Origin of the sequence: Marivibrio halodurans, from assembly GCF_017963645.1 — a bacterium.
In the GTDB taxonomy this organism is placed as follows: Bacteria; Pseudomonadota; Alphaproteobacteria; order UBA8366; family Aestuariispiraceae; genus Marivibrio; species Marivibrio halodurans.
Genome location: NZ_JAGMWN010000014.1, coordinates 1 through 100835 on the forward strand (window position 1 = coordinate 1; position 100835 = coordinate 100835).

Below are 100835 nucleotides of genomic sequence, written 5' to 3' on the forward strand. Positions count from 1 at the left end.
AGCATGACGGCCCGGCATATCCCGCCGGCCCCGCCCCTCAGCGAAACTGATCAAGCAGCCGGTCGTAATAGTCGAGCTCGAAGCCGGGACGCGACCGGTCGCCGGAGCGGCGGCGCAATTCATCCCGGATCTCGCGCGAGCGCTGCATCTCCGAGCCCGAGGGTACGCGCACATTCCCGTCCGCCGCCCCCCGGAAACTGTCCGAGGGTTCGCGGCCGAAGGGGTCCGTGCTCTCCGCCCCGCCTTCGCCGGGCATCTGCTGGCCGACGCCGTTCTGTTGCGTGAAGCGCTCCATGAAGGCGTTGCGCGCGGCCTCGGCGGCCGATTGCAACTGATCCATCGCGCGGCCCTGCGGGCCGACGGCGCGGTCGGGCCGTCCCTGGCGCAATGCCTCGCCGGATTGACGCATCTCGCCTTCGGCATTGCCGAAGGGTTGCGGGATGTCGCCCATCATCTCGCCGAAGCGGCGCATCACGTCGCCCAATTGCCGACGCAGCGCCTCCTGCAACGCGGCGTCGGGCGACGGCACGTCGCCGTTCATGCCGTTGGAGCCGTCGCGCCGGGCGCGATCCGTCTCGCCCGGCTGGGTGCCCATCCCCTCGCCGCTGCGTCCCTGCCCGTTCCGGTTCGATTCGTTGAAGGTCCGGTCCATCAATTCCTGCTGGCCGCGCATGATGTCCTGCAGGTCCTTCATCATGTCCATCGCCTCGCGCGCATCGGGCGACATCTGCGGCATGACGCCCGCGCGCATGTTCTCCATCATCTGCTGAAGCTGGCTCAACATCTGCTGGGCGGCATCCTTCATGCCGTTGCGCATCATCTCGCGGATCTGATCCATCATCTGGTTCAGGTCCTGCGGCCGCACGGTATTGGCCTGATTCTCGGGGTCGAGGGTCGGCATCTCCTCGCCGTTGCGCTGCTGGTCGCGAAGCTGCTCGGCCATGGCTTGCATATAGTCGTTCATGGCCTGCTGCAGCTCGTCCATCAGGCGTTCAAGCTCATCCATCTCGGCGCCGCGCTCCAACGCCTCCTGCAAGGCGCGTTCCGCCGCCCGCAACCGCTCCAGCGCGAGCGAGGTGCCGCCATCCTCCAGATAAAGCGCGGTCTCCCAGAGTTGCCGCAACAGGCCCGCGATCGCGGCGGGCGATGGTTGCCGCCCTTGGCGGTCGAGTTCCAGGCGCCGAACCGCGCTGCCGAGCGAGAGGAAGACCGTCGGATCGCCGCCATAATGCTCCGTCTGCCACGCCAACGTATCGAGCCCGTCGCGCACCGCCTCGCGGTGCCCCACCGGGTCCCAGGCGAGTTGCCGCCGGAAATCGACGATCGCGCGCGCCACCGGGTGCTGGAAGACCCGCTGCGGCAGGGTGAGGGTCAGCGGCTCGCTCTCCCCCGTCTGGCCGATCGCGTCCTCGGCTTGCAGCACCATTCGCACCTCGCCCCCCGCCCAAGGATGGGCCGTCAGATCGCGATAACTCGACAGCGCGTCACCGTTGCGCGCCGCGCCCGGCGCCGGAAGGTCGAGGGTGATCGCCTCCGCATCGTCCTGGGGACCGTCGACGCGGGTGAGGCGCGCGCGGGCCTTTTCCACCCCGTAGTCGTCACGCGCGGCATAACTGATCCGAAGCGAGAGTTGCGGGGTCGCGCGCGGGCTCTCCGGCATCTCGATCACCGGCGGCTGGTCCGGCACGGCGGCGACGCGCCATCGGGCGACGGTCCGCCCCGCGATCTCCAGACGATAGAGGCCACCCGTCGTGATCGCCGTTTCCAGGCGCCGGGCATCGGGGCCGAAACGCTCGAACGACACGGACGTCCCATCCGGAGCGGTCAGAACCGGCTCCTCCGGCGGGGTGGCCACCTGGATCGACAGGCGCGAGCCCACGGGCGCCGCGATGGTCTCCGGCTCCGCCGCCGGGCCGTTCGCGGCGGCCTCGGCCTGTCGCGCGCCATTCGCCGCGTCCCCATCGCGCCGTTCCCGCACCCCGTCGCGGTCTAGGAAGATCGGCGCCAGGCCCGTGTAGTCCGGCGGCGCGATCCAGGCATCGACCGCGACGCGCGCGACCGCGGCCGGATCGGAGAAAGCGGGCGAGAGAGCCTGAAGGAAGCGCGCGCCCCCTTGCGAGCCGGAGGCGAGAAACGCCCCGCCCAGCGCCACGAAGGCGACAAGGCGCAGCGCGCGCGGATCGCGATCGGCGACGCGCGGGCTGGGCGCGCCGACGCGCAGGGCCGCGATGCGCGCGGCGGCGCGGCGGCGATGCCGGCGCCACAGGGCCAGAGCCTGGGGGCTGGGATCGCTCGGCCGGTCGGCCAGCGTCTCCAGCGGGCGGTCGTCGAGATGATTGACCCGCTCCAGCCGCCGGCGGGCATCGGCGGCGGTGGGCGGGGCGATCCGCCGGAGCGCCCGCACCAGCAACAGAAGGAAGGCGAGCGCGAATCCCGCCAGGACCGCGCCATGCGCCCACCCGCCGAGCAGCGGGAGCGCGCCCGATACGGCGACCGCGAGGAACAGGGCCGTCACCGCGACCGGTGCCCAGGCTTCCCGCCATGCCCGTTCCAACAGCAGCGCCGCCCATGACAGGCCCAGCCGCCAAGCCATCGCGCCGGAACCGGGCGGTCGGGCGTCCGGCGCCTCGCGCGTCGGTCCGCTTCCGTCCCCCCGGTTCCTCGCGTCGATCATCCGTCGGCTCCGGCCGCCCGTCTGGGCGTCTCCTGATTGTCGGTCACGGACGGTTCCGGCGCATCCGCCCGCAACCAATCCGCCAAGCGATCCTGACCGATCATTTCGTCATAAGTTTGGCGCCCACGCACCACCGCGTAGCGATCGCCATTCACCAACACCTCCGGCACCAGAAGCCGGCTGTTGTAGGTCGAGGCCATGACCGCGCCATAGGCGCCCGCGCTGCCGAACACCACCAAGTCGTCGGCGGCGAGCGGCGCGATCCGCCGGCCGGTGGCGAAGGTATCGCCGCTCTCGCAGACGGGGCCGACCACGTCATAGGCCAGCGGCTCCGCGTCCGCCTCCGGCTCCCGCACCCGCTGGATGCGATGATGCCCGTCATAGAGCGCCGGCCGGATCAGATCGTTCATCGCGGCGTCCAGCACCGCGAAGCGCTTTTCCCTACCCTGCTTGATATAGAGCGTGCGCGCCAGGAGAACACCGGCGTTGCCGACGATCATGCGCCCCGGCTCCAGCATAACCGGCAGGCCGAGATCGCCGACCGTCTCCGCCACCATCCGGGCATAGGCGTCGGGCGGCGGCGGGTCCTCCGCGTCGTAGGGAATGCCGAGACCGCCGCCGAGATCGAGGTGACGGATATCGAACCCGTCCGCCTGTAACGCCCTGGCGAGGTCCGCCACCCGCCCGAAGGCGGCGCGATAAGGGGCGAGATCGGTCAACTGGCTGCCGATATGCACCGCGATGGAGATCGGCGCCAGGCCCGGCAGGTCGCGCGCGCGGGCGAAGATCGCCGGCGCGTCGTCGATATCGATGCCGAACTTGTTCTCCTTCTTGCCGGTGGAGATCTTGGCGTGCGTCTTCGCGTCGACATCCGGATTGACGCGCAGCGCGATCGGCACCTCCGCACCCATGCCGCTCGCCACGCGGGAGAGCTGGTCGAGTTCGGCCACGGATTCGACATTGATCTGGGCGATCCCCGCCTCGATCGCGAAGGCCATCTCGGCCGCGCTCTTGCCGACGCCGGAGAAGACGATCTTCCCGCGCGGAACACCGGCGGCCAGCGCACGCCGCAATTCCCCTTCCGAGACCACATCGGCGCCCGCGCCGAGCTGGGCGAGCGTCGCGATGACCGCCTGATTGCTGTTCGCCTTGACCGCGTAGCAGACCGTCGCGTCCAAACCGGTGGCGGCGAAGGCATCGGCGAACACGCGGTAATGCCGGGTCAGCGTCGCCGTCGAATAGACATAGACGGGCGTCCCGACCTCGGCCGCGATGCGCGGCAGGGGTACGCCCTCCGCATGCAACACGCCGTTCCTGTATTCGAAATGGTTCACGGGCCTCAGCCTTCCGACGGATAGGTGCGCGGATAGGGGGCACCGTCCCCCGCCGGCGGCTTCGGCGAGCCTTCCTTGCCGCACCCCGCGAGCAGACCGCCCGCCAGCAACCCGATCGCCAGCAGGCCGGCGATGCGCCGAAGCCGTTCCGTCATCATGCCTCGTCTCCCTTCCTCGATGCGGTGCCCCGCGCTTCGCCCGGGGCCGCGCGCAGGAATCGATCGCGCGCGCGGTGGGCGGCGGCGCGAACCTGTTCCGGCGCGGTACCCCCGTGACTCGTCCGGCTGGCCGCCGAGGCATCCGGCGACAGGACGGAGTATATATCCTCCGTGATGCGCGGTTCCACCCGTTGCATCGTGGGGAGATCGAGCGCCGCGAGGTCGCAGCCGCGCTCCTCCGCCGCGCGCACGATGGCGCCGGTGACATGGTGCGCATCCCGGAAGGGCAGGCCCAGCACGCGCACGCACCAATCGGCCAGATCGGTGGCGGTGGGGAACCCCTTCTCCAGCGCGCGGCGCATATTCTCGGGCCGGGGGGTCATATCATCGACCATGCCGGTCATGGCGGCGACGGCGAGAGCGAGGGTATCGGCCGCCTCGAAGACCGGTTCCTTGTCTTCCTGCATGTCCTTGCCGTAGGTCATCGGCAGCCCCTTCATGACGGTCGCGAGGGTCATGAAGGCACCCAGGACGCGCCCCGGCTTGGCGCGCACCAGCTCGGCCGCGTCCGGGTTCTTCTTCTGCGGCATGATCGAACTGCCGGTGGTGAAGGCGTCGGTCAGCGCGACGAAGCCGAAGGGCTCCGACATCCAGATCACGATCTCCTCCGCCAAGCGCGAGAGATGCACCGCGTGGATCGAGGCCGCGGCCAGGAATTCCAGCGCGAAATCGCGCGCGGCGACGCTGTCCATCGAATTCTCGGTCGGGCGGTCGAAGCCCAGCGCCTCGGCCGTGCGATGACGGTCGATCGGAAAGGAGGTCCCGGCGAGCGCGGCCGCCCCCAGCGGACATTCATTGAGGCGCGCGCGGCAATCCCGCACCCGCCCCCGGTCGCGCCCGACCATCTCGACATAGGCCATCAGGTGATGGCCGAAGGTTACGGGCTGGGCCGTTTGAAGGTGCGTATAGCCCGGCATCAGCACGTCGGCATGCGCCTCCGCCTTGTCGATCAGCGCGCGCTGAAGGTCGGCCATCGCCGGCTCCAACTCGTCGATCGCGCCGCGCAGCCAAAGCCGGAAATCCGTCACCACCTGGTCGTTGCGGCTGCGCGCGGTGTGCAGGCGACCGGCCGGCTCCCCGATCAGCTCCTTGAGCCGCGCTTCCACATTCATGTGGATGTCCTCGAGTTCCGCCTTGAAGTCGAAATGCCCGTCCTCGATCTCCCGCGCGATACGCTCCAAGCCACCATGGATCGCGTCGCGGTCGCCGTCCGAAATGATGCCTTGCGCGGCCAGCATGTCGGAATGCGCCTTCGAGCCGCGGATATCCTGCGCGGCGAAGCGCCGGTCGACATCGATCGATGCGTTGATTTCCTGCATGATGGCCGAGGGGCCCGCGGCGAAACGCCCGCCCCACATCTCGTTCGCGCTCATGACCCTGCTCTTGCCTTCATCCCGTTGCGGCGCCAGATTGATTCGCGGTCCCGTAGGTCGATCCCGTATCGCCGATCCGGCGATAGCATGCGGAGAGCCCTGTTCGAAGGAACGATATCGCGATGCGCGCCCGTGCCGAGCCACTTTCCCCCGAAACACATGCCGGAAAGCCGGGGCGGAAGTCGCTTCGCCATGACCCGGCCCGCCGAACGGCGCTTCGCTTCATGGCCGGCGGGGCGGCGCTATCGCTCACCGCCTCGCTCGTTCTCTCGCATGCGGGGCGGGCCCGCGCGGCGGACTATCCGCCGACGAACGGGGCGATGCAAGGCTTCATCCTCTATGACAGGCGTCGCGAACCCGCGACGGAGCCCTTTCTGGACGGGACGGGCGACACCCGGCATTTCAAGGATTTCCGGGGGCGAGTCCTGTTGGTCAATTTCTGGGCCACCTGGTGCGCGCCCTGCATCGAGGAGATGCCGGATCTGGCCGCGCTTCAGGACGGCATGGGAGGAGAGGATTTCACCGTCCTGGCGATCAGCCAGGACCGGGGCGGCCGGGATGTGGCGGAGCCCTTCGTCCGCGACCGGCTGGGCCTGCCGCGCCTGCCGGTCTTCTACGATCCGAACAGCGCGCTGGGCCGCGCCATGGGCGTGAAGGGGCTGCCCACCACCTTCCTGATAGACCGCCGGGGCCGCGCCGTCGGCCATTTCCTGGGCGCGGCGAAGTGGAATGCCGCCGACGCGCGGGAGATGATCCGCCACGTCATCGACGAGAGCGAATCGGACGGACTCGACCAACCGCTCGATCAGGCCTAGGAATAGCCGGTCTTTCCTGGCTAATCTGCCGTCGACGGGGCCGGTCGGCGGAGACGCCCGGTCGCCCCGGATAATGAAGCCGGGCAAGGGACTTCCATGCCGCAGGAGTCCTTGGAAACGTATAGGGGTAGGGGCGATACGGCCCATGGGGAAGAACACAGCCCACGGGGAGGGTCCGAGGGCGATGTGGTCGAAACAATGGGGCGAAATCAACGCCCCAGGGGAACGCGGCATTTCATGCGCCGCGATAAAGGGGCTTGCGGCACGGCCGCGATCAAGGGGGACGACAGCGCATGCGATATCCGACGGCGACGAACCGCGACGGAACGGTCGATCGCGGGCAAGGACCCACGCGGGGAATCGCGCGGCGGGCCGGCCATTTCCTCGCGATCGCCGTCCTGTCACTCGCGCTTCCGCTGGCCGCCCTGCCCCCTGAAGCCGCCCAGGCACAGGACGGGTCGGAAACCTTGGACCGGATCCGGGACGAGGGGCTATTGCGATGCGGGGTCATCCGCAGCGGCATCGGCGTCTCCGAGATCGATCAGACCGGCCGATGGAGCGGGTTCTTTCCCGATTTCTGCCGGGCGATCGCGGCCGCCGTGATCGGCGACCCCGAAGCGGTGGAATGGATCGAGGTCAATTACGTCGTTCGGTTCGACGCACTCAACGCCGACGCCTTCGATATCCTGATGTCCAACACCACCTGGACCGCCACGCGCGACACGGAACTCGGCCTCGCCTTCACGCAACCGATCTATTACGATGGTCAGGGGTTCCTCGGGCATCGCGCGCTGGACGCCAGGCGGCTGGACGACATGCCGGACGGCACCAGCGTGTGCGTCAGCAAGAACACGACGACGATCCGCAATCTCGAGGAACTGGTGCGCACGCGCTATCCAAGCTTCTCGATCCGTGCCTATGAGTCGCTGGAAGGTGTTTACTCCTCCTTCTTCAGCCGGGAATGCGACCTGATGACCCAGGACCGCGTCGCGCTGGTCTCCCAGCGTCTCAACCGGGCGTCCGATCCGGAACAGTTCGTGCTGTTCGAGGATGTCGTGTCCAAGGAGCCGCTGGGCCCCACGATCCGACGAGGCGACGAGGACTGGCATGATATGGTGCAATGGGTCATCTTCGTCCTGATCCTCGCCGAGGAACACGGCATCACGGCCGCCACGATCGACGATTTCGCCGACAGCACGAACCCGGAGGTTCGGCGGCTGCTCGGGCTCGATTCCGGCGTGGGGGCGTTGTTCGGGCTCGACGACAACTGGGCGCGCCGGGCGATCGTGGCGACCGGGAACTATGGTGAGATTTATGAGCGCAATCTCGGCGAAGGATCGCCCTTGCGCATCCCGCGCGGCCTGAACGCGCTGTGGACGGATGGTGGTTTGATCTACGCGCCGCCACTGCGCTGACGGCCCGATACCGCCCGTGGGTCGAGAGGATTGTGGTTCGGTGCGCTGGTCGTTGATATCCGTTCGGTTCGTCGCCGCGATCGCCGTATTCGGCGTCGTGACTTGCGGCAGCCTCCTGATCGCCGTGCTGATCTTTCAGGATTTGCGCGGCGGCTTCGACCTGTTGCGCACGCGCACCGTGCCGCAACTGATTGATGCCGGCCGGATCGCGCAATATTCCCAGGCGATCGCTTCCATCGCCCCCCAGTTGGCGGCGGTGGAGACCGATTATGCCCGGCGCACGGTCAATCACGAGATCGACGATCAATTCCAACTGCTCGACCGCTATCTCGACGCGCTGGCGGTGGAGGATTATCTGGAGAGCGGCACCGGGGCGGCGGCGTTGGAACGGATCGTCGACGAGCGGCGCGCGCTGACCGCGAACCTGAAGCATCTGGACGAGACGGTTCGCGAACGGCTTCGCGTCGACCAGCGATTGAGCGAACAGTTAAGCGCGCTGCGTAAGCTGATGAACCGGTCCTACGACCTGCATGCGGGCCGCATGGCGCGCGCGCTGCAGGATGATGGCGCGGGGTTGCCTAATTTCGGCGGGCCGAGCGGTCTCGCCACGCAACACCGATGGCTGGAAACCTATGATCGGTTACTGACCGAGGGGCTGACCCTCTCTGGCATATCCAACCCGGCACTGGTGCGGCGAAACGCGCGGACGGCGGACACGCTGCTGAAGACATTGCGCGCGGATATGCATGTCGTCGAGGCGATCGGCGAGGATACCGCGGCCCCTCTCAAGGATCTTCTGGCCAAGGCGGAAAGATTGATCGAGTCGGACGCGGACAACCTGTTCGCCACCAAGACCCGCCTGGAAGCGATGCGCAGCGCGCAGAACGGCCTGCTCGCGCGCAACAAGATCCTTGCCAACCGGTTCGTCGGAGCATCCCGCGACCTCTCGTCCCTGCTGCAGGAAGCGACCGGCGCGATGAGCGCGCGCTACAGCCGAACCGCCCAGGACAGTGTCCTCGTGCTGTCGGCGATCGTCCTGCTGGGCGTGCTGGCGGTTGCGGGGCTCTGGGGCTATGCGCGGCGGCGCGTGTTGAGCCGGCTCGACCGGCTGAGCTTCGCGCTCCACGCGCAGCGCCATGGCGAGGCCGAGCCTATTCCCGAGGAAGGGCGCGACGAGATCGCCCAGATCGCCCAGGCCGCCCGGCATTTCGTCGACGGCGTCAACGAGCGCGAGCAACGCCTGCGCCACGCCAAGGAACAAGCCGAACGCTTCGCCGCCGAGGCGGAAGCCGCCAACCGCGCCAAATCGATCTTCCTGGCCAGCATGAGCCACGAGTTGCGCACGCCGCTAAACGCGATCATCGGATTTTCCGACCTGCTGGTCGGCGGCAAGGCGGAGGGCCGCGCCGACGAATATGCCCAGGACATCAACGATAGCGGCCGGCACCTTCTGCTGCTGATCAACGACCTGCTCGACTATACCAAGATCGAGGCCGGCCAGCGGGAGATCGCGCCCGTGCCGATCGACGCGGCGCGCACGATTCGCGATCTGGAACGCCTCGTCCATGTTCAAATGGGCGAGCGAAACCTGTCCATCCGCTATGACTTCCCCGAGGATGCGCGCATCCGCGCCGACCAGACGGCCTTCCGGCAGGTGATCCTCAACCTGCTCTCCAACGCCACGAAATTTTCCTACGAGGGCGAGGAAATTCGCATCGCCGCCGAGCCGATCGAAGGCTACCTGCATATTTCCGTCACCGACCGTGGCGTCGGCATCGCGGCGGAGGAAATCGAACGCGTGATGCAACCCTTCCACCAGGAAACCACCAGCTATACCAAGCGCATGGGCGGAACGGGCCTCGGCCTCGCGATCGTCGACAGCCTCGTGCGCCTGCATGGCGGAACGACCCGGATCGAAAGCGTGAAGGGAAAGGGGGCGACGGTGACGGTCGCCTTCCCCGTCCTTGGCGACGAACAGGACACGCCCACGAACCGCGCGGCCACCCCCGGCGAGACGCCGACGCCGACATCCGCCAAATAACGAATCCCGTCACACGGGCGACGCCCCCCCCCTTCGCCCTTCACTCCCCGGATGCCGCCAGACGCATCTCCGCCCGGATCGCGAGCCAGAGCCCGGCAAGAATGGCCGCGCCTCCGACGGCCGCGCCGGGTGGGACCGTCTCGCCCAGATAGAGCCAACCGAGCAGGCTGCCGAACACCGGCTCCCCCAACAGCAGGATCGCCACCAGGACCGGCGGCAGGGTCGAGAGCGTCCAGTTATAGCTGGTATGGCCGATCACCTGACTGACGAGACCGAGCGCCAGCAGCGCGATCACCGTGCGCGCGTCGAACCCGACGACAGGCGCCCCACTCGCCGCCACGCCGAGCGCGAGCAGGACGGCCGCCGCGCCATAGCAAAGCGTCACATAGGCGCTGGTCGGCAGAACCGCGCGCGCGCCACGCCCGGCCACCAGATAGGCGGCCATGCACACCCCACCCGCGCCGGCCAGCACCAGGCCGAGCGGGTCGCCGTCGACGCGGCTCACCCCACCGAAGGCCAGCACCGCCGTCCCCAGAAGACAGAGCGCGATGGCCGCGATCAGCGCGCGCCCCGGCACGCCGCGCCCGCTCACCACATCGAAGAGAGCCACCCATAGCGGCGTCAGGCTGACCAGGACGGTCGATTCCGCGATGGTGATCCGCTCCAGCGAGGCGATCCAGCTGGCGAAATGCAGCGCAAGGAAGCCCCCCGCCAGCACCGAGATCGCCATCGCCCGGCCGACCGACCCCCGTCCCGGTGACCGGTCCCGGGAAAGCCGCCGCGCGGCCATCAGCCCGAAGGGCGCGAAAACGGCGGTGGCCAGCCCGACCCGCGCGAAGGCGATGACGAGCGCCGGCGCCGCCTCCGCCAGGCGGATGAAGATCACGGCATGGCTGACGGCCGCCAGACCGATCAACGCGACGATCAGCGCGGCCCTGCGGGAGAGCGCGTCGCCCGTCACCGGGTCGGCCGGGGGACGTCCTGGGAATAATCGTAGAACCCGCGTCCGGTCTTAACGCCGAGCCAACCGGCCTCGACATATTTCACCAGCAAGGGACAGGGACGATACTTGCTGTCCGCCAGATCGCCGTGCAGCACGCCCAGGATCGCGAGACAGGTGTCGAGCCCGATGAAATCCGCCAGTTCGAGCGGCCCCAGCGGATGCTTGGTACCGAGCTTCATCGCCGTGTCGATCGCGGTGACGGACCCGACCCCTTCATAAAGGGTGTAGATCGCCTCGTTGATCATCGGCAACAGGATGCGGTTGACGATGAAACCGGGGAAGTCCTCGGAAACCGCGACGGTCTTGTCCAGCGCCTCGGCATAGGTCTGGAAGGCCTCGAAGGTCTCCTCCGCCGTGGCCAGCCCCCGGATCAACTCGACCAGATTCATCGCCGGCACCGGGTTCATGAAATGACAACCGCAGAATTGCGCCGGCCGGTCGGTCGCGGCGGCGAGCCGCGTGATCGAGATCGACGAGGTATTGGAGGCCAGCATCGCCTCCGCCTTCAGATGCGGGATCAGTTTCTTGAAGATGTCGCGCTTGACTTCCTCGTTCTCGCTCGCCGCCTCGATGACCATGTCGCAATCGGCGAGGATGGAGAAATCCGTCCCCGTCTCGATCCGCGCCAGCGTGTCCCCGACGTCGGCTTCCCCGATAAGGCCGCGCCGCTCCTGGCGGGCGAGGCCCTTGCGGATTTTCTCCAGCCCCGTCGCGAGCGCCTCCTCGTCCCTATCCATGAGACGCACGGCGACGCCCTTCGCCGCCGAAATCTGCGCGATGCCGTGCCCCATCTGACCGGCGCCCACCACGCCCACGGTCTTGAACATAACCCCGAACTCCATCCCCGCATGATGATTTTATTGCACTGCAACTATGAAACGGGCGATACGCCTTAGCAAGAACTCGTCGTATCGACTGGTCGAAATGAAAGAAACGAAAAGGGCGGCTCCATGAAGGAGCCGCCCTTTCGAGGACGTCCGTGAGGATCGCGGTCAGCCGAGCTTCTTCTCCAGCTCCGGCACCGCGTCGAACAGATCGGCGACGAGGCCGTAATCGGCGACCTGGAAGATCGGCGCCTCGTCGTCCTTGTTGATGGCGACGATGGTCTTCGAATCCTTCATGCCCGCCAGATGCTGGATCGCGCCGGAGATACCGACGGCGATATAAAGGTCGGGGGCGATCACCTTGCCGGTTTGGCCGACCTGATAGTCGTTGGGCACGAAGCCCGCGTCGACCGCCGCGCGGCTGGCGCCGACCGCCGCGCCGAGCTTATCGGCCAGCGTCTCCAGGATCGCGAAATTCTCGCCCGAGCCCATGCCGCGCCCGCCGGAAACGACGATCTTCGCCGTCGCCAGATCGGGGCGCTCGCTCTCGGTCATCTCCGCGCCGACGAAGCTCGAAAGTTCCTGGGCCTCGGCGCCGCCGACCTTCTCGATCTCGGCCGATCCGCCCTCGGCCGCGACCGCCTCGAAAGAGGTCATGCGCACGGTGATGACGTTGATCTTCTCCGCGCTCTCGACCACGGCCAGCGCGTTGCCGGCATAGATAGGGCGCTCGAAGCTGGTCGGGCCGACAACGGCGGAAATGTCGGAAATCTGCTGCACGTCGAGCAGAGCCGCCGCGCGCGGCATGATGTTCTTGCCGAAGGTATCCGCCGGTGCCAGCACGTGGCTGTAAGTCGCGGCCAGTTCGGCGATCTTCGGGGCGACGGCCTCCGCCATCTGATGCGTGAAGGCGGGGTCGTCGCAGACCAGGACCTTCGAGACGCCCTCGATCTTGGCGGCCGCGGCCGCGGCCGCGTCGCAGTCCGTGCCGATCAAGGCGACATGAATATCGCCGCCGATTTCCTTGGCGGCCGCGACGGTGTTGAGCGTCGCCGACCAGATCTCGTCGCCGGCGAATTCCGCGATGACCAGATTGCTCATGAAACGTCCTCCTGAAAGGGTATGTCGCGCGGGGTCGCGGCGCTTAGATGACCTTGGCTTCGGTCTTGAGCTTCTCGACCAGTTCGTCGACCGATTCGACCTTGATGCCGCCCTGGCGCGGCGGCGGTTCGGAGACCTTCACGGTCTTGAGACGCGGGGTCGGATCGACGCCGAAATCGGCCGGCTCATGCGCGTCGATCGGCTTCTTCTTCGCCTTCATGATGTTGGGCAGGGAGGCGTAGCGCGGCTCGTTCAGGCGCAGATCGACCGAGACGATCGCCGGCAGCTTGAGTTGGATGGTCTCCAGCCCGCCATCGACCTCGCGCGTTACCTTGGCCCCACCGTCGGCGATTTCCAACTTGGAAGCGAAGGTGCCCTGGGCCCAGCCGAGCAGCGCGGCCAGCATCTGGCCGGTCTGGTTACAGTCGTCGTCGATCGCCTGCTTGCCGGTCAGCACCAGTTCCGGGCCTTCCTTCTCCACCACGGCCTTGAGCAGCTTGGCGACGGCCAGTGGCTCGACCTCGCCGTCATGCTTGATGTGGATGCCGCGGTCGGCGCCCATGGCGAGCGCGGTGCGGATCGTCTCCTGGGCCTGCTGCGGGCCGATGGAGACGGCGACGACCTCCTCCGCCGCGCCGGCTTCCTTGAGGCGCACGGCCTGCTCGACGGCGATTTCGTCGAACGGGTTCATCGACATTTTCACATTCGCCGTCTCGACGCCGCTACCGTCCGCCTTGACGCGAATCTTGACGTTGTAGTCGACGACCCGCTTGACCGGAACCAGAACCTTCATCGCCGCATTACCTCCGCTCGATGACCGGACCCGACCGCGCCGCGACCCGTCCGGGCCGACGGCCGCGCGGGCCGTGAATCGTGGGACCATTTCGGGCGCGACCGCTCGCCTCGACCGTCGCGACTCGCCGCCCGTCGCTTGAAGTGCGCTTGTTTAGGACCCCGTCTCAAGCCGAGTCAAGCGGCCTATCCGCCGCCTCCCGCCATGACGATGTCACCGACGCAAGCGATACAGGGCCTATCCCGGCGGCTGGGAAAGAACGAACAGAAGCACGACCAAAATCATCGCGCCCACGACGAGACGCTTTTGAATCGCGATCAGCTTGAGGCCCGTTTCGGTATAGTGTTGCTCCGCCTTGCGGAACAGGCTGTCCTTCTGGCCGATGCGCGGCACGCCCGGCCTGCGATGACGCAGCGCCACCGCGTGCAGCACCATCCCCGTCACGCAGACCGCCGCCAGCAGGATCATGACGGCGAGTTGCCCCGTGGTCAGGGCGGCGGGGTCGATCGCAAGGGTCATCTGTCCTTCTCCGGCGCCGCTTCAATCGGATCGATGGGGCGGGGCGGGGCGGTCTCAGCGGTTCTGGCCGGGCACCCAGAGCACGTCGGACCGCCCGCCGTCATTGACATGCCGGCCCAGCACGAAGAACAGGTCCGAGAGCCGGTTCAGATACTTCACCGCCTCGGCATTGACGGTCTCGACCTCCGCCAGCGCGACGACCAGCCGTTCCGCCCGCCGGGTGACGGTGCGCGCCAGATGCAGATGCGCCGCCGCCGGCGTGCCGCCCGGCAGGATGAAGCTCTTGAGCGGCGCCAGATCGGCGTTCAGCCGGTCGATCTCGCCCTCCAGCGCCGCGACCTGGGATGCCTCGATCCGCAGCGCGCCCTCGCCGCGCTTGCCGTCCTCCGGCGTGCAGAGATCGGCGCCGAGGTCGAACAGATCGTTCTGAATGCGGGAGAGAAGCGCGTCGAGCGCCCGGTCGTCGCCAACATGCAGGCGGACCAGACCGATCGCCGCATTGGCCTCGTCCACCGTGCCGTAGGCCTCGATTCGCAAATCGTGCTTGGCCCGGCGCGAGCCGTCGCCGAGCGAGGTCTCGCCCTTGTCGCCACCCCGGGTATAGATTTTGGAGAGCGTGACCATCGCGCCGCCCCTTGTCTCCGGTTCGGGCCGAGCGGATGCGTTACCCGCCGTTTCGCAGCAGATAAACCGCGAACACGAACATGACGAGCGCGAAGAGTTGCATCACCACGCGCGCGCGCATCAACTTGTTGGCCCATTTCTGATTGAACTCGCCCCCGCGCGCCATCGAAATGACGCCCGCGAAGACGATGCCGAGGGTGATCACCATCGCGGCGACCATCAGGAATATCGCGAATCCAGTCATGATCCCCGCGATATAAACCGTGACGCGTCCTTGGGAAAGAGGAGAGGCTCGTCACGATTTGTCGCATGCGGACGATCCCCCGGGATTCCGGGCGGGGTGAATGGCCCTTCCGCCGTTCAACGCCGGGTGAAGGCCAGCGCGATCCCGGTGCCGATCAACAGCGTGCCGGTGATCCTGTGCCGGATGCGGGCCATGACCGGGTCGACCATGTGGCGGCGCACCCGTCCGGCCAGCACCGCGTAGCCGCCATCGAGAATCGCCGCGATCAAAAGAAAGGCGGGCACCATGGCCAGCATCTGCGGCGTCGCGGGCAGGCTATTGTCCAGGAACTGCGGGAAGAAGGCGATATAGAACAGGATCGCCTTCGGATTGGTGACGCCGATCAGGAAGCCCTGACCGATGACGGCGGCGGCGCGGCGGGGCTTCATCCCCTCCGGCAGATCGCCATCGCCGGGGGCAGCCCGCGCCCGCCATTCCCGCACGCCCAGCCAAATCAGATAGGCCGCGCCGAGATAGCGCACGACATAGGAAAGATCGGCCAGAACCGCCATGACCGTGGTGATGCCGACGGCCGCGCCGATGATCAGCACCGCGTTTCCGAGGCTGGCCCCCACCACGGCCAGGAGGCCGGTGCGCGTGCCACTCTTCAGGCTGGTTGCGACGACCAGCGTGACGACCGGCCCCGGCACCAGGATCAGCAGCGCGGACGCAAGGCAAAAGGCGAGGAAAAGCTCCGGATTGATCGGCATGGCGGTCGCTTTCGTGCGGGAGGAACATGCATCCGGCCCCAGGCAGCCGGAACGACTCCCGGTACCGAACCCCATATCCACTGAAGCGCAAATCCCACCCGCCGGCAACCGGCTTACCCGCGCCCGCCGCCGAGGCATTCACGAGACCCCGCGCGAAACGCCCCGGCCGACGACCCAGCCGGCCGGGCGCGCCCGCGCGGAACCGCGCGGTTATTCGCCGTGGGACCCGATATAGTCGACGACGGCTTCCGCCTGCGGCGGCTGTACCGGCATGCGCGGCATGCGCGTGCGGCCTTTCGGGTCGCCGCCATTGGCCTCGATATAGGATTCAAGGAACCCCTGGGGATCGGGCAGGTATTCGACGATATTTTCCTTGGTCCAGACCAGCCCCAACTCCCCGGCCTGATGATTCAGATCGGAATAGCGGAACCCCTCGACCGTGCCCGCGTGCCGTCCGACAACACCGTTCAGCGAGGGGCCGACCTTGTTCTGCCCCGCCTCCAGGGAATGGCATGCCTGGCATCGGCGGAACACGCCTTCCCCGTCCTGCGCAAGCGCCGCCGCCCCGTTACCAACCACCGCCGCGCCGAGAGCGACGGCCATCATGATCCTGCGACTCATTCCCGAATTCCCCTTTCCTGCAGTTTGGTCGTTCGGATGCCTGCCCACAGTTAGGTATCGGCGCCCCGACGTCCAGTATTCCGAAACGGGCAAATCAGCGCACCGATGGTGGCTCGCCCCCCCCCATGTGACGACGCAGCCGTTACAAATGGAGGCGCGTACAATAAAATTATCGTCCACCATTCACTTACACTTTCCTCATATGACTATTGCGTGGGCGCGGCACGGCATTCCGCGAAAAAAGCGCCGTTAAGGACATGGAAAGACGGAGGCGATTCATCGGTTTTCCGTGATAACGCCTAGCTTCACCAGCGGGCCCGCGCGGATGTTAATCCGGTGGGCACGTTTACAGTTAGCCGATTTTTTCGGTATATTACATGTGAACAGGATGCGACGGACCTCGCCGAAGGAAAGAAGGGCCGCGCGTCATGTAGCAGGGGTGGTGGCGTGATGGACCGGTTCCGACCGGCCCGTCGATGTGTCGGATTCGTTCGGCATGCGGGCGGCAGGCGGGCCGCGAGAATAACCCGCCGCGGACGTTCGCGTCCGAGCCCGCGCGATCGCTATTACCTTCCCTGATAACCACGGCCGCCCACGGGGCGTCCCGTTCGACCGTTCGCCGACCGCGAACACGAATGGAGCCCCCGGCGGCATCGATTAAGAGGGGAGATAGTCTTGGCATGAGTGATACCACGGACAAGGCGAATCTATACGAGACCGATTACGAGGTCGGTCAGGACAATCTCCAGAAATGGGGGATGGATGTTCATCACCCCGTGTTCTGGATCGCGGCGGGGCTGATCCTGGTTTTCGTGATCGGTACGCTGGTCGTCCCGCACGAGGCCAAGGAGGCCCTGGACAGCGCCAAATGGTGGTCGATCGCGAAATTCGATTGGCTGTTCATGCTGGCCGGCAACATCTTCGTGATCTTCACGCTGGTGCTGATCTTCCTGCCGGTCGGCAAGATCCGGCTGGGCGGCGACAAGGCGAAGCCCGAATTCAGCTATTTCTCCTGGTTCGCGATGCTGTTCGCGGCCGGCATGGGCATCGGCCTGATGTTCTGGAGCGTGGCGGAACCGACGGCCTATTACACCGGCTGGTACGAAACCCCGCTGGGCGTCGAGGCGAATACGCCGGAAGCCGCCCAGAAGGCGATGAGCGCCACCATGTTCCACTGGGGCCTGCACCCCTGGGCGATCTATGCGGTGGTGGCCCTGTCGCTGGCCTTCTTCAGCTTCAACAAGGGGCTGCCGCTCACCATCCGCTCCGCCTTCTATCCGCTGATCAAGGATAAGAGCTGGGGACCGTTCGGTCACCTGATCGACACGATCGCGGTCGTCGCGACGCTGTTCGGTCTCGCCACCTCGCTCGGCTTCGGCGCGCAGCAGGCGGCCGCCGGCATCGAGTTCCTGTCCGGCGTGCCCGCGGAGGAGGCCGGCAGTGCCTTCGGCATCCAGCTCGCGATCATCCTCGGCGTCACCGCCATCGCGTTGATCTCGGTGCTCCGGGGCCTCGACGGCGGGGTCAAGTTGCTCTCCAACATCAATATGGGGATCGCGGGCCTGCTGTTGCTGTTCGTGATGATCGTCGGGCCGACCGCCCTGATCTTCACGACCATCGGCACGACGGCCGTCGGCTATGTTCAGGACATCGTCTCCTATTCCAACTGGATGGGCCGCGACGACGAGGCCTGGATGCAGGGTTGGACGGTGTTCTACTGGGCCTGGTGGATTTCCTGGTCGCCGTTCGTCGGCATGTTCATCGCGCGCGTCTCCTATGGCCGCACGGTGCGGGAGTTCATCATCGCGGTGCTGCTGGTGCCGACGCTGGTGACCCTGGTGTGGATGAGCGTCTTCGGCGGCTCGGCGCTGGATCAGATCCAAAGCCAGGTCGGCGCGCTGGCCGACGGCCTCAGCAGCGTGGAACTGGCGATGTTCCAAATGCTGGAGAATCTGCCCTTCACGGCGATCACCAGCGGCATCGGCGTCATCCTGGTGCTGGTGTTCTTCATCACCTCGTCCGATTCCGGCTCGCTCGTGATCGACGCGATCACGGCCGGCGGCAAGGTCGACGCCCCGGCGGTCCAGCGTGTCTTCTGGGTCGTGATCGAGGGCGTCGTGGCGGCCGCGCTGCTGTTCGGCGGCGGGGCGGACGCCTTGACCGCCTTGCAGGCGGCGGCGATCACGGTCGGGCTGCCTTTCACATTGGTGCTGATCGTGATGTGCCTGTCGCTCTATCTGGGCTTGAGGCACGAAGCGAAATACGTCTCCGACCGGGTCCAGACAACGGCCTGATCCGGGACGATTCCTACCACCCCGCCGGGTTCCGCCCGGCGGGGTTTTTTTATGCGGCGGACGTGTCGAACCCGGTGCCTGTCCGCTCCTCCTGCCGTGATATCCTTCCCCATTCCGTCCCGCCGCTTGAAGATCGCGACGGCCGACGCATACTGGCGGGCGTGACGAATTCCCTCGCGAGATGGCACGGGCGGCGATGACGGGCACGAAGCTGGAAGCGGCGATCGGTGCGGAAATCCGCCGCCAACGCAAGAAACAGGACATGACGGTGGCGGCGCTGGCCGAGGCGGCGGGCTTGTCGCAGAGCATGTTGTCCAAGATCGAGACCGGCCAGACCAGCCCCTCTCTGACGACGCTGGCCAGCGTCGCGGAGGCGTTGGCGGTGCCCGTCTCCTCCTTCTTCAGCGCGGGCGAACGCAGCCGCGACGTCTCCTACGTCCCCGCCGGGGAGGGCATCCGCATCGACCGGCGCGGCACGCGGGTCGGGCATATCTACCAGCTTCTCGGCCATTCGGTGCGCGGGCCGCTGGAGGTCGATCCCTATCTCATCACGCTGGATGAGGGCTCCGAGCCCTATGACGAATTCAAGCACGAGGGGATGGAGTTCATCCACGTGCTACAGGGGCGGATGGTCTATCGCCACGGCGACCGGAGCTTCACGCTCGACCCCGGCGACAGCCTGTTCTTCGACGCGATGTCGCCGCATGGGCCCGCGGAACTGCTGGAATTGCCGGCCATATATCTCTCCATCATCTCCAATGCGGAGCGATCGGACGAAAGCTGACGAATATTCCCTTGATTAATTTTTCAGTCGGGATATTCATACCCTCCGCGATCAAGAGCCAAGGAGGGCATGGAACGCGATGTGCGGAATCGTCGGCCTTTATCTGAAGGACCCGGAGTTGCGCGGGAAGCTTGGCGCGTTCTTCGGCCCCATGCTGGCGGAAATGACCGACCGCGGCCCGGACAGCGCCGGTTTCGCGGTCTATCGCGACGGCGCCTCCTCCGATGCCGGCGAGACCGGTGGGGGAGAGACGGGCGCGGCGAAGGCAAGCCTCTACGACCCGGACGAACGCTTCGACTGGGCCGCCCTGGCCCAGGCGATGGGCGACGATCTGGGTACCCGCATCGCCTGGGACCGGGTGGCGAGCCACGCCGTCCTGCGCGGGGCCGTCCGGGCCAAGGCGATGCGCGATTGGCTGACCGCCAACCGTCCCGAGGTCCGGGTGATGAGCACGGGCACGAGCCTGGAGATTTATAAGGAGATCGGCCTGCCGGCGGATGTCATGGCGCGTTTCGGCGTGCCGCAGATGACCGGCACGCACATGATCGGCCATACGCGCATGGCGACCGAGAGCGCGGTGACGACCGAGGGCGCGCATCCCTTCAACACGGGCGAGGACCTATGCCTCGTCCATAACGGAAGCCTTTCCAATCACGAGAGCCTGAAGCGCATGCTGCGCCGCGAGGGGTTGGTCTTCCAGACGGAGAATGATTCGGAGGTGGCGGCCGGCTATCTCGCCTGGCGCCTGTCGCAAGGGGCGAGCCTGACGGAGGCGCTGGAAGCGGGCCTCAAGGATTTCGACGGCTTCTACACCTTCACCGTCGGAACGCGGGAGGGCTTCGCGGTGATCCGCGACCCCATCGCCTGCAAGCCCGCCGTGATGGCGGAGACCGACCGATGGGTCGCGATGGCGAGCGAGTTCCGCGCCCTGGCCCGCCTGCCCGGCGTCGAGGACGCGCGGGTCTGGGAGCCGAAGCCGGCCACGATCTATAGCTGGGGGACGGCGTGAACACGATCGATCTGGAGACCACCGACCTGCGCCGGGCCAACCGCCTGCTGCAAGGCCGCGCGCGCGAGGGCGGCGCGGAACGGACCTTCACCGTCACCAACCCGCGCGGCGCGCACGCGCTGGCCGCGGGGCTGGACCGCGCGATCGACGTCACCATCCAGGGGCATGTCGGCTATTACTGCGCGGGCATGAACCAGAAGGCGTCCGTCACCATCGAGGGCAATGCCGGCGTCGGCGTGGCCGAGAACATGATGAGCGGCACGGTCCGCGTCACCGGCGACGCCAGCCAATCCGCCGGCGCGACCGCCCATGGCGGGCTGCTGGTGATCGAGGGCAACGCGGCCTCGCGCTGCGGCATCTCGATGAAGGGGGTCGATATCGTGGTCCGGGGATCGGTCGGCCATAACAGCGCCTTCATGGCCCAGGCCGGCCATCTGGTGATCTGCGGCGACGCGGACGACGGGCTGGGCGATTCGATCTACGAGACCGTCATCTTCCTGCGCGGCGCGGCGAAGGGCCTGGGCGCCGATTGCGAGGAGAAGGAGATAACGGCGGACGATCGGAAAATACTGGCCGCCCTGCTGCAACGCGCGGGGCTGACCGACCAGGACCCCGGCGCCTTCCGTCGCTATGGGTCGGCCCGCCGGCTCTATAATTTCAAGATCGACAATCTCGGCGCCTATTGAGGACCGGACAGGGCATGAGCATGGACACGAGCCACCTTCGCGAATCGCAGATCTTCGACCGGGCGACGATCCACGATATCCAGCGCGCGGCCTCCGAGGGGATTTACAAGATCCGGGGATTCGGCGCGAAGCGGAAACTTCCCCATTTCGACGACCTTGTCTTCCTGGGGGCCAGCGTCTCGCGCTATCCGTTGGAGGGATATCGGGAGGCCTGCGGCACCGATGTGACGCTGGGCGCGCGCCATGCGGAACGGCCGCTTACCATCGACATCCCCGTCACCATCGCGGGCATGAGCTTCGGCTCCCTCTCCGCCCAGGCGAAGGAGGCGCTGGGGCGCGGCGCCAGCGCGGTCGGCACCAGCACCACCACCGGCGACGGCGGCATGACGCAGGAGGAGCGCGGCCACTCCACCAAGCTGGTCTATCAATATCTGCCCAGCCGCTACGGCATGAATCCGGACGATCTGCGCAAGGCCGACGCGATCGAGGTCGTCGTCGGCCAGGGCGCGAAGCCCGGCGGCGGCGGCATGTTGCTGGGTCACAAGATTTCCGAGCGCGTGGCCGAAATGCGAACCCTGCCCAAGGATATCGACCAACGCAGCGCCTGCCGCCACCCGGACTGGACCGGGCCGGACGATCTGGAGATCAAGATTCGGGAGTTGCGGGAGATCACCGACTGGCAGGTTCCGATCTATGTGAAGGTCGGCGCGACACGCACCTATTACGACACCATGCTGGCCGTGAAGTCCGGCGCGGACGTGGTCGTCGTCGACGGCATGCAGGGCGGCACGGGCGCGACGCAGGAATGCTTCATCGAGCATGTCGGCATCCCGACCCTGCCGGCGGTTCGGCTGGCGGCGGAGGCGCTGCGGGAACTCGGCCTGCATCGCACGGGCGTGCAGTTGATCGTCTCCGGCGGCATCCGCTCGGGCGCGGATGTGGCGAAGGCCATCGCGCTGGGGGCCGACGCGGTTTCCATCGGCACGGCGGCGCTGATCGCGCTGGGGGACAACCGGCCGGACCTGGCGGCGGAGTACGAGAAGCTCGGCACCGCCCCCGGCTTCTACGAGGATTGGCAGGCGGGCCGCGACCCGGCCGGCATCACGACCCAGGACCCGGATCTGTCCAAGCGTCTCGACCCCGAGAAGGCGGGCCAACGCCTCGCTAACTATCTGCGGGTCCTGACCCTGGAGGCGCAGACGCTGGCCCGGGCCTGCGGCAAGAGCCATGTGCGCAACCTGGAGCCGGAGGATTTGCAGGCCCTGACAATCGAGGCGGCGGCCATGGCCAAGGTCCCGCTGGCCGGGACGGGGTGGATTCCGGGACAGGGATTCTAAGACGCATTCGGATCACACGGACGGGGACGAGAAGGGGGAGTTGGAGCCATGGCGAGCAAGCTGGAAGCCTTCGCGAAAGAGAACGGCATCAAGTATTTCCTGGTGAACTTCACGGATTTGAGCGGCATCCAGCGCTCGAAGCTCGTGCCCACGCCGGCGATCGCCGAGATGGAGGAGAACGGCGCGGGCTTCGCCGGCTTCGCCACCTATCTCGACATGACGCCCGCCCACCCGGACATGTTCGCCCTGCCCGACCCGGACAGCGTCATCCAGCTTCCCTGGAAGCCGGAGGTCGCCTGGGTCGCCAGCGATCTGATGATGGAGGGCGCGCTCGTCGAGCAGGCGCCGCGCGTCGTCCTGAAGCGTCAATTGGAGGCCGCGAGAGCCAAGGGCTATAGCTTCAAGACCGGCGTGGAGGCGGAATTCCACCTGATCACGGTGGAGGGGGACGCGATCTCCGACCCGGCCGACGTGGCGGCCAAGCCCTGCTATGACCAGCAGGCGGTGATGCGGCGCTACGATGTCATATCGGAAATCTGCGATGCGATGATCGGCCTTGGCTGGGGGCCCTATCAGAACGACCACGAGGACGCGAACGGCCAGTTCGAGATGAACTGGGACTATGACGACGCCCTGGTCACGGCCGACCGCCATGCCTTCTTCAAGTTCATGGTGAAGTCGGTGGCGGAGACTCACGGTCTGCGCGCGACCTTCATGCCCAAGCCCTTCATGGATCTGACCGGCAATGGCTGCCACATGCATCTGTCGCTGTGGGACGCGGCGGGCAAGAAGTGCGTGTTCCTGGAGGAGGGAGGCGAACTCGGCCTCTCCGCCGCCGCCTATCACTTCCTGGGCGGCATGATGGCGCATGCCCCGGCGCTGGCGGCCCTGACCAACCCGACGGTCAACAGCTACAAGCGGATCAACGCGCCCGTCACGACATCCGGGGCCACATGGTCGCCCAACCGGATCAGCTATGGCGGCAATAACCGCACCCACATGGTCCGTATCCCCGATCCGGGCCGGTTCGAGTTGCGGTTGGCCGACGGGGCGGCGAACCCTTATCTGCTGGCGGCCTCGGTTCTGGCCGCGGGCCTCGACGGCATGGCCAAGGAAACCGATCCGGGCAAGCGCCTCGACATCGACATGTATGCCGAGGGGCACAAGGCGCGCGGCGTCGGGAAGCTGCCGCTCTATCTGATCGACGCCGTGCGCAATTTCGCGAAGGACAAGACCCTGCGCGCCGCGCTGGGCGAGGATTTCTCCAACGCCTATCTGAAGATCAAGTCGGAGGAGTGGAACGCCTATGCCCGCTCCCTCACCGATTGGGAGCGGAAGAACACGCTGGATTGCTGACGGCCGACCTGAACGGAAGGCGATAGAAGGTCAGCGCCAAGCGGCCTCGACGCGGTCTTGGAGAATGGAGGACGGGTCGGACGGCTCGTGCCTCGCCGGGTCGTCCTTTTCCTCCTTGCCCTCCGGCCCCTCCGTCTCCGCGACGGTGCGGTCCTTCGGGAAGCGCACGCTCGCGATCGTACCCTTGCCGAGCGCGCTTTGCAGCGACAATCCCGCATCATGCAGCCGCGCGAAAGCCTTGACCAGGGCAAGACCGAGGCCACTGCCTTCATGGCGTCGATCGAAGTTCTCGTCGACCTGCACGAAGGGTTCGCAGATGCGTTGCAGATCGCCCTCGGCGATCCCGACCCCCTCGTCCGCGATCGCGATATAGGCGGACTCCTCGTGGAATCCGTAATGAATGCGCACGACCCCACCCGGGTGGGAGAACTTGATCGCGTTCGACGTCAGGTTGAGGATCATCTGGCGCACCATCCGCGCATCACCCCAGAGCTTGTCACGTGGCAAGGGGTCCGGCATCTCGATCCGAATGCCGCGAATACCGGCCGTCTCCTCCAGGATGGCGACGGCGCGGCGCGCCTCCTGCGCGAGATCGACGACCCCTTCCTCGAACTGCGTATAGCCGGCCTCGATCCGCGCCATATCCAGAAGATCGGAAATCACCTCCAGCAGATGCTCGGAACTGGTGATGATATCCTCGGAATATTCCTTGTATTTAGGGTTACCCAGCGGCCCCAGCATCTCGCAGCTCAACAACTGACTAAATCCCAGGATCGCGTTGAGCGGCGTGCGCAGCTCATGGCTCATATTGGCAAGGAAGAGGGATTTCGCCCGGTTGGCCGCATCCGCTTTCTCGCGAAGCGCCGACTGCTCGCGCAGCAGGGCACGCGAGCGTGAATTCTGCCAATAGAGCACCAACACGGCCAGCATCCCCGTCAGAACCAATGCCGCGACACCGATCAACGTGCGGTCCTGGCTCACCTCGATGCGGGAGACCAGATGCTCGTGCCCCTCGCCGAACTGCATGGCCAGGGCGACATCGTGCACGGATTCCTCGAACGCCCCCAATGTCTCGCGAACATCGCGCAGCCGACCGGCATCGGCATCGGCGAGATTCAGGATAACCGCATCCGCCCGTGTCAGGGCCGCGAGCATCTCGGGAAAGAGCCTTTCCGTACTTGCGAGACGGCGAACGCCCTCGCCCTCCACCCCGTTCATGGCCACGTCGAGCCGGCTCCACAGAATGTCGAACCGCTGAACCACCATGGCCTCGTCCGTCGATTGCTCGCCAAGCCGGTAGTGATCCAGGGTCGACAGGAAACGGTGAAGTTCGAGTTCCAACTGGAATGCGATCCAATTGGTCGAACGAACGACATAGGAGTAGGAATCACGCTCTTGCTGAAGATTGACGATCGCCGCGAGGCTCAGAATCGGAAAGAGAAGGGCAAGCGCGATCACGGCGCGCGAGGCCCAGCTCCGCATCCACATGGTGGAGAGCCAGGCCTTGAGCGCTTCGAGACGCTTGTTTCTTCTTCTATTCGACGGCATCGCCGACGTCCCTCGCCGATCGGTGCTTATTCGATCACCAGGGTTCGCAACTGCCACACCATCTTCTCGTTATGGCGATCGGGCAGGGTCGAGGACGCCTCGTCGCGGGGATAGATGATCCAGATCGGCCCCTTGTCACGAACCCGCATGAATTTCCCCTCATGCTTGATGGCGAGCAGGACGTCATGCTCCTTCGCGTCGGAGGCCGGCAGGCCAACCTTGTAATCATTGAGCGCGACGGCGGTGATCCGGTCGCCCCGCGCCCCGACCGCGTCCAGCAGGGCCTGTAGCGGAACGCCCTCGAAGGTCTGTGCGCCATCGGTCCAATCGGTATAGGTCTCGCGCGTTACCCAGGGCAGCGCCTGCAGTTGCTCCATATCGAAATCGGCGCCACCCGCCCGGTTCGTGTTGGCGATCCGTCCCTCGACCGAAAGAACGACCGGCCCCTTGGGCGCATCCAACGCCGCCGACTCGGCCCGCGCCAGCGATAGGCTTGCCGTCGCGCATATCAGCACGGCGAGAGCCAACAGCTTGCGAAACTTGAAGAAAGCAGTCATGGATTTTCACTCCGCCAAAAGTCCATGGGTTCGACCCGGCACTTATGGTCCGGTCCTGGTTAAGGGGGAGTAAAAGGACGAATTATCTTCGCCTGGGACACGCAGGGGAGATCGGGCCGCACCATGCCCTCCACGCGAACCGCGTGTCAGAGCGTACCCACCGTCTCCACCACCAGATAGAGTCCGGTCGCGCCGAGCAGAGCCAGGGTCAGATAACGGAAGGTCCGTTGGTCGACGAGCGTGAAGAGCTTGCGCCCAACCACGACGCCGGCCAGCGTCGGCACCAGCAGGATGGCGGAAAGCCGCCACAAATCAGGTTCGATCCCCGCCGCCACACCCTGTACCGCTAGGCTCGCCGCGTAGACGAATAGAAAGAAACACAGCGTGGTACTGCGCAGCGTCTCCTTGTCGGTACCGGTACCCGCCAGATAAACCAGCAACGGCGGCCCCGGCATGCCGAGCCCGGTGGTCGTCAGACCCGACAGCACGCCCGTGCCCACATCCGCAGGCGGGCTGCGCCGTATCGGCACCCGCACCAGCATCAACGCGGTAAGCAGGACGACGATCCCCCCCACGACACCGCGCAGGGTCGTCGTCGGCGCATAAAGATAGACCAGCAGGCCGAGCGGCAGCCCTGCCGCGCCGCCGATCAGCAACCGCTTGAACAGCCCCCGGTCGAGCAGCCGGTAGAGCCCCGGCGCCATGATGACCGAGATCACGATCGACAACAGGATATTGAGTTGGATGGCCAGATGCGGATCGTAGATCAGGAAGAGAAGCGGCGTCGCCATGATCGCGAAGCCGAAGCCGGTGCAGGATTGCAGCGCCGCCGCCCCGAAAACGATGAGCGCCGCGGCCAGGAGGCTCGTCACCGGCCGCCCTCCCCCGTTTCCGCCCCGCGCCCCATGGCTCAAGCGCTCTCGACCAGGAGGGCGCCCAATTCCCTGGCCGCGCGATGGAGGCTCGGCAGACGCTCCTCCGCCTCCGGCAATGTCAGGCGTTGAGTGGGCGCATGAAAGGATAATGTCGACACCAGCCGCCCCATATCGCCCTTGATCGCCACCGCGACGGCGATCATCCCCTCGATGAATTCCTCGTCGTCGAGGGCGTATCCGCGCTCCCGCGTTTTCATGATCTCCGCGCGCAGCGCGGCGCGGTCGGTCTTGGTGCGGTCGGTATAGGGCTCCAGCTTCGCCGTGTTGAGATAGCGGTCGAGATGGGCGTTGCGCAGGGTCGAGAGATACATCTTGCCGCTGGCGGTGCAGTAGAAAGGCACCTCCGTGCCGACCGGCAATTGGATGCGCAGCGGCCATTTGGTCTCGACCCGGTCGAGATAGATCATCACGTCCCGGTCGGGCACCGCGATGTTGCAGGTCTCCCCCACCTCGTCGGCGAGCGCGTTCAGGACCGACAGGCGCGCCGTGCGGATGCGCAGCGAGGACAGCACGTTGGTCGAAAGCTTGCGCAGACGCCGGCCCGCGGAATAGGAGCGGCCGTCCAACTCGCGCTGCAAGAACCCTTCCTCCTCCAACGTCGCGAACAGCCGGTGGATCGTCGGTTTCGGCAGGTTGAGCGTCTCGTTCACCGCGGTCGGCGTCACCGGGACGCCGGCCTGGGCCAACTCCTCCAGGATGATGAGGAGACGCATGTTGGTCGGTATGCCGGCCGACTTATCGTCGCTTTCCAAGTGACCTCCCCCGCCTCTCGGGACACCTCCCGTCGACCGCGCGCCGCCGGTGACCTACCCCTGGTTCGGCACCAGCATCAACGCCAGATCCGGAACCAACGAGACCAGGATCCAGACCCCGATCAGGGCGATCAGATAGGGCGTCGTATATTTCAAAAGCTTGAAATAAGGAACCCCGGTCACCCCGCTCGCCACATAGAGATTGAGGCCATAGGGCGGCGTGATGAAGCCGATCGAGGCGCCGACCAGGAAGATCACCGCGAAATGGATCGGGTCGACGCCGACCGATTGCGCGATCGGTGCCAGGATCGGCGCCAGGATGATCGTGACCGGCAGGCTTTCCAGGATCATGCCGGAAATGAAGACGATCGCCATCGCGGTGAACAACACCGCGTAATAGCCGCCCATGCCGGTGACGAAGGCGCCGATCACCTCCTGCGCGCCGAGCAGCGAGAGGATCTGTTGCATCACGACCGAGATCGCGATCAACGGCGCGAGAATGCCCGTGATCTGGGCCGAGCGCATGGTGATCCCCGGCACCTCCGTCAGCTTGAATCCCTCGACCACCAGCATGTCGCGATAACGCGTCTCGCGGATGGACTCCTCCCCCCGCCCGAGACCGAGAAAGCGGCTGAGCGGCAGGCAGACGAGGCCGACGATGACGCAGAACCCGACGGTGACGCCAGCCGCCTCCGTCGGCGAGAACTTGCCGGTATAGATGCCCCAGAGCACGAGGCCGATCGCGAAGAAACCGAGCCAGGCGCCGAACGCGGTCTTCAGCACCCGGTCGAGATGCAGTGGAATCAGATGCCCCCACCGATTCATCCGGCAGACGATCCAGCAGACGAACTGCATGCCGATCACCATCAGCGCGCCGGGCAGGATGCCGGCCATGAACAGCTCCGAGATCGACAGATTCATCAGGAAGCCATAGACGATGAAGATGATCGAGGGCGGGATGATGATCCCGACCGTGCCCCCGGCGGAGGCCGTGGCCGCGGAAAAGCGCGGATCGTACCCGTTCTTCACCATCTCCGGATGAAGCATGGAGCCGATCGTCGCGGTCGTCGCCGAGTTCGAGCCCGAGATCGCGGCGAACAGGCCGCAGGCCCCGATGCTGGCCATCGCCAGCCCGCCGCGCAGCCAGCCGAGACAGGCATAGGCGAAATCGGACAGCCGCCGCGCGATACCGGACCGATTGATCAGATCGCCGGTCAGGATGAAGAGCGGCATGGCCAGCAGCGCGAAGCCGTCGGTGAAGACGTCGGAGAGCGCCGCGCCGATATTGTCGAGCGTCATGCCCAGGACGAAGCTGCACCCCACCACCCAGGTCGCGATGACCAGGAAGACGGGCACGCCCAGCATGAAGAAGACCGTCGCCAGAAGGGAGACCAGCGTGACCCAGGTGCCGTCGGAGAAATCCATCGCCCGTGCTCCTATTCGCCGCCGATGACGGCGGGCGTGATCAAGGTCTCGCCGGACCGGTATTTCGCGATGTCCTCCAGCAGATTCTCCAGCACCCGCGCGGCGAGGATCAGGAAACTGATCGGCACGACCGCCAGGAACCACCATTGCAGCACATGGTCGGTGCCGAGCAGGATCTGGAAATTGGAGGCCGAATTCGCCGTGACCCGCGTCGAGGTTACGATGACGATCCAGCAGAAGGACAGCCACAGCACCGCGTCCAGGATCAGACACATCATCTGACCCGCGCGCGGCAGGTTCATGCGCACCTCCGCGAAGGCCAGATGGGTGCGCAGCCGGACATTATAGGCGCAGCCGAACCAGGTCATGATCAGGAAGAGGAAGGGCGGCAAGGTCGTCGACCAGGGGGCCTGCTCGCTGAGAACGAAGCGCCGGATCACCTCGACGAAGATCACCGCCGCGATCGCCAGATAGGTCCAGACCATCACCGTGCGTTCCAGGTGACGGTCGATCGCCGGCACCGCGCGATAAAGCGCCAGCACCAGGGCCGCGCCGATCAACATGGCCAGCCCACCCGTCAGCCACGCGCCGTCGGTGCCCATGGCTTGGCGGATCATCCAGGCATCGTTCGTGAAGAAGGCCGGGACGACATCCGCCGCCTCGCCCAAAAAGGTCTCCATCCTGTTCCTCCCGGCGATCCCGATTCTCTAAATGGTCGGGAGTCGAATAGCTGAATCCCCGGACGGCCGGGGCTTTCCCGACCGTCCGGGGATAGTGGCCGAAGATCAGGCCGAACGCCACCAGCGACGCGGCTCGACATTCTCGGGCCGCATATCGGCCGGAACCTCGCGCGCGATGCGGTGGATCTCGGCATAGGTGTCGATGCCGCCGGCCCAGTTGTCGAGGCGCTCACGCCATTCCGCCCAGGGGTCGGGATTGTACTCGGGCGAGCACATCTCCTCCGCCATCTTGATCTGGTCGTCGGCGAGGAAGGCCGGACGTACCCCATGTTCCACGAACAACGTGTCGGGCAGTTGCGGGTCGGAGAAACCGACCGTCTTCACCAGCGCCGCCTCGTTCGCCGCCTGGACATGGACCTGCGCCCAATAGGCCGATTCCATGATCGCGTCCTGCAGGTGCGGCTCCATCGCGTCGAAGATCTTCGAGGACATGGAGGTGTGCTCCGTGCCGCAGAAGAACTTCAGATCGACCGACTGCGAGACCACCGGCGACATGTTGGCGTAAGCCACGGCCGAGGCCCAGGTCTCCGCCCCGTCGATCAGCCCCTGCTTCAGACCGTCCAGCGTCTCCTCCCAGGCGACGGGCACCGGGTTGAGGTTGAGGAGCTGCATCGCGATGCGGCCGAGCTGCGTGCCGGTGACACGGTTCTTGGTGCCGAAGAGTTCCTCCAGCTTGGTCACCGCCGGCTTGTCGTCCCAGCCGAGGCCGAGCTGAATGCCGCGCAACTCGCAGTGCGAGAACAGGAACTTCAGCCCGTGCCGCTTCTCCAGCGGATCGCGCAGGATACGCTGGCTCTCGGGGCTGTAGAGGAAGTGATACTGCGAGGCCCGGCCCGGGAACATATAGGCATAGTCGAGCACGTTGAGATAGGGCGCACCGCCGGCCGAGTTCTGGGTCGAGGCCGCATAGATATCCACGATGCCGAGCTGCGTCTTCTCCACGCAGGAAAGCTGGCCGCAGATCTGGTTGTCGCCGATGAACTCGACCCGGATCTCGCCTTCCGTGCGCTCCTCCAGATCGCGGGCGAAGGCGAGACAGCCGGCCCGCTCGATCAACAGATTGCGGGCGTTGAAGCCGGACGCGCCGAACTTCAGCTGATGCTTGGGCTCCTTCTTGTAGCGCTTCTCATAGGTGCTCTCGGCCGCGCGGGCCAGATCCGGCAGGCCGATCGCCCCGGTCATGGCGCCCGCCGCCAGGACGGTCGAGGTGATGCCGTACTGCTTCGTCAAACGAAGAAGATCGCGGCGCGAGACGCGCCGCAGCTTGTCGCCAATCTGCATGTCGTTCCTCCCTTGGGATGGCAAGTTGATCTTTTATAATTGAGACTTGCAGTCTCAAAAAATCACATTATGGTTCTCCCCGCAACAAGAAAACAATGTGTCTCGTGGGGAGTCGCCCGGAATGAGCGATTTGGAAGCCGACTATGTCGTGATCGGGGCGGGGTCCGCGGGCTGCGTGCTGGCGAACCGGCTGAGCGAGGATCCGTCCGTATCCGTCATCCTGCTGGAGGCGGGCGGACGCGACACGAACCCGTGGATTCACGTGCCCGTCGGCTATTTCAAGACGATGCACAATCCCAGCGTCGATTGGTGCTTCAAGACCGAGCCCGACCCGGGCCTGAACGGCCGGCGCCTGGAATGGCCGCGCGGCAAGGTCCTGGGCGGTTCGTCGAGCCTCAACGGCCTGCTCTATGTGCGCGGCCAGAAGGAGGATTACGAACGCTGGCGCCAGATGGGCAATGCCGGCTGGAGTTGGGACGACGTGCTGCCGCTGTTCAAGCGGGCGGAGGATCAGGAGCGCGGCGAGGACGATTATCACGGCGTCGGCGGGCCGCTCACCGTCTCCAACATGCGGCTCAGCCGGCCGATCTGCGATGCCTGGGTCGCGGCGGCGCAGAATGCCGGCTATCCCTTCAATTCCGACTATAACGGGCCGGAGCAGGAGGGCGTCGGCTATTTCCAGTTGACCACGCGCCGGGGGCGGCGCTGCTCGGCCGCCGTCGCCTATCTGCGCCCGATCCGCGATCGCGCCAATCTGCGCATCGTCACCCGCGCGCGCACCCGCCATATCGTCATCGAGGACGGCCGCGCCACCGGCGTCGCCTTTCGCGACGGGGCCGGCCGCGACCGGGTCGCGCGCGTCCGCCGGGAGGCGATATTGAGCGCGGGCTCCATTGGTTCCCCCCATATCCTGATGCATTCCGGCATCGGCGAGGGCGCGCATCTGAAATCGCACGGGATCGACGTACTGGTGGACCGGCCGGCGGTCGGGCGAAATCTGCAGGATCATCTCCAGGCGCGCCTTGTCCTGAAATGCAACGAGCCGACGCTGAACGACGAGGTGCGCAGCCTCTACAACCAGATGCGCATCGGGCTGAAATATCTGATGTTCCGCTCCGGCCCGATGACCATGGCGGCGAGCCTCGCCACCGGGTTCCTGCGCACCGGCCCGCAAGTCGAGACGCCGGACATCCAATTCCACATCCAGCCCTGGTCGGCCGACAGCCCGGGGGAAGGTGTCCATCCCTTCTCCGCCTTCACCATGTCCGTCTGTCAGCTTCGCCCGGAAAGCCGGGGGGAAATACGGCTCAAGGATTCCGACCCGGAGAGCTATCCCACGATCAGCCCCAACTATCTGGCCACCGAGACCGACCGGCGCACGATCGTCGAGGGGGTCAAGATCGCCCGGCGCATCGCGGAGCTCCCGCCGCTTGCCGGCAAGATCCGGGAGGAATTCCGCCCCGGCCCCGACGTCCGGACGGACGAGGCGCTGCTGGATTGGGTCCGGAACAGCGCGACCACGATCTACCACCCGACCGGCACCTGCCGCATGGGCGTCGACGAGGGCGCCGTGGTCGATCCGCGCCTGCGGGTGCGGGGCGTCGCCAATCTGCGCATCGCTGATTGCTCGATCATGCCGGAAATCGTCTCCGGCAACACCAACGCCCCCGCCATCATGATCGGCGAGAAGGCGAGCGACCTGATCCGGGAAGACGCCGCGCGCTGACGCCCCCGCGATATCGAGCGGCCGGCCGGGGGGATCCCAAGACACCCCCGGCCGCGAACCGGCCCGAGCCCAAAATCGAGAGAGGAAAAGTTCCCATGAAGATGACGACCGAGGAAGCCTTCATCAAAGTCCTGCAGATGCACGGGATCGAGCATGCCTTCGGCATCATCGGCTCCGCCATGATGCCGATATCCGACCTGTTTCCGGAGGCGGGAATCACCTTCTGGGACTGCGCGCACGAGTGCAACGCCGGCATGATGGCCGACGGCTACAGCCGCGCGACCGGCCGGATGAGCATGGCGATCGCCCAGAACGGCCCCGGCATCACCAATTTCGTCACCCCGATCAAGACGGCCTATTGGAATCACACGCCGATGCTGCTGGTGACGCCCCAGGCCGCCAACAAGACCATCGGCCAGGGCGGTTTCCAGGAGGTCGAGCAGATGGCCTGTTTCGAGGACATGGTCTGCTATCAGGAGGAGGTGCGCGACCCCGGCCGCATCGCGGAAGTACTGAACCGCGTGATCGAACGCGCCTATCGCGGCTCCGCCCCCGCGCAGATCAACGTGCCGCGCGACATGTGGACGAAGGTGATCGACATCGACCTGCCGCGCGCCGTGCGCGTCGCCCCGGCGCCGGGCAACCCGGACAGCATCGCGGAGGCGGCCACGATGCTGTCCCAGGCGAAATTCCCGGTGATCCTGAACGGCGCGGGCGTCGTGCTGGGCGATGCGATCCCGGCTTCCAAGGCGCTGGCGGAGAAGCTGGGCGCGCCGGTCTGCTGCGGCTATCAGCATAACGACGCCTTCCCGGGCTCGCACCCGCTGGCGGCGGGGCCGCTCGGCTATAACGGCTCGAAGGCGGCGATGGAACTGATCGCCAAGGCGGACGTGGTGCTGTGCCTGGGCACGCGGCTCAACCCCTTCTCCACCCTGCCCGGCTACGGCATCGATTATTGGCCGAAGGACGCCAAGGTCATCCAGGTCGATATCAACGCCGACCGCATCGGCCTGACCAAGCAGGTGAGCGTGCCGATCCAGGGCCATGCCCGTCTGGTGGCGGAACAGCTTCTGGCCGGTCTTGCCGACGATGCGGGCGATGCCAGCCGGCGCGAGCGCATGGACCTGATCGCCGAGACCAAGTCGCGCTGGCAGCAGCAACTCACCTCCATGGATCACGAGGACGACGACCCGGGCGTCACCTGGAACGAGCGCGCGCGCACCGCCCAGCCCGACCGGATGAGCCCGCGCATGGCCTGGCGGGCGATCACCGACGCCCTGCCGCGCGACGCCATCATCTCCACCGACATCGGCAACAACTGCGCCATCGGCAACGCCTATCCCAGCTTCGAGGAAGGGCGGAAATATCTGGCCCCCGGCCTGTTCGGTCCCTGCGGTTACGGCTTCCCGGCGATCCTGGGGGCGAAGATCGGGCGCCCGGACGTGCCGTGCGTCGGGTTCGCCGGCGACGGGGCCTTCGGCATCTCGATGAACGAGATGACGGCCTGCGGGCGGCCGGAATGGCCGAACGTCACCATGGTGATCTTCCGGAACTACCAGTGGGGCGCGGAGAAGCGGAACACCACCCTCTGGTACGATGATAATTTCGTCGGCACCGAACTCGACCTCGACGTCAACTATGCCGGCATCGCCGAGAATTGCGGCGTGAAGGGCGTTCAGGTAAGGAGCATGACGGAACTGACCGACGCGCTGGCCGAGGCGTGCGAGGCGCAGATGAAGGGCACCACCACCTTCATCGAAGTCATTCTGAACCAGGAGTTGGGCGAACCCTTCCGGCGCGACGCCATGACCCGGCCGGTCCAAGTGGCCGGTATCCGGCGGGAGGACATGAAGGTGCCCGGCGCCGCCTGACACCGGAATCGGATAGGATCGCTCCGGCGCCCGCCCTAAGCACGGGCCCCAAGCACAGGCCCCAAGCACAGAGGGGGGGGGGCGGGCGCCGATCTTTTCCACGAGGGCCGAGAAGGAGGGCATCATGAAGACCGGGGCCGGCAGCCTGTCGGATCGTTTGGGCCGCGCACGGGGAAGTCTGGGCGATCTGGCGCCCGGAATCATGGTGTCGGTGATCCTGGCGATCGCCGCCAAGTTCATGTCGGAACATTACGGCGCCCCGGCGATGCTGATGGCGTTGCTGCTCGGCATCGCCTTGCAGTTCCTCTCGGAGGAAGGGCGCTGCGCGAGCGGCATCGCCTTCTCCGCCAAGACCTTGCTGCGGGTCGGGGTGGCCCTTCTCGGCGCGCGTATCAGCGCGGATATCCTGATCGGCCTGGGACCGGAACTGATCGCGCTGGTGATCCTCGGCTCGGTCGCGACCATCCTTTTCGGTCTGGTCTGCGCGCGGCTGCTGGGGCGCGGTTGGCGGCTGGCGCTGCTGACCGGCGGGTCGGTCGCGATCTGCGGGGCGTCGGCCGCGATGGCGATCGCCGCCATCCTGCCCCGCAACGAGCACTCCGAACGCAATCTGAGCTTCACCATCCTGAGCGTCACGGTGCTGAGCACCGTCGCCATGATGGTCTATCCGGTGTTGAGCGAGATGTTCGATCTCGACGCCCGCACCGCCGGCGTCTTCCTGGGCGGCACGATCCACGACGTGGCGCAGGTGGTCGGCGCGGGCTTCTCCATCTCAACCGAGACCGGCGACATCGCGACGCTGGTGAAGCTGATCCGCGTCACCATGCTGGCGCCGGTCGTGCTGGTCTTCGCGCTGATCGTTCGCGGCGCGGGGCTGGAAACGCCGGACGGCGGCAAGCGGCCGCCGCTGATCCCGATCTTCGTGCTCGCCTTCCTCGGCTTCGCCCTATTGAGCACGCTGGGCGCGATCCCGCCGGCGGGCGTGGAGGCGCTGGGCGATCTGTCCCGCTGGGCGCTGCTGACGGCGATCGCTGCGGTCGGCATGAAGACATCGCTGCGCCGCATCCGCGAGGTCGGCGGCCAGGCGGTCGCCCTCATCGTCGCCGAGACGATCTTCATCGGCGGCTTCATCCTCGCCGGCGTGCATGTCCTGGGTGACGCCGGGGGATGAAACCGGGGGGATGAAGCGGCCTCAGCCCGTCTTCTTGCGCAGGTGATAGGATTTCGGCCGCGTCAGACTCTGATAGCCGAGGCTTGAGAGCGCGGCGCCCCGGCCCGTCGCCTTGCAACCGGTCCAGCACAGGCCTGGGTCGAGGTAATCGGCACGGTTCATGAAGACCGTCCCGGTCTCGATCCCCCGGCCGAGCGCGGCCGCGCGCTCCACGTCCCCGGTCCACAGCGAGGCCGTCAGTCCGAAATCGCTGTCGTTCATGAGGCGCAGCGCCTCCGCGTCGTCGGAGACCTTCATGATGCCGACGACGGGGCCGAAACTCTCGTCCCGCATGACCCGCATGTCGTGGGTCACGTCCACCAGGATCTGCGGCATCAGATAGGCGCCGCCGTCATCCTCCGGAAAGCGCTTCGGGTCGATCAGCGGGCGGGCGCCGGCGGCCACGGCCTCCTCCGCCTGGGCGCGCACCTCGGCGGCGAAGCGCTTATGCGCCATGGGGCCGATCGTCGTCGCCTCGTCCAGCGGATCGCCGAGACGATAACCGTCCACGATCGCCACCGCCTTCTCGACGAAGGCGTCGAAGAGCGGTTCGGCGACATAGATACGCTCGATCCCGCAGCAGCATTGGCCGCTGTTGAACATGGCCCCGTCGATCAGCACGGCGGCCGCCGTCTCCAGATCGGCATCCTCCATGACATAGCCCGGGTCCTTGCCGCCCAGTTCCAGGCCGACGCCGGTGAAGGTGCCGGCGGCCGCGCGCTCGATCGCCCGGCCGCCCGCGACGGAGCCGGTGAAATTGACGAAGCCGAACCGCTTCGCCGCGATCAGCTCCGCCGTGGTGCCGTGATCGAGGAACAGGGTCTGGAAAATTTCCGCCGGCACGCCGGCCCGGGTGAAGGCCTCCACCATCCGCTCGCCCACCAGCAGGGTTTGGGAGGCATGCTTCAGGACGACCGCGTTGCCCGCGATCAGCGCCGGCGCCACCGTGTTGATCGCGGTCATGTAGGGATAGTTCCAGGGCGCGATGACGAGGACGACGCCGACCGGCTCCCGCTCGATCCGGCGGGAGAAGGCCGCGCTCTCCTCGATCACCTGGGGGGCGAGGGCATCGGCCGCGATATCGGCCATGTAGTCCGCCCGTTCCTTCACGCCGCCGAACTCCCCGCCATAGCGGACGGGACGGCCCATCATCCAGGCGAGTTCGGGGACGATCGCCTCGTTCATGGCACCGAGCTCCTCGACACCCGCGCGCACCAGGCGCACGCGCTCCTCCAACGGGCGCGCGGCCCAATCGCGCTGGGCCGCGCGGGCCCGCTCGATCGCCTGTTCCGCGTCCGCGCGCGGCGCGGCCGGCCGCTCGGCATGGATCGAGCCGTCGATCGGCGAGATACATTGAATCATGATGGCGTCATCCGTTCACAAGGAAAGAAGCGGACGGAACCGACCGCTCCCGCCCGCCGAATAGAGAAACGGCCGGGTTCTACGCCCGTTCGAAACCGCGCGCCACCTCCCAATCGGTGACGCGGCGGTCATATTCCGTCTGCTCCCAGGTGGCGGCATGGACGTAATGGTCCACCACCGCGTCGCCGAAGGCCGCGCGCAGCATCTTCGAGCGTTTCAGCTTCGTCGTCGCGTCGCGCAGGGTGGTCGGCACGCCGCGCGCGCGCCGGGCCTTATAGGCGTCGCCGGTGAACTCGTCCTCCAACTCCAGCTTGTTCTCGATCCCGTCGAGCCCGGCGGCGATCATCGCCGCATAGGCCAGATGCGGCGTCAGGTCGGAGCCGCCGACGCGGCATTCCATGCGGATTCCCTTGGTCCCCTCCCCACACAGCCGATAGCCGGCGGTGCGGTTGTCACGGCTCCAGATCGCCTTGGTCGGCGCGAAGGTACCGGCCTGGAAGCGCTTGTAGCTGTTGATATAGGGGGCGAGGAAATAGGTGATCTCGTCCGCGTGCGCCAACAGCCCGGCGGTATAATGGCGCATCATGTCCGACATGCCATGGGCCTTGTCCGGGTCGAAGAACACCGGCGCGCCGTCCAGCGACCATAGCGACTGATGCACATGGCAGCTATTGCCCGCCTTGTCGTAGGCGTATTTCGCCAGGAAGGTGAGCGCGCGGCCCTGCAGCCAGGCGATCTCCTTGCAGGCGTTCTTCATGAAGACATGGGCGTCCGCCATGTCGAGGGCATCGGAATAGCGGACATTGATCTCCTCCTGCCCGGCATCGGCCTCGCCCTTGGAATTCTCGACCGGCACGCCCGCGCCCTGCAGCCCGGTGCGAATGGCGCGCATCACCTCTTCCTCCTTGGTGGTCTGGAAGATGTGATAATCCTCGTTATAGGCGCTGATCGGCTGAATGCCGCGATAGCCCTTCTCCTGCGCCTCCTCGTAACTTTCCTTGAAAAGGAAGAATTCGAGTTCGCTCGCCATCATCGCCTTGAAGCCCATGGCCTCCAGACGCGCCACCTGGGCCTTCAGGATCGCGCGCGGGCTGTGCGCCACCGGCTCGTGCGTGTGGGGGTCGAGCGTGTCGCACAGCACGCAGGCCGTGCCCGTCAGCCACGGCACCCGGCGCAGCGTCGCCAGATCGGGCTTCATGACGTAATCGCCATAGCCCTTCTCCCAGCTCGTCGCGGCATAGCCCTGGACCGTCTCCATCTCCAGGTCGGTCGCCAGCAGGTAGTTGCAGCTATGCGTCTCCTCCCAGGCGCTTTCCAGGAAGAATTCCGCCTGCATCCGCTTGCCCATCAAGCGGCCCTGCATGTCGATCTGCGCCACCAGAACGGTGTCGATCTCGCCGCCCGCGACGGCCGCCTTCAATTCCTCGAAACTCAGATTGCCCGGCATGATTTGGTCCCTAATCGCCACGATCGTGAAGCACGCACCTTTCCACGGCCGGTGGACAAAAGACAATCGCCGGAGACAGGATCAGTCCAATATTTCCACCTGGACCGCCTCGTGAAGCTCGAGATAGGCGCCGTTCCAGTAGCGCACCCAGCCGCGCAGGCGCACGCGACGCCCCTCCAGCGTCTCGACCGGGACGCCGGCATCCGCGAAGCGGTTGAGCAGCCGGTCCTCGATACCGGCGGTGAAATCCTCGCGCCAATCCCGGCCGAACTCCAGATAATGGCGCTGCCCGCCGCGCCCGACGCGGGCGACGGTGCCCTCCACCACCTCGAACCTGTCGAGGCCGCCGTCATAGGGTTCCGCCGCGCGCAGCATGAGGAACCGTCCCCAAAGTCCGCGCCCAGCCCGTCGCGCGGTATCTTCGCGCGCCAGAAGACCGGCAATCCGCGTCGGATCGGCCCCCGGCTCCGGCATGGTGACGAGAAGGCCGCGCCCGACCATCTCCGCCCCCAGTTCCGGGCCAGCCAAACCGTCGGGGCCGAGGGGACGGACCCGCGCGCGTAGCCGCCCCATCCGGTCGCGCCCGACCGGCAGCAGATCGACGCGCAGCCGCCGGCCGAGCGTCAGGTCGGCGAGCGCCGCGCTCGCCCGCTCCGCCGCCGGCGTCGGCGCCGTGCGCCCGCCCCGGAAATCGTCGGGGCCGAGAAGATCGGGCAGCACGACCTCCCACCCGCCGTCGAGCCGCAGGCGCGTGCCGGACAGGACCGCCTCCGCCCGCGCGACGAAATGCCGGGCCATGCCGTCGGCGCCGTCGGGAGGGGGCGCGAAGGACCCTATATCGCCCGGCGTTTCCTCGCCGCCGGCCGCCTCCGGCCCATCGGGGGCCATGATCTGCCCCCCGGCGGTCGGCGTCTGCGCCAAAATGCCCAACCCGACCGCCCACAGGAAGGTCGACAGGCCCCGCCGCGCGCGCGCCGCCTTTCCTCGCCCCGGCATCGCCATCACTTTACCCTTTCGAGGGATGCGCGGCCCCGCCATACTCCGCGTTCCGCCGCCCGGTCCCCGATGGTTCGTCCCCCATGGTTCGACCCGCGGACAGGGTCGGGCCCGGACGGTAATCCGTCCAGCCCGAAACGGCGCCGCGAAGGCGACACGAAGGTCAAGATGCCGCGAGACCGACTTTATCCCACGCAGGACGCCCGCGCACGCGGGCGTCTGGCGGTCGAGCCGCCGCACGAAATCTATTGGGAGGAAGGCGGAAACCCCGAAGGCGTACCCGTCTGCTTCCTGCATGGCGGTCCGGGCGCGGGCACGAGCCCGGGTCACCGCCGTTTCTTCGATCCGTCTCATTACCGTGTCGTGCTGCATGACCAGCGCGGCGCCGGCCGGTCGATCCCCAGCGCGGCGGTCGAGAAGAACGACACCCAGCGCCTGATCGCCGATATCGAGGCGCTGCGCCGCCATCTGGGGATCGAGCGCTGGATCGTCTTCGGCGGCAGTTGGGGCTCCAGCCTCGCCCTCGCCTATGCCGAGGCGCATCCGGATCGGGTGATCGCCCTCGTTCTGCGCGGCGTCTTCCTGTGCCGGCATTCGGAGGTGGAGTGGTTCCTGCACGGCATGGGCCGCTTCTTTCCCGAGGCGCACGCCGCCTTCCTCGGCTTCCTGCCGGAGGGGGAGCGCACCGATCCGCTCGCCGCCTATTATCGCCGCCTGATCGATCCGGACCCGCAGGTTCATGGTCCCGCCGCCACGGCCTGGAGCCGGTACGAGGCCGAATGCTCCACCCTTCTGCCCAACCGCGACAGCGTGCAGTCGATCACGCGCTCCGAAGTGGCCTTGCCGCTGGCGCGGCTGGAAGCGCATTACTTCGTCAACGCCCTGTTCCTGGAAGAAGGCGAACTGCTCGCCAAGGCGGATCGCCTGGCGGGGATTCCGGGGGCCATCGTGCAAGGCCGCTACGACGTGGTCTGCCCGCCGGTCAGCGCGCACGACCTCGCCGCCGTCTGGCCCGACGTGCGCCTGACCCTCGTCCCCGACGCCGGCCATTCCGCGACCGAACCCGGCATCGCCATCGGCCTCGTCAACGCGATGGAGCGCTTCAAGACGCTGCGTTAGGTGGAAGACCCCGAGGTGGAAGACCCCGGGTAAGATCTCAGGGGGAGGGAGGTGGCGACGCCGGTCAGTCCCGCTCGATATCCAATGTCTTGCCGGCCGCGCCGCCCTTGGTGATGGGAATGGACTGGACCCGGCTTTCCGGCAGGGGGCGGCTGAGGTCGATATGGAGCAGCCCGTCGGCCAGCGCCGCGCCCTCCACCTCGATCCCATCGGCCAGGACGAAGCTGCGCTGGAATTGGCGCGCGGCAATGCCGCGATGCAGGAAGACGCGGCCCTCCTCCTCGCTCCGGTCCTGTTGGCGGCCGGTGACGATCAACTGATCGCCGTCGCGGTGCACGGCGAGATCGCCTTCCGCGAAGCCGGCCACGGCCAGCGTGATACGCAGGCGCGTATCGCTCAATTGCTCGATATTGTAGGGGGGATAGCCCTCCGCCGACATCTTGGCCACCCGGTCCAGCGTGCGCTCCACATGCTCGAATCCCAGCATGAGGGGGCTGTTCAACAAGGTCATCCGGCTCATCCGCGTCTCTCCCGCGCATGCGGCCCGGGTCATCCGGCGCCGCGGCCCGACCGGCCGGCGCGGTGTCGGGCGCCGTGATCGATCGGCCGCCCGCACCCCGCCGGTCGGAATGGAACGCGCCCCGGTGGGACGCGCCAACCCTTGGCATAGAGTGGGAAGCGCGCGGCCCACAATCAAGCGAAAGCGACGCCCGGTGATGCGATCGCGCGAGAGGGCGCGTGCGAGCAATCCAAGCGTTCCGGCCACGCGTACCGCTCCATGTGGATCATGACGAGGAGGCGCGAATGCCTTGCCAAGCCTGCCGACTGCCGGAAACCCTGGATGCGCTGAGCCATGCCTTCCTCTGGCCGCCGCAGGGACACACGCTGCGGAAGATCGCGCGCCATCTGGAGGAACGCGCCTACCGCTTCGAAACGGATCGCGGCAACAGCTACCTGACGGCCGAAGTCGAGAACGCGAACCGGTTCATCGTCCTGCTCTGCGGTCTCCTGACCCGCTCGGAAGCGGCCGATACGCGGATTCTCCTGTCCGATACCCCGTCCCCCGGCTTCGGTGAATTCGGGCAGATCATGACCGTGGAACAAATGATGCGGCGCAAGCGCGGCGATTGGCTGATCCAATTGTTGAAGGAGGGACGCTATACCTCCTTCCGTCAGCCGATCGTCGACCTTGCCGATGGGTTCGCGCCCATCGGCCATGAATATCTGTTCCGCGGCTATGACGAGGATGGCACGGTCCTATCGCCCGCGGCGCTGTTCGAGAGCGCGAGCGACCCGCGCATCCTGTTCAATCTCGACCGAAGGGCGCGGATTTCCGCGGTCGAAACGGCGGCGCGCCTGCCCGGGTCCGGCAAGGTCTTCATCAACTTCATGCCGGGGTCGGTCTATGATCCGGGCGTGTGCCTGCGCACCACCGTCAATGCCGTCCACGAAGAGGAAATCTCACCGGAGCGCGTGATCTTCGAAATCGTCGAGAGCGAACGGATCGAGGATCTGAACCATCTGCGCGGCATCGTGAATTTCTATCGCGCCGCCGGATTCAGGATCGCGCTGGACGACTATGGCGCCGGTTTCAACAATTTGCAGACGCTGATGACCCTGGAGCCGGATTATCTGAAGCTCGACAAGGCGGTGATCCGTGACGCGGCCAGTGGGGGCGAGGCCAAGCGCGACATGATCGCGGCCCTGGCGGAACGCTGCACGCGCAACGGCATTCGGACCATCGGCGAAGGGGTCGAGGACGCGGAGACCGCCGACATGCTGGCGCGTCTCGGCATCGATCTGGCGCAAGGCTATCACTTCGGCCGCCCCATGGCGCCCGAGGAGGCCGCGGCGCGACCGGCCGACGTCCCGGCCTGACGGCCGGCCCCCTCACCCGTTGAGGTCGTCGAGCATCGTCGCGATCCGGCCGCTGTCCGGGTGGTCGAGGGCCGCCCGCGCGCGCCGGGTCGCCGAAGCCAGATCGATCGAGCGGATCTTCTGCTTGATCGGCGGGATCGAGGCCGCCGTCATCGAAAGCTGCCGCACGCCCAGCCCCAGCAGCAGGGCGGTATAGCGTGGGTCGCCCGCGATCTCCCCACACACGCTGACCGGCAGGCCGGCGCGCTCGGCCGCCTGGATGGCGAATTCCATCAGGCGCAGCACGGCCGGATGCAGGGGGTTATAGAGGGCGGCCACCTGTTCGTCCGCGCGGTCGATGGCGAGCGTATACATGACGAGGTCGTTGGTGCCGATGGCGAAGAAATCGCTGACCCGCGCCAGCGCGTCGGCGGCGAGCGCCGCGCCCGGCACCTCGATCATCACGCCGACGGGCGGGAGTTCCGGCGCCTGGGCCACGCCGCGCCGGGCGAGGCGCCGGCGCATGCGCATCAGGCAATCGCGCACCTGGCGCACCTCGCCCGGTGTCGTGATCATCGGCAACAGGATGCGAACCGGCCCCTCCGCGCCGGCGCGCAGGATGGCGCAAAGCTGCGCCTCCAGCAGTTTCGGCCGCTTGAGCGACAGGCGGATGGCCCGCAGGCCGAGCGCGGGGTTGGGCGCGCCCTCCAATTCCGGCCCCAGGGCACGGGCCAGTTTCTCGCCCCCCACATCCATGGTCCGCACCGTGACCGGCCGCCCGCCCATCGCGCGGACGACGGCGGTCAGGACCTCCGCCTGCTCGTCCTCGTCCGGCGGACGGTCGACATTCATGAACAGGAATTCCGTTCGAAACAGACCGATCGCCTCCGCGCCCGCGTCGATCGCCTGTCCCACCTCCATCGGCAGGTCGAGATTGGCCTCCAGCGCGATCGGCGTCGCATCGCGCGTGCGCGCCGGCAGGTCCCGCAACCGCGCCAGATCGCGGCGCGCGCGTTGGACATCCGCGCGCCGCTCACCATGGCGGCGGCGGGTATCCGCCGTGGGGTCGAGGATGACCCGCCCGTCCACGCCGTCGATCAGGGCCGGCACCGCCTCGCCCGCGCCGAGCCCCAACTCCGCGCGCGCGGCGCGCACCGTCTCCAACAGGTCCGGCACGCCGAGCACCGCCGGAATCCCGAGCGACCGGGCCAGGATGGCCGTGTGCCCCTGCGCGCCCCCCATCTCGCTGGCGAAGCCGGCGATGCGCGCGGGCGCCATCTGGGCGACCTCGGCGGGGCTGAAGCTTTCGGCGGCCAGCAGGACCCCCTCGTCCAACCCATGGAAGGGACTCGCCCCCTCGCCGCGCAAATGGCGCATCAGACGCCGGCCGACCTCGCGGACATCCTCCGCGCGGGCGCGCATATAGGGGTCGGACAGGGCCTCGAACCCACCCGCCAAGGTCTCCACCTCATGCCGCAAGGCACCCTCGGCATTCCGGCGGTCGGCCTCGATCCGCGCGCGAACCGCCCGCAGCAGACGCGAATCGTCCAGCATCCGTAGATGCGTCTCGAGGATCGCGCCGACCTCCTCCGCCGCCGCGTCGGGCAGACGGGCCCGGCGCGCGCGCAGGCCACGCAGATCGCGCCGCGCACGCTCAACCGCCGCGTCGAGGCGCGCCAGTTCCTCCGCCACCGCGCCCGCCGCCACCGGACGGTCGGAGGCCGCCAAGCCGCCGAGATCGATCAGGCCGAGCGGCCCCTCCGCGAAGCCGGGAACGACCCCTATGCCTGTCAGGACGCGCTCGCTCATGGGTCGGGCGTACTCTCGTTCGGACGCAAGACGGCCGGATGCAAAACGGCACGCCGGGAAGGCGCGCCGGTCAATCGGCCTCGTGGAACCCTGCCTCGACCAGCGCCCGCAGCGCCTCCAGCGCGGCCCCGGCCTCCGGTCCCTCGGCGGATATCTCGATCGTGCTGTCCTGGCCGGCGGCCAGCATCATCAGCCCCATGATCGACCGGCCGCCGACGCTCTGCCCATCGCGGGAGACCGTGACCTCGGCATCGAACCCCTCGCACAGCTTCACGAACTTGGCCGCCGCGCGCGCATGCAGGCCCCGCCGGTTCGGTATCGTCACCCGGCGCGACCGCCCCGCGCCGGACGAGCCACCGCCCGGCGTCTCGCCGCCGGCCCCGTCGGCTCCGTCAGCCCCATCAGCCTGGGCCGGATCGGGCCGGTTGCTGTCCGATCGCTCGCGCATGACCCGCCGTCAGTCGCGCAGCAGAGCGCTGGCGACATTGATATATTTGACCCCGGCCTCCTGCGCGGCCGCCACGGCGCGGTCCAGCGGTTCGGACGCGCGCACGGAGGCGAGCTTCACCAGCATCGGCAGGTTCAGGCCCGCGATGACCTCCACCTTCGCCTTCTCCATGATCGAGATGGCGAGATTGGAGGGCGTGCCGCCGAACATGTCGGTCAGCAGCACGACACCGGCCCCGCCATCGACCTTGCCGACCTTGTCCAGGATCTCGGCCCGGCGCTGCTCCATGTCGTCGTCCGGGCCGATACAGACCGCATCGACATTCTCCTGCTTGCCGACAACATGCTCCAGCGCGGCCACGAATTCCGCCGCCAGATTGCCATGGGTCACCAGCACCATTCCGATCATAGCGCCCGCTCCTTCGAATTTCCCGGCCCGCCCGGCGCCGACGGTCCATCGTCCGCCTCCCGTCGCGGTGCCTCCCCGCCCGACGACGCCCCGCCCCGACGGTCGTCGCCATTCTCCTCGGCCCGTTCCAGATCGCGGTGGAACCGCGCGATCGACCAACCGGCCGCCTCCAATCGCCTAGCCAGGCACTCGGCCGTGTAGACGCTGCGATGGCGCCCCCCGGTACAGCCGATCGCGATCGTCAGATAGGCCTTTCCCTCCTGTTCGTAGCGCGGCAGGGTGCGGCGCAGCAAGGCGGAAAGGTCATCCAGGAACCCGTGAAAATCCGGGTCCGTCTCGATATGCGTCCCGACCGCGCCGTCCAGCCCGGTCAGCGGCCGCAAGACCGGATCGTAATGCGGATTGCTGAGGAAGCGCGCATCGACGACCATATCCGCCTCGCGCGGGAGCCCATGGCGGAAGGCGAAGGACATCACCGTCACGGTCGGCCCGCCGGCGGTGCTGCCATGCCCGCCTTCCGGCGCGAAGAGGCCGCGCACCCGCTCCTTCAGCATCCAGGGGGTCAGGTCGCTGGTGTCGAGGCGCAGGTCCGCGCGCTCCAGCAAGGGGGCGAGCGTCCGGCGTTCCAGCGCGATGCCGTCGGCGACCGGCCGGTCGGCGGCCAGGGGATGACGACGGCGCGTCTCGGCGAAGCGCCGCATCAATTGCTCGTCCTCGCAATCCAGGAAGACGGTCACGACGCGCCGCCCGCCCTCCGCGCCGAGCCTGAGCGCGGTCCGGGTAAGCTGGTCCGGGTCGAAATCACGGGTGCGCACATCGACCCCGACCGCGAAGGGCGCGCGCGCCCCGCCGGGCGCTTCCCCTTCCATCGGCGCGGCGAGCCGGTCGAGCAGACCGATCGGCAGATTGTCGATCGCCTCGAATCCCAGATCCTCCAGCACGGCAAGCACGCTCGACCGACCGGCCCCCGACATGCCGGTGACGAGGACGAGGTCCGGCACGCTCACGATACCCACGCCTTCGAGGAACGCCGGGCGGGCGGCCCCAGCCCGTCCCGACCGGCATCGGCCGCCGTGCCCTCGGCGCGCGCCCGCGCGATGGAAACGGCCCGCAGAATCTTCGTGGGCGTGGAGAGATCGAAGGCATGAAGACGAATCCGGGGAACCGCGGCCCCGGCGACATGGGCAGGGTCCGGCGCCGGCAAGCGCGGCACCTCCGATCGCGCGACCAGATCGACGACGAGAAGAAGTGGGGGACAATGCGGAGAAGGGCCTTCACCCGGGTCCGCCGCGAGCGCGCCGGTCACCCATTCATCCGACTCCAGCGTCACGATCCCAAGTCCCCGAACCTCGATCAAGCCCGCCAGCCCCTCGGGACAGGCGAGACGGGGGCCGTGCCCCGCCTTCCCCGGCCACAGGACGACCCGGTCGTCGGCGACCAGGCGCGCCGTGCCGGTGGCGATCATGCGCAAGGCCAAATCGGATTTTCCGGCACCGGACGGGCCGCGCAGCAATACCCCCGCGCCGGCTTCGCCCGACGCCCCTCCGGCTGGTTCTGGTGGCCTGGATGGTTCTGGTGACCCGGCTGGTTCTGGTAAAACGAGCCAAAGCGCCGTCGCGTGAATCGTCTCCAACCGCCGCGCCGTCCTATCCCACGCCCCGATCGATGTCCCCATCGGCGCCCCGCTTCGCGACAGGGTCCCGGCACCTCGTGCCCTTCCGGTCATCATGCCACGCCCCGACCCGCTGCCCCGAACTGCCGCCCCGAGCTATTGTCCGACGCCGATCAGCCTGCGGCGCGCAAGGGGCCACTGTCAATCATCCGCGGGCACGGCGCGAATCAGCCGGACGTCCGGCGGGCGATTCATTCGACCGCCGCCCGCGACCGTCCGACGCAGCCTGCGCGGCGCAGTCTGCCCGGCGCAGGCTGCCCGGCACAGTCTCCGCGCGCCCGGAAATGCGGCGGTCGGCGCGCCGCAATGTGGCGTAGTACCACGATGTTGACGGAAAATGGGCAGTTCGATCTTGATCGCGACGCCGACGCACGCGTACACTCCGCCTCGTTCAATTCTCAAATCGAGAGGCAGGTACCCGTGAGCTTTCTGACCCGCGTCAACTCTCCGTTCCGCCCCTCCGTCAACACACGCCTGCGTGGCACCAGCCGCCGTTGGCGCGCGGGCATCGCGGCCCTCGCGATGATCGGCATCGGCGCCGGCGCGGCGCAAGCCAATTGCTTGCAGGGCATCGAGTCCGGCACTTACGCGAAATCGGTTCGCACCCTTCAAAGCGATATGATGGTGGCCGCGCTCTCGTGCAATGCCCGGGCGCTCTATAATAATTTCGCGGTGAGCTACCGGCCCGACCTCATGAAGCACGGTAAGGCGTTGAAATCTTACTTCCAGGCCGTGCATGGCGGCGCCTCGACGCGCGAGCTGAACGCTTATGTGACGGAATTGGCGAATGACGCCTCTATCCGCCATGCGCGCACCGGCAGCGCCTTCTGCGAAGCGGCGGAGGGTGTGTTCGCGGACCTGATCGGCACCGAGAACCAGCATGTCGAGTTGGGCACCTATGCGCTGCGCTACGCCATCGCGGTGCGTCCGCAACTCGCCCAAGAGATCGCGACCGCCTCCGGCACGGGTGTCGACGGCGCGGCCTGCGACGAACTCGTGGCGCTCAACGGCCCCGTTACGGAATAAGATTCATCCGACGAGCTGGTCCGGGTCTTTCCGGGGCTCTTCCTCGGATCTCTAGAGACGGTCCTGTAAGATCACGACGAGCCGCCGTCCCATGACGGCGGCTCGTTCTGTTTCCGGCACGGCGACGTGCCCCCACGGACGGCCCCGCGGAAGGCGCGACGCGGCGGTCAGGTCGCCGAAATGGATGTTTTCCGGCTGTTATCCGCCCTTGGGCAACCATCGTGCGGCCTTCCCGGGATCAACCGCTTCTCTCCCCGTCACGCCCCCACACACTTCCTCCTCCACGCACTTCCTCCCCCACGCACTTCCTCCAAGGAACCTGGGGGTAGGCCCCAAACCCCGCCTCTCCCGGTTCCGGATGGAACCATCACGCTTATTCCTCCCGGCCGAGCGCGCGGTTAAGCAGGATATAGAGCTTTCCGACATCCGCCGTCATGAAGGTCGCATGCAACAGGTGCTCCGGATCGGCGCCCTGTGATTCCTCCAACAGCCGCTCGAACTGCTCGACATAACGGGTGGTGTATTTCCGCGCCTCGCCGTCCTCCTTCACCTTCTCTGCGATACGGCGAACGGCCGTGCCCTGTTTCTGGCGCAGCAAGGTGCGCGTGAAGATGCTCCGGTCCCCCTTGATGTAACGCCGCCAATCGGCTTCCGGCACCTCGCCCTGAAGCATGCGGGTCAGGTCGATCGAGATCGAGTTCAGATCCTCGACGATGAAACGCGCGGTCTTGAGGAACAGGTTGCGGCGGGCCTCGACCTCCTTGGTGGCGAGGGCCTTGGCCTGCGCCTCGGCATGCTGGGCCGCCTGGTCGAGGCGCCCCGCCTGGGTCGCGAACGCCTCGGCGGATTTCTCGGCCGAGCTGCTGGCCTTCTCCGCCGTCTCCAGAAGCGCGCCGGCCTTGTCCTCCAGCGTCTCTCCCAGCGTCCCGAGCGCGCCCTGGGCAAGCCCCGCCGCCTTCTCCAGGGCGACGATCCGTTCATCCAATCCGCCGCCGACGCGTTCGATCTGCTGACGGGCCAGATCGCCGGCCGCGGCGACATCGCCGGACTGCCGGCGCAGCAGTTCGATCAAGGCCTCGATCCGCTCGCTCGCCTTGCCGGTCCGGCCCTCGACATCGCCGACCTGGGCCGCGAACGAATCCGAAACGAGTCGCAGCGCCTTCGAGGATTCCTCCGCCGCCAGCGACAACGCCTCGGCCTGCTGCTTCAACTGCTCGCGATTGTCCGCCACCTGCATACCGGCCTGGACCGAGGCGGTCGTGACCTTCTCGCTCTGAGTGGCGAATTTCTCGCCCACCTGGTCGATCAGACCCAACGCCGTCTCCAGGGCCGATTGCAGCGCCCCATGCTCGTTGCGGAAGGCGCCGCCAGCCTTGGCCAGACGCTCGCTCACCTGATCGCACGCCTCGCGCAGCTCCGCCACCCGGCGCGACAAGGTCTCGTCCAAGCCGGCTCCGCCCTCGGCCGCCTGTTTCGACGCGGCGTCGAGGGTATCGCGTTGGCGCGTGACCGCCTCGTCGAGCAGGCGGGCGCGCTCCCCGATCATCTCGGACAGCGTCTCCATCCGCTCCGCATCGGACTTCAAGCCGTCGCGAATCGCCGCCGCGCGGGCCGACGCGCTCTCCCCGGCCGCTTCCAGCGCCGCCGTGCGCTCGCCCAGCGCCTTGGAGATCGCCTCGGCCCCGCCGCTCGCCGTCTCCGCCGCCTGACGCAAGGCCTCGCCGTCGCGGGTCAGCGCCTCGCCGACGCCGCGCGCGCGCTCCGCGCTCCAATCCGCCGCGGCGCGCAGAGCCTCGGCCTGGGCGCGCAAATCCTTCGCGACGGCCCGGCCCTGCTCCAATGTCGGATCGATATTGGCCTGCAGACGCTCGCCGCTCTTGGCGAGGCGTGCTGCGACGGTTTCGATCCGCTCCTCGACCTGCCGGTCGAGCGCGCTCGCTTGCGCGGCGGTGGCCTCGGCCGCCTGCATCAGGGCCTCGGTCTGGCGGGAAAGCGCGGCACGCACCTGCTCCGCGCGCTTGGCCGAAACCTCTCCCGCCTTGCCCAGCGACTCGGCCTCCGCCGTCAGCGCCTCGCCCGCGCGGCGCACCTCGGCGCCGGCTTCCTCGGCGCTCCTCGCCAGAGCCTCCCGGTTCCGCCCACTCGCCTCGTCGATCAAGGTCGTCTGTTCCGCCAGACGCTCGGCGAGGCGTGTCAATTCCTCGCTCTGCCGGGTGACGGCGGCGCGCACGGTCTCCGCCTTCTCGGCATTGCGCTCGCTCGCCCGGTCGAGCCCCAGGGTCTGTTCCTTCAACCGGGCCAGCACGGTTTCAACCTGCCCGGCGGAGCGCTCCAACGCCTCCTCCAAGCCCTTGCCGTGCTTCTCCAAGGCATCGTCGAGGCGACCGGAATAACGTGTGACCTGATCCTCCAGCTTCTCTCCGAGCCGCAGAGCGCGCGATTCGCTGGCATCGAGTCCTTCCGTCAGCCCCTCGTCGAGCGCCCGCAGCTTATGGCTCACGGTCTCGCCGAGCATCTCCGTGCGCTCGCCGAGCAATTCGCTCATCCGCTCGATCCGCGAACGGCTGTCCGCCAGAAGCCGGTCGAGGGCGCCCTGGGTCTGCGCGAAATGCGAATCCAACGCCTCACCCAGGCGCTTGCCTTCGCCGCGCAACCGCTCCGCGATACGGCCGGCACCGGCCTCGGCGGCGTTGCTGGCATGGGCGAGCGTCTTCGCCCCTTCCCCCAGATTGGCGGCGATCCGCTCCGCCGTGCCGTCGCTGCGCGCGGCGACCTCATCGAGATTGCCCGCATGGCGCTCGAACAGCTTACCCAGCGCATCGGCGCGTTCCGCCGCCCGCTCGGCCGCGCGAACCAGATCCTCGGCCTGCGCGTGAAGCGCCGATTCGATATCCCCCGCGCGGACCAGCGCCGCCTCGCTCGCGCTCTCCAGCGCCTGAACCTGCGCCTCCCCGCTCTCCTCGATCCGGCGTTGATGACGTTCCAGCCGGCCGGCCACGGTCTCCAGCCGCTCGCTCTGGTGCCCCAACTGTTCGCGCAGCGCCTTCGCCCGGCTTTCCGAGCCACTGCCGGCGGCCTCCAACGCATCGAGTTGAAGCCGCAGCGTCTCGGCCAGTTCCGAAAGATTGGCGACCGCGATTTCCCCCGCCTGGGTCAGATCGTCGGTTTGGCGGCGCAGCGAATCGGCGACGGTGCGCACGCGTTCCTCCTGCGTGTCGGCGGGATAGGTCAGCAGCGCCAATTGATGCCGCAACACCTCCGTGTGCAGGCGGATATCGGCCGAACGCCGGACATAGAGCGCGACCAGCCACAGCATCACCACCGGCAGCAGCAGGCCGGTCACCATCAGCGCGATCTCATGCGGCAGAAGCGCCGGCAGAAGCGCGAAACCGCCAACCCATTGCAGATACCACCCCGCCAGGGCGAACCATGCGCCGCTCGACACCACGGCTGCCCAGCCGACGATCCTGCCCCGTCGATCGGCCGCGCGGCGTGCCGCCTGCATCTCGTCGGAGGTCGCTTCCTGCCGTGGGCGGTCGGCGGAGGGCAGTCGGGTTACCTTGGCGGTCATGCGTCGGGTCGCTCATGCTGAAGAGGATGAAGAAGGGGATGGTACCGCGATTCCGTCGTTCATGCAGCCGGTTATCGTGCGCCGTTGAGACGCCGTCTCATGCGAGGTGGCGATTGTCGCCCCGGCCCGGGGCGGGTATGGTCGCGGCTTAGCATGAAAGCAGTCGCTTCGACTTCCGCGCGTGACGTGCCCCCGGGTCATCCACCCGGACCACCCTGGGCCCGTGATGCGCGAAAACGCGTGCCCGCGCGCCACGCACCGACGCGGTCCTCGCCGATGCCCGCCGTAGCGTATAGCCCGTCCGAAAACCCGAGAAGGTCACCCCCTGATGAAAACCGACCCGAAGTTCCCAACGCTTCATATCGTCGACCACCCGCTGGTCCAGCACAAGCTGACCTGGATGCGCAAGAAGGAGACGCCGACCGCGATGTTCCGGCATCTGCTGCGCGAGATATCGCTGCTGATGGGCTATGAAATCACGCGCCACGTGCCGATGATGACGGAGACGATCGATACGCCGCTGACCGATATGGAAGCCCCGGTCCTGTCGGGGCGCAAACCCGCGATCGTGCCGATCCTGCGCGCCGGGCTTGGCATGGCGGACGGGTTGGTGGAGTTGATGCCCTCCGCGCGGCTGGGCCATATCGGTCTCTACCGCGACCCGGCGACGAAGCGTCCGAAGGAGTATTACGTCAAATTGCCGGAGCCAGGCGGTCGCCTCTTCATCCTGTGCGACCCGATGCTGGCGACCGGCCATTCGGCCGCGCACGCGGTCGACGTGCTGGTCCGCGAAGGGGTGGAGGAGCAGAATATCCGCTTCCTCTCCCTGGTTGCCGCCCCGGAAGGCGTGAAGATCCTGTCGGACGCGCATCCGAATGTCGCGATCTACACCGCCGCGCTCGACGAGAAGCTGGACGCCAACGCCTATATCGTGCCCGGGTTGGGCGATGCCGGCGACCGCCTGTTCGGCACGAAATAACGAATAAACGCGACGTCCGGCTCGACACGTCACGATCTCGCCCCAATGATTGACTCATGATGGCGCGCGAGGGTCGCTTGGGGTGGCCCATTGGGATGGATCGAACGGCGGGGATGATGTCGGCGCCCCCATCAAATGAGGGAGAACCTGTGACATGACGGTGGAAAAGGTAATCGATCGACGCGGCGTGTTGCGTGGCATGGCGGGTGGCGTGGCGGGAACGGCCACGCTCGCCACGATATTGGCCGACCCCACGCTCGCCCGCGCGGCGGCCGCGGGGCTGGAGGATGTTTCGCTGACGCTCTCCGACGGGACGGAGGTCGGCGCGTCGCTCGCCATGCCGGAAGGCGCGAGCCAGGAGGCGCCCGTGCCCTCCATCATCCTGATCCATGAATGGTGGGGCCTCAACGATCAGATCAAGGCGGTCGCGGCGGAATTGGCCAAGGAAGGCTATGCCGCGCTGGCGATTGACTTGATGAACGGTAAGGTCGCCACCACCGCCGACAAGGCCACCCGCCAGATGAAGGCGGTCGACGAGGATGAGGCGACGGCCACCTGCGCCGCCTGGATCGACTGGCTGCGCGCCAAGGCGGAGACGACGGACAAGCTGGGCACCGTCGGTTGGTGCTTCGGCGGCGGCTGGTCGCTCAACGCCTCGCTCGCCGCGCCGGTGGACGGGACCGTCATCTATTACGGCCGCGTCAACAAGGAGGCCTCGGAACTCGCCGCGCTCCAGGGCCCGGTCCTCGGCCATTTCGCGACCCAGGACAAATATATCGACGAACCGATGGTAAGCGGCTTCGTCGAGGCGATGGAGGAGGCGGGCAAGTCCCTGACCGTCTATTGGTACGAGGCCGATCACGCCTTCGCCAACCCGACCGGCGCGCGCTATGACGAGGCCGACGCGCGGCTGGCCTGGGGCCGGACGACATCGTTCTTCACCCAGACCCTGCGTTCGGACGGGTAGGTCATGGCGCGTCCGCTGCTGATCGCCTTCGCGGTATTGCTGGCGGCGCTCGCCTCCCAGTTCCCGGCGTTCCGGGACGCCTATCTGCAACGGATCGGCGGCGCGCTCGACGAGGTGACGCGGCAGGTCGCCGCGCTCGACGAGCGCGCCGCCGCCGCGGGCCTCGAACGCTATGCCTATGTCCGCCGGTTGAGCGGCAATCCCGACCCCGTCGTCGCGCGGGAGGGCCGGGCCCTGATCGATCTTCTGGGCCGTCAGCACCGCTTGAGCGCCGCGCGGGACGCGGTGCGCGACGCGCCGGTCTATGTCCAGGCGGCGCAGGTCCTGTTGCATCTGGAACCGGATATCGCGGACGCCGCGCTGGCCGACTTCCAACCGGCGGTGCCGCTCAGCCTCTCCGCCGTCTTCCACGCCTTCATCGGCTTCGTCGTCGGCCTGTTCCTGCCGATGGGCGTGCGCCGGCTGTTTCCCCGGCGCGTGGCGGAGGGGGCATAGCGCCGGCTAGCGCCGGGCGCGGATCGGCTCCAGCTTCGGCTTGCGGCGGCGGCCACGGGGTTGCTCGGCCTCGTTCTCGAAGAGGTCGGCGAGTTGCTCCATCATCGTGCCGCCCAACTGCTCCGCATCCACCAGGGTCACCGCGCGGCGGTAATAGCGGGTGACGTCATGGCCGATGCCGATCGCGGCCAGTTCGATCGGGCTCTTGGTCTCGATATACTCGATCACGTCGCGCAGATGGCGTTCGAGATAATTGCCCGGATTGACCGACAGCGTTGAATCGTCGACCGGCGCGCCGTCGCTGATCACCATCAGCACGCGGCGTTCCTCCGGCCGGCCCAGCAGGCGCTGATGCGCCCACATCAGCGCCTCGCCGTCGATATTCTCCTTCAGCAGCCCCTCGCGCAGCATCAGGCCGAGATTCTTGCGCGCCCGGCGATAGGGCAGGTCCGCCGGCTTATAGACGATATGACGCAGATCGTTTAGGCGTCCCGGATTGGCCGGCTTACCGTCGGCGATCCAGGCCTCGCGCGATTGTCCGCCCTTCCAGGCGCGTGTGGTGAAGCCCAGGATCTCCACCTTGACGCCGCATCGCTCCAGCGTGCGGGCGAGGATATCGGCCGAGATCGCGGCGATCGAGATCGGCCGTCCGCGCATCGACCCCGAATTGTCGATCAGCAACGTGACCACCGTGTCGCGGAATTCCGTCTCGCTTTCCTGCTTGAAGGAAAGCGGCTGGGTCGGGTTGGTGACGACGCGGCCCAGCCGTCCGGTGTCGAGAATACCCTCCTCCAGATCGAAATCCCAGGAGCGCTGCTGCTGCGCCATGAGGCGGCGCTGCAGACGGTTGGCGAGCTTCCCGATGATGCCCTGAAGGTGGGAAAGCTGCTGATCCAGCATGGTGCGCAGACGGGTCAGTTCCTCCGGATCGCAAAGCTCCTCGGCCGCCACGATCTCGTCGAACCCCTCGGTGAAGGCGCGATAGAACTTTTCCTTCGGCACGTTCGACAGGTCATGCTCCGGGCGCCAGCGCTTGCCGCTGTCGCCGGGCTCGTCGGTGCCGGGGGCCTGCATCATCTCGCCAGCGAGGTCCTCGTCGAGCTGCTCGCCGTCGCCGTCATCCTCGCCCTCGCCGGTGGCGGTGTCGGCCGAGCCCTCGACCTCGCCTTCCTGCTGCTCGCCGCCTTCCTCCTCCGACTGGCCGCGGGACTGGTTGTCCTCGTCCTCCTGGCTTTCGTGATCGTCCTCGCCGTCGGCCTCCTGCGGCTCCTGCTCGCCCATGTCGACATCCATCTCGCGGATCAGGTCGCGGGCGGCGTCGGCATAGCTCTGCTGGTCGCGCATGGAGGGCTTGAGCGCTTCCAGCGCCTGCTCCAGGCGGTCCTCCAGATGCGGGCGCCATAGATCGACCACGCGGCGGGCGGCGGGCGGCGGTGTCTCGCCGGTCATCTTCTCGCGCGCGAGGAGCCGGATCACCTCGGGCAGCGCGGCCTCGGTGCGCTCCTCGATCCGGTGGAAGCCCATCTTGCGATAGCGCGCCTCCAGCGCGCCGGCCAGATTGGCGCGCAACCCCGCCATGTTCTGCCCGCCGAGCGCCTCGACCCGCGCGGTCTCCAGCGCATCGAACAGCATCGGCGCGACCTCGCCCTGCGGCTTGGAACGGCGGTGTAGCGCGTCGTCGTGATGGCGCAGACGCAACGCCAGCGCATCCGCCTCGCCGCGCACACGGGCGACCTCCTCCACCGGCAGCGCGCGCCCGGGGAACGGCAGGCGCGCGCGTTCCCCCGACATATGCGCGGGTTCGGAGCCGTAGCTCACCTCCAACTCCGGCTCCCCCGACACGGCGCGGAAGCAGGCGGCGTTGGCGCGCTTGAAATCCTCGATCGGCCCGTCCTGGTCGGCCATGGCGCTCTCGACCCCGTCAGTGCACCTGGATGCCGACGCCCGTCTCCGGCAATTCCTCGCCGAAGCAGCGCTGATAATATTCGGCGATGATCGGCCGTTCGGTCTCGTCGCACTTGTTGAGGAACGTGACCCGGAAAGCGAAGCCGATATCGTTGAATATCCGCGCGTTCTCGGCCCAGGTGATGACCGTGCGCGGGCTCATCACGGTGGAGATATCGCCGCCGATGAAGCCGGTACGGCTCAGATCCGCGCACTGCACCATGGCGGAAATCTGCTGACGCCCTTCCTCGTCATCGAAATCCGGCACCTTGGCCAGCACGATATCGACCTCCTGGTCGTGCGGCAGATAATTCAGCGTGGTGACGATCGACCAGCGGTCCATTTGACCCTGGTTGATCTGCTGCGTCCCGTGATAGAGGCCACTGGTATCGCCGAGGCCGACCGTGTTGGCCGTCGCGAAGACCCGGAAGCTCGGATTCGGACGAATCACCTTCGACTGATCGAGCAGGGTGAGCTTGCCCTCCCGCTCCAGGATGCGCTGGATCACGAACATCACGTCCGGGCGGCCGGCATCGTATTCGTCGAAACAGAGCGCAACCGGGTTCTGCAACGCCCAGGGCAGGATGCCCTCCCGGAACTCCGTCACCTGCTTGCCGTCGCGCAACACGATCGCGTCCTTGCCGACCAGATCGATACGGCTGATATGGCTGTCCAGGTTAACACGCACGCAAGGCCAGTTGAGCCGGGCCGCGACCTGTTCGATATGGGTCGACTTGCCGGTGCCGTGATAGCCCTGGATCATCACGCGGCGGTTATAGGCGAAGCCCGCCAGGATCGCCATCGTGGTATCGTGATCGAACACATAGGTGTCGTCGCGATCCGGCACATGGTCGGTCAGCGTCGAAAAGGCCGGAACCTTCATATCGCTGTCGAGTCCGAAGGTCTGGCGCACGGACACTTCCATATCCGGCTTGGTCAGCGTCTCGGACGCGGGCCGGTCATTGTCGCTGTCGGTCTTCTTGGCGGTCGCTGTGCTCATCGATGCTCTCTGCTTCGCGGAAACTCGGACGGCAGCCCTGCGGGCTCGCTCGAAGGGACGCGCGGGGTGGGCATGGGATACCCCCGGGCCGCGCGCCCTACCGAACATGGGGCGAAAACCGACGGCCTCAAGCGCGTCGCCCGGACTCCTCCAGACTGCGCCGCAGAACGCCGTAGGCGTGGTTTATATCCTTCAGCCGATCCTCGGCCGCGCGCCGCTCCTCTTCACCGCGCGCGCTGCCGCCGAGATCGGGGTGCAATTCCTTCGCAAGTTCCTTATAGCGGCGCTTTAGGCCGGTCAAGGTGACCGGCGCCACGAGACCGAGAACCCGCATCGCGTGGCTCTCCGGCCCCTCCTCCGCGCGCCGGCGGGCGCGGCGCCGGAAGTCGGTTTCCTCGTCCCCGCTCTTGAAGGCGCCTTCCTCGTCGAAAAAATCGGTGCTGTCATGGACACCGGCGCGCGTGCGGGCCGTCCCGAAACGCAGCCCCATCGGCCAAGTCGGCCGGTCCCAGACGGCGGCGTCGCGAACCATGCGGTCGACATCCGCCGTCGACATGCCCGCGCAGAAATTCCAGGCCGCGTTATATTCGCGCGCGTGCTCCTTGCAGAACCAGAAGAATTCCTCCAGCCGGTCGCGCCCGCGCGGCGCGCGGTGCACGCCCTCCGCCTCGCAGGTCGGGTGGTCGCACGGACGGTGCGCGGCCGGCCGGCGCCGCCGGAAGGGGGTACTGTCGAGTTGTCCGTCCATCTCCGCAGTTTCCACTATCGCCGTCCCCAGGATGGCCCGAACGGAACCGACGGGCGAGGTCTGGTTCCACGGGCCTTGCACCACCGCCGCCGGAACGAAACTATGCCCTCCGGCGGTGGCTACCATTGCCCCAATGGTGCCGCTCCGTGTCGATCCGAACAAGGGCGGGATATGATGAGCACGCAGCGACGAATCGAGGAGAAACTGACCGAGGCCTTCGCGCCCACCGTGCTGGAGGTCGTGAACGAATCGCACCGGCACGCCGGCCATGCGGGATCCCCCGGTACCGGCGAGTCCCATTTCGCCGTCCGCATGACCAGCCCAGCCTTCGCGGGGCTGTCGCGGATCGAGCGGCAACGGCGCGTCTATGCCGTCCTGGCGGAAGAGTTGAAGGGGCCGGTCCACGCGCTTTCGCTCTCGCTCGACGGTTCCGAGGGCGGCGGGTAATCACGCGCGACGCCCGCATTGAGGGAAGGGGGCCGGTGGCGCTACAATGGAGTGTCGACACAAGGTGGGATTGCATCGCCGACACAACCTCTTGTTGCGATCGCGACTGCCGCATGTATCTTTATCGTGGTGCCGCGCGGAAACCCGGCGGTATCGAGATCACATCCATTCAAGAAGAGGCATGCCGTCGGGGGAAGTCGATGCAAGGACCGACAATGCCGAGAGGGCGGACAGCCCTTCGCGCCCGTAATGTACGCGTCCACGGCCGGCGGACCAGCATGAAGCTGGAACCGGCCTTCTGGGATGCATTGGAAGCCGCCGCCATGCGCGAGGGACGATCGATCAACGAAATTTGCTCGATGATCGACGACAGGGCCGCCGGATACGGCCTGACGGCGGCGATCCGTGTCTTCGTCCTCGCCTATGGATGGTGCCGCCGCCTGGACGACGCGATCGCTACCGTCCCCGTGGGGTCGCTGCCAACCGCCGACGGGGCACGGGATTAGTCGTCGCGTCACCCGCGGTTCGTCTCGGCGCGCCGCGCTTCCGCGCCCTTGAAGAAGTCCGGCCATTCGCGGCGCACCACCGGCCCGTCGGCCCGGTAGGCATGGCAGGTGTCGATCAGCCCCGGCTTGGCCCGGGATGCCCCGTCCGCGGCCCCCGGGGACCGGTCCTTCGGCGCCAAGCCGGCATCCCGGCGCGCCCGCTCGCCGGACCCGACGATCGTCTGGAAGGCCACCGTCGCCATCGGATAAAGCAGCTCCGTCAGATGGGTGCAGCCCGCGGTACCGCCCACCCGGTCCCGCACCGCCTTGCGGAAGCCGGGTCCGATCCGCACCCCGACGAGCTTGGCATAGGCCGGCGCGATCGCCGGACAGGCATCATAGGGGCCGTGCTCGGTCGACGCCTCGGCCGCCTTGATCTCGAACCCGTCGTCGAGCGTGAGGCGCAGCCACATCTCATGCACCGGCGTGCCCGCCTCGACCTCTCCCCGATGGGCGTTCTCGAAGCTGTAGGATTTAACGTCCGTCATGTGCCCCTCGATATCCCACAGCCCGTCGTCGCGGTGATAACCGTGACATTCGATCCGGCGCGTATGGTAGTGGCGGCGCGGCGCGGGCGGGGAAAGCGGCATGGGACTAATCCCTCCTTCGCTTGGAAACAGCGGCATGCGTTCCGGATATCCGGTGATACCGGGCAGGTGCGGCTCCGCAAATCTTACCTGACGGCGCTCAGCCGTCATCCTCGTCGTCATTCTCCGGCGGCGGCGGCGTAACGCGGATCAAGGTGATCTGATTGCGTTGACGGCGCACGACCTCGAAACGGAAGCCGTGAAACATGAAGATCTGACCCGGCTCCGGGATCAGCCGTGCCTCGTGCAGGACGAGGCCCGCGATGGTCGCGGCGTTGTCGTCGGGCAGGGACCAGTCGAACTCCCGTGCCAACAGGCGCAGCGTGACCGACCCGTCGACCAGATAGGCGCCGTCCGGCTGGGGACGGACGCCGGGCACGGCGATGTCGGTCTCGTCGTCGATATTGCCGACGATCTCCTCCAGGATGTCCTCCAGCGTGACGATCCCCATGAAGGCGCCATATTCGTCGATCACGAGGGCGAAATGCTCACGCCGCGCCCGAAAGGCCTGCAACTGGTCGAGCAACGTCGTCGAATCCGGGATGAACCAAGGCGCGGTCGCCAGCTTACCCAGATCGAGACTATCCAGATCGCTGATCGGCGCCACCATGGCGGACGTCTTCCCGGCATCGTCGGCGTTCTCCGCCTCGGCGCGTTCGGCCGCGCGCAGGGCATCGGTCTTCTGGCGCGCGCGCACTTCCCGCAGCAGGGCCTTGGCATGCAGCACGCCGACGATATTGTCCGGATCGTCGCGATAGACGGGGATGCGCGTATAGGGGCTGCCCAGCACCGCGTCGATATTATCCGCGACGGAATCGCCGAGATCGATCATCACCACCCGCCGACGGTGGGTCATGATGTCGGCGACCTCGACATCATCGAGATCGAGGATCGACTTCAGCATCACGCGTTCGTGCCGGGTATCCGGGTCCGCGCCGTCATGCAGGTCGATCGCGCCGCGCAATTCCTCCTCATGCTGCTCGCCGTCGAGTTCCATCGACAGATCGATGCCGAACGGCTTCAGCGTGCCGCGCACCACCATCTGCACCGTATGCGTCACGGGCGCGAACAGCAGCACCACCGCGCGCACCACCGGCGCGACCGCCAACGCAACCCGGTCGGTATGGCTGAGGGCATAGGTCTTCGGCAGCACCTCCGCGAAAATCAAGACCAGCAGCGTCATCACCAACGTCGCATAGGCGACGCCGGCATCCCCGAACCAGGCGACGAACATCGTCGTCGCCAGCGCCGAGGCCAGGATATTGACGAGATTGTTGCCGAGCAGGATGGCGCCGATCAGCCGGTCCTTGCGCTCCAACAGCCCCACAACGCGCTCCGCCCGCCGGTTCCCCTGCTTGGTGAGTTGGTGCATGCGCGAGCGCGAGGCGCCGGTCAGGGCCGTTTCCGAGCCCGAGAAGAAGCCGGACAGCACCAAGAGCACCAGGATAGCGCCACCGATGATGACGAACTCCCCATGTTCCGCCCAACTCATGAAGCCAGCGCCTCCGCCACCACCGCTTCCAGCGCCTCGGCCGGGACGTCCTGGGTGATGAAGCTATCGCCGATGCCGCGCGCCAGGATGAAGGTCAGCATGCCGTCCTTGACCTTCTTGTCGCTGCCCATGCGCCGGATCAGGTCGGCCGCGTCCCAATGAACGCCGGAAACGTCGCCCGGCCGGGTCGGCAAGCCCACCGCCTTCAGATGCGCGACCAGCCGCTCCGCGTCCTGGCCCGGACATAGATCCATGCGCCGGGACAGCGCGAAGGCCATCACCATGCCGATCGCGACCGCCTCCCCATGCAGCAGCCGGCCGTCGTAACCGGCCGCGCCTTCCAGCGCATGCCCGAAGGTATGGCCGAGATTGAGCAGCGCGCGCACCCCGCCCTCGCGCTCGTCGTCGGCGACGATACGCGCCTTCGACCGGCAGCAACGCGCGATCGCCTCGCGCCGCAGATCGATATCGCCCTTCACCATGGCGGGACCATGTTCCTCCAGCCACTCGAAGAAGGGCCGGTCGTCGATGGCGCCGTATTTCACGACCTCGGCATAGCCCGCGAGAAACTCCCGCCAGGGCAGCGATTCCAGGATTTCCGTGTCGGCCAGGACGAGGCGCGGCTGATGAAAGGCACCGACGAGGTTCTTGCCCGCCTCCACATTGATGCCCGTCTTGCCGCCGACGGAACTGTCCACCTGGGCCAGCAGCGTCGTCGGCACCTGAACGAAATCGATCCCGCGCAGCGCCACGGCGGCGGCGAAGCCGACCAGATCGCCGATCACCCCGCCGCCCAGCGCGACGAGAAGGGTCCGCCGCTCGATCCCGATTTCGAACAGCCGGTCGAGCAGGCCCGAAAGGCCATTGAAGCTCTTGGTCGATTCGCCCGCGGGCATGACCACCGCCTCCCCGCCGACCCCGGCCGCGCCGAGCGAGGCGGCGAGCGTGTCGAGATGGAAATCCGCCACGTTCTCGTCGCAGACGACGACCACGCGCCGGCCGTTGGCGAAGGGCTTGATCGCCTCGCCCGCCCCGGCCAGAACCCGCGCGCCCACCCGGATGTCGTATCCGCGCGTGCCCAGCGAGACCGGCACGACCTCGACCTCCGACCCGTTCTCCATTCCGTCGGCATCGCTCATCGCGCCGTGTCCTCCTCCATGAGGGCCGCCTCGCGCAGCGCCTCCAGCACCTTATCGGCCATCGCGTCCTTGGTCTGTTCGCCGCTATCGACCGTCAGATCGGCGTGCGCGTAGACCGGCTCCCGCTCCTCCATCAAACGGCGCAGGGTCCCTTGCGGGTCCGCCGTCTTCAGCAGCGGGCGATGGCCACGCTTGGAGACCCGCTTCCACAGGACATCGAAATCCGCCTTCAACCAGACGGTAACCGCCCGCTCGCGCAGCAATTCGCGGGTTTCCTCCTGCATATAGGCACCGCCGCCCGTCGCGAGAATACAGGGCGGGCCATCCAGCAGGCGGGCGATCACGCGCCGCTCGCCATCGCGGAAATGCGCTTCGCCATGTTCGGCGAAGATTTCCGCGACGGTACAACCGGCGGCTTCCTCGATCTCCTTGTCCGCATCGACGAAGGGGGCGCCCAGTTTTCGCGCCAATTGCCTGCCGACGGCCGTCTTGCCGGCCCCCATCATGCCGATCAGCGCCACCGTCCGGGACAAGTCCGAGCGGGTCGGGGCCAGAGAAGAGGCCTGGGGAGAGGCCTGAAGATCGGATTCCCTGTCGGATGTGGCGGCCATGTTTCCCGCGTCGTTTCGTTCGCGCTCATACCGGACGCCGGCCACCTCCACCCACCGGCGAGGCCGGGCCGTGCCTCACGGCGGCGAAAGAGGAGTGCCGAGGGCGCCGCCCGCGCTTTCCCACTTTCATGGAGGTCGCAGAATTGCCATAGTCCCGGCGTAGCGTAAAGCGTTCCCGCCACCATGCGCACCGGTACGGACGATCACTGGTTCGACCGATCACTGGCGCGGACAGGGGGGATGGCCGCGAACATCGCGGTCGATCACGTGTCGATCACGTAAGGACAATCACTTCAGGGACGACGATAGATTCTCATGGGCAAATTGCTTGTGGCCTTGTTCGGCCTCATTCTCCTCATCGTGGGCGGTGGCATCGCCTATCTGGCGACCTTCGACATTCCGGCGCCGACCCAAACCGTCGAGATACAGTTGGATGACGACCGTTTCCCCCGGTAAGGCTTCCCGAGCGAGGATGTCGGGCACCCGCTTGGCGGCGCTCGCGCTCGGCCTGATTCCGGTTCTGGCCATGGCCCCGGGCGACGCGGGGGCGCAGAGCCAATCCACGGGGCCGGTGCAACTGTTCCCCGCCGACCCGAACAACGCGGCCGGGCCCAATGGCGTCCTGGGATCGGAAAGCACAAGCGGAGCCGCGGGAACCGGTTCGACAAGCCGCGATACGACCCCTTCCGTCATCGGGTCCGGCGCGGAGGCCGTGGAGGTCGCGCCGCTCGACGCGCCATCGGCGGAATCCGTTGGCCTGATCGGTCCGGAGAGCGGGGGGCTACCGGCCGATATGTGGGCCGGTTCGTCGCGCACGCTCGCCCATGACGGACTTCGGGCCTTGCCAGACCGGCTGGGTTCGCCCGCCGCGCGCGCGCTCGCCGTCCGGTTCCTGACCAGCGCCGCGCCCGGGCCGGATGCCGGGGCCGACGCCCAACCGCCGGCCGGTGACTTCATGGCCGCGCGGATCGATGCGCTGATCGCCTTGGGCGCCCTGGAACCCGCGCGCGCCCTGGCGGAGACGGCGCGCGACATCGCGGCGACACCCGCGCTCGACCGCGCGGTCGCCGATGCCCGGCTTGCCGCCGGCGCGGTACCGACGGCCTGCGCCGATGCCCGCTCGCTGAGCCAGAAATCGGACGATCCCTATTGGCAGAAGCTGCTGATCTTCTGCCAGGCCGCCGCCGGCGACACCGGCGAGGCGGAGTTCGGGCTCGGCCTGCTGGCGGAGATGGGGGCGAATGATCCGCTCTTCATGACTCTGGCGGACGGCCTGATCGCCGGACGCGCGCCCGACCTTTCGGAAACGGACCCCGCCGCCTTCGGCGCGATGCATGCCGCGATGGCCCGGGTTTCCGGCGCCATGCCGCCCGAAGCCGTGGCGGTAGAGGGCACGGCACCCGCCGTCGCCACGCTCTTGACCATGAAGCCCCAGGCGCTCGACCTCGCCGAGGCGGCGGCCTGGCGCGGCGTGCTCGATCCGAATCGGTTGGCGGAACTCTATGCGGGCGCGGATTTCGAGCCCTCGGCGCTGGATAATCCGCTGAGCGCTGCGGAATCGATGGACGGCGCGCGGGCCCGCGCCCTGCTCTATCAATCGCTGGCGATTCAGAGCATCGCTCCGGCCAAGGCCGAATTGCTGACCACCGCTTTCGCGACCGCCGCGCGTGACGGGGTCTATCCGATCGCGGTTGATCTGTTCACCGATCAACTCATGCAACTTCCCCCCTCCAGCGCCCTCACCTTTTTCGCGGAGACGGCGACGCGCGCCCTCCTATCGGTCGGCGCCGTCGAGCGCGCGGGACGCTGGTACGCCCTGATCGAGGCGCGCGCGCGCGCCGGCGACAACGGCGCCGCCGAGATGACGGCCGCGCGCGACCGGCTCTGGCCGCTCGGCCGGCTGGCGGGCATGATCCCGCCGGAGGAAGGCGCCGCCGCCCGCATCGCGGCCTTCGAACGCAGTGTCGCCGACCGCGCGCCGGAGCGGGCGGAAACGCTGCTGCTGCGGACCTATCTGCCGCTGCTCGCATTGGTGCCGGAGGCGCGGGCCGCGCGCGACGCGCTGGCCCGGCATGCCTTCCGCGCGGGGGGGATGGAAACGACCGCCCCCAACCCGGCCGCCGGCACCCTGGCGCGCCTGGCGGCGGCGGACGGGCGGATTGCGGAAACGGTTCTCTACGCCCTGATCCGGGTCGGAGCGCGGCCGGTTCCGGAACTGTCCCCGGAGGTCCTGGCGGAAACCGTCCAGGCGCTGGACCGCGTCGGTCTATCCCGGGAAGCGCGTCGGCTCGCCCTCGAGGCCTTGGTCGCGGCTGGGTTGTGACCGGTCCCGCGGCCACAGCCCGCACCGGCGGAGGCGCCGATGAGCCGTTATCTCGATCCCTTCCTGGAGATGCTGGCCGCGGAGCGCGGCGCCGCCGTCAACACCATCGCGGCCTATCGGCGCGACCTCTCGGATTACGACCGTTTCCTGAACGGGCGTGGTGAACGGGCGGAGACGGCGTCCGCCGCATCGATCTCCGCCTATCTTACCCATCTCGCCGCCGAGGGGGCCAGCAGCGCCACCGCCGCGCGGCGCCTCTCCGCCCTGCGGCAATTCCATCATTTCCTGCTGGCCGAGGGACTGCGAAACGACGATCCGACCCTGACCATAGACGCGCCGCGCCGGGGCCGGACCCTGCCCAAGATACTGAGCGAGGCGGAGGTCGAACGGCTGATCGAGACGGCCAGGGCCGGCACCACCGCCGGTGGGCACGCTGGCGCGGAGGCGCTGCGACTTCATTGCCTTTTGGAACTGCTCTATGCGACCGGATTGCGGGTCAGCGAACTGGTCGACCTGCCGCGCGGCGCGCTGCGGCGGGAGGAGCCCTTCCTGATCGTGCGCGGCAAGGGGGGGAAGGAGCGTTTGGTACCCTTGAGCGAACCGGCCCGCGCCGCACTCTCCGCCTATGCGGATGCGCGGGCGCGGTTCCTGCCGGGGGGGGCAAAGGGCGGGGGAACGACGGGCGCGAAGGAGTCACCCTATCTCTTCCCCAGCCGTTCGAAGGAAGGGCATCTGACCCGACAGCGCTTCGGTACCATGCTGAAGGCCCTGGCGCTGGAGGCCGGCCTCGACCCGAAGCGGGTCAGTCCGCATGTGCTGCGCCATGCCTTCGCCAGCCATCTTCTGGCCAACGGCGCGGATCTGCGCGCGGTGCAGAAGCTGCTGGGTCATGCCGATATCTCGACCACCCAGATCTATACCCATGTGCTGGACGAAAGGCTGAAACGTCTGGTGACGGAGAAGCATCCGCTCGCCACCCGGGATTAGTTCCGCGCTGGGAGGTGGGGGTAGCGGCTGGGGTCGTCGTCAGACCGCCGCCTCCACGGGTTCCGGCGCCCCCCGGATGATCGCCAGATAGGCAAGCACCGCACCCGCGCCGCACGCCGCGATCGTCCCCGCCATCACCACCGCCATAGAAGACGCGCCCCCCTCGAACCCATGCCCGACACCCAGGCCGACCAGCGCCGCGAAACCATATTGGACGAAGCCGATAAGCGAGGAGGCCGCGCCGGCATGACGCGGGAAGGGACCGATGGCGCCGGCCTGCGCGTTCGGCAGCACGATCCCCATCCCCACCATGTAGAGGATCATCGGCGCCAGGATCGTGGCGACACCGGCCTTGCCCGCCAAGAGCACCGCCAGCATGACGCCCCCGCCGACCGCGTTGATCACGGCGCCCAATAAAACCGCCCGTCCCGGCTCCATGGGCAACCGCCCAGCCAGTCGCGCGCCCAGGATGAAGCCGACCACGACACTGGAGAAGCAGAGACCGTAGAGACTGGGTGAGACATCCAACAGCCCGATGAAGACATGGCTGGAGCCCGATATCCAGGCGAAGAGTCCGGAATAGCTCGTCGTCGCGGCGAGGGCGAAGCCGGTGAACTGGCGCTGGCGCAGCAGGGTCAGATAGCCGGTGGCGATCCGCCCCGGCCCGATCGTCCCGGTCCCGCACGCCGCATTGGTTTCGCGCAGCAGGAGCCCCACCCCCAGAAGCGCGACCGCGCCGACGAGACTCAACACCCAGAAACAGGCGGACCAGCCGAAGGCGTCGGTCAGCACCCCGCCGATCGCCGGTGCGATCGCGGGCGCTAATCCCATCGCCGCCGCGATCGCCGCCAGCACCCGCCGCGCACCGGCCCGGCCGTGCACGTCGCGCACCACCGCCCGCGCCACGACCTGACCCGCGCAGCCACCGACTCCCTGGACCAGCCGGGCCGCGATCAGGAATTCCACCGTCGGGGCCACCATGCACAGGATCGACGCCCCGAGATAGAGCGCGCCCGCCACCAACAACGGCCCACGCCTGCCATAACGGTCGCTGAGCGGCCCCCAGATCAACTGTCCCACCGCGAAGGCGATCATATAGACCGACAGCGTCAACTGAATCGTCGGCACGTCCGTCGCGAAGGATTGGCGCATCGCCGGCAGGGACGGCAGATAAAGATCGGTCGAAAGCGGCCCGAGCGCCGTCAGCATGACCAGGAGCGCCGTGACCGTTCGCCCGGCGGGATCGGGACGCTTCATCGCGCGCCCTCCCCCGCCGCGCCGCCCTCTCCGCGGGTCAGCAGGAGATAGCCGAGAAACGCCGTCGCGCTCATCCCCAGCACGACGAAGCCGAGCGGCGTCGCCGTCCCGTCGTAAAGCGGCTGCACCATCAGGCTGGAAAGGCTGGCGGCGCTCATCTGGATGAAACCCAGCATGGCGGACGCGCTGCCCGCGACGCGGGGGAAGGGCCCCAACGCGCCCGCGAGACTGGCCGGCAGGGTCAACCCGAATCCCAGCGTGAAGAGGCACATCGGCGCGATCACGCGTGGCACCGACAAGTCGCCCGACAGTGCGATCAGCAGCATCGCCGCCACCACCGAACAGAGCGTTCCGGCCAGGATCACCCGGCGCGTGCCCCAGCGCCCGACCAGCCGGCCGGAGAGGAAGGCACCGCTGGCATAGCCGCCGACCGTGAAAACCATCAGGAAGCCGAAGATATCGGGCGCGATACCCAGTTCATCGATGAAGAGAAAGGGCGCGTCGGAGAAATAGGCGAAGAACCCGCCGAAGAGGAAGGCCCCCGCCATCGCATGGCCAAGGAAATGGCCGTTGCGCAGCAAGCTCCAATAGATCGCGACAAGGCGGCCGGGCCGCATCGCATCGGCGATCCGCGTCGCGATGGTCTCGCGAAGGCGCAGCACGCTTATCCCGGCGAGCGCGATGCCGATCGCGGCGAGGGTCAGGAAGGCGGCCTCCCAGCCCAACCGTGCCTGAATCGCCCCGCCCAGGATCGGCCCCAGCGCGGGCACGATCGCGATCGCCGTGCCGACGAGGCCGAAGGCGCGCGCCGCCGCCGGCCCCTCGAACAGGTCGCGCACCACGGCCCGGCCGACGACGGGGCCGACGCAGGCGGTGAAGCCCTGCACGAAGCGCGCGAGGGTCAGGGACAGGATGTCCGGCGCCATGGCGCAGAACACGCCCGCGCCCGCATAGGCGAAGAGACCGACGAGCAGCACCGGGCGCCGGCCGAACGCGTCGCTCGCCGGGCCGATCACCAATTGCGCGCCCGCGAAGCCGATGAGGAAGAAGGTCAGCGTGCGCTGCACCGCGTCGGGACCGACCGCGAATTCCCGCTGGATCGCCGGCAGCGAGGGCACGTAGAGCGACATCGACAGCGCCCCCAGCGAAACCAGCGCCGTGATCAAAGCCAGCGTGCGGGTGGCCTGCCGGGAGCCGAAGAGAGGGACATCGGGGGACGGTGACATGTGGACCCGTTCGCTCCGCCCCGATCAGCCGATGCGATGCAGGCCGAGGCCATGCTCGCGCAGCCAGGCCCGGCTGCGTTTCGGCGTGGGCGCGATCTCGGCCACCGTCGCCCAAAAGGCCGGCGAATGGTCCATATGGCGCAGATGCGCCACCTCGTGCGCGACGACATAGTCGAGGATACCCGGCGGGCAATAGATCAAGCGCCAGGAGAAATTCAGATCGCCCGCCGCCGTGCAACTTCCCCAGCGCGTGCGTTGATCGCGCAACACGATCCGGCCGGGCCGCGCGCCGATCACGGCCGCCTTTTCCGCCACCAGCGGCTTGATGGCGGCGCGCGCCTCGCGCTTCATGAAATCCGTCACCCGGCGCGGCAGATGGCTCAGTTCCCCCGGCACGCGCAGGATCTCCGGCGCGCGGGCATCGAGGCGCACGGCGCCCCGGGCATCCGGCTGGTGGCTGATCACCCGTTCCTCCCCCAGGAAGGGAATACGGGCGCCGGGCGCGAAATCGACACGCGGCGGCAAGGCGGCCAATTGTTCCAGGACCCACCGCGCATGGGTCGTCAGGAACCCGATCGCCTGGGCCTCCCCGACGCGCGGCGGCAGGGTCAGCACGGCCGCGTCGCGCCAGGCGTCGACGCGCAGGCTGATGCGCCGCGCGCGCGCGTGCCGGCGCAGGACGACCCGCGTCGGGCATCCATCGAGCGCGACGATCCGTTCGACCTCCGCGCCGCTGGCGCTCGCGCCCGCCAGGCTGGGCAGGCCGCGCGCCCGTTCGGGAACCGCTTGTGATCGGGGAAGAAACATGAATCGTAGGTATCCCAATTCGGAGTGGCTTGAAAGCGAATGCTCGGCCAGTCTGTTTATCCCGCGCGATGACAATCCGGCCGTGGCGACGGCGGCCGCGCCCGTCACCACGGCTTCCCGGCCAGGAGTACCCACCGACCCATGCCGACAGATCCCGCGAACACGACCCCCGGCCTACCGACCGGACGGGAGGGCGGGCACGCCGCGCGGCCACCGCGCCTCGCGCCCGCGCTCTTCCTCCTGTTCCTCGGCACGATCTGGGGCCTCAACAGTTCGATCGCCAAGCTCGGCGGGATGCACGGGGTCGCGCCGATCGGTTTCTCCGCCTGGCAGATGTCCGGGGCGGCGCTGCTCGTCGCGCTGGCTTGCCGGATGAAGGGGCTGCCGATCCGTTTCGACGGCGCGCATTGGCGCTACTATCTGCTGGTGGGCCTGATCGGCACGGCACTGCCCAGCGTCAATCTGGTCAATACGCTGCGCCATCTGCCCGCGGGCGTGCTGTCGCTCGGCCTCTCCATGGTACCGCTCTTCAGCTATGCGATGAGCATGGCGCTGGGGCTGGAGCGATTCGACCGGCTGCGCGCGCTCGGCATCCTGGTCAGCTTCGCGGGCGTGCTGCTGATCGTCCTGCCGAAGGCCAGCCTGCCGGAGCCGGAGGACGGGAAATGGTTCCTGATCGGTCTTCTGACGCCCTTCCTCTATGCCTTCTCCAGTGTCGCGGCGGCGAAGTTCCGGCCGCCGGACGCGACCTCCTTCCCGCTCGCCGGCGGCATGCTGATCGTGCTGGGGCTGGTGCTGTGGCCGACGGCGATCGCCACGGGGCAGGCCTTCCTGCCCACGCTCACGGCCGACGTGACGGCCATCGGCCCCGCCAGTTGGAGCGTGCTGATCGCCATGGCGATCTCAGCCGTCGCCTATTTCTGTTACTTCGAGGTCGTGCGCATGGCCGGCCCGGTTATCGTCAGCCTGGTCGGCTATATCGTCGCCTGCACGGGAATCCTATGGGGCATGGCGATCTTCGACGAACGTCACTCTCCCTATGTCTGGGCGGCGGTCGCGGTGATCTTCATGGGCTTGGCACTGGTCAATCTGCGCCACGGCCGGATGGAGGCGACCCGACCGACGTGACTGTCCGCCGCCTCCATCGCCGTCGTCGCCGTCACGAGCCTTTCCATTGAGACGCGCGGCGCAACCTGCTTCAATCGGACCAATCGTCTTGCGGGGCCCGAACGGTTCCGCGAATCCGAACGACCGCCGACCGGCCGCGAACTGACCGAACGGACGATGTCGGCGCGTGGATAAGAATGGAGGAGCACCATGGGCAGAGTTGCACTGGTTACCGGGGGAACGCGGGGCATCGGCGCCGCCATCGCGACGGGCCTGAAGAAGGCCGGCTACACGGTCGCCGCGAACTATGGCGGCAATGACGAGGTGGCGAACAAGTTCTCGGAGGAAAGCGGTATCGCCGTCTACAAGTTCGACGTCTCCAATTTCGACGCGGTCAGCAAGGCCGTCGAGAAGATCGAGAAGGATCTCGGCCCGATCGATGTTCTGGTCAACAATGCCGGAATCACGCGTGACGGCACCATGCACAAGATGACGCCGGATCAGTGGCAGGCGGTGATCGACACCAATCTCGGCTCCTGCTTCAACTGCTCGCGCGCGGTGATCGAGGGGATGCGCGCGCGCAAGTTCGGCCGCATCGTCAATATCGGCTCGATCAACGGCCAGGCCGGCCAGTACGGGCAGGTGAACTATGCCGCCGCCAAGTCCGGCATCCACGGCTTCACCAAGGCGTTGGCCCAGGAAGGCGCGCGCGCCGGCATCACGGTCAACGCCATCGCGCCCGGCTATATCAACACCGACATGGTCCGCGCCGTGCCGGAGGAAGTGCTGGAGAAGATCAAGGCGCGCATCCCCGTCGGCCGCCTCGGCGAGGCGGAGGAGATCGCGCGCGGCGTCGCTTTCCTCGTCGCCGACGACGCGGGCTTCATCACCGGCTCCACCCTCTCCATCAACGGCGGCCAGCATATGTATTGAGGCGCGCCGCGCTCCCAGCGGCGCCACAGGATGGGAAATAACATGCCGGAACGCCCCCTGATCGGTACCGGCGTCGTGGTCCTGAAGGACGGCGACGCCGGGCCGCTTGTCCTGCTGGTGAAACGCGCCAAGCCGCCGCGCCAGGGGCAATGGTCCCTGCCCGGCGGCCGGCAGGAGCTGGGCGAGACGATCCGCGAGACCGCCCGGCGCGAAGTGCGCGAGGAGACGGGGGTCGAGATCGCGGATCTGCGCCTGCTCGACGTGATCGACAGCATAACGCCCGACCCGGCGGCGCCCGCCGGCCCGCCCGTCTTTCATTACACGCTGATCGATTTCTCGGCCCGCTGGGCGTCGGGCGACCCGCGCGCGGGCGACGACGCGGCCGAGGCGATCTGGGCGGATACGGCGCGGCTCGCCGACTATGACCTGTGGGACGAGACCGCGCGGCTCATCGGAGTGACATGCCAGCGGGCCAGATCGGCGCCGCATGGCGACACCCCGGAAAATTCACGAAAAAGCCCTTAGATTTCCATTGCATCGGAAACCAATTCCAGTGCATACCGCGCGCTCACGTGATGATGCGTGTCATCTACTGGATGGAGGATGCGATGCCGAGAGACGACATCGCTCTTTCCGATCTGGGGACGGCAGCGGACGGGGTCCAAAGCGCAGCCCATAAGGACGAGAGCGTAACCGAAACCAATATCATTCCCTTCCGCCTGCCGGACGAGAATAGATTGGACCACTTCATCAAGCGTGACGGCGAGACCTTCGCCGGCTCCCATCTGATCGTCGATCTATGGGATGCCTCCGGTCTCGACGACATCGCCCATATCGAATCCGTGCTGAAACGCTGCGTCGAGGTGGCGGGGGCGACGCTCCTGCATTTCCACCTGCATCGTTTCTCGCCGGAAGGCGTCTCGGGCGTGGCCGTCCTGGCGGAGAGCCATATCTCGATCCACACCTGGCCCGAAGTCGGCTATGCCGCGCTGGATATCTTCATGTGCGGCGACGCGGAGCCGCATAAGGCGATCCGGGTGCTGGAGGAAGGCTTCCGGGCCGGGCGGGTCGAGCTCAACGACCTCAAGCGCGGGCGTGTCGCGGCCCGCTAGGCCGCGACGACGACAAGCATCATGGCCGATTGGTTCGACGAGACGCTGCACGACGACTACCGTCAGGGGTTGCGGATCGATCGGGTTCTGTATCAGTCGAACGACGGATTGCAGGACCTGATCGTCTTCGAGAACGCGCGCTTCGGCCGCGTCCTGTGCCTCGACGGCGTCGTGCAGACGACCGAGGGCGACGAGTTCGTCTATCACGAGATGCTGACCCATGTGCCGATCCTGGCCCATGGCCGGGTCGAGGACGTGCTGATCGTCGGCGGCGGTGACGGCGGCATGGCGCGCGAGGTGCTGAAGCACCCGGCCGTCCGCCCGGTGATGGTGGAGATCGACCCGGATGTGGTGGAATTCTCCAAACAGCACCTGCCCCGCCTCTCGAACGGCGCCTTCGACGATCCCCGGCTGGAGCTCGTCATCGCGGACGGTTGCCGGTTCGTGAAGGAAACGGAAAAGCGCTTCGACGTCGTCATCGTCGATTCCACCGACCCGATCGGACCGGGGGAAGTGCTGTTCACGGCCGAGTTCTATGCCGACTGCAAGCGCTGCCTGAAACCGGGCGGCGTGGTGGTGACGCAGAACGGCGTCCCCTTCGTGCAGGGTGGGGAGATCACCGACAGCTATCGCCGGTTGGGGGAGAGCTTCGCGGACGTCCATTTCTTCCGTGCCGCCATCCCGACCTATCAGGGCGGCGACATGGCGTTCGGCTGGGCCAGCGACGATCCGGACCCGCGCCGTCAGTCGGTCGAGGTGATCGAGGCGCGCTTCGCGGATGCCGGCATCGAGACGCGCTACTACACGCCCGACCTCCACGTCGCCAGCTTCGCCCTGCCCCGGACGATCAAGGATCTGATGCGGTAAGGATGTCGTCGCGCGCCGGGCGCCGCTACATCGCGTGGGCGAGGGGCGTGCGGCCGGATCGGGCCTTGGGAAAACGCACGGTGACGGTGGTTCCCAGGCGCGGCGTGCTTTCAAGCGTCAGGGTACCGCCGTGCAGTTCGACGAAACGCCGTGCCAGCGCGAGGCCGAGGCCCGTGCCGCCGACGGCCGCCGTTTCACTGAACCGCGCCTGACCGAAGGGTTCGAGGACGTGCTCCATATCCTCCGGATCGATACCGATGCCGGTATCGATCACACGGATGCGTATGCCGCCGCTCTCGTCCTTGTCAGCCGCGATGGTGACGCGACCTTGCGGGCGGTTGTACTTGATCGCGTTGGAGACGAGGTTCAGCACCACTTGCCGGATCAGACGCTCGTCGGCCAAAAGCGGCGGAAGGGTCGGGCCGCAATCGACCGACACGGCGACCAACCGCGCCTGGGCCTGCGCCGCCGTGATGCGCGCGCAGTCGCGCAACAGGTCCCCGACGACGATGCCGTCCTCGTCGATCTCGGTCGCGCCCGCCTCGACCCGGGCGAGGTCGAGAATGTCGCTGATGAGCGCCAGAAGATGGCTTCCCGCCAATTGCATGTCGTGAGCGTATTCGACGTATTTGCGGTGTCCGAGAGGACCGTGAATCTCGGAGGAAAGCATGTCGGAGAAGCCGATCAACGCATTGAGCGGCGTGCGCAGCTCATGACTCATATGGGCGAGGAACTCCGACTTCGCATCGCTCGCCGCGTGGGCGCGCGTGGCCGCGGCCGCCAACTGCTCGTTCATCAGTCGTAGCTGAACCGTGCGCTCCTCGACCGCGCTCGCCAGAATTTCCCGCCGCCGGATCAATTTATCGATCGCGAAGGTCAACGCGATCAACAGGACGAAGGCCACCCCGGCTATCAGATAAAGCCACCAATTGCCGACCGTCGCCATATAAACCGGCCCGGCTTCGTAGGTAATCGACCAAGTACGCCCGGCCACCTCCAACCGCTGTTCCCGGCTGAAGGCGCCGGGCGCGCCCTGAACCGGAATATTGGCCACGGGCTGTGGCTCGCCGGCCGTCACGTCATGAATCTCCACGCCGATACGGCCGAGGTCGCTTCGCCGCAACAGATTGCCGATCATCGTCTGCGGGGTGAAACCGAAGGCCACCAGGACCATCCGATCGTCCCCCGCCACCTCCATCGGCAGGCCGAGATTGCCGGAGGAAACCGCCCTGATCAGGATCATGCCCGGCACGCCTTCCTCGGGGCTGTTAAAGAACCGCAAGGGGGCGGACAATTGGGTCTTTCCCGTCGCGATGGCCTGTTCCGCGGCCTCGCGCCGATTCCTGTTGGACGCGATATCCAATCCGACGGCACGCCGCCGGCCATCGGGCGTTTCCGTATAGAGAACGGGCATGACCACGTCCCGGGTCACGGGCTTCCGAATCCGGACCTCCGGATAGCCAAGTTCCTTGCGGAAACCGTCCCGCTCCTGCAGTTCGCGGTTTAGGACAGGGACATGGACGGGGCGAATGACCGGAAGGATGGAGGCGACGCGAATATCGTTCTCGGCGAACAGATCGGTGCTGGCAATGAACAGCGCGAACTCGGACTCGGTAACCGCCTCGCTCGTCACCAGATAGGCACCGATCGCCTTGAGGCGATCGTTCAACCGCGTCATGGCGGCATCGATGGCAAGCGTCACGCGCTCCGACTCCACCCGGAAATCGTCCAGCCGGCGATCTTCCAGGGTGTCCTCGACCTCCAGCACCAAGGCACCGCCCAATACCGCCAGGACGGCGGCGGCGATGAAACATATCAAACGCTGGGCCCTTGCGTGCATGGCACCCATACCCCGTAACGAGCGGGAGCCCCCTCCCCGTGAACCGCTCCCCCTCTCAATCAATCGAACCGTTGATCGAAAACCTAGGTCAATTTTCGTAAAAACTATCTTAACGGGATATCCAAGGGCTGTCGCGCCCCTTCCGCGATGAACCGGACGCCAGAAAGACGTCTGGAAAAGACGTCAGGAAAAGGCCGGCAGCCTAACGGAAAAGCGCGCGCCATGCACCGCGCCTTGGCCGTTAGAGCGATTGCTCGCCGTGATCGTGCCGTCATGCGCCTCGACGATCTGCTTGGAAATCGACAGGCCGAGACCCGAATGGGTGCCGAACTTCTCGGCCTCCGGACGTTCGGTGTAGAACCGCTCGAAGATATCCTTGAGCTTCGCGGGCGGAATGCCCGGCCCCTCGTCATCGACCCGCACCTCGACCATGCCGCCGTCGCGCAGGGCGGTGATGCGAATTGTTCCATTGGGCGGCGAGAAGCTCTCGGCATTGCCGATCAGATTGCGAAAGACTTGAACCAATCGGTCCTCGCTCCCCCGCACGGTGAAGGGCCCCGCGCCCTCCGCCTCGAAGACCAGGCGAACCGGCCGCTCGCCCCCCTCTCGCGCGCGCTCCTCGCGCGGGACATTCAGCATCTCCGCCAAGGCGGAGAGCATGCGGGCCAGATCGACCTCCGCCGATTCCGACCGCGAAAGCTCCGCATCCAACCGGGACGCGTCGGAAATATCGGAGATCAGCCGGTCGAGCCGCGCGACATCGTCCTGGATGATGCTCATCAACCGCTGTTGCTGCGCCGGGTCCTTGATCCGCGCCGCCGTCTCCACCGCGCTGCGCAGCGAGGTCAGCGGATTCTTGATCTCGTGCGCGACGTCGGCCGCGAAACGCTCGATCTCGACCAGCCGGCGCTGCAGCGCCTCCGTCATCTCGGCCAGCACGGCGGACAGATCGCCGATCTCGTCGTCGCGATCGTAGAAATCGGGAATATCCGCGCTCTCGCGTCCGACGGTCTGGCGCACGCGTTCGGCCGCCTCGGCAAGGCGACGCACCGGTCGCGCGATCGTCCCGGCGAGATAGAGCGACATCATCACCGTGATGACCAGCGCACCCGCGAAGATCAGGGCGATCGTGATGCGGACGTCGCGCATCGCCGCCTCGATCTTCTCGCCGCTCTTGGTCAGCATCAGGGCGCCGCGCACCTGATAGTAACGCTGCACCGGAAGCGCCACCGTCAGGATCAGGTCCTGGTCCGGCTCCACCCGCACCCGTTCCGCGATCCGACCATTGAGCGCCGCGACCGCTTCGGGAAAGTCGCTCACGCTCGGCGCCAACGGATCGCGATAGACCTCGTAGCGATGATCGTCGAGCAGGTTGACGACATCGCCGACCAAATCGGCGAGTGGATCGACCAGTTCGTCGGTCGTGCTCGGTGCCGGCAGTTCCTCGACCTCGACCACCGCGCCGACGGAGCCGAGTTGACGCGAATCGGCCACCATCTCGCCCGCATCGTCGAACAGGCGCGCGCGCACCCTGGTCGGATCGGAAAGCCGCCGAATCATATGGCGGGCCGGGACGAGGCTCAATTCCTCCTCGCCGCTGTCCAGAACCTCGACCGCGCCCTCGCCCAGGGCGCCCGAGAAAATCTCGCCCTGGGTGCGCAGCGCCTCCATCTCCTGAGCGATCAATCCTTCCCGGTAAGGGCCGAGATAAAGCAGCCCCAGGACCGGAATCAGAAGCGCGATCATGTTGACGGCGAGGATTCGCCGGGTCAGCGGCGATACCCGGCGCAGCGGGCGCAGGCGCCGGACGCGTGTCTCGCCGGCCCCGCGCTTCTCGCCGCCGCGGCCGGACGTCGCCCGATCCCGCTTCGTCGATTCGTCATCATCCTTGGGCATGATCGGGCATCGGCATGGCGTGACTTCGGCGAAAGCCGCCTTCGGGTGGGGGCGCGGCGCGCACCTGACCGCCCCCCTCGCCGACAACGGAATTGGCGCGGATCACGGCCGGCTACTCCTTATAGCGATAGCCGACGCCGTAAAGCGTCTCGATGCAATCGAATTCGGTATCGACTTTCCGGAACTTCTTCCGCACCCGTTTGATATGGCTGTCGATTGTCCGGTCATCGACATAGATGTTCTCGCCATAGGCCGCGTCCATCAATTGATCGCGGTTCTTCACATGCCCCGGACGCTGGGCCAGCGCCTTGACGATCAAGAATTCGGTCACGGTCAACTGCACGACCTCGCCTTTCCAGGTACACATGTGCCGGTCGGAATCGAGGACAAGGTCGCCCCGCGTGATCGCCCCGGCACCGGTCTTGCCGTTGGCGGCGTCGGCCTCGACCTCCGCCCGGCGCAGCAGGGCGCGCACCCGCTCGATCAGAAGACGCTGCGAGAAGGGCTTGCGGATATAATCGTCCGCGCCCATGCGCAACCCCAGCAGTTCGTCCACCTCGTCATCCTTGCTGGTCAGGAAGATCACCGGAATACGGCTCGACTGCCGCAACTTCTGCAATACCTCCATTCCGTCCATGCGGGGCATCTTGATGTCCAGCACCGCGAGATCGACCGGCCGCGAGGTCAAGGCCCGCAAGGCGGTCTCCCCGTCGGTATAGGTCGTCACCTGGAACCCCTCCGCCTCCAGGGCCATGGAGATCGAGGTCAGGATGTTCCGGTCGTCGTCGACCAGGGCGATGGAATGGGCCATGAATAGAGTCCTCTTATTGTTCCCGTTGCCAGAGACTGCGCGCCCCCTGCCTGCCGGTCAACCATGGCGGTAATTGGGCGCCCCGGGGATGGATCGAGGCGCGCCCCGCGCACCCGAGCCTCACGCACCCGCGCAACATCCCGCAATGAACGGATGCCGGACGAACACACCACGCTTGACCATGACGCCGGTCGGGTCATACTGCCCCCATGTTCGGTTCCCCGTGAAGGACCCAAGGTCCGGGGGATTGAAAGGGAACACGGGGAAGGGCCCTACCCATCAGGGGGGCCCGTGCCCGGGCTGCCCCCGCAACCGTAGACGGAGAGCGGGGATCCACGGCGCCGGAAACGACGCCGGCCAAGCCACTGGACGTGACCCTGGGGAAACGACCCATGAGGCGCGACCGGGAAGGCGGATCCCGTCAGCGACGACCCGTGAGCCGGGAGACCTGCCGAACCGCGCTTGGGGTCGGGCACCATGTCGGCGCCCGCCCCGTCATCCATTCGTCGGGTGTGACGAAGATTGGGAGAGACGTCCATGCAGAAGTCCACGACTATCGAAACGAACATCAATGGCGCGGCCGCCGCGCGGTCCAGCAGCCTGGCGCCGATCCTGCTCGCCGCCGCCTTCGGCGCCTTCATGATCTTCGCGGCCGGCATCGCCAATTCCGACGGGCTGCATAATGCCGCGCACGATGCCCGGCACGCCTTCGCCTTTCCCTGCCACTGACGACGCGTCGACCGCTCGTCGTTCGTGATGTCATCGACCCCGGGAGGAGTCCGTCCGGGGCGTTAGCCTTATGGGGAGAAGCGATATGTTCAAGAAGCTGTTCGGCGCGGCGCTGTCGGCGGGAATCCTGGCCGGCGTCCTGATTTCCGCCCTGCAGGCGATCACCGTCACGCCCCTGATCCTGCAGGCGGAGACCTATGAGAACGCGGCCGCGCCCGCGCGGATCGATCACGCCAACGCCGTGGCCGCCTGGGGCGACGCGCGTATCCTGTTCGTCCATTCCACGGGCGACGCCCATGGCGATGGCGAGGACGCCTGGGCGCCCGAGGACGGGCTGGAGCGCACCGCCTTCACCGCCATGTCCAACATCCTGGTCGGTTGCGGCTTCGCGCTGCTGCTGGCCGCGGGCTTCGCGCTGTCCGGGCGCCGGATCGACGCGCGCGCCGGTCTGCTCTGGGGCGCGGCCGGATTCGCCGCCGCCACGCTGGCGCCGGCCGCCGGCCTGCCGCCAGAACTGCCCGGCATGGCGGCGGCCGACCTTCAGGCGCGTCAGATCTGGTGGGTCGGCACCGTGCTCGCGACCGGCATCGGGCTCTGGCTGACCGTGTTCGCGCGCGGCGGCGCGGCGCGGCTGCCGATGATCCTGGGCGGCCTCGCCCTGATCGCCCTGCCGCATCTGATCGGCGCCCCGCATCCGCATGGGGCCGACGCCGTCGGCGGCGGCGTGCCGGCGGAACTGGCCGCGCAATATGCCGGTCTGTCGATCGCGGTCAGCGCGGTGTTCTGGCTTATCCTCGGCTGGCTCGCCGGGGGCTTCTGGGCCCGGATCGAGGCATCGGAGCAGGCCGGGGACGCCGCCAGTCCGGCGACCGCCGGCTAGGCCGGCCCCTTTGGGCGAAACCGGGCGGCGGGAAGGGACGATGCCAGAATGACGGTCTCGAACCATCCCGCCGTCACCGCCGCCGCTTCCGCTGGTCCGGCGGCCATGGTTCGGGCCTTGCTGCGCGGCACCGACCGGGCGGCGCTCGCCACCCGCCTCGCGGCGACGGGCGAGCCCTATGCCTCCCTCGTCCTGCTGGCGGTCGATCACGCGGCCCGGCCGCTCCTGCTGTTGAGCGATCTGGCCGACCATAGCCGAAATCTGAAGGCGGAGCCCTCGGCCTCCCTTCTGATCGACGGGACGGCCGGCCTCGCCGAACCCCTGACCGGCGCGCGGGCCAGCCTTCAGGGCCCCATCCGCCCGGTTCCGGCAGCCGAGCGGCCGCCCCTCCTCGACCGATTCGTCGCGCGCCATCCCTCCGCCGCGCTCTATGCCGGATTCGGGGATTTCGCGCTCTATCGCATGGCACCGGCGCGGGCGCATCTGGTCGCGGGATTCGGGCGCATCCATTGGGTCGAGGCGGAAGCCGGATTGCTGTTCGACACGCGCGGCATGGCGGCTCTCGCCGAGGCCGAGGGCGACATCGTCGCGCATATGAATGACGATCATCTCGACGCCATCGCGCTCTATGCCAATGTCCTGCTCGACCGGCCCGGCGCGGGCTGGCGCATGACCGGGATCGATCCGGAAGGCTGCGACCTGCGCCGGGGCGGGGAGATCGCGCGCCTGCCCTTCGCCACGCCGGTGCATGACGCCGCCGCCGCGCGGGCGGAGCTTGTCCGGCTCGTCCGCGCGTCGCGGCGATAGACCGCGTCCTCTTTTCCGGCGATCGCGCCCTCATGCTTGCCGACGGGGCGCGAAGCGCGCACTCTGCGATCCGTCCGCGCGTTCCGTTGCCGTGAGAGTGTGCCATGCCCGCCGAAGTTCAGACGACCGCCCCCGACATCGATCCCGTCGCGGGCCTCCCCGCCTATATCCGCCCCGCCGTCAGCGCCATCGAGACACAGCAGATCCTGGCCGTCTCGCAGCTCGCGCTGGGCGACAAGTCGGTGATCCCGCTGTGGTACGGGGAAAGCGACGTGCCCACCCCCGCCTTCATCTGCGCCGCCGCGCAGCGCGCGCTCGGCCAGGGAGAGACCTTCTACAGCCATAAGCGCGGCACGCCCGAACTGCGTCACACGCTCGCCGGCTATATGAGCGACCTGCACGGCAAGCGGATCGATGTCGAACGCGTCAGCGTCACCGCCAGCGGCATGTCCGCGATCATGATGCTGTTCCAATGCATCCTGGATGCGGGCGACAACGCCATCATCACCTGCCCGGTCTGGCCCAACGCGCAATCGGTGGTCCGCGCGCTCGGCGCGGAGGCCCGCTTCCACGCCCTCGACCGCGACCCCGACCAGGGCTGGCGCCTCGATATCGAGGCGTTGAAGGCGAAATGCGACGCGCGCACCCGCGCGATCTTCGTCAATTCGCCCAACAACCCGACGGGCTGGGTGCTGCCCCGGGAACAGATCGACGAGCTTCTGGCCTTCGCGCGCGAACGCGGCATCTGGATCATGGCCGACGAGGTCTATGGCCGCATGGTCTATTCCGGCCGCGCGGCGCCGAGCTTCCTTGAGCAATGCGAGGAGAACGACCCCGTTCTCGTCGTGAACAGCTTCTCCAAGAGCTGGGCCATGACCGGCTGGCGCGTCGGCTGGGTGACGCACCCGCCGGGGCTGGGGGAGCTACTCGGCAATATGATCGAGTTCAATTATTCCTGCGTCCCGCCCTTCGTCATGCGCGCGGCCGAGGTGGCGATCCGCGAGGGGGAACCCTTCGTCCAGCAGATGACGGCCTATTGCCGCACCGGGCGCGATATCGTCAGCCAGCGCCTGCCGAACCTGCCCCATGTCGCCGATTATCGCGCGCCGGACGCCAGCTTCTATGCCTTCTTCCGGGTCGAGGGCACGGCGGAGCGCACGCTCGCCTTCGCCCAGGATCTGGTACGCACCGCCAAGGTCGGCATCGCCCCCGGCACCGCCTTCGGCCCGGGCGCGGAGGGCTGGTACCGCCTGTGCTTCGCCCAGAAGCCGGAAACCATCGCCGAGGCCATGGACCGCCTGGAACGCGCCCTGACGGCTATGTGAGACCCGAGGCCATGAGGCGAAGAAGGAAGAGAGGCGATCACGGCACCGTCGTCTCCTGGGCGCGCAGCGTCGCGATCTCCTCCTCCTCGTGGCGGTCGCGCTCGGCCTCCTCGATCAGCCAATCGCGGAAGGCGGCGACGCGCGGCCGGTCGGCGGCATATTCCGGGCAGACGAAGTAATAGGCGTAATCGCCCGGCAGCGCGAAGTCGAAGGGCCGCACCAACCGCCCGCGCGCCAGCGCGTCATGGGCCAGCGATGAGCGACCCAGCGCCACCCCCTGCCCGTCGATCGCCGCCTGCAGCACCAGGTCGGAATAGTTGAAGCTGGGGCCCCGGTCGGGATCGACGTCCTTGACTCCCGCCGCCAGCAACCAGACACGCCAGTCGGTCAACACGTCGTCATGCAGCAGCGTGTGGTATTTCAGGTCCGCCGGCTCCTTCAACGGATGCGGCCCCTCGGTCGCCAGCACCGGCGCGCAGACGGGGAACAGTTCCTCCGTCATGAAACGCACCGCGATCAGCCCTGGGTAATCGCCCGCGCCCCAGCGGATCGCCACATCGATGTCGTCATGGTCGAAATCCGCCAGATCGTAATCGGCCGACAGGCGGATATCGATCTCCGGCGCCCGCTGGCGGAATCGCGAAAGCCTCGGCACCAGCCAGGTGGAGGCGAAGGAGGGCAGGCAACTCACCGTCAGCGGCCCCGCCTTCTGGGGTTTGCGCACCCGCTCGGCCGCGTTGGCGATGGTGTCCAGCGCATGGCGCACGGGCACGATGAAGGTCTCCCCCTCCTCCGTCAGGCGCAGCGCGCGGTTCATGCGCCGGAATAGCGGCGCGCCCAGCGCATCCTCCAATGCCTTGATCTGATGACTGACGGCCGCCTGGGTCACGTTCAGCTCCTCCGCCGCCAGGGTGAAGGAGAGATGGCGCGCCGCCGCCTCGAAGGCGCGCAAGGGCTTCAACGGCGGCAACCGGATCGCCATGACAACACCGCCCCTCTGTGATGACCATCACGTTTCAGATTAAAATAACTTATTCGATACATGAAAACATATCCGTTGTGGGATAGGCGGGAAACCCTATTTTCCGGCTCATGAAACAACGCTGTGGCGCCGCGACCTAAAGCGCGCGCCCGACTGCACGATTAGGAGAGCTACGATGAATACCGTTCAGAAAAGCCCGGTGGCCCCGGAGGATTTCGCGGGCGTGCTGAGCGGCACGGCCCTGATGCTGGTCGACGCGGTCGCCGGCGCGATCGCCGGCGGCGCGGCCCTTTCCGGCGACCTGACGCGCCTGTTCGCGCGCTGGCAGGACCGCCTCGACCAGCGCCGTCGGCTGGCGAATCTCGACGACCGGTTGTTGTCGGATATCGGCGTCGACCGCCTGCGCGCCCTCAACGAGGCCGAGAAGCCCTTCTGGCGTTCCTGACCCCCGACGGTCCTCTCCCCACCACCCCCACCGATCGATAGGGGCCCCGACATGGCGCGGGGCCCTTATTCGCATCGGCATGGGCGGCCTACGCGATCGAACGGGAAAGCGGCATGGAACATATGCCCCCTGCCCCGAAATTGCCCAAATTCCGCCTCTGGCGCGTAACGGCGGCCCACTTACATAGAGGGGTGCTGAGACCTCCCCTCTCATCGGGGCTCCCCCCAGGGTCCCGAGGCGTCCGGTAAGCCGGGCGTCGCAAGCGATAGGCGGCCGCCGGTATCCCCCTCCCCCCAAACCGGCGGCCGCCTTTATTTTTGGCCGACAATCGTGAAGAGAACCAAGGCCGCGCGGCCTGATTGAACGTCAGGCGCCACGCGCTATTACTTCCCTTCAGGCGCCACGCGCTATTACTTCCCTTCAGGCGCCACGCGCCTGGGCCCGGGCGGCGCGAAGCATCTGCGCGAGGCATGCGCGACGCTCCTCCGCCGTCTTGGCCGGACTGCGCAGATCGACATAGCGCGTGACGAGGCCCCCGCTTCCGGCCGGAACACCGGCGCCACCCGTATCCTGCGCGGGGTCCTTCCCTTTCTCCTTATAGAGAAAAATATCGACGACGCAGCCGGACCCGCCATAGAGCCACACCTCCGCCGGGCCGTCGCGGCGGACGATATCGGGCGCGCCAAGGCGCCGGGCGACGGCGAGCGCGTCGAGGCCGATGAACTGGTCCGGGTCGTCGTCGACCGGCGGCAGATCCGCCGGCAGGCTCGCCACCGCCGACCGGTCGCGGCCGGGATCGGCCAACAGGGCGGAAGAACCGATATCGCCGTCCGAGCCGGGGCCGTCGGCGGAGGGCGGCACGTCGAGTGCGCGCCCGCCCGCCCCCTGGCTACAAGCCGCGAGAGCCGGCAGCACGAAGGCGAGCAGCAAGGTCGGGAGGAGAACACCCGCCCGACGGCGCCCGGCGGGAGAAATCGCATCCACGGGCGTCGCGCGGCGCACCGTCATCGCGCGGGGGTCTTCGCCGGCGGCGTGGCGGCGCGGTCGGGCGGATCGTCCGGGAAGTCCTTGCGCGCCGGCAGTGCCTCGAACAGATGCACCATCGCCGCCGCCGCGATCACCGGCGCGATCAGATTCAGGATCGGCACCGTCATCAGGAAGACGAAGATGACGCCGAACAACGTGATCCGGCCCTTGTGGCGCTGGCGGAGTTTCTCCGCGCGCTGCGGCGTCAGACGGCGCAGCGCCACGACCTCGTAGAACTCCCGCCCGACCAGATAGCCATTCACCGCGTAATAAAGCGCCGCCCCGGCGCCCAGCAGGATCAGGAGCGTGATATAGGCCGGGAAGGCGATCAGGTTGATCAGCACCACGATGCCGAGGAAGCGGATACCGGAGAACACCGCCTCCGTCACCGTCTGGCCGCGTGCGGGGCCGAGGCGCGGATAGTGCCGCCCCTCCACCGCCTCGCAAATATCCTCCAGGAAGATGCCGACGATCGCCGTCATCACCGGCGGGAACAGGAAATAGGTCAGCACCCCGATCAGGCCGGCCAGCCCAATCCCGCCGAGCACGTCGAACCATTCGCCCATCCATTCGGCCGCCCCGCCGACCACCGGCAAGGTGGTCCAGGGCACCTCGGCCACGGCGAACCACAATAGAAGGCCGAGCGCCACGAACACCCCGATCGACCCGCCGAGGCCGAGCAGGATGACACGCTTGAAGCGCGGGTCGCCGATCTGGGAGAGAGCCTTGCTGATCGCCTGAAACATGGCTCAACATCTATCCGCACGGCCGCAATGCCGCAAGAGCGCCGCGCACCATTTGCCGTGACGGCCCGCATTGGCTATAGAGCCGATCCGGGGATCGCGCCCGTCCGGGGACCGGCCCCATCGAGGATCACCCAACCACGATTTCGCGGAAGCGAGGGGACAGACATGGCGGAGACGCGCTACGACGTGATCGGCATCGGCAACGCGCTGGTGGATGTGCTGGTATCGGTCGAGGACGATTTCCTCGCCGCCGAGGATCTGCCCAAGGGCGGCATGATGCTGGTCGAGGCGGACCAGTCCGACGCGCTCTATGCCAAGCTCGGCCCGGCGACGGAACGCTCCGGCGGCTCCTGCGGGAATACCATGGCGGGCTTCGCGGCGCTGGGCGGCACCGGCGCCTATATCGGCAAGGTGCGCGACGACAGCTTCGGCAAGGTCTTCCGCCATGACCTCTCCGCCCTCGGCGTCTCGTTCGAGACGGCGCCCGCGGGCGACGCCGCGCCGACCGGCAAGTGCCTGGTCCTGGTGTCTCCCGACGCGCAGCGCACCATGGTGACCTATCTCGGCGCGGCGACGGAACTGACCGCCGCCGATATCGACGAAGCGGCGATCCAGGCCGCCCGCGTACTTTACCTCGAAGGCTATCTCTTCGACCGGGACGAGGCGAAAGCCGCCTTCGTCAAGGCGGCCGACATCGCGCACGCCGCCGGGCGGGAGGTATCGCTGACGCTATCCGACGGCTTCTGCGTCGACCGTCATCGGGCGGCCTTCCGCGGCCTTGTCGAAGGGCATGTCGATATCCTCTTCGCCAACGAGGAGGAGATCAAAAGCCTCTACGAGGTGGATAGTTTCGACGAAGCGCTCGCCCAGGTTCGGGAACACTGCAAGATCGCCTGCCTGACCCGTTCGGAGAAAGGGTCGGTCGTGCTTCAGGGCGGGACGATCCATGAAATCCCGGCCGAGCCGGTGGAGAAGGTACTGGACACCACCGGCGCCGGCGACCAGTACGCCGCCGGTTTCCTCTTCGGCTACACCCAGGGCATGGATCTCGACCGCGCCGGGCGCATCGGCGGCATCGCGGCGGCCGAGGTGATTTCCCACTACGGCGCCCGTCCGGAAGTGGACCTGAAGGCGCTGGTCGCGGAGAAGCTGGCGGCGTGAGCGACATGATGCGGATCGGCATCCTGGAGGCCGGGCGCCCCGCGCCCGCGCTGCTGGAGACCCACGGCGACTATATCGCCATGTTCGAGAGCCTGTTGGCCCCGGCGATGCCGGAGGCGGAATTCCTCGGCTATGCGGCGATCGACGGTCATCTGCCCCGCTCGCTGGACGAGGCGGACGGCTGGCTCATCACCGGCAGCGCCTTCGGCGTCTATGACCGCGATCCGTGGATCGGGGCGCTCAAGAAATTCGCCCGCGAGGCGATCGATCGCGGACAACCGGTTTTCGGGATTTGCTTCGGCCACCAACTCGTCGCGGAGATCATGGGCGGCCGGGCCGAGAAATCGGATGCCGGCTGGGGCATCGGCGTGCATGACTATGCCGTGCGCGCACCGGCCGACTGGATGGCGGACGCGCCATCGCGCTTCGGCAATCTGGTCTCGCATCAGGATCAGGTGACGGTGCCGCCGCCGGGGGCCAAGCTGCTGGCCGGCAGCGATTTCTGCCCCAACGCGATGCTGGAGATCCTGCCCAACGCGGCGACGCTGCAAAGCCATCCGGAGATGCCGGCGGCCTATTGCCGCGACCTCTATGAAAGCCGGCGGGAGCGGATCGGCGCCGCCACGGTGGACGAGGCGCTGGCCAGCCTGGCGAATCCCATCGACGCCGCGCTGGTGGCCGGGTGGATCGGCAACTTCTTCCGCAAGAATCTGAACGGTTGAGGCCGGATTCCGCCGAGGCGGATCAATCCAGCAGATAGCCGAGCACCGCGTCGAGGCGCTGCCGTCCCTCCTCGCTCGCCCGCAGGCACCCGGCCTCGCGCGTGACATAGCCCTCATCGACCAGGGCCGCGAGGCGCCGCGCGTCCAGCGCCTCGAAACCCGCGCCGGTCAGCGCGCGCAGACGCGCCTCCGGCACCCCTTCCGCGAGGCGAAGGCCCATCAGCATCAATTCGCGCCGCCGTTCCTCCGGCGAGACGGGAACCTGTTCCGCCAGCCCGTCGCCGCGTGCCTCGACGGCCTTCAGCCATGTCTCGGGCAAGCGATGACGGTATGTCGCGTGCCAGCCGCCGCCTGCGTCCGTGACGCGTCCGTGGGCGCCCGGCCCCACCCCGGCATAGTCGCCGGAACGCCAATAGACCAGATTGTGCCGGCTCTCCCCGCCCGGCCGCGCGTGGTTGGAGACCTCGTAGGCCGCATAGCCGGCCGTCTCCATCCGCGCCTGGGTCGCGAGCCAGAGGTCGGCGGCGCGTTCCTCCTCCGCCGTCATCCTCTCCCCCAGGCGGGCGCGGGTGAAGAAGGCGGTGCCGGGCTCCAGCGTCAGTTGATAAAGCGACAGGTGGTCGCCCGCGAGCGTCAGCGCCTCGTCCAGCTCCCCCTCCCAGGCCGCGACCGTCTGCTGGGGACGGGCATAGATCAGATCGAAGCTGACCCGGGGGAAATGCCGATGGGCCAGCGCGATCGCCCCGCGCGCCTCCGCCGCATCATGTTCCCGCCCCAGGAAGCGCAGATCCGCATCGTTCAGCGACTGGATGCCGAGCGAGACCCGGTTGACCCCGGCCGCGCGGAACCCGGCGAAGCGCGCCGCCTCGACGGAGGTTGGATTGGCCTCCAACGTGATCTCGCAATCCTCGGCCAGGGGAAGGGTGGCGCGCGCCGCCTCGATCACGGCGGCGACGGTCTCCGGCGCCATCAAGGAGGGCGTGCCGCCGCCGAGAAAGATGCTCTCGATCCGCGCGTCCGGTCGATCGGCATAGGGGGCGAGCGCCGCGCGCGTCTCCGCCGCCAGCGCGCGGGCCCAGCGCGGGTGATCGATCACTTCCCGCACATGGCTGTTGAAATCGCAATAGGGGCACTTGGCCTTGCAGAAAGGCCAGTGAACATAGAGCGCGACCATGGTTGCCCCCGCGCCGGCCGCGCGGATCAGGGTTCGCCGAAGCAGCCGGCGACCAGCTTCCTGAAGGCTTCGGCGCGATGGCTGATAGCGTGCTTCTCGGCCGGGTCCATCTCACCGAAGGTCTCCTCGTAGCCGTCGGGCACGAAGATGGGATCGTAGCCGAAGCCGTTCTCGCCGCGCGGCGGCCAGATGACCAGCCCGCCGACCGCGCCCTGGAACACCTCGCAATGGCCATCCGGCCAGGCGAGCGCCAGGGCGCAGACAAAGCGCCCGCTGCGATCGACGGTGTCCGCCATGGCTTCGTGAACGCGCTCCATCGCCAGCGCGAAATCCTTCTCCGGCCCGGCCCAGCGCGCGGAATAGATGCCGGGGAAGCCTTCCAGCGCCGCGACCGACAGTCCGCTATCGTCGGCGAGCGCGGGGAGTTTCGCCGCCTCCGCCGCGGCCAGCGCCTTCAGCTTTGCGTTCTCCGCGAAGCTGGCGCCGTCCTCCTCCGGCTCCTCCAGCCCCAGATCGCCCGCCGACACGGTGGTCACGCCGTAGGGGCCGAGCAGATCGCCGATTTCCTTCACCTTGCCGGGATTGTGGCTGGCGATCACCAACTTGCCGCCCTCCGCCTGCGCGTCGAACTGCCGGGCCATGGTTTCGTTCCCCTATCTGGATTGGAGGCGATCCGCCTCACTCATCGGCTGAAAGAACCGCCTTCTGCGCGGCCGTCAACGCCTCGCAGCCGGTCTTGGCGAGGCCGAGCAACCGCACGAACGCATCCTCGCTGAAGGGATCGGCCTCGGCCGTCCCCTGAATTTCGACGATACCACCACTGCCGGTCAGAACGAAATTCGCATCCGCCTCGGCCTGCGAATCCTCGTCGTAATCGAGGTCGAGCACGGGCTGCCCGCGATAGAGACCGCAGGAGATCGCGGCGACGCTGTCCTTCAGCGGATTGCCCTCGACCGCGCCCAGGCGCCGCATATGCCGGACGGCCAGCGCCAGCGCGACATAGGCCCCGGTGATCGCCGCCGTGCGCGTGCCGCCGTCGGCCTGCAGCACGTCGCAATCGAGACGGATCTGCCGCTCCCCCAGCCGGGGCATGTCGGTGATCGCACGCAGCGACCGGCCGATCAGGCGGCTGATCTCCTGCGTGCGGCCGCCCTCGGCCGTGCGCTTTCGGTCCATGCGGCTGTGGGTGGAGCGCGGCAGCATGCCGTATTCCGCCGTCACCCAGCCGCGCCCCGAATTGCGCAGGAAGGGGGGCACGGAATCCTCGACGCTGGCGCAGCAGAGCACGTGCGTATGCCCGAACTTGGCAAGACAGGACCCCTCCGCGTAGCGCGCCACCTCGGGTTCGAGCACGATCTCGCGCAATTGATCGGGGGCACGCTTGCTGGGACGCACGGGGGACTTCTCCTCTTTCTCGCGGGGTCGTTCCAAATCGCGCGCAAGCTACCTGCCGCGATGGGGCGCGTCCAGACCCGGCGGAGCACGCACCCCCAACGCCTTTCCGATGGCCAATTGACCCCCGCCCGGGTGCTTTCTACATTCAGGCGAGATGTGGACGCGTTCCTCGCGGCGGATCGAGGATCCTTAACGATGATTTCGGACCTGAACGACCGATCCAGGGAAATCCTGCGCCTCGTGGTGGAGGCCTTCGTGGAGACCGGCGAGCCGGTCGGCTCCCGCACGCTGTCCCGGCGGCTGCAGCAGCAGCTTTCGCCCGCGACGGTGCGCAACGTCATGGCCGACCTGGAGGATAGCGGGCTGCTCTACGCCCCCCACACCTCGGCCGGGCGGTTGCCGACGGATGCGGGCCTGCGCCTCTTCGTGGACGGCATCCTGGAACTGGGCAATCTGACCGAGGCCGACCGGCGCGCGATCGAGGAGCGCTGCTCCGCCTCCGGCCGATCGGCCAATCAGGTGCTGGAGGAAGCGGGCGACCTGATGAGCGGCCTGTCGAAATGCGCCGGCCTCGTCTTCGCGCCCAAGACCGACCAGCGCCTCAAGCATATCGAGTTCGTGCCGATCGGCCCGGGCCGCGCGCTCGCCGTCATGGTCACCGATACCGGGCTCGTTGAGAACCGGGTGATCGATCTGCCGATGGGCCTGCCCCCCTCGGCCCTGAACGAGGCCACGAACTTCCTCTCCGCCAAGCTCGCCGGCAACACGCTCGACCAGACCCGCGACATCGTCGCGGCGGAGGTGCGGGACAAGAAGGCGCAGATCGACGAACTCACCGCCAAGGTGGTGGAGGCCGGGCTCGCCACCTGGTCGGACGTCAGTTCCGGTGATGGCGTGCTGATCGTGCGCGGCCAATCCAACCTGCTTCAGGACGTTCAGGCGATGACGGATCTGGAGCATATCCGGGCGCTGTTCTCCGCGCTGGAGGCGAAGGAGAACATGCTCCGCCTGCTCGACGCGGCCGAGATCGCGGAGGGCGTGCAGATCTTCATCGGCTCCGGCAGCAATCTGTTCTCGCTCACCGGATGCTCGATGATCGTCTCCCCCTATATGAACGAGGAGGAGCGGGTGATCGGCGCCATCGGCGTGGTGGGTCCGACACGGATGAATTACGCCCGCATCATCCCGATGGTGGATTATACCTCCAAGGTGGTGGGCCGCCTGCTCGGACGGCGCGATGCCGGATAGGTCCAACGGGGATAGACTCACGGGGTAGGCAATCGCCCCCATGCTTCCTATCTGACGGCGAAGCCCGGGAACGACGGAACGCCACTCCCCGTGCCTGCTTGTGAAGGCACGCGCGATCCGCTATCCCGCGACACCGGAATTCGCGCCGACGATGGACGATGCCGCGCCGGCGCGCGACGCGCGAGAGGGTATGACGGACATGACGAGCGGTAAGGACCAGGCCAGGACCGACCATAACGCGGAAACCGAGGATCGGGTCGACCCGTCCGCGCAGGAGGCGGCCGAGAAGGCCGTCGAGGAAGCGCTGCGTCAGGCGGGCGCGGAGCATCTGGTCGAGGACGAGGCGCCGGCCGAGGACGGCGCGGACGCCAAGACCGGCGATTCGAACGCCGCCCAGCCCAACGCGGAGGACGAGATCACGCGCCTCTCGGCCGAGAATGCCGAGTTGAAGGACCGCATGATGCGCGTCGTCGCCGACGCGGAGAACACCAAGCGCCGGGCCGAGAAGGACGCCAGCGACGCGAAGAAATACGCCGCCTCCTCCTTCGTGAAGGAGATGCTGCCGGCGGTGGACAATCTGCGCCGCGCGCTCGATTCCGTGCCGGAGGCGCTCAAGGCCGAGAACGAGACCGTCAACAATCTCGCCGTCGGCGTGGAGATGACCGAGAAGCAGATCCTCGACGCCTTCGAGAAGGCCGGGATCAAGAAGGTCGATCCCCTGGGCGAGAAGTTCTCCTACGACCGTCATCAGGCGATTTCGGAGGCGACGGATACCGGCAAGCCCGCCGGCACCGTCATCCAGGTGCTCCAGCCCGGCTACATGCTGCATGACCGCCTGCTGCGCCCGGCGATGGTCGTCGTCGCCAAGGGCGAGCCCAAGGCCGGCGGCGATGGCGGCGGCGTCGACACCACCGCCTAGGGCGCGGGCTTAAGCGACGGGCCGGCCGGCACGCGCCTCACGGCACCGTCACCCGCCGAAGCGTCAGATTGACCCGCCCCGGCCCGTCCAACAACGTCGAGGTTCCGGGATAGAGCCGGTCCACCCCATGGTGGAAATGCCGGCTTTCACCCCCCAGCACCACCACGTCGCCCGAATGCAGGACGAAGGAGCGGGTCGGTCCCTTGCGCGCCGGCCCGCCGAGGCGGAACCGCGCATCGTCGCCCAGCGAGATCGAGACCACCGGCACGCCCGTCGCCGCCTCGTCCTGGTCGCGGTGAAGGCCCATGCGCGCATCCGCCTCGTACCAGTTGACGAGGCAGGCTTCCGGCGGAAAGGCGGCCCCGGTCACCGCATGCCAGATATCGAGCAGCGCGGCCGGCATGGCGGGCCATGGCTTGCCGGTCACCGGATGGGTTTCCTGATAGCGATAGCCGCCGACCTTGTCCGCGACCCAGCCGAGCGGCCCGCAATTGGTCATCCGCACGCTGAAGGGCTTGCCCGTGCGGGGCATGGCCGGGCGGTAGAGCGGGGCCGCGGCCACCACGGCGCGGACATCGGCGACCAGCGCCGCCTGGGCCGGACGCGCGAGATACCCGTCGAGCAAGCGGAACCCCGCCGCCGTCGCCCCGTCCGGTTCGTCGTCCGCGCCGCGCATCGGTGCACTCCCACGCAAGAGCCCCTGCCGTCCCCATGCTGCATAGCAATCCCCCCATGCCGGCTGCAAATCCGGCGGCCGGCGCGCGAATGGCGTGGATGGCGTTTCGTTGTCATGAATCTGTCGGGTTTCTGGCCCGGGGCAGGTTGCAGGCCCATGCCGGCCTGCCTATATACGCCGCGGAACCGGCGGTCGGAACATCGCTTCCGCCGTACCACTTTCTGCAAAGGGGCGTCCGGGAAGCGCTTCGCCAAGGCTCAGGCGACGCCCGCTTGACATCGGAGGTGAACGAGAATGGGTAAGGTTATCGGTATCGATCTGGGCACGACCAATTCGTGCGTGGCCGTCATGGACGGCAAGGATGCCAAGGTTATCGAGAATTCCGAGGGCGCGCGGACGACGCCGTCGATGGTCGCCTTCACCGAGGATGGTGAGCGCCTCGTCGGGCATTCCGCCAAGCGCCAGGCGGTGACCAACCCGGAGAATACGCTCTATGCCATCAAGCGTCTGATCGGCCGGCGTTTCGAGGACAAGGAGGTCGCGAAGGACCGCGACCAGATGCCGTTCAAGATCGTCAAGGCCGACAATGGCGACGCCTGGGTCGAGTCGCGCGGCGAGCAGTACGCGCCGTCCCAGATTTCCGCCTTCATCCTTCAGAAGATGAAGGAGACGGCGGAGAGCTATCTGGGCGAGACGGTCGACAAGGCGGTCATCACCGTCCCGGCCTATTTCAACGACCAGCAGCGTCAGGCCACCAAGGACGCCGGCAAGATCGCGGGCCTGGAGGTCATGCGCATCATCAACGAGCCGACGGCGGCCGCGCTGGCCTACGGGTTGGAGAAGAAGGGCACCGGCACGATCGCGGTCTACGATCTGGGCGGCGGCACCTTCGACGTGTCGGTCCTGGAAATCGGCGACGGCGTGTTCGAGGTGAAGTCGACCAACGGCGACACCTTCCTCGGCGGCGAGGATTTCGACATCGCCATCATCGACTATCTGGCCGATGAGTTTAAGAAGGAAAACGGCATCGACCTGCGCAAGGATCGTCTGGCCCTGCAGCGCCTGAAGGAAGCCGCCGAGAAGGCGAAGATCGAGCTTTCCTCCGCGCAGCAGACCGACGTCAACCTGCCCTTCATCACGGCCGACCAGTCGGGGCCGAAGCACCTGAACATCAAGCTCAGCCGCTCCAAGCTGGAGGCGCTGGTCGATGATCTGGTCAAGCGCACGATCAACCCCTGCAAGGCGGCCCTCAAGGATGCCGGCCTGAAGGCGAGCGAGATCGACGAGGTCATCCTGGTCGGCGGCATGACCCGCATGCCCAAGGTGATCCAGTCGGTGAAGGACTTCTTCGGCAAGGAGCCGCATCGCGGCGTGAACCCGGACGAGGTCGTCGCCATCGGCGCCGCGATCCAGGCGGGCGTGCTGCAGGGCGACGTCAAGGACGTGCTGCTGCTCGACGTGACGCCGCTGTCGCTCGGCATCGAGACGCTGGGCGGGGTCTTCACGCGGCTGATCGATCGCAATACGACGATCCCGACCAAGAAGTCGCAGACCTTCTCCACCGCCGAGGACAACCAATCGGCCGTGACGATCCGCGTCTTCCAGGGCGAGCGCGAGATGGCGGCGGACAACAAGCTGCTGGGTCAGTTCGATCTGGTCGGCATTCCGCCCGCGCCGCGCGGCGTACCGCAGATCGAAGTCGCCTTCGACATCGACGCCAACGGCATCGTCAACGTCTCGGCCAAGGACAAGGGCACCGGCAAGGAGCAGCAGATTCGCATCCAGGCGTCCGGTGGCCTCGACGAAGGCGAGATCGAGCGGATGGTCCAGGAGGCCGAGGCCAATGCCGAGGCCGACAAGAAGAAGCGCGAATTGGTCGAGGCCAAGAACCAGGCGGAAAGCCTGATCCACACGACCGAGACCGCGCTGAAGGACCACGGCGAGGGTCTGGAGGCCGCCGATAAGGAGGCCATCGAGACCGCGCTGCAGGAGCTCAAGGACGTGAAGGACGGCGAGGATCTTGAAGCCGTCAAGACCAAGACCGAAGCGCTGAGCCAGGCGTCCATGAAACTGGGCGAAGCCATGTACAAGGCCCAGCAGGCCGAGGATGGCGGCGCCGACGCGTCCGCCGGGGCCGAGGCCGGCGGCAAGTCCGACGACGGCGTCGTCGATGCCGACTTCGAGGAAGTGGACGACGACAAGAAGGACAAATAAGTCCGATGGTCGACGAGGCGGCCCCGGGAGCCGAAACCGCTTCCGGGGCCGCTTCGCGTCGAGGGCCGTGGTCGGATGCCTTGGGGGATCGTCGGCATCCGGGAGAGGGACCACGGGCGTTGAAGTGACGGGGACAGCGGATCGATGGCGAAACGCGACTACTACGAGATCCTGGGCGTCGACCGGAACGCCTCGAAGGACGAGCTGAAGAGCGCTTATCGCAAGCTCGCGATGCAATACCATCCGGATCGCAATCCGGATGACGCGGAGGCCGAGCGCAAGTTCAAGGAAGTCGGCGAGGCCTATGAGGCGCTGAAGGACGATCAGAAGCGCGCCGCCTACGACCGCTTCGGCCACGAGGCATTCGAGCAGGGCGGCTTCGGCGGCGGCGGTGGCGGCGGCGCCGGGTTCGGTGGCTTCACCGATATCTTCGAGGAGATGTTCGGCGACTTCATGGGCGGCGGCCGGCGCGGCGGCCGGCAGAGCCCGCGCGGCGCCGACCTGCGCTACAATCTCGAAGTCAGCCTGGAGGACGCCTTCCAGGGTCGGAAGATCGATATCCGCGTTCCCACCTCCGTCACCTGCGAGACCTGCGAGGGGTCCGGCGCAGCCGAGGGCGCGAAGCCCGTCATCTGCGAGACCTGCGGCGGCGACGGCAAGGTGCGCACCAGCCAGGGATTCTTCACGATCGAGCGGACCTGCCCCTCCTGCCAGGGCGAGGGCCGGGTGATCGACAAGCCCTGCGGCTCCTGCAACGGCGCGGGGCGGGTGCACCGCGACAAGACGCTTCAGGTCAACATCCCGCGCGGCGTGGAGGACGGCAACCGCATCCGCCTCGCCGGCGAGGGCGAGGCCGGCGTGCGCGGCGCGCCGCCCGGCGACCTCTACATTTTCCTCTCCGTGGCGCCGCACCGGCTGTTCCAGCGCCAGGGCGCGGACCTTGCCTGCCGCGTGCCGATCGCCATGGCGGACGCGGCGCTGGGCGGCGATATCGAGGTACCGACCATCGATGGCGGCCGCGCCAAGGTGAAGATCCCCGAGGGCGCCCAGACCGGCCAGCAGTTCCGTCTGCGCGGCAAGGGCATGCCCGTGCTGCAATCGAGCCAGCGCGGCGACATGTATATCGAGATCGCGGTGGAAACGCCGGTGAAGCTGACCAAGCGTCAGAAGGAACTGCTGGAGGAATTCCGCAAGGAAGGCGGCGGCTCCAAGGTCCAGAACAGCCCGGAGACCGAGGGCTTCTTCTCCAAGGTCAAGGAATTCTGGGACGATCTGACGGAATAGCCCCCAGCGCCCGCCCGTTTCGCACGACCGTCCGCCATGCCCCCGGCGACATGCCGAATCGGCGCCTGAACTGACGGCTCATATGGCTTTGGTCGGCGAATCCGGCGTCCGCCGATGCCTCCGCCAGGCTCGCGCCGTCCAGAACCGCCGACCAGACGCGCTCCAACCGCCGGGCCATCAGCCAGCGATGCGGCGGCACGCCGTGCCGGGCGCGGAAATGCCGGGTCAGGGCGAAGCGCGATTGGCCGGTGACGGCCTCCAGCGTCTCCAGCGGAAGGCCCGTTTCGATATGATCCAGCATCGCGGCCTTCGCCCGCTCCACCGCGCCGGTATCGACCGATCCCACCGCCCGCTCGCCGCCATCCGCCACGCGGTTCAGAGCCGATGCGATATCGGATAGCCGGTCCACGGCCTCCAACGGCTCCAATGGGCGGTTCAATTCATCGAACACGGCGGATACGGCATGGGCGAGGCGCCGGTCCCGGCTGATCCCACCACGGATGCACGGTACGACGTCCCGCCCCAAGGCCCGCGAAATCGCGCCCGGATCGATATAGAGCATGTGATACCGGAAGCCCGTCGAGCTTCCCGAATGCCCGTCATGCATCTCATCGGGATGCAGGATAATGACGTCCCCCGCCACGGCATTACGCTGGGCCCCGCGATAGCGGAAGCTCTGCACCCCCGTCCGCGTGATGCCCAGCGCATAGGTATCGTGCCGGTGCGGATCATAAGCATGCCCGGCGAACCGCGCCTCGATCCTGCTGAGGAACAGCGCATCGGTGGATGGCGCGATGCGCATCCAGTCCGTCCCTTCCGGCCCGCAAGAACGTTCAAGACTCATCGCCAGCTCTTCATGGAGAAATGCAACACCGGCGCACGGCGTTTACGGCGCGCGCCGCCCCCTAGGATATGGAGGATCGCGATGATCTACGATACCAAACTCGCCCTGGCCGTCCGCGACGATCTCCAGGAATGGCAGAAACTGAACGTCGCCGCCTTCCTTGTCGGCGGCCTGGTCGGCCAATCGCCGGAGATCGCGGGAGAGCCCTATCGGGACGGCGACGGCACGGTCTACGCGCCCCTGGTTCGGGAGCCCATCTTCGTCTTCTCGGCGACGGCCGAGACACTCGCCCGCACACGGCGGCGCGCCATATCGCGCGGGCTGGCGCCGGCGATCTATACCGCGGGCCTCTTCGCGACGACGAACGACGCGGACAACCGCGCGGCCGTCGCGGCGGTCGGCGCGGAGACGCTCGACCTCGTCGGGGTCGCGGTGCATGGCGAGCGCAAGATCATCGACAAGATCGTCAACGGCTTGAAGCGCCATGCCTGATTCCCGGCGGCGTGGTCGTGCACCCCCCGGCAAATCATGCTAGGCGCATGGCTTGGAGTTCCGCATCGCTGGAGTAACACCCATGACCCAATCCCTTGCCATCACCATAATCGGCGCCGCCGGGCGCATGGGGCGGATGCTGATTCATGCGGTGGAGGCGGCCGAGGGCTGTCACCTCAAGGGCGCGATCGCGCGCGAGGGGTCGGAGGCCCTGGGCCAGGATGCGGGCCTGCTGGCCGGGCTGAAGGCCAACGGTGTCTATGTCACCGAGGATGCGGCCGTCGCCATCGCCAAATCGGATGCCGTGATCGATTTCACCACGCCGGAGACGACGGTGGATATCGCGCGGCTGTGCGCCCAGGCGGGGGCCAGCCATATCGTCGGCACCACCGGCCTGGACGCGACGCATCTGGCGGCGTTGGAGAAGGCGGCGCGGCACGTGCCCGTCGTCCATGCGCCCAATATGTCGGTCGGCGTCAACCTGCTGCTGGGCCTGACGCGCAAGGTCGCGGCGACGCTGGGCCCCGACTACGATATCGAGATCGTCGAGATGCATCACCGCCACAAGGTCGACGCGCCGTCGGGCACGGCGCTCGGCCTTGGCCGGGCGGCCGCGGCGGGACGCGGCATCGACCATGACGAGGCGGCTATCCTCTCGCGCGAGGGCCATACCGGCGCGCGGGAGGAAGGAGCCATCGGCTATGCCACCCTGCGCGGCGGCGAGGTGGTGGGCGAGCATACCGTCATCTTCGCCGGGCCGGGGGAGCGGATCGAACTGACCCACAAGGCCAGTGATCGCGGCATCTTCGCCACCGGCGCGGTGCGTGCCGCGCTGTGGGCGCGCGGCAAGGCGGCGGCGGTCTATTCCATGGCGGACGTGCTCGACCTCACCGATTGATCACGGCCTGTTTGCGCACGGGGTGCGCATTTTTCTGGTCGATTGTCATCATCGTGCTATCTTTCCTCGCGAACCGAAGCGAGGAGAGAGCCGATGGCGCGATGGCGTATCGGACCGGGGCGGCACTTCCCGGTGCCCGGCCTGCTGGCGGCGGGCGCGCTGCTGGCCGCCCCGATCGAGGCCGGTGCCGCCCCGATGGAGCCACCGGGCGAGCAACCGGCGGAGCGGCCGGCGATGGGCGCCGATCTTTACGATCGCTGCCGCGCCTGGACCGAGGCGGGCGCCTTCCCGAACGGTCTGGCCGCCGGCTATTGCGCGATCAACTTCACCCTGCCGAGCGCGCATCTCTTCAAATGCCTCGATTTCCAGGAGCGCGGCCGCTATCCGAGTTCGCTCGATTTCAAGGCCTGCGTCCTGACCTTCGATCAGAACCGAGGACGCGTCTGGCCGGACTTCCCCGGCCTGACCGTGCCGACGAAGGCGGAGGTCGGCACCCGGCTCGAGGGTGGGGCGTGAGCTATGCGCGTTCCGCCGGCGGGCGGGGCTTTCCACCCCGCGCGAAGGCGATGCCGGAGAGGATGAGGGCCAACGCCGCGAAGGCCTCCACCGGCGGCGCCTCCCCCAACAGCGCGACGCCATAGGTGAGCCCGAAAAGCGGGACGAGATAATTGATCTGGCTGAAGAAGGCCGCGCCCTGCCGCCGGATGATGGTCAGCAGCATCAGATTGGCGAGCGCCGTCGGCAGCAGGCCGAGCAGGAGCAGCGCCACCCCCGCCTCCATCGTCGGATCGATCGTCCAGGGCCGGTCGTGGATCAGGCTGGCCGGGACCAGGATGGCGGCGGAGACCATCATGACGCCCGCCGAGACGCCCCGGAAACTCTCCCCCGAGAGCTTCTTGTTGATGAGCGACCCGCTGGCGTAGCAGGACGCGGCGACCGCGAAGGCGAGATAGCGAAGCGTCTCGTCCCCCAGCATCAGCAGCTTGCCCGGCCCGATCAGCACCACCACCCCCGCGAGGCCCAGCAGCATGCCGGCGATCTTGCCCGGCCCCGCCTTCTCGTCCGCCGTCAGGCAATGGGCGAGCGCCAGCGTCACCAGCGGGTTGATCCCCATGACGATGGCGGCCAGCCCGCTATCCACCCGTTCCTCGCCCCAGGCGATCAGGGTGAAGGGCATCACATTGCCGATCACCGCCACCGCCAGGATCAAAGCCCAGACGCGCCCGCCGCGCGGCAGCGAGCGCCCCGTCGCCAGGGTCGCGACAAGCAGCACGGCGGCGGCGACCACCGTGCGCCCGGCCGCGATGCTGACCGGCGGAATGGTTTCCACCGCCAGCTTGATCAGAAGGAAACTGCCGCCCCAGATCGCCGCCAGCGCGACAAGCAAGGCATAGTCGGAGAGGCCCGGCGGCGTCCGGCCGCTCACCCGTCGCCACCGGCATCGGCCGCTGGCGGCGCGGCGCGATAGGCGGCGAGCGCGCGGCGCAGGGCATGGGCGAACTCGACCCGCTCCGCCGCGCCGAGAAAACCGCCGATTACCGTCGTCCGGCCATGGCTGGTCAGACGAAGCGGGCTGTCTGGCCGGGGTGGGTCCGCGATCTCGACCCGCAGCCAGGTGGGCTCGATCGTCTCGGACCGGATCGCGCCGTCGGGCGCCACCCGCTCGATCCGCAACCCGCCGGGACGCGTCAGGCGCAAATGCTCCCGCCGCCGGCTTTCCCGGTAATTGAGCTTGAAGGCGATATAGACCAGCAGGATTTCCAGCCCGCAGAACCCCGCCACCGGCCAGGCGCCCGCCAGGAAGAAGGCGAACCCGATCAGGAATCCACACCCCGCGATCGCCACCATCAGGGCGAGGAAGCCCTCCGGCGACAAGCTGCGATGGGGCGAGAGCGTCGCGTCGAGGAAAACCTCGCATTCATCGCCGTTCCCCGCCCATCCGGATGCCGCCGCGCCCGGTCCAAGGACCGAATCCGATGCAATCGCCGATTTCGGGTGGGCTTTGTCGGTCATGGTCCGTAATCTAACGCGATCGACGCCTTCCTCAAAGCCCATCGCCGTTCCATGCCCCGGTAGCGCATCCATGCCGCAGATGACAAAAGCCGAGATCGAGACCTTCTTCGCCCGCCTCCAGGCCCAACGGCCGGAACCGAAGGGGGAACTCGACTGGACCAATCCCTATACCCTGCTGGTCGCGGTCACGCTGTCCGCGCAGGCGACCGATGTCGGCGTCAACAAGGCGACCGCCGGCCTCTTCAAGGTGGTCTCCACCCCACAGGACATGCTGGCCCTGGGCGAGGAGGGGTTGAAGGCGCATATCAAGACCATCGGCCTCTATAACTCCAAGGCCAAGAACGTCATGAAGATGACCGAGATCCTGGTCGCCGACCATGGCGGCGAGGTTCCGCGCGAGCGCGCGGCGCTGGAGGCGCTGCCCGGCGTCGGCCGCAAGACGGCGAACGTCGTGCTGAACATCGCCTTCGGGCAGCCGACGATCGCGGTCGACACCCACCTTTTCCGCGTCTCCAACCGCACCGGCCTGGCGCCCGGCAAGACGCCCCTGGCGGTCGAGCAAAAATTGGAGAAGAAGGTACCCAAGCCCTATCTGCTGCATGCGCATCACTGGCTGATCCTGCATGGCCGCTATATCTGCAAGGCGCGCAAGCCCGATTGCCCGGCTTGCGTCGTCTCCGACGTCTGCCGCTACAAGGCGAAGACCGTCGCCGCCTGACCCTATCGCCCGCCCCGGAAGGATTCCCGCATGCCGAAACTCGACCCGGCGGAGATCAAGCGCCGTTCCGCCAACAGCCTCGTGGAGACGCTGGGGTTGGAAATCCTGGAAGCCGGCGAAAAGATCGCGCGCGGCCGGCTGGTCGTCGCCCAGCGCCATCTGGCCCCGAACGGCTATCTGCACGCGGCCAGCGTCGTTGCGCTCGCCGATACCTGCTGCGGCTACGGCACCTACGCCGACCTGCCGGAGGGCGCGGCCGGTTTCACCACGGCCGAACTCAAGAGCAATCATATGGGAACGCTGCGCGCGGGCACGCTGTGCTGCGAGGCGACGGCCCAGCATCAGGGCCGCACCACCCAGGTCTGGGACGCCCGCATCTTCGCGGAGGACCGGCCGGAAAAGACGATCGCGCTGTTCCGCTGCACCCAGATCGTGCTTTGGCC

Annotated in this window: 97 protein-coding genes and 1 riboswitch; of the genes, 44 read left to right on the top strand and 53 right to left on the bottom strand. The window is 67.5% G+C overall.

Features of this window, described 5'->3' with window-relative positions; translation table 11 throughout:
• Positions 1 to 37 precede the first annotated feature (37 nt).
• Genes KAJ83_RS18490 through argH form a run of 4 tightly spaced genes read right to left on the bottom strand, consistent with a single transcriptional unit; the run spans position 38 to position 5599 of the window.
• Positions 38 to 2674 carry a TIGR02302 family protein gene (locus tag KAJ83_RS18490; RefSeq protein ID WP_210683608.1) on the bottom strand — a complete coding sequence of 879 codons (2637 nt, stop codon included), beginning with the start codon at positions 2672 to 2674 and terminating at the stop codon, positions 38 to 40.
• Positions 2671 to 4008 carry a diaminopimelate decarboxylase gene (gene lysA / locus KAJ83_RS18495; protein WP_210683609.1) on the bottom strand — a complete coding sequence of 446 codons (1338 nt, stop codon included), beginning with the start codon at positions 4006 to 4008 and terminating at the stop codon, positions 2671 to 2673. Before lysA ends, KAJ83_RS18490 begins: the two co-directional genes overlap by 4 nt.
• Positions 4009 to 4013: 5 nt before the next feature.
• Positions 4014 to 4166, bottom strand: coding sequence for a hypothetical protein (locus KAJ83_RS18500; protein WP_210683711.1), 153 nt, complete (start codon positions 4164 to 4166; stop codon positions 4014 to 4016).
• Positions 4163 to 5599, bottom strand: coding sequence for an argininosuccinate lyase (gene argH / locus KAJ83_RS18505; RefSeq protein WP_210683610.1), 1437 nt, complete (start codon positions 5597 to 5599; stop codon positions 4163 to 4165). The genes KAJ83_RS18500 and argH overlap by 4 nt, the downstream gene beginning before the upstream one ends.
• A 122-nt stretch (positions 5600 to 5721) precedes the next feature.
• On the opposite strand from argH, the gene KAJ83_RS18510 reads away from it, so the two are divergent.
• The 3 genes from KAJ83_RS18510 (at position 5722) to KAJ83_RS19715 (ending at position 9870) form a co-directional block, all read left to right on the top strand.
• A complete protein-coding gene (locus KAJ83_RS18510; protein ID WP_210683611.1) occupies positions 5722 to 6414 on the top strand; it encodes a TlpA disulfide reductase family protein in 693 nt (230 codons plus the stop codon).
• Between the two features lie 293 nt (positions 6415 to 6707).
• Entirely contained in the window at positions 6708 to 7829 is a 1122-nt protein-coding gene (locus KAJ83_RS18515) for an amino acid ABC transporter substrate-binding protein (protein ID WP_210683612.1), read from the top strand.
• A 40-nt stretch (positions 7830 to 7869) separates the two neighbouring features.
• A complete protein-coding gene (locus KAJ83_RS19715; RefSeq protein WP_210683613.1) occupies positions 7870 to 9870 on the top strand; it encodes an ATP-binding protein in 2001 nt (666 codons plus the stop codon).
• Positions 9871 to 9910: 40 nt separating this feature from the next.
• On the opposite strand, the gene KAJ83_RS18525 is transcribed toward KAJ83_RS19715, so the two are convergent.
• The 9 genes from KAJ83_RS18525 to KAJ83_RS18565 all read right to left on the bottom strand — a co-directional run bounded on the left by KAJ83_RS18525 (position 9911) and on the right by KAJ83_RS18565 (position 16348).
• A complete protein-coding gene (locus KAJ83_RS18525) occupies positions 9911 to 10831 on the bottom strand; it encodes a DMT family transporter (protein ID WP_210683614.1) in 921 nt (306 codons plus the stop codon).
• Positions 10828 to 11700: a 3-hydroxybutyryl-CoA dehydrogenase gene (locus KAJ83_RS18530; protein WP_210683615.1), complete on the bottom strand. Its 873-nt coding sequence runs from the start codon at positions 11698 to 11700 to the stop codon at positions 10828 to 10830. The genes KAJ83_RS18525 and KAJ83_RS18530 overlap by 4 nt, the downstream gene beginning before the upstream one ends.
• A gap of 165 nt (positions 11701 to 11865) precedes the next feature.
• Positions 11866 to 12798, bottom strand: coding sequence for an electron transfer flavoprotein subunit alpha/FixB family protein (locus KAJ83_RS18535; protein ID WP_210683616.1), 933 nt, complete (start codon positions 12796 to 12798; stop codon positions 11866 to 11868).
• Positions 12799 to 12841: 43 nt separating this feature from the next.
• Positions 12842 to 13591, bottom strand: coding sequence for an electron transfer flavoprotein subunit beta/FixA family protein (locus KAJ83_RS18540; protein WP_210683617.1), 750 nt, complete (start codon positions 13589 to 13591; stop codon positions 12842 to 12844).
• A gap of 237 nt (positions 13592 to 13828) precedes the next feature.
• Positions 13829 to 14110 carry a hypothetical protein gene (locus KAJ83_RS18545; RefSeq protein ID WP_210683618.1) on the bottom strand — a complete coding sequence of 94 codons (282 nt, stop codon included), beginning with the start codon at positions 14108 to 14110 and terminating at the stop codon, positions 13829 to 13831.
• A 54-nt stretch (positions 14111 to 14164) separates the two neighbouring features.
• Entirely contained in the window at positions 14165 to 14734 is a 570-nt protein-coding gene (locus KAJ83_RS18550; protein WP_210683619.1) for a cob(I)yrinic acid a,c-diamide adenosyltransferase, read from the bottom strand.
• A 40-nt stretch (positions 14735 to 14774) separates the two neighbouring features.
• On the bottom strand, positions 14775 to 14978 hold the full coding sequence (locus KAJ83_RS18555; protein ID WP_210683620.1) for a twin transmembrane helix small protein: 204 nt from the start codon (positions 14976 to 14978) through the stop codon (positions 14775 to 14777).
• 116 nt (positions 14979 to 15094) lie between these two features.
• Positions 15095 to 15727 (bottom strand): LysE family translocator, encoded by a 633-nt coding sequence (locus KAJ83_RS18560; protein WP_210683621.1) that lies wholly within the window; start codon positions 15725 to 15727, stop codon positions 15095 to 15097.
• Positions 15728 to 15937: 210 nt separating this feature from the next.
• Positions 15938 to 16348, bottom strand: a complete 411-nt coding sequence (locus KAJ83_RS18565; RefSeq protein ID WP_210683622.1) for a c-type cytochrome — start codon at positions 16346 to 16348, stop codon at positions 15938 to 15940.
• A gap of 680 nt (positions 16349 to 17028) precedes the next feature.
• Here KAJ83_RS18565 and KAJ83_RS18570 point away from each other — a divergent pair.
• The 6 genes from KAJ83_RS18570 to glnT all read left to right on the top strand — a co-directional run bounded on the left by KAJ83_RS18570 (position 17029) and on the right by glnT (position 23814).
• Positions 17029 to 18642: a BCCT family transporter gene (locus KAJ83_RS18570; protein WP_210683623.1), complete on the top strand. Its 1614-nt coding sequence runs from the start codon at positions 17029 to 17031 to the stop codon at positions 18640 to 18642.
• A 196-nt stretch (positions 18643 to 18838) separates the two neighbouring features.
• Positions 18839 to 19426 carry a helix-turn-helix domain-containing protein gene (locus KAJ83_RS18575; protein WP_246484886.1) on the top strand — a complete coding sequence of 196 codons (588 nt, stop codon included), beginning with the start codon at positions 18839 to 18841 and terminating at the stop codon, positions 19424 to 19426.
• A gap of 79 nt (positions 19427 to 19505) precedes the next feature.
• Complete coding sequence (locus KAJ83_RS18580; protein ID WP_210683625.1) at positions 19506 to 20435, top strand: class II glutamine amidotransferase; 930 nt, start codon at positions 19506 to 19508, stop codon at positions 20433 to 20435.
• Complete coding sequence (locus tag KAJ83_RS18585; RefSeq protein ID WP_210683626.1) at positions 20432 to 21121, top strand: GltB/FmdC/FwdC-like GXGXG domain-containing protein; 690 nt, start codon at positions 20432 to 20434, stop codon at positions 21119 to 21121. Before KAJ83_RS18580 ends, KAJ83_RS18585 begins: the two co-directional genes overlap by 4 nt.
• A gap of 14 nt (positions 21122 to 21135) precedes the next feature.
• On the top strand, positions 21136 to 22458 hold the full coding sequence (locus tag KAJ83_RS18590; RefSeq protein ID WP_379786733.1) for an FMN-binding glutamate synthase family protein: 1323 nt from the start codon (positions 21136 to 21138) through the stop codon (positions 22456 to 22458).
• A 48-nt stretch (positions 22459 to 22506) separates the two neighbouring features.
• On the top strand, positions 22507 to 23814 hold the full coding sequence (gene glnT, locus KAJ83_RS18595; RefSeq protein ID WP_210683627.1) for a type III glutamate--ammonia ligase: 1308 nt from the start codon (positions 22507 to 22509) through the stop codon (positions 23812 to 23814).
• Between the two features lie 30 nt (positions 23815 to 23844).
• On the opposite strand, the gene KAJ83_RS18600 is transcribed toward glnT, so the two are convergent.
• The 7 genes from KAJ83_RS18600 to KAJ83_RS18630 form a co-directional block, all read right to left on the bottom strand.
• Complete coding sequence (locus tag KAJ83_RS18600; protein ID WP_210683628.1) at positions 23845 to 25362, bottom strand: sensor histidine kinase; 1518 nt, start codon at positions 25360 to 25362, stop codon at positions 23845 to 23847.
• 26 nt (positions 25363 to 25388) lie between these two features.
• Positions 25389 to 25919 (bottom strand): putative pterin-binding protein, encoded by a 531-nt coding sequence (locus KAJ83_RS18605; protein ID WP_210683629.1) that lies wholly within the window; start codon positions 25917 to 25919, stop codon positions 25389 to 25391.
• 146 nt (positions 25920 to 26065) lie between these two features.
• Positions 26066 to 26791, bottom strand: coding sequence for a sulfite exporter TauE/SafE family protein (locus tag KAJ83_RS18610; protein WP_210683630.1), 726 nt, complete (start codon positions 26789 to 26791; stop codon positions 26066 to 26068).
• A 38-nt stretch (positions 26792 to 26829) separates the two neighbouring features.
• Positions 26830 to 27606 (bottom strand): IclR family transcriptional regulator, encoded by a 777-nt coding sequence (locus tag KAJ83_RS18615; RefSeq protein ID WP_210683631.1) that lies wholly within the window; start codon positions 27604 to 27606, stop codon positions 26830 to 26832.
• A 54-nt stretch (positions 27607 to 27660) separates the two neighbouring features.
• Positions 27661 to 29031 carry a TRAP transporter large permease gene (locus KAJ83_RS18620; protein ID WP_210683632.1) on the bottom strand — a complete coding sequence of 457 codons (1371 nt, stop codon included), beginning with the start codon at positions 29029 to 29031 and terminating at the stop codon, positions 27661 to 27663.
• Between the two features lie 11 nt (positions 29032 to 29042).
• Complete coding sequence (locus tag KAJ83_RS18625) at positions 29043 to 29711, bottom strand: TRAP transporter small permease (RefSeq protein ID WP_210683633.1); 669 nt, start codon at positions 29709 to 29711, stop codon at positions 29043 to 29045.
• Positions 29712 to 29816: 105 nt separating this feature from the next.
• Positions 29817 to 31052: a TRAP transporter substrate-binding protein gene (locus KAJ83_RS18630; RefSeq protein ID WP_210683634.1), complete on the bottom strand. Its 1236-nt coding sequence runs from the start codon at positions 31050 to 31052 to the stop codon at positions 29817 to 29819.
• Positions 31053 to 31173: 121 nt separating this feature from the next.
• Between KAJ83_RS18630 and KAJ83_RS18635 the strand changes: the two genes are divergently transcribed.
• The 3 genes from KAJ83_RS18635 to KAJ83_RS18645 all read left to right on the top strand — a co-directional run bounded on the left by KAJ83_RS18635 (position 31174) and on the right by KAJ83_RS18645 (position 35820).
• The gene (locus KAJ83_RS18635; RefSeq protein WP_210683635.1) at positions 31174 to 32778 is read left to right on the top strand and encodes a GMC family oxidoreductase; all 1605 of its coding nucleotides are present in this window, start codon (positions 31174 to 31176) and stop codon (positions 32776 to 32778) included.
• A gap of 95 nt (positions 32779 to 32873) precedes the next feature.
• Positions 32874 to 34649 (top strand): sulfoacetaldehyde acetyltransferase, encoded by a 1776-nt coding sequence (xsc, locus tag KAJ83_RS18640; RefSeq protein WP_210683636.1) that lies wholly within the window; start codon positions 32874 to 32876, stop codon positions 34647 to 34649.
• Positions 34650 to 34773: 124 nt separating this feature from the next.
• A complete protein-coding gene (locus KAJ83_RS18645; RefSeq protein WP_210683637.1) occupies positions 34774 to 35820 on the top strand; it encodes a YeiH family protein in 1047 nt (348 codons plus the stop codon).
• A gap of 21 nt (positions 35821 to 35841) precedes the next feature.
• On the opposite strand, the gene KAJ83_RS18650 is transcribed toward KAJ83_RS18645, so the two are convergent.
• The 3 genes from KAJ83_RS18650 to KAJ83_RS18660 all read right to left on the bottom strand — a co-directional run bounded on the left by KAJ83_RS18650 (position 35842) and on the right by KAJ83_RS18660 (position 39664).
• Entirely contained in the window at positions 35842 to 37221 is a 1380-nt protein-coding gene (locus KAJ83_RS18650; protein WP_210683638.1) for an aldehyde dehydrogenase family protein, read from the bottom strand.
• 79 nt (positions 37222 to 37300) lie between these two features.
• A complete protein-coding gene (locus tag KAJ83_RS18655; protein ID WP_210683639.1) occupies positions 37301 to 38668 on the bottom strand; it encodes a glutamine synthetase family protein in 1368 nt (455 codons plus the stop codon).
• 81 nt (positions 38669 to 38749) lie between these two features.
• Positions 38750 to 39664: a hypothetical protein gene (locus KAJ83_RS18660; protein ID WP_210683640.1), complete on the bottom strand. Its 915-nt coding sequence runs from the start codon at positions 39662 to 39664 to the stop codon at positions 38750 to 38752.
• A 168-nt stretch (positions 39665 to 39832) separates the two neighbouring features.
• On the opposite strand from KAJ83_RS18660, the gene pip reads away from it, so the two are divergent.
• Positions 39833 to 40783 (top strand): prolyl aminopeptidase, encoded by a 951-nt coding sequence (gene pip / locus KAJ83_RS18665; RefSeq protein ID WP_210683641.1) that lies wholly within the window; start codon positions 39833 to 39835, stop codon positions 40781 to 40783.
• Between the two features lie 64 nt (positions 40784 to 40847).
• Here the strand turns inward: pip and KAJ83_RS18670 are convergent, their stop codons facing one another.
• Entirely contained in the window at positions 40848 to 41303 is a 456-nt protein-coding gene (locus tag KAJ83_RS18670) for an Hsp20 family protein (protein ID WP_210683642.1), read from the bottom strand.
• Positions 41304 to 41587: 284 nt separating this feature from the next.
• Here KAJ83_RS18670 and KAJ83_RS18675 point away from each other — a divergent pair, with 284 nt between their 5' ends.
• Positions 41588 to 42661, top strand: coding sequence for an EAL domain-containing protein (locus KAJ83_RS18675; RefSeq protein ID WP_210683643.1), 1074 nt, complete (start codon positions 41588 to 41590; stop codon positions 42659 to 42661).
• Positions 42662 to 42673: 12 nt separating this feature from the next.
• On the opposite strand, the gene ptsP is transcribed toward KAJ83_RS18675, so the two are convergent.
• The 5 genes from ptsP to KAJ83_RS18700 form a co-directional block, all read right to left on the bottom strand.
• A complete protein-coding gene (gene ptsP, locus KAJ83_RS18680; RefSeq protein WP_210683644.1) occupies positions 42674 to 44449 on the bottom strand; it encodes a phosphoenolpyruvate--protein phosphotransferase in 1776 nt (591 codons plus the stop codon).
• A 70-nt stretch (positions 44450 to 44519) separates the two neighbouring features.
• Positions 44520 to 44897 (bottom strand): HPr family phosphocarrier protein, encoded by a 378-nt coding sequence (locus KAJ83_RS19460; protein ID WP_210683645.1) that lies wholly within the window; start codon positions 44895 to 44897, stop codon positions 44520 to 44522.
• 9 nt (positions 44898 to 44906) lie between these two features.
• Positions 44907 to 45305, bottom strand: a complete 399-nt coding sequence (locus KAJ83_RS18690; RefSeq protein ID WP_210683646.1) for a PTS sugar transporter subunit IIA — start codon at positions 45303 to 45305, stop codon at positions 44907 to 44909.
• The gene (gene rapZ / locus KAJ83_RS18695; protein ID WP_343222059.1) at positions 45302 to 46312 is read right to left on the bottom strand and encodes an RNase adapter RapZ; all 1011 of its coding nucleotides are present in this window, start codon (positions 46310 to 46312) and stop codon (positions 45302 to 45304) included. The genes KAJ83_RS18690 and rapZ overlap by 4 nt, the downstream gene beginning before the upstream one ends.
• A complete protein-coding gene (locus KAJ83_RS18700) occupies positions 46309 to 46818 on the bottom strand; it encodes an HPr kinase/phosphorylase (RefSeq protein ID WP_281413181.1) in 510 nt (169 codons plus the stop codon). The genes rapZ and KAJ83_RS18700 overlap by 4 nt, the downstream gene beginning before the upstream one ends.
• A 579-nt stretch (positions 46819 to 47397) precedes the next feature.
• Between KAJ83_RS18700 and KAJ83_RS18705 the strand changes: the two genes are divergently transcribed.
• Complete coding sequence (locus KAJ83_RS18705; RefSeq protein ID WP_210683648.1) at positions 47398 to 48003, top strand: hypothetical protein; 606 nt, start codon at positions 47398 to 47400, stop codon at positions 48001 to 48003.
• 373 nt (positions 48004 to 48376) lie between these two features.
• On the opposite strand, the gene KAJ83_RS18710 is transcribed toward KAJ83_RS18705, so the two are convergent.
• Positions 48377 to 51574, bottom strand: coding sequence for a coiled-coil domain-containing protein (locus tag KAJ83_RS18710; RefSeq protein ID WP_210683649.1), 3198 nt, complete (start codon positions 51572 to 51574; stop codon positions 48377 to 48379).
• 328 nt (positions 51575 to 51902) lie between these two features.
• Here KAJ83_RS18710 and upp point away from each other — a divergent pair, with 328 nt between their 5' ends.
• The 3 genes from upp to KAJ83_RS18725 all read left to right on the top strand — a co-directional run bounded on the left by upp (position 51903) and on the right by KAJ83_RS18725 (position 54015).
• Positions 51903 to 52553 (top strand): uracil phosphoribosyltransferase, encoded by a 651-nt coding sequence (upp, locus tag KAJ83_RS18715; protein WP_210683650.1) that lies wholly within the window; start codon positions 51903 to 51905, stop codon positions 52551 to 52553.
• A 154-nt stretch (positions 52554 to 52707) separates the two neighbouring features.
• Positions 52708 to 53520: a dienelactone hydrolase family protein gene (locus tag KAJ83_RS18720; protein ID WP_210683651.1), complete on the top strand. Its 813-nt coding sequence runs from the start codon at positions 52708 to 52710 to the stop codon at positions 53518 to 53520.
• A gap of 3 nt (positions 53521 to 53523) precedes the next feature.
• The gene (locus KAJ83_RS18725; protein WP_210683652.1) at positions 53524 to 54015 is read left to right on the top strand and encodes a DUF2937 family protein; all 492 of its coding nucleotides are present in this window, start codon (positions 53524 to 53526) and stop codon (positions 54013 to 54015) included.
• A gap of 6 nt (positions 54016 to 54021) precedes the next feature.
• Here the strand turns inward: KAJ83_RS18725 and cobT are convergent, their stop codons facing one another.
• The 3 genes from cobT to KAJ83_RS18740 form a co-directional block, all read right to left on the bottom strand.
• A complete protein-coding gene (gene cobT, locus KAJ83_RS18730; protein WP_210683653.1) occupies positions 54022 to 55920 on the bottom strand; it encodes a cobaltochelatase subunit CobT in 1899 nt (632 codons plus the stop codon).
• Between the two features lie 16 nt (positions 55921 to 55936).
• Complete coding sequence (gene cobS, locus KAJ83_RS18735) at positions 55937 to 56959, bottom strand: cobaltochelatase subunit CobS (RefSeq protein ID WP_210683654.1); 1023 nt, start codon at positions 56957 to 56959, stop codon at positions 55937 to 55939.
• 127 nt (positions 56960 to 57086) lie between these two features.
• Positions 57087 to 57707 carry a J domain-containing protein gene (locus KAJ83_RS18740; RefSeq protein WP_210683655.1) on the bottom strand — a complete coding sequence of 207 codons (621 nt, stop codon included), beginning with the start codon at positions 57705 to 57707 and terminating at the stop codon, positions 57087 to 57089.
• A gap of 171 nt (positions 57708 to 57878) precedes the next feature.
• Here KAJ83_RS18740 and KAJ83_RS18745 point away from each other — a divergent pair, with 171 nt between their 5' ends.
• Positions 57879 to 58154: a BolA family protein gene (locus KAJ83_RS18745; RefSeq protein ID WP_210683656.1), complete on the top strand. Its 276-nt coding sequence runs from the start codon at positions 57879 to 57881 to the stop codon at positions 58152 to 58154.
• 215 nt (positions 58155 to 58369) lie between these two features.
• Positions 58370 to 58660: a ribbon-helix-helix domain-containing protein gene (locus tag KAJ83_RS18750; protein WP_281413182.1), complete on the top strand. Its 291-nt coding sequence runs from the start codon at positions 58370 to 58372 to the stop codon at positions 58658 to 58660.
• 8 nt (positions 58661 to 58668) lie between these two features.
• Here the strand turns inward: KAJ83_RS18750 and KAJ83_RS18755 are convergent, their stop codons facing one another.
• From KAJ83_RS18755 to KAJ83_RS18770, 4 genes are all read right to left on the bottom strand, one after another.
• On the bottom strand, positions 58669 to 59289 hold the full coding sequence (locus tag KAJ83_RS18755; RefSeq protein ID WP_210683659.1) for a DUF2889 domain-containing protein: 621 nt from the start codon (positions 59287 to 59289) through the stop codon (positions 58669 to 58671).
• Between the two features lie 97 nt (positions 59290 to 59386).
• Positions 59387 to 60778: an HlyC/CorC family transporter gene (locus KAJ83_RS18760; protein ID WP_210683660.1), complete on the bottom strand. Its 1392-nt coding sequence runs from the start codon at positions 60776 to 60778 to the stop codon at positions 59387 to 59389.
• Positions 60775 to 61917 carry a 3-dehydroquinate synthase gene (gene aroB / locus KAJ83_RS18765; protein WP_210683661.1) on the bottom strand — a complete coding sequence of 381 codons (1143 nt, stop codon included), beginning with the start codon at positions 61915 to 61917 and terminating at the stop codon, positions 60775 to 60777. Before aroB ends, KAJ83_RS18760 begins: the two co-directional genes overlap by 4 nt.
• Positions 61914 to 62528, bottom strand: coding sequence for a shikimate kinase (locus tag KAJ83_RS18770; RefSeq protein ID WP_210683662.1), 615 nt, complete (start codon positions 62526 to 62528; stop codon positions 61914 to 61916). Before KAJ83_RS18770 ends, aroB begins: the two co-directional genes overlap by 4 nt.
• Before the next feature lie 315 nt (positions 62529 to 62843).
• Here KAJ83_RS18770 and KAJ83_RS18775 point away from each other — a divergent pair, with 315 nt between their 5' ends.
• Genes KAJ83_RS18775 through xerD form a run of 3 tightly spaced genes read left to right on the top strand, consistent with a single transcriptional unit; the run spans position 62844 to position 65838 of the window.
• Positions 62844 to 62984 carry a hypothetical protein gene (locus tag KAJ83_RS18775; RefSeq protein ID WP_210683663.1) on the top strand — a complete coding sequence of 47 codons (141 nt, stop codon included), beginning with the start codon at positions 62844 to 62846 and terminating at the stop codon, positions 62982 to 62984.
• A 16-nt stretch (positions 62985 to 63000) separates the two neighbouring features.
• The gene (locus KAJ83_RS18780) at positions 63001 to 64851 is read left to right on the top strand and encodes a hypothetical protein (protein WP_210683664.1); all 1851 of its coding nucleotides are present in this window, start codon (positions 63001 to 63003) and stop codon (positions 64849 to 64851) included.
• A 39-nt stretch (positions 64852 to 64890) separates the two neighbouring features.
• On the top strand, positions 64891 to 65838 hold the full coding sequence (xerD, locus tag KAJ83_RS18785; RefSeq protein WP_210683665.1) for a site-specific tyrosine recombinase XerD: 948 nt from the start codon (positions 64891 to 64893) through the stop codon (positions 65836 to 65838).
• A 39-nt stretch (positions 65839 to 65877) separates the two neighbouring features.
• Here the strand turns inward: xerD and KAJ83_RS18790 are convergent, their stop codons facing one another.
• The 3 genes from KAJ83_RS18790 to KAJ83_RS18800 are packed head-to-tail and all read right to left on the bottom strand — an operon-like array spanning position 65878 to position 69128.
• Positions 65878 to 67095 (bottom strand): multidrug effflux MFS transporter, encoded by a 1218-nt coding sequence (locus KAJ83_RS18790; RefSeq protein ID WP_210683666.1) that lies wholly within the window; start codon positions 67093 to 67095, stop codon positions 65878 to 65880.
• Entirely contained in the window at positions 67092 to 68321 is a 1230-nt protein-coding gene (locus KAJ83_RS18795) for a multidrug effflux MFS transporter (protein WP_210683667.1), read from the bottom strand. Before KAJ83_RS18795 ends, KAJ83_RS18790 begins: the two co-directional genes overlap by 4 nt.
• A 24-nt stretch (positions 68322 to 68345) precedes the next feature.
• On the bottom strand, positions 68346 to 69128 hold the full coding sequence (locus KAJ83_RS18800) for a M48 family metallopeptidase (protein ID WP_210683668.1): 783 nt from the start codon (positions 69126 to 69128) through the stop codon (positions 68346 to 68348).
• Between the two features lie 141 nt (positions 69129 to 69269).
• Between KAJ83_RS18800 and KAJ83_RS18805 the strand changes: the two genes are divergently transcribed.
• From KAJ83_RS18805 to speE, 5 genes are all read left to right on the top strand, one after another.
• A complete protein-coding gene (locus KAJ83_RS18805; RefSeq protein WP_210683669.1) occupies positions 69270 to 70256 on the top strand; it encodes a DMT family transporter in 987 nt (328 codons plus the stop codon).
• 189 nt (positions 70257 to 70445) lie between these two features.
• Positions 70446 to 71168: an acetoacetyl-CoA reductase gene (gene phbB, locus KAJ83_RS18810; protein ID WP_210683670.1), complete on the top strand. Its 723-nt coding sequence runs from the start codon at positions 70446 to 70448 to the stop codon at positions 71166 to 71168.
• A gap of 42 nt (positions 71169 to 71210) precedes the next feature.
• Entirely contained in the window at positions 71211 to 71693 is a 483-nt protein-coding gene (locus KAJ83_RS18815) for an NUDIX hydrolase (RefSeq protein WP_210683672.1), read from the top strand.
• A gap of 83 nt (positions 71694 to 71776) precedes the next feature.
• Positions 71777 to 72280, top strand: a complete 504-nt coding sequence (speD, locus tag KAJ83_RS18820; RefSeq protein ID WP_210683673.1) for an adenosylmethionine decarboxylase — start codon at positions 71777 to 71779, stop codon at positions 72278 to 72280.
• 21 nt (positions 72281 to 72301) lie between these two features.
• Positions 72302 to 73147, top strand: a complete 846-nt coding sequence (speE, locus tag KAJ83_RS18825; RefSeq protein ID WP_210683674.1) for a polyamine aminopropyltransferase — start codon at positions 72302 to 72304, stop codon at positions 73145 to 73147.
• 25 nt (positions 73148 to 73172) lie between these two features.
• Here the strand turns inward: speE and KAJ83_RS18830 are convergent, their stop codons facing one another.
• The 3 genes from KAJ83_RS18830 to KAJ83_RS18840 all read right to left on the bottom strand — a co-directional run bounded on the left by KAJ83_RS18830 (position 73173) and on the right by KAJ83_RS18840 (position 77694).
• Positions 73173 to 74987, bottom strand: a complete 1815-nt coding sequence (locus tag KAJ83_RS18830; protein WP_210683676.1) for a sensor histidine kinase — start codon at positions 74985 to 74987, stop codon at positions 73173 to 73175.
• 183 nt (positions 74988 to 75170) lie between these two features.
• Complete coding sequence (locus tag KAJ83_RS18835) at positions 75171 to 76883, bottom strand: sensor histidine kinase (protein WP_210683677.1); 1713 nt, start codon at positions 76881 to 76883, stop codon at positions 75171 to 75173.
• Between the two features lie 112 nt (positions 76884 to 76995).
• Complete coding sequence (locus KAJ83_RS18840) at positions 76996 to 77694, bottom strand: response regulator transcription factor (RefSeq protein WP_210683679.1); 699 nt, start codon at positions 77692 to 77694, stop codon at positions 76996 to 76998.
• Positions 77695 to 77891: 197 nt separating this feature from the next.
• A riboswitch (cobalamin riboswitch) is annotated at positions 77892 to 78164 on the top strand.
• A 67-nt stretch (positions 78165 to 78231) separates the two neighbouring features.
• On the opposite strand from KAJ83_RS18840, the gene KAJ83_RS18845 reads away from it, so the two are divergent.
• From KAJ83_RS18845 to KAJ83_RS18860, 4 genes are all read left to right on the top strand, one after another.
• Positions 78232 to 78423, top strand: coding sequence for a CbtB domain-containing protein (locus tag KAJ83_RS18845; RefSeq protein ID WP_210683681.1), 192 nt, complete (start codon positions 78232 to 78234; stop codon positions 78421 to 78423).
• A gap of 85 nt (positions 78424 to 78508) precedes the next feature.
• Positions 78509 to 79303, top strand: a complete 795-nt coding sequence (locus tag KAJ83_RS18850) for a CbtA family protein (protein WP_210683683.1) — start codon at positions 78509 to 78511, stop codon at positions 79301 to 79303.
• Between the two features lie 48 nt (positions 79304 to 79351).
• The gene (locus tag KAJ83_RS18855; RefSeq protein ID WP_210683685.1) at positions 79352 to 80110 is read left to right on the top strand and encodes a HugZ family pyridoxamine 5'-phosphate oxidase; all 759 of its coding nucleotides are present in this window, start codon (positions 79352 to 79354) and stop codon (positions 80108 to 80110) included.
• A gap of 104 nt (positions 80111 to 80214) precedes the next feature.
• The gene (locus tag KAJ83_RS18860; protein ID WP_210683686.1) at positions 80215 to 81435 is read left to right on the top strand and encodes a pyridoxal phosphate-dependent aminotransferase; all 1221 of its coding nucleotides are present in this window, start codon (positions 80215 to 80217) and stop codon (positions 81433 to 81435) included.
• Between the two features lie 37 nt (positions 81436 to 81472).
• Here the strand turns inward: KAJ83_RS18860 and KAJ83_RS18865 are convergent, their stop codons facing one another.
• Entirely contained in the window at positions 81473 to 82417 is a 945-nt protein-coding gene (locus KAJ83_RS18865; RefSeq protein ID WP_210683687.1) for a transcriptional regulator GcvA, read from the bottom strand.
• A 175-nt stretch (positions 82418 to 82592) separates the two neighbouring features.
• Here KAJ83_RS18865 and KAJ83_RS18870 point away from each other — a divergent pair, with 175 nt between their 5' ends.
• Positions 82593 to 82862 carry a DUF1127 domain-containing protein gene (locus KAJ83_RS18870; protein ID WP_246484889.1) on the top strand — a complete coding sequence of 90 codons (270 nt, stop codon included), beginning with the start codon at positions 82593 to 82595 and terminating at the stop codon, positions 82860 to 82862.
• 420 nt (positions 82863 to 83282) lie between these two features.
• Here the strand turns inward: KAJ83_RS18870 and KAJ83_RS18875 are convergent, their stop codons facing one another.
• The gene (locus tag KAJ83_RS18875; RefSeq protein WP_210683688.1) at positions 83283 to 83870 is read right to left on the bottom strand and encodes a hypothetical protein; all 588 of its coding nucleotides are present in this window, start codon (positions 83868 to 83870) and stop codon (positions 83283 to 83285) included.
• Entirely contained in the window at positions 83867 to 84634 is a 768-nt protein-coding gene (locus KAJ83_RS18880; protein ID WP_210683689.1) for an EI24 domain-containing protein, read from the bottom strand. The genes KAJ83_RS18875 and KAJ83_RS18880 overlap by 4 nt, the downstream gene beginning before the upstream one ends.
• 165 nt (positions 84635 to 84799) lie before the next feature.
• Here KAJ83_RS18880 and KAJ83_RS18885 point away from each other — a divergent pair, with 165 nt between their 5' ends.
• Positions 84800 to 85795, top strand: coding sequence for an adenosine kinase (locus tag KAJ83_RS18885; RefSeq protein WP_210683690.1), 996 nt, complete (start codon positions 84800 to 84802; stop codon positions 85793 to 85795).
• Between the two features lie 5 nt (positions 85796 to 85800).
• On the top strand, positions 85801 to 86517 hold the full coding sequence (locus KAJ83_RS18890) for a glutamine amidotransferase-related protein (RefSeq protein WP_246484904.1): 717 nt from the start codon (positions 85801 to 85803) through the stop codon (positions 86515 to 86517).
• 22 nt (positions 86518 to 86539) lie between these two features.
• On the opposite strand, the gene hemW is transcribed toward KAJ83_RS18890, so the two are convergent.
• From hemW to rph, 3 genes are read right to left on the bottom strand one after another with little or no spacing between them, the layout of a single operon-like run.
• Complete coding sequence (hemW, locus tag KAJ83_RS18895) at positions 86540 to 87691, bottom strand: radical SAM family heme chaperone HemW (RefSeq protein WP_210683692.1); 1152 nt, start codon at positions 87689 to 87691, stop codon at positions 86540 to 86542.
• A gap of 26 nt (positions 87692 to 87717) precedes the next feature.
• A complete protein-coding gene (gene rdgB / locus KAJ83_RS18900) occupies positions 87718 to 88332 on the bottom strand; it encodes an RdgB/HAM1 family non-canonical purine NTP pyrophosphatase (RefSeq protein WP_210683693.1) in 615 nt (204 codons plus the stop codon).
• 37 nt (positions 88333 to 88369) lie between these two features.
• Positions 88370 to 89086: a ribonuclease PH gene (gene rph, locus KAJ83_RS18905; protein WP_210683694.1), complete on the bottom strand. Its 717-nt coding sequence runs from the start codon at positions 89084 to 89086 to the stop codon at positions 88370 to 88372.
• Between the two features lie 195 nt (positions 89087 to 89281).
• Between rph and hrcA the strand changes: the two genes are divergently transcribed.
• Positions 89282 to 90334, top strand: a complete 1053-nt coding sequence (gene hrcA, locus KAJ83_RS18910; protein ID WP_210683695.1) for a heat-inducible transcriptional repressor HrcA — start codon at positions 89282 to 89284, stop codon at positions 90332 to 90334.
• Between the two features lie 199 nt (positions 90335 to 90533).
• Entirely contained in the window at positions 90534 to 91253 is a 720-nt protein-coding gene (gene grpE, locus KAJ83_RS18915) for a nucleotide exchange factor GrpE (RefSeq protein WP_210683696.1), read from the top strand.
• A 37-nt stretch (positions 91254 to 91290) separates the two neighbouring features.
• On the opposite strand, the gene KAJ83_RS18920 is transcribed toward grpE, so the two are convergent.
• The gene (locus tag KAJ83_RS18920) at positions 91291 to 91929 is read right to left on the bottom strand and encodes an alpha-ketoglutarate-dependent dioxygenase AlkB (RefSeq protein ID WP_210683697.1); all 639 of its coding nucleotides are present in this window, start codon (positions 91927 to 91929) and stop codon (positions 91291 to 91293) included.
• Positions 91930 to 92223: 294 nt separating this feature from the next.
• On the opposite strand from KAJ83_RS18920, the gene dnaK reads away from it, so the two are divergent.
• Positions 92224 to 94143, top strand: a complete 1920-nt coding sequence (gene dnaK, locus KAJ83_RS18925) for a molecular chaperone DnaK (protein WP_210683698.1) — start codon at positions 92224 to 92226, stop codon at positions 94141 to 94143.
• Between the two features lie 144 nt (positions 94144 to 94287).
• Positions 94288 to 95427: a molecular chaperone DnaJ gene (gene dnaJ / locus KAJ83_RS18930; protein ID WP_210683699.1), complete on the top strand. Its 1140-nt coding sequence runs from the start codon at positions 94288 to 94290 to the stop codon at positions 95425 to 95427.
• On the opposite strand, the gene KAJ83_RS18935 is transcribed toward dnaJ, so the two are convergent.
• Entirely contained in the window at positions 95396 to 96271 is an 876-nt protein-coding gene (locus KAJ83_RS18935) for an AraC family transcriptional regulator (RefSeq protein WP_210683700.1), read from the bottom strand. The genes dnaJ and KAJ83_RS18935 overlap by 32 nt on opposite strands.
• Positions 96272 to 96352: 81 nt before the next feature.
• Here KAJ83_RS18935 and KAJ83_RS18940 point away from each other — a divergent pair, with 81 nt between their 5' ends.
• From KAJ83_RS18940 to KAJ83_RS18950, 3 genes are all read left to right on the top strand, one after another.
• On the top strand, positions 96353 to 96763 hold the full coding sequence (locus KAJ83_RS18940) for a DUF2000 family protein (protein ID WP_210683701.1): 411 nt from the start codon (positions 96353 to 96355) through the stop codon (positions 96761 to 96763).
• 82 nt (positions 96764 to 96845) lie between these two features.
• A complete protein-coding gene (gene dapB, locus KAJ83_RS18945) occupies positions 96846 to 97661 on the top strand; it encodes a 4-hydroxy-tetrahydrodipicolinate reductase (RefSeq protein WP_210683702.1) in 816 nt (271 codons plus the stop codon).
• A gap of 93 nt (positions 97662 to 97754) precedes the next feature.
• A complete protein-coding gene (locus KAJ83_RS18950; protein ID WP_210683703.1) occupies positions 97755 to 98177 on the top strand; it encodes a hypothetical protein in 423 nt (140 codons plus the stop codon).
• 1 nt (position 98178) lies between these two features.
• Here KAJ83_RS18950 and KAJ83_RS18955 read toward each other — a convergent pair whose 3' ends face one another.
• Both KAJ83_RS18955 and KAJ83_RS18960 read right to left on the bottom strand, forming a co-directional pair.
• Positions 98179 to 99087, bottom strand: a complete 909-nt coding sequence (locus tag KAJ83_RS18955) for a DMT family transporter (RefSeq protein ID WP_210683704.1) — start codon at positions 99085 to 99087, stop codon at positions 98179 to 98181.
• Complete coding sequence (locus KAJ83_RS18960) at positions 99084 to 99674, bottom strand: DUF2244 domain-containing protein (protein ID WP_210683705.1); 591 nt, start codon at positions 99672 to 99674, stop codon at positions 99084 to 99086. The genes KAJ83_RS18955 and KAJ83_RS18960 overlap by 4 nt, the downstream gene beginning before the upstream one ends.
• 79 nt (positions 99675 to 99753) lie before the next feature.
• Here KAJ83_RS18960 and nth point away from each other — a divergent pair, with 79 nt between their 5' ends.
• Both nth and KAJ83_RS18970 read left to right on the top strand, forming a co-directional pair.
• A complete protein-coding gene (nth, locus tag KAJ83_RS18965) occupies positions 99754 to 100392 on the top strand; it encodes an endonuclease III (RefSeq protein ID WP_210683710.1) in 639 nt (212 codons plus the stop codon).
• A 30-nt stretch (positions 100393 to 100422) separates the two neighbouring features.
• Positions 100423 to 100835 (top strand): PaaI family thioesterase (locus KAJ83_RS18970; protein ID WP_210683706.1); only part of this gene is annotated, 413 nt, incomplete at its 3' end.

Coding starts and splice junctions, on each gene's coding strand:
- KAJ83_RS18635 (WP_210683635.1), top strand. CDS start 31,174: ATGAGCGATTTGGAAGCCGACTATGTCGTGATCGGGGCGGGGTCCGCG.
- KAJ83_RS18885 (WP_210683690.1), top strand. CDS start 84,800: ATGGCGGAGACGCGCTACGACGTGATCGGCATCGGCAACGCGCTGGTG.
- KAJ83_RS18600 (WP_210683628.1), bottom strand. CDS start 25,362: ATGCCGTCGAATAGAAGAAGAAACAAGCGTCTCGAAGCGCTCAAGGCC.
- KAJ83_RS18510 (WP_210683611.1), top strand. CDS start 5,722: ATGCGCGCCCGTGCCGAGCCACTTTCCCCCGAAACACATGCCGGAAAG.
- KAJ83_RS18860 (WP_210683686.1), top strand. CDS start 80,215: ATGCCCGCCGAAGTTCAGACGACCGCCCCCGACATCGATCCCGTCGCG.
- upp (WP_210683650.1), top strand. CDS start 51,903: ATGAAAACCGACCCGAAGTTCCCAACGCTTCATATCGTCGACCACCCG.
- KAJ83_RS18570 (WP_210683623.1), top strand. CDS start 17,029: ATGAGTGATACCACGGACAAGGCGAATCTATACGAGACCGATTACGAG.
- KAJ83_RS18750 (WP_281413182.1), top strand. CDS start 58,370: ATGCCGAGAGGGCGGACAGCCCTTCGCGCCCGTAATGTACGCGTCCAC.
- KAJ83_RS18555 (WP_210683620.1), bottom strand. CDS start 14,978: ATGACTGGATTCGCGATATTCCTGATGGTCGCCGCGATGGTGATCACC.
- KAJ83_RS19460 (WP_210683645.1), bottom strand. CDS start 44,897: ATGCGCGAGCGATCGGACAGCAACCGGCCCGATCCGGCCCAGGCTGAT.
- aroB (WP_210683661.1), bottom strand. CDS start 61,917: ATGAGCGATGCCGACGGAATGGAGAACGGGTCGGAGGTCGAGGTCGTG.
- KAJ83_RS18855 (WP_210683685.1), top strand. CDS start 79,352: ATGACGGTCTCGAACCATCCCGCCGTCACCGCCGCCGCTTCCGCTGGT.
- KAJ83_RS18500 (WP_210683711.1), bottom strand. CDS start 4,166: ATGATGACGGAACGGCTTCGGCGCATCGCCGGCCTGCTGGCGATCGGG.
- KAJ83_RS18655 (WP_210683639.1), bottom strand. CDS start 38,668: ATGCCGGGCAATCTGAGTTTCGAGGAATTGAAGGCGGCCGTCGCGGGC.
- hemW (WP_210683692.1), bottom strand. CDS start 87,691: ATGGTCGCGCTCTATGTTCACTGGCCTTTCTGCAAGGCCAAGTGCCCC.
- KAJ83_RS18850 (WP_210683683.1), top strand. CDS start 78,509: ATGTTCAAGAAGCTGTTCGGCGCGGCGCTGTCGGCGGGAATCCTGGCC.
- KAJ83_RS18565 (WP_210683622.1), bottom strand. CDS start 16,348: ATGAGTCGCAGGATCATGATGGCCGTCGCTCTCGGCGCGGCGGTGGTT.
- KAJ83_RS18865 (WP_210683687.1), bottom strand. CDS start 82,417: ATGGCGATCCGGTTGCCGCCGTTGAAGCCCTTGCGCGCCTTCGAGGCG.
- KAJ83_RS18625 (WP_210683633.1), bottom strand. CDS start 29,711: ATGGAGACCTTTTTGGGCGAGGCGGCGGATGTCGTCCCGGCCTTCTTC.
- KAJ83_RS18790 (WP_210683666.1), bottom strand. CDS start 67,095: ATGAAGCGTCCCGATCCCGCCGGGCGAACGGTCACGGCGCTCCTGGTC.
- KAJ83_RS18630 (WP_210683634.1), bottom strand. CDS start 31,052: ATGCAGATTGGCGACAAGCTGCGGCGCGTCTCGCGCCGCGATCTTCTT.
- KAJ83_RS18770 (WP_210683662.1), bottom strand. CDS start 62,528: ATGGCCGCCACATCCGACAGGGAATCCGATCTTCAGGCCTCTCCCCAG.
- KAJ83_RS18545 (WP_210683618.1), bottom strand. CDS start 14,110: ATGACCCTTGCGATCGACCCCGCCGCCCTGACCACGGGGCAACTCGCC.
- dnaK (WP_210683698.1), top strand. CDS start 92,224: ATGGGTAAGGTTATCGGTATCGATCTGGGCACGACCAATTCGTGCGTG.
- KAJ83_RS18530 (WP_210683615.1), bottom strand. CDS start 11,700: ATGTTCAAGACCGTGGGCGTGGTGGGCGCCGGTCAGATGGGGCACGGC.
- glnT (WP_210683627.1), top strand. CDS start 22,507: ATGGCGAGCAAGCTGGAAGCCTTCGCGAAAGAGAACGGCATCAAGTAT.
- KAJ83_RS18560 (WP_210683621.1), bottom strand. CDS start 15,727: ATGCCGATCAATCCGGAGCTTTTCCTCGCCTTTTGCCTTGCGTCCGCG.
- KAJ83_RS18670 (WP_210683642.1), bottom strand. CDS start 41,303: ATGAGCCGGATGACCTTGTTGAACAGCCCCCTCATGCTGGGATTCGAG.
- KAJ83_RS18780 (WP_210683664.1), top strand. CDS start 63,001: ATGTCGGGCACCCGCTTGGCGGCGCTCGCGCTCGGCCTGATTCCGGTT.
- KAJ83_RS18840 (WP_210683679.1), bottom strand. CDS start 77,694: ATGGCCCATTCCATCGCCCTGGTCGACGACGACCGGAACATCCTGACC.
- KAJ83_RS18575 (WP_246484886.1), top strand. CDS start 18,839: ATGACGGGCACGAAGCTGGAAGCGGCGATCGGTGCGGAAATCCGCCGC.
- KAJ83_RS18940 (WP_210683701.1), top strand. CDS start 96,353: ATGATCTACGATACCAAACTCGCCCTGGCCGTCCGCGACGATCTCCAG.
- speE (WP_210683674.1), top strand. CDS start 72,302: ATGGCCGATTGGTTCGACGAGACGCTGCACGACGACTACCGTCAGGGG.
- KAJ83_RS18880 (WP_210683689.1), bottom strand. CDS start 84,634: ATGTTTCAGGCGATCAGCAAGGCTCTCTCCCAGATCGGCGACCCGCGC.
- KAJ83_RS18760 (WP_210683660.1), bottom strand. CDS start 60,778: ATGAGTTGGGCGGAACATGGGGAGTTCGTCATCATCGGTGGCGCTATC.
- KAJ83_RS18845 (WP_210683681.1), top strand. CDS start 78,232: ATGCAGAAGTCCACGACTATCGAAACGAACATCAATGGCGCGGCCGCC.
- KAJ83_RS18960 (WP_210683705.1), bottom strand. CDS start 99,674: ATGACCGACAAAGCCCACCCGAAATCGGCGATTGCATCGGATTCGGTC.
- KAJ83_RS18890 (WP_246484904.1), top strand. CDS start 85,801: ATGATGCGGATCGGCATCCTGGAGGCCGGGCGCCCCGCGCCCGCGCTG.
- pip (WP_210683641.1), top strand. CDS start 39,833: ATGCCGCGAGACCGACTTTATCCCACGCAGGACGCCCGCGCACGCGGG.
- KAJ83_RS18950 (WP_210683703.1), top strand. CDS start 97,755: ATGGCGCGATGGCGTATCGGACCGGGGCGGCACTTCCCGGTGCCCGGC.
- dnaJ (WP_210683699.1), top strand. CDS start 94,288: ATGGCGAAACGCGACTACTACGAGATCCTGGGCGTCGACCGGAACGCC.
- KAJ83_RS18590 (WP_379786733.1), top strand. CDS start 21,136: ATGAGCATGGACACGAGCCACCTTCGCGAATCGCAGATCTTCGACCGG.
- xsc (WP_210683636.1), top strand. CDS start 32,874: ATGAAGATGACGACCGAGGAAGCCTTCATCAAAGTCCTGCAGATGCAC.
- KAJ83_RS18805 (WP_210683669.1), top strand. CDS start 69,270: ATGCCGACAGATCCCGCGAACACGACCCCCGGCCTACCGACCGGACGG.
- KAJ83_RS18650 (WP_210683638.1), bottom strand. CDS start 37,221: ATGATTCAATGTATCTCGCCGATCGACGGCTCGATCCATGCCGAGCGG.
- KAJ83_RS18620 (WP_210683632.1), bottom strand. CDS start 29,031: ATGGATTTCTCCGACGGCACCTGGGTCACGCTGGTCTCCCTTCTGGCG.
- KAJ83_RS18755 (WP_210683659.1), bottom strand. CDS start 59,289: ATGCCGCTTTCCCCGCCCGCGCCGCGCCGCCACTACCATACGCGCCGG.
- KAJ83_RS18580 (WP_210683625.1), top strand. CDS start 19,506: ATGTGCGGAATCGTCGGCCTTTATCTGAAGGACCCGGAGTTGCGCGGG.
- KAJ83_RS18745 (WP_210683656.1), top strand. CDS start 57,879: ATGATGAGCACGCAGCGACGAATCGAGGAGAAACTGACCGAGGCCTTC.
- KAJ83_RS18935 (WP_210683700.1), bottom strand. CDS start 96,271: ATGAGTCTTGAACGTTCTTGCGGGCCGGAAGGGACGGACTGGATGCGC.
- KAJ83_RS18830 (WP_210683676.1), bottom strand. CDS start 74,987: ATGCACGCAAGGGCCCAGCGTTTGATATGTTTCATCGCCGCCGCCGTC.
- KAJ83_RS18875 (WP_210683688.1), bottom strand. CDS start 83,870: ATGACGGTGCGCCGCGCGACGCCCGTGGATGCGATTTCTCCCGCCGGG.
- KAJ83_RS18605 (WP_210683629.1), bottom strand. CDS start 25,919: ATGACTGCTTTCTTCAAGTTTCGCAAGCTGTTGGCTCTCGCCGTGCTG.
- grpE (WP_210683696.1), top strand. CDS start 90,534: ATGACGAGCGGTAAGGACCAGGCCAGGACCGACCATAACGCGGAAACC.
- KAJ83_RS18550 (WP_210683619.1), bottom strand. CDS start 14,734: ATGGTCACGCTCTCCAAAATCTATACCCGGGGTGGCGACAAGGGCGAG.
- rdgB (WP_210683693.1), bottom strand. CDS start 88,332: ATGGCCCGGCAGTTCGACGCGCAGGCGGAGGGCGGCAAGTTGGTGATC.
- cobS (WP_210683654.1), bottom strand. CDS start 56,959: ATGAGCACAGCGACCGCCAAGAAGACCGACAGCGACAATGACCGGCCC.
- KAJ83_RS18690 (WP_210683646.1), bottom strand. CDS start 45,305: ATGATCGGAATGGTGCTGGTGACCCATGGCAATCTGGCGGCGGAATTC.
- nth (WP_210683710.1), top strand. CDS start 99,754: ATGACAAAAGCCGAGATCGAGACCTTCTTCGCCCGCCTCCAGGCCCAA.
- KAJ83_RS18835 (WP_210683677.1), bottom strand. CDS start 76,883: ATGCCCAAGGATGATGACGAATCGACGAAGCGGGATCGGGCGACGTCC.
- KAJ83_RS18795 (WP_210683667.1), bottom strand. CDS start 68,321: ATGTCACCGTCCCCCGATGTCCCTCTCTTCGGCTCCCGGCAGGCCACC.
- phbB (WP_210683670.1), top strand. CDS start 70,446: ATGGGCAGAGTTGCACTGGTTACCGGGGGAACGCGGGGCATCGGCGCC.
- KAJ83_RS18710 (WP_210683649.1), bottom strand. CDS start 51,574: ATGACCGCCAAGGTAACCCGACTGCCCTCCGCCGACCGCCCACGGCAG.
- dapB (WP_210683702.1), top strand. CDS start 96,846: ATGACCCAATCCCTTGCCATCACCATAATCGGCGCCGCCGGGCGCATG.
- KAJ83_RS18725 (WP_210683652.1), top strand. CDS start 53,524: ATGGCGCGTCCGCTGCTGATCGCCTTCGCGGTATTGCTGGCGGCGCTC.
- KAJ83_RS18535 (WP_210683616.1), bottom strand. CDS start 12,798: ATGAGCAATCTGGTCATCGCGGAATTCGCCGGCGACGAGATCTGGTCG.
- KAJ83_RS18515 (WP_210683612.1), top strand. CDS start 6,708: ATGCGATATCCGACGGCGACGAACCGCGACGGAACGGTCGATCGCGGG.
- KAJ83_RS18920 (WP_210683697.1), bottom strand. CDS start 91,929: ATGCGCGGCGCGGACGACGAACCGGACGGGGCGACGGCGGCGGGGTTC.
- KAJ83_RS18815 (WP_210683672.1), top strand. CDS start 71,211: ATGCCGGAACGCCCCCTGATCGGTACCGGCGTCGTGGTCCTGAAGGAC.
- KAJ83_RS18490 (WP_210683608.1), bottom strand. CDS start 2,674: ATGATCGACGCGAGGAACCGGGGGGACGGAAGCGGACCGACGCGCGAG.
- KAJ83_RS18800 (WP_210683668.1), bottom strand. CDS start 69,128: ATGTTTCTTCCCCGATCACAAGCGGTTCCCGAACGGGCGCGCGGCCTG.
- KAJ83_RS18740 (WP_210683655.1), bottom strand. CDS start 57,707: ATGGACGGACAACTCGACAGTACCCCCTTCCGGCGGCGCCGGCCGGCC.
- ptsP (WP_210683644.1), bottom strand. CDS start 44,449: ATGAGCGAGCGCGTCCTGACAGGCATAGGGGTCGTTCCCGGCTTCGCG.
- KAJ83_RS18775 (WP_210683663.1), top strand. CDS start 62,844: ATGGGCAAATTGCTTGTGGCCTTGTTCGGCCTCATTCTCCTCATCGTG.
- argH (WP_210683610.1), bottom strand. CDS start 5,599: ATGAGCGCGAACGAGATGTGGGGCGGGCGTTTCGCCGCGGGCCCCTCG.
- KAJ83_RS18870 (WP_246484889.1), top strand. CDS start 82,593: ATGAATACCGTTCAGAAAAGCCCGGTGGCCCCGGAGGATTTCGCGGGC.
- cobT (WP_210683653.1), bottom strand. CDS start 55,920: ATGGCCGACCAGGACGGGCCGATCGAGGATTTCAAGCGCGCCAACGCC.
- KAJ83_RS18540 (WP_210683617.1), bottom strand. CDS start 13,591: ATGAAGGTTCTGGTTCCGGTCAAGCGGGTCGTCGACTACAACGTCAAG.
- xerD (WP_210683665.1), top strand. CDS start 64,891: ATGAGCCGTTATCTCGATCCCTTCCTGGAGATGCTGGCCGCGGAGCGC.
- KAJ83_RS18660 (WP_210683640.1), bottom strand. CDS start 39,664: ATGCCGGGGCGAGGAAAGGCGGCGCGCGCGCGGCGGGGCCTGTCGACC.
- KAJ83_RS18645 (WP_210683637.1), top strand. CDS start 34,774: ATGAAGACCGGGGCCGGCAGCCTGTCGGATCGTTTGGGCCGCGCACGG.
- KAJ83_RS18720 (WP_210683651.1), top strand. CDS start 52,708: ATGACGGTGGAAAAGGTAATCGATCGACGCGGCGTGTTGCGTGGCATG.
- KAJ83_RS18675 (WP_210683643.1), top strand. CDS start 41,588: ATGCCTTGCCAAGCCTGCCGACTGCCGGAAACCCTGGATGCGCTGAGC.
- speD (WP_210683673.1), top strand. CDS start 71,777: ATGCCGAGAGACGACATCGCTCTTTCCGATCTGGGGACGGCAGCGGAC.
- hrcA (WP_210683695.1), top strand. CDS start 89,282: ATGATTTCGGACCTGAACGACCGATCCAGGGAAATCCTGCGCCTCGTG.